Here is a 115343-nt window from a genome sequence, read left to right as displayed (position 1 = left end):
CGGGGTTTTTAACGTGCCCGCCACTGTACCCGGACGCAACGCTTTCTACTCCCTTCATCTGCAAAAAAACTGCTTCAGTACACCAAAAACAGCCTCCGCCTAGCGTTGCTTCTTCCAACGCGTTATTTTGTTCCAAAAAAGTATTCATAATTAAACCGGTTATTAAAAACAACAGCGTTTTCATTTTTTAATTTTAAAACGTGAAAATACTCTCTTCTCAAATTCCCACGCAAACCTGAACTGCCCCAGTAATGTGCCTATTACGAGAAAAAGAACCTGATAAGCCGGGAAAACAATAAGTACGTATAGCGGAACTTTTATCCAAAGGCTTGTGTCACCTGTTATTCCTATCCAGTCGAAAACAAATCTTCGCACTACCAGCGATGCGCTTCCTGTTACTGAAAAAGCAATAAATATGAGAACAAGCTGAAAATTATTTTTGATGTTCCACTTTTTCTTTAATCTTTCAAACATAAATTTTTTCCATTTCCTGTATCCAATAACAACAAAAGGCTGGGCTTGTTTGAGCTGTTAATTTTTTGCGGCCCGTTTTCTGCTTACAACCGCACTGTAATATGCAATAACAGAGAACGCTACTGCCGGTACCCAAAACGCCATTTTTATACTGCCCGACTGGTCGGAAACAATGCCTTGTATTTGTGTGAGCACTGCTGCTCCGGCAATTGCCATAATCATTCCTGCACCGCCAATTTTGGTATCATCGCCAAGGCCGGTAATTCCCAACCCGTAAATGGTCGGAAACATCAGGCTCATGCAGCCGGAGATTCCTACCAACGCATAAATTCCAATCCAACCGTTTCCGTAAATGGTAATCAGGCTAAATGTGACAGCCAGCACTGCGAGAGTTGTAAGCAATGTTCGTGGCTGAAAATATTTCATCAGTCCGGTAAATGTGAACCTGCCGATTACAAAAAGCAGCAGCGACAAAATGTAGTATGTAGCGCCGGCCTGTTCTGCAGTGCGTGGCAGAAACGCCCGGATTCCAATCGCTTCGGAGAAACTGTAAAAGCCTGCTGCCAGTGGTTCGATGTTTCTCAACCGGGCAATAATTTCGTCGGATGTGGCGCTTTTTCCGAGTTCTGCCACCAGGGAATCAAGTTGTAGTTGCTGCATCGCGTACCTGATAATAAATGACCATACTGCAATTTGAGCACCAACATAAAAGAACTGCGCAATTATTCCCCATATGTAATTTTTGTTTTTAATCAGCCGGCCAAATGTTCCTTTGAAATCAAGTGTTTTGTCGTCCTCTTTGAGGTTTGGCATCCGGGTAAACCAAAATGCGGCCAGCAGCACCAGCATTACCAAACCCAGCCCCACGTATGTCATGGTAACGGCATTCAGTTCTGCTCCCTGTATTTTTATGAGTTCCGCTGCCGGAAGTTCCGCCCGTTCCTCGGCACTAAGGGTGTTCAGTTGCGACAGCACAAACACCTGGCTCAGAACCACGCCCGTAATGGCGCCAAAAGGGTTAAACGACTGTGAGAAATTGAGGCGTCTTGTTCCTGTTTGTTCCGGCCCGATTGCGTAAACGTAGGAGTTGGTAGAAGTTTCGAGAATAGAAAGGCCTGCAAAAAGAATGACCAAAGCCAGCAGAAACATCATAAAACTGATGTTGATGTTTACACCTGCCATTAACATGGCCGGGTAAAACACGAACGTGCCAAGTGCATACATGGCAAGCCCCAGCATTACGCCCGATTTGTACGTGTATTTTTTTATAAAGAGCGCCGCTGGAATGGCAAAACCACCGTATCCAAAAAGATAACAGGCCAGTTGAATCCAGGCTGTTTTGGAATCGGAAAGGCTCATGATTCGTTTAAAAGCAGCAAGCATGGTGTCGGTTAAATTATTAGGAATGGCCCATGCAAAAAACAGTGACGTTAGCAAAATAAATGGCCAGACAATTCCCCTGGGAATAATTCGATGGTTTTCCATGTGGTGTTTTATTTGTTTAGAATGATAGTTTTTTCCCGAGCCGTTGGTAGTTTATTTCGGTTAGTTTACTTCCAGATCCTCCCATGCGGGTAATTCAGGAAAACCAGCATGCGGTTCTGCCTGGTACCAATATGTAACGGAAGAGATGTCTGATTTCTGAGGCAGGTATCTTCCGCCGTGGCGCCATCCCAAATCCTGGATGGTAACTTTCAAATCTTTTTTAAACCGGATTGGGTCAAGAATATGCCAGCGGTAAAGCCCGAAACGCTGCTGCGATTTGTAGGCTCCGTCGGGTCTTATTACCTGGTGCAATCCGGCGTACGGCGTATTAAACTCTTTGTACTGGCCGTCACGGTCAAAGTTGTACGAGCCGCAAAAATAATCTTCGGTACCGGTGCCGCAGATGGTCGGAAACTTTCCGTCGCCATCAATAAAAAACTTGATTTCGCCTTCGCCCCACCATCCGTTGTTATTTACTCCCCACGCCATGTAAACGCCAACAAACTGGCCTTGTCCTTTAACATTGTCAATAATTGTATAATCTGAGGTTGTATTTGGGTTTGTCCTTCTGTACTGTGCATGAAAATAGGCAGCGTCATCAGGTATTTTAGTGAGCGTGTAATCAACCTGGTAATAGAGGCGCATTTCATCTTTGTCGTTGACATTTTCCATGGTGATTTTGCATTTTTTTCGGAAAGGCATTTGCCAGTAGCAATTGAATGCACTCCCAGGGTTGACGCAAACAGCCAGCGAACTCAACGGCGCGTATTGGTTCCAGCCCATGGCAAAAAAGTCGCCCACGGGAACTTCTACCGATGGCGTTTCTTCATCGTCCCAGTAAAAGCGAAGGATAGAGAATTTCCAGTTTCCTGTCGGAGTCATCCAAATGTGTTGGATGGCACCCGGCCCTTCAATTTCGGCCAGCGTAAATGTTTCTCCGGGTTTGATGCGAATAAACGGGTTGACTTTCCATCCCTGACCCAGGTCGCGCGCTGCGTGCGAAGCATTGGCAACATTCAGCTGGTCGCCTTCTCCGGGAATGGCCATCCCACCTTTCCCTTTTTCCCCGGTAAAGTTTTCGGGACTGATGGAACGGGTTTCAGCGTTTGACATGCGGAAAAGATTTCCCATGTTCATGTTTAGTCCGTCAAAATCTTTTTGAGAATATGCTCCAAAAGAGAGAAAAAGAATTATCGCCAGAAAGATAGCTCTATTCATGTTTTATAAGTTTGATTAATGAATTGAGCTAAGTTAGCTTTTTTTGTGTTTTGTTACACAATCAATTGCGGTTAGATTTTGGAGGGTGGGGAATAAGCTTGCGGTTACAACTGGTGGGTTTGGAAGATGATAAAACCGTAAACGGCAAATCGAATCAACCGAAAAACGGCATAGCGGAGGAATCGTCCGGAAGGGTACCCTGCCGAACCAACCAGCAGGCAAACTGCCGACCAGGGGAGCGGAGTGAGTGCAGCTACAATTATTAAGAAAATGCCGTACTTTCTTAACTGCGGCCACGATTTTTTGAGGTATTTAATGCGTACATACCTAAATACGGTTTTCTTGTAGATGAACTTTCCTATTAAAAAAGTTACGTAACCCAAAACATAGGAAACTATTGCCAGAAAGGCTACAGTCAGCGTGTAGCTTAGTACGCCACCTTTGTTAAAAGCCCAAATCATAAACAGTTCGGGAGGCACAATGCCAAAGAAAAATTCAGATGCAAAGTAGATGAGGTAAATGATTAACGGACGGGCGTAAAACTGTTCTACCCATGCATCAGGTGCTTTGGAAATGAAAAATTCGTTAACAAAGAAATAAATTCCCAGGAGAACAACAAGCCACAAAATTCCACGTAGCCCATTGTTCAAAAGAAATCGCATTCTTGAACTGAGTTTCATTGTTTTCACCGTTTTTTAAAACAGGGCGAAAAATACAACAATTTTTGATGTTAGAAGTATTTTAGTTCAGATTTCGAGTTTATTCCCACTGATTCTCCAGCACGTAGTTGGCCACGTCAGTAAGTTCTTTATCTGTAAATTGTGGAAAGCCTGCCATCGCCGGGTAATCCATTCTTTTTCTTCCCGGGGTTTTAATCCATTTTTTTAGGGCATCGATGTTGTCTTTGTAGATAGGAGCAGCTTCAGCCATGGCCGGGCCAACCAGTCGTGTTGTTGCAGCGTGGCAAACCGCACAGTTGGTCTGAAAAATGTTTTGCCCCGGAGAGAATGACCCTGCTTCTGACTCAACCTGTGGCAACAGCAGGTTTTCGTGCGCTTTTTTTACTTGTTCCCAATGTGCAGCAGTGCGTTCCGCCATCATTTTTTTGTGAGTAGCCAGTGCATTATCCCGGTAAAGATGTCGGCCGGTTCCCATAAAAGCTACTAAAACCGTAAATAGTCCTACTACCCAAAAGAAACGTTTTCCGGGAACTTTATCCAGTTCGTTTATCATTTTCCACAGTTGAACCAAAATGATAACTGCAATGGTTGCACCGGCCAAAATTACCCAAAACAGGCTCCAGCTTACGCCTTTTGCTGGCAGGGTTAAAAACAGAAGTGGCCCCAGAATAAATTGCATTCCGGTAGCTGCCAATGCCAGGTTTAGCATTTGCTTTTTTACATCATTTTTCTGAAGCGTTTTGAATTGAGCTTCGGCATTAAATTTTTTTCTGCCAAACCAGTACGCCAGAAAAAAACCGGTAATGGCCATGCTGGCAGCAATAAAATGGAAATAGCGCGGAAAAACATTTGGAAGTGTCATTGCGCTGAAAAAGCCTTCGACCTCACCCCATTTTTCGGGAAACAACATTAAATTGATGTTGGTCAGGAATATGAAAGGGATAAGAAGAAAGCTGAAAATGGCAATGGCCAGAATTCCCAGGTGGAGCGGCTTGTTTTCTGCAAGCCTGTTCCAAGAGTATTTGTGCAGGTAAAGCAATAAAAATGAAACAGCTACCCACGGAATTACAGAAATCCATATATTTCCGGTAAGTGCGTTGGACGAATAAAAGTAAAGCGTGTACAACACGTTAATGGAAAGCAACGGGGCAACTCCCAAAACCACTGCCATACTTTTGTTAACTGTAATTGTTGATGCAATTTCTTTGGCAACCTTGTCGTAATCTTTATTTTTATTGCTTCTCAACTCGTACCAGAACGTGAGTATGCTTCCTCCAACCATCAGGTTAATAAACAAAATGTGCAGTAGAAATGAGAAAATCAGAATAGCTACAAGTAGCCATTCGGGAAGGGGCAACGGAAGAGGAATATCTTTCGGGATGGGAACCTGAGTTAATATTGTGGCAATCATTTTTTTCGGGATTAAGTTTAGTATTCAATTTCTTTAACGTCTACGCCTTTTATTTGAGGCCCTTCAAATGTTTTTGGCCGTTTTTGCTGCTCGGCAATGTAGGCGGCAAGAGCGCCAAGTTCTTCGTCGTTGCCCGGGAATGGCGGCATGTAGTATCTCACGTTGTGCATGCTTTTTATAAAAACTTTCATCGCTTCTTCATTCAACGGATTTTCCTTGCCGTACATCCGCTCGAATTTACGCACCACCGAACTGATGCCGTGTGTTGTGTGGCAACGGGTACAGGCCAATGTGAAAACCGCTTCGCCGGCAGCGATTTTATTTTCCTCTGTAACTTCAGAAAATTCAAAATAAGGCGAGTGCTTTAAAATTCCTGTTTGCTGGTACAACGGATATTCTTCTACCAAAAAACCGTTGGCGTACATGTACTCGCCAATTACGTACGGTTTCCGGATGAATTCGCGCAGCCGCTCAAACGTACCCAGAAAAAGGAACGAAGCAATCACCGGAATAATCAGCAGGTGTTTGGGCAGTCGCCGTGGGGCGAAAGTTCCTAAAATTCCAACGAGGAAACCAATGGAAACGACAACTATCATTACTGTAACCAGCGAACTGTACCAGTCCTGAAATTGTTGTGTGCCCAACGCGACCGGAAGATTTCCAACCATTGCCCTCGGAATGTGCCAGTAATACAGGAACGCACCTGACGCAGCAAGGGGCATCCACAATAAAATCCAAAACGAAATGTATTTCAGGATGCCGGCTTTCCAATGATTCTGTTTTTTCATGGCGTAGGCAACAAACATTAATGCTACGGTGCCGGCCATCATCATGGCTACCGGAGTACGGAATATGAGCTGGGGCAGGTAAATTGGGTTCAGAAAACCTGTTATCAGCGACTTCTTTTCAATCCAGCTTCCGGGGTCCATCATAAATGCCAGAATACCAACAATAATAGCCATGGTAAGCCACGAGAAAATACTCAGGAATAGCCCGAACCGTATGTGTTGCCGTTTTCTTTTGGGCGATTCGTTGGATTTTTTCCAGGTGAGGTAGTAGATCATAATAAAAACCACTTCCAACACGAAAATAATCCATTCGGTAAACCAGGCAAAATAGAACACGCGGATGAGGCTCCCCAGCGATGCCGGGTTTGCCAGCGAAGCCGCAAACCAAATGCCTACTCCGGTTAGCGCACCTACGGTTGTTGTAATTACAAACGCGAAAAACATCATTTTTCGGGCCATTTCATCCCAAGTCCGGCCTTCTTCGGGATTGTTTTTATTCTTCAGGTAACCCCTGAATTCGAGAAGTGTTACCAACGGTGCGAAACCTACTGCCAGTGCATGGTTGATCAGCACATGAAGGATGGCAATTACCGCAACCAACATACGGTTGCCCATAAAATCGAGATGAAATAACGGAAAGTCCATGATGCCTGGTTTTTTTATGGGTGAAAATATAGGCATAAATTTTTTTAATTTCTATGAGACAGGGGGTAAAAAACCAAAGAATGCAGGGTTTTTCGAAAAAGAGAATTGCTTTTGGTATAATCAGGATAGTATTTGGTTAAAAAAAGCCGGCAACCATTTTGTAATAGTTGCCGGCGGAAAATTTATGCTGCTATCGTTTTTTTATGCGTTCGTTTTTTTGAACCTGTTTTAATGTCAGGAGCCGGAGCAGTGGTGGGCTTTTTGATGTTCTTCATTTTTTCATTTAGCAGTTTTTCCCACTTTTCTGCCAGTTGTATTTCGCCGGTTAAAGTGAGCCTGTCGTAGTCGGTGTTGTAAAATTCAATCAGCACGTCGGGTTGACTTTTTGCAAGCGGGTAAAAGCACAGTTCCAATTTGTTTATTACGTGGTACTGTTCCTTTTTTTCGCCCATTGTTTTAATTGCTTTCAATACTCTGCAACTGCTAAAATCCGTAAGATTTGCGGATTGTTGTACCTCTTTGTTTTCTACTTTCTTATAGAAAAACAGGTAGTTGTTTTGGTTGTCCAGTCCAATTACAAAATCGCCACAAAACTCATGCTGAGTGATGGTGCAGTTCTCTTTTTTTGCCAGTTCCGAGAGTTTTCCCAGAAGGTTCTTTTTTTGTTTTTTGCGTTTATTACCTGAAATAACGAAGGGCAACGAAACGATTGCCAGAAAAATGATTGTTATAATTATTGTTCCTGAATTCATTTTGCAATAAATTAAAATGTGAGTTAAATAATAACATGTGAGCCAGTTATAGATTTAACTGACTTTGATTAGGTGAATTGAATGCGGCAATCACCCTGTTTTACAAAATGAATTACCAGAAGTAATGAAACGGGAACAGAAGATCTGCTTTGCGCAGTCTGACAGGAAAATTTCTTGCCAGAAAAATGTATTGAGTAAATTCTTTTGAGAGGACTTTTTCGGTGTGCTTTAAAAAAGCAGGAGAGTATTTAAACTGAAATTCGAAGTTGCTAAAACTAACTTCCGACTGGAAATTAAAGCAGGTTTCCTGGTTGAGCGGCTCTCCTTGTAAATTTATCGGCCGCTCGGAAATATGGCTTCCGGTATTTTCCAGTTGAGGGCCGGAGCTTATCGATGCCAGTTCGACCGAATTTGAAAAAGCAAAGAAAACTGCAATGCTATAAAGCACTGCAGCAAATATTAACCCTGATATTTTTATTGCCTTTTTCACGAAGGCAAAGGTAGCACCGAATTGTACAGGAATTACGTTCTTCGCATAATAATTTTTTCGGTCTCGGATACCGAATATGGGAAGCTTTCTGCTTACTCTTTTGCCGGGCAGTTAAACATCCATGCGATGCCAAACTTGTCTTTGCAACTGCCGTAATAATCGCCCCAAAACATTTCCTGTAATTCTGTTTCTACTGTTCCGCCATCAGCAAGGGCTCCAAACAACCGGCGGGTTTCTTCCCGGGTGTCGGGCATCAGGTTAATGTAAACATTATTGCCTTGGTTTATTTTGAACCCCATTGCTTCGGGCGCATCGCTTCCCATAAGAAGGTAGTTGCCCAAAATAGGCAGGGTAACGTGCATCACCAGGTTTTGGTCTTCTTCTGAAAGTGGCGGCATTTCTTCTGTTGCCGGAACATCTTTAAAGCGCATTATACCGTTGTCCAAAAACTCAGTTCCGAAAACCGATTTATAAAAATTAAACGCTTCCTCGGTCTGATTGGTAAAATTCAGGTAAATACTTACACTTGCCATAATAATTGAAATTAATGTTGGTAAATTCGATTGTCTGTGTGTTTTGTTTTCTGTTGATAAAACTATTCGATGTTGAGTTTTCTGGATTCTTCTTTTCCAAATCCTTCAATTCTGATTTGTTTTTGGGTGAGTACAACTTCAGCAAAAGCATTCTCAGTTTCGCTTTCTACCATTCCTTTCAGGTTTACAAAATGAATTCCATTCTGAAATGCGTAGTTTCCGGCGTGATTATGTCCGTTCATCCAGAGTTTTACGCACGAGTATTCCTTTAGAACGGCAAGCACTTCTTCGCTATTCCATAATGTATGGCTTTCGTGAGGAAGGAGTGGGTAGTGGCAAAACAGGACAGCCTTTTTATTTTGCTTTTGAGCCAAGGCCAGCTGGTTATTCAGCCAGCGCAGTTGCAATATGCCAATTCCTCCGTTCCACGGATGGTAATTTGGTCTTCCGTTTTTCTCCAGCTTTGCCGTCATTTCTTTAGCCAGCAGAACTGTTTCCGGGTTGTCCGAATGAAAAGAGATGTCGTTTCCGTTCAGAAAAATGAATACCCAGTTTTCTTTTTCGATGGTATAAAACAATTTTTGCATTCCCAGTTTTTCCGGAACAAGTTTTCGGTGTTCTTCTTTTACTTCCAAATCGTGGTTTCCAATCACGTGAAAAACCGGTGTTTTCAATTTCTCCAGAACAGTTGTTGTTTTGTCGAAACTTTCAAAGTCACGATCAATGAGATCTCCCAGGTTTACAACAAACTCCAACTCTTCGTCTTCATTAAAATGTGTTACGGCCGTTTCGAGTTTTTGCAAGGAGTTTTGATAAAAACGAGTGTTTCGTGGCGCACAGTCGCAATACTGGCAATCGGCAAAAATGCCAAACTTAATCTGGGCACGGGCGTTCATTGAAAAGACAGATACATTCAAAATAATTAAAAAGCTGATAAGTTTCATTCCGGTTGTTCTTCCTGTGCAGGCATGGTAAACGAGCCAAGATTTGTGAGGTTGTAATCGGACATTTTAAAGTTTTTGTTGGCGTTGGTTTCCACACGGGTTACCTGCATAAATGTTTTTTCGCCGTTTTTTTTGTCAACTGTGGTTGCTTCCATCATGTATCCCCAGGGAATTCCCCTGGAGTAAAGATTTGTTTTAAACAGCGTGGTGAAAAAGTCCTGAGTGCTCAATTTCATATCTTTTGTAATCCATATTTCCGAGTCGCTTTCTTCGTCGGAATATTTATACTCATCGCATTTATAGCCGGCAATTGTTTTAGAACGGCCTGTTTTTTTTACGTTCGGATTGGCCAGGTAGGCTTCCGGTGTTTCGTCCATTGTTTCTTCTTCGTAGCTCTCTCCAATTGATGAGAAGAAAGCTCCCATTCCATAAACAATCCCGGTTTTTTCGCCTTTCTCTTCGTTTAAAATTATGGTGGCGCCATTTTCAGCATCAATAATAAATGTTCCCTGCCCGGGATTTCCCATGTCTCCCGACACAAATCTGTAAGCCATACTTTGAGAGTTGGGGTTTATTAGTGTAAGAAACTTTCCTTCACTGTCTTTTTTTCCATTCTTTTTGTACGACTCAATTTGCATCTCTACTAAGTGATCAAATACATAATTGGTGGCAACCGGAACGGGTTCTCCGCCCATGCCAAGTCCTTTTAAAATGCTCTGAACCTGTTGCTCCCGGTCTCTGTCAGTGCCGCCAGAGCTGCTTTGAGTGGCATCAGAATCGTTTTCTGAATTACTTTCCAATGATTGTTCGATTTTGTCCAATTGGCTATCTATCGCTTCATCAATTTTTTCATCCGCTTTTTTTTCTACTTTTTCCTCCACTTTCTCCTGTACTTTTTCCTGGAGCTTTCTCAAAAGCCGCTGGCTCTGCACCGGTTGCACAAAAAGTGCCGAGAGAATTGTAATCAATGAAATCCGAATTAGAAGTTTCATAATCTATTTTAAATTTTCAGGTTCGAGAATAACTATAATTTATAATCATTCAAAATTAGGTGAAATGTTCGTAAAAGTCAATTCCCTAAGGTTAAATCAATGAATCATTTTGGGAATAAAATGCTTTTAAAACGCAATGAAAAAGTCATGACAGCGCAGGATAGAAACAAATAATGATTTATTTTACTTTGAATGGAAAATAAAACATGCCGGAAATGAGCAAAAACTATTTTTTAGCTTTCGATTTGGGAGCCTCCAGCGGGAGAGCAATGTTGGGAACTCTGGAACAGGGAAAACTGAAGTTATCAGAAATTCATCGTTTTCAAAACAGGATGACCCGGATTCATGGCACGCATTTCTGGGATATTTATAGTTTGTTCGAAGAGTTGAAAACCGGCCTCAGAAAATGCGTTTCCGACTTTAAAGTGCAACCGCAGTCAGTAGGGATTGATACGTGGGGAGTGGATTATGCGCTTGTAAATAAAAAAGGACGGTTGGCAGGACTACCGTTTGCGTATCGCGATCACCGGACGGACAATTCGATGGAGCAGTTTTTTCAGCGCTTGCCCAGGAAAGAAACTTACCTGCTTTCTGGAATACAGTTTATGCAATTTAATACGCTTTTTCAGTTGTTTGCTTCTGTTCAGAACAAAGATTCGGAACTGAGAATTGCGGAGAAGTTGTTGTTTACGCCCGATGTTTTGAATTACCTTTTTACCGGAGTTCAGAAAAATGAATACACCATTGCAAGTACTTCGCAAATGTTAAAACCGGGGAAAGCCGAATGGGAACATGAGCTTTTTGACATTGCCGGAATTGATCGAAAACTTGGCGGGGAGCTGGTTCAGCCTGGAACGTTGCTGGGCAATATTCTGCCCGAAATTCAGCAAGAGACAGGAAGTGCAGATATTCCCTGTGTTGCAGTTGCTTCGCACGACACTGCTTCGGCGGTTGTTTCGGTTCCTGCCCAAGGCGAAAACTGGGCTTATTTGAGTTCCGGAACCTGGTCGTTACTGGGCATTGAAAGCCCGTGCCCGCTGGTGTCTGAAAAATCGCTGGAAATGAATTTTACCAACGAAGGCGGAGTGGAGGGAACAACCCGGTTCCTTAAAAATATTATGGGAATGTGGCTTGTGCAGGAATGTAAGCGAATCTGGGACCAGGAAAAGGAGCTGGACTGGCAGCAGATTGTGGAACTCAGCACCGGCGCAGAACCGTTTAAGTGTTTTATTAATCCTGATGATCCTTTGTTTTTAAATCCGGGGAACATGCCTGAAGCCATTCGCGAATACTGCCGGAAAACCAATCAGTACGTTCCGGAAACCAAAGGCGAAATTGCCCGGTGTATATACGATAGCCTTGCCCTGAAATATAAATTTACGCTGGCGCAGGTTGAAACAATTACCGGTAAACGTATCGAGAAGCTGCATATTATCGGTGGTGGCGCCAATAACGAAATGCTGAACCAGTTTACAGCGAATGCCACGGGAATACCTGTAATTGCAGGGCCCACAGAAGCTACTGCAATTGGAAATATATTAATGCAGGCAAAAGCGCTGGGTGTGTTAACGTCGTTGACCGAAGCGCGGGAAGTTGTCCGGAATTCGTTTGAAGTAAAAGAATTTCAGCCGGTTGCCGATTTGAACTGGAAAAATGCTTTTGCGAGATTTGAAAAATTGCTTTAAGAGAAGTGGTGCTTTGTTTAAATGTTTTGTTTTTAAGTTTAAACAAAAATGTGCGGGCTAATGTTATTCCTTAGCACATTGAAACATAAAACACAGCATTTGGCAAATGAAAGATAAAGGTTATTCCATTAAAGATTTGGAAAACTTATCGGGAGTAAAAGCTCATACGATACGAATTTGGGAAAAGCGTTACAACCTGCTTGTTCCTGAGCGAACCGATACAAATATTCGTTTTTATTCTGATGAGGATTTGCGGAGGATGCTGAATGTTTCGCTTTTGGTGCGTAACGGTTATAAAATTTCCAAGGTGGCGGCCTGGGACGATGAGAAAATCAATGAAGCGGTTTTAGAATCTTCGAAACACAGAACATCTGAATCTGATTACATCGACCGGTTGATTTTAGACATGGTTAAATTTGACAACCGCAGTTTTTACCGGTTAACCACAGAAATACTTAACACCTTCAGTTTTGAGGATGCGGTAACAAAGGTGTTTTTCGAGTTTTTTGTGCGTGTTGGAATATATTGGCAGGTGGGCTCTGTTTTTCCTGCGCAGGAACATTACGTTACCAATATTTTTCGACAGAAATTAATTGCCGAAACAGACAAACTGCGTGTTGCAAATACCAAAAATGCCAGCATTCTTTTTTTTCTTCCCGAAAATGAATTACACGAAATGAGCCTGCTGTTTTATTCCTACCTGGCTCAAAAAATGGGTTACCATGTAATTTACCTCGGGCAATTCGTTCCCTGGGCAGATTTGGAAAAGATTCAGCAACAGGTTAAAGTTGACTTTATTTTTACTGCTTTTATCAATTCTGTTCCCAAAGAAGAGTTGAACAATTATCTGATTGCATTGAAAGAATTATTCAGCACCCAGAAACTTTTTGTAACCGGATGGCAACTTCAGGTTCACCAGCCTGACCTCCCCCGGAATGTAAAAGTGGTGAAAGACTACAAAGAGTTTAAAGAGTATTTGCGCTAGGTGTTTCGTGGCGTTTATTTGCTGAACACGCTGGTTTAATACTTCAGCTCAGGATAGCGTTTTACATCAGTCTCCCGCAACATTTCCCAAACCGTTTCAAAAATAAGTTCAACATTGGGCTTGGAAAAATACTCTCCGTCGATTCCGTAAGCAGGTTTGTGCTCCATGGCCGGCAGTGTTCTGGGCGAAGTGTCAAGGTAATCGAAGGCTTTCTGGTCTTCCAGCACTTTTTGCATCATGTAGGCAGTTGCACCTCCCGGAACGTCTTCGTCGATGAACAGTACTTTGTTTGTTTTTTGTATGGATTTTAGAATGACGTGGTCTTTGTCAAAAGGAAGTAGTGTTTGCACATCAATAACTTCTGCCGAAATATTGTAGTGTTCAAGCAATTCTGCTGCTTTTGAGGCGTGGTGCACATTCCATGCATAAGTAACAAAAGTAATATCGGTTCCTTCTCTGATAATTTCCGGAACCCCGAGCGGAACTTTAAACTCGCCAATGTTTTCTGGAAGCAACTCTTTTACATTGTATCCTTTCAGCGGTTCAATAACCAGCGCCGGTTCGTTTGCTTCGAGCAGCGTGTTGTACATTCCGGCTGCCTGGGTAAGGTTGCGCGGAACGCAAAGGTACATGCCGCGGAGCGACCCCAGTAACATTTGCATGGGAGAGCCGGCATGCCACATCCCTTGCAGTTGGTGTCCGCGTGTGCGAACTATCAGCGGAGCTACCTGCTTCCCTTTGGTGCGATACTGCAAACTGGCCAAATCGTCACTGAGCGTGGAATGTGCGTAAATGAGATAATCGAGATACTGAATTTCTGCAATGGGCCTGAACCCGCGCAAAGCCATGCCAATTCCCTGTCCGATAATTGTTGCTTCTCTGATGCCGGCATCAGAAACACGGTGTTGTCCGTATTTCGCCTGCATACCTTTCATCCCCTGGTTAACATCTCCCAACTTTCCGGTGTCTTGCCCAAATGTTACAAGGTTTGGGTATTTGTTAAAAAGGGCATCGAAATTACGGCTCAGAATTTCTGAGCCGTTCATTTCAATGCTTTCAGCGCTGTACTTTACAGCGTTGGGTTTAACTTCAAGGGCTGAGTCAACTCCTTCTCTATAGAGTTGTTTATTGTATGAATCCCGGCTACTTTTTTCGAAATTCGAGATCCAGTTGCCTAATTCCGCTTTTTCCGGTAATGAACTCGTATGAATTTCTAAGAACAAGCGTTTGGCAAAACTTAAATATTTTCTGCGGGTAGGGAAGGTGCGTTGTTTTATTTCATCCAACTCCCCGGTTCCGTCAATTTTATCGTTAGAGCTTTGTTTAATTTTTTTTATAACACTGTTTAGCTGTTCAATCTCCTGAACAAATCCGTCAGTAAAATTTTTCCACGCATTTTTTTTCGCTTCTTTGGCTCGTTTACTGGCTTTGCTCTCAATCTGAGTGAGGGTTTCGATGTCAGCTTTCCCGGTTTCGAGTAGCCATTTTTTGAACTGACTAATTCCGTCGGTTTTCTTTTCCCACTCCAGTCGTTCTTTGCTTTTATACCGTTCGTGCGATCCGGAAGTGGAGTGGCCCTGCGGTTGTGTTAACTCTCTGACGTGAAAAAGTACCGGGGTTTGCGTTCTTCGGCATCTGGTAATTCCATCTGAAAATGTTTTAACAAGAGCGGGGTAGTCCCATCCTTTGCAGGTTAAAATATCAATTCCGTTGGTGTTGCTGTCCTTTTGAAAACCTTTTAAAGCTGCCGAAATATTTGCTTTTGTCGTTTGTAATTCAGTGGGAACACTAATTCCGTACCCGTCGTCGTAAACAACAACAGCCATTGGAACTTGCATAACACCGGCTGCATTAATTGTTTCAAAGAAAAGCCCTTCGGACGTGCTGGCATCGCCAATGGTACCAAAGGCCACTTCGTTTCCGGTGACGTTGTTATTCAGATGTTTCTTTAGTTCGGGGTGTTCCCTGACTACCTTCGAAGCCTGAGCCAGCCCCAGTAAACGCGGCATCTGTCCGCCGGTAGATGAAATGTCTGCCGCCGAATTGTACTTCTCAGCAAGGTTTTTTATTTCGCCGTTTTCATCGAGATTTGACGTGGTGAAATGGTTGTTGAAGTTGCGACCGCCGGTAGACGGGTTAAGTTTATCGTCGGTTTCCCCGTAGATCATTGCAAAAAACTCTTCGGGTTGAAGCAACCCCAGAGCCAGCATAAATGTTTGATCCCGGTAATAGCCCGAACGCCAGTCCCCTTTCTGAAAGAACTTGGCCATTGCAAGCTGGGGAATTTCTTTTCCGTCGCCAAAAATGCCAAAGTGCGCGCGACCGTTGTGAACTTCGCGGCGTCCCAAAATGCTTAATTGACGACTTAAACAGGCTATGTAATAATCATTGAGGACTTCTTCAATTGATATCTGGTTTATTGTAGATATTTCCGGTTTTTCTAAATACATGAGTAATTTATTTAAGACATTTTTGTCCTGTAACCGGAAGAATAACGTTTGAGGATAAAATTTGTTTATGCAAAAGCCGTCTCGGAAATCCTGAAAACAGGAATCTTTTTGCTGATTAATCAGTTAGCTTTTGTATTAATTTTTCAATCATTTTTACGAGGAGCCTCTATTCGCCCGTAATACGAAATTGCCTGCCTGTTTGTGCTGGTTACATTCAGTGTTGCATACCCCAATTCGGAAACACGCAGCGTGTATGTAATATAATCCATGTTCCGTTTTACCTCCATTTTTATCAGGTATCCGTCGTCATCTTTCTCCTTTTCATAGTTTTTAAGAGGAAGGGAAAAGTCGAAGGCAGAGTTGCGTCCGCCGTATTCCACATGATATGCCACCCCGTAAAACGGTAAATAAGAAATAAGAGAATCGGCATTTACTTCAGCCTCAAAAGAATGGCTAAGTTGAATGCTGCCACCTCCCAACGGCATTGCATGGGTTGGAACAAAAACAAAAGCTTGGTTTTCAATCAGATTTTTTACTTCTGCTATTCTTTTTTCCTGTCGGTCTTCCCGGCGTTCCCTGCGGCTTTTGGCTGGTTCCTGTGCCATAATGTCTGCGGAAAACAGGAGCATTAAAAATGCTGCAATAATTGTAGTTTTCATGGCCTCTAAATTTTTATATTGATGCATTAAATTTAATTTCGCTTCAAGTTCTTTTTATTTGCAAAAAATGTACCGGCGTTTAATACGCTAAAAAAGAAAAAATGTTATGTCAGAAAAATTTATTGGTGCTCATGTGAGCGCTGCCGGCGGAGTTGAAAATGCTCCTGGGAATGCTCACAAAATAGGTGCTACGGCTTTTGCGCTGTTTACAAAAAAACAGCGGCAATGGCAGGCAAAGCCATTGAGTCAAACAAGCATTGATGCATTTAAAAAGAATTGCGAGAAATATGGTTATAAGCCCGAACAGATTTTGCCACACGATAGTTATCTGATTAATCTTGGACACCCCGAAGCAGACGCGTTGCAAAAGTCGCGCGATGCATTTCTGGATGAGATGCAACGATGCGAACAACTGGGGCTGGATCGTTTAAATTTTCATCCCGGGAGCCACTTGAAAAAGGTAAGTGAGGATGAATGCCTGGCTACCATTGCACATTCCATTAATTTAACCCTGGAAAAAACAACCGGGGTAATTGCTGTTATTGAGAATACTGCAGGACAGGGAACCAACCTGGGCTTTTCTTTTTACCAACTGAAAAAAATTATCGACCAGGTGGAAGACAAAACCAGGGTGGGCGTGTGCATTGATACAGCGCATGCGTATTCTGCCGGTTACGATTTGAAAACCGAGGCAGGGTTTGAACAGGTTTTTGCTGAATTTGATGAAGTGGTAGGTTTTTCCTTTTTGAAAGGGATGCACTTAAACGACTCAAAAAAGGAGTTCGGATCGCGGGTTGACCGGCACGATAGTCTGGGAAAAGGCACAATTGGAATTGAAGTGTTTGAACGCATCATGCGTGACGATCGGTTTAACGGTATCCCTCTTATTTTGGAAACACCCAATGAAAACCTTTGGGCAGATGAAATTGAACGATTGAAAAGTATGCAGAAATGAGTGAATTAGTTTATTTGAACGGGGAGTTTCTTCCAAAAGAAAATGCAACCATCTCTCCCAATGACCGCGGATTTGTTTTTGCCGACGGAGTTTACGAGGTGATAAAATATTACAACGGAAAGCCATTCAGGTACGAGGACCATCTTGCCCGGCTGAAAAGAAGTTTGAACGAAGTTCAGATTGGGTTTAAAAACCTGGCAGAACTTGAACATATTTTCCATCGGTTATTGAACGAAAATAACCTCGCGGAAACTCAGTCCGGAGTATATCTCCAGATTTCCCGCGGTGCAAATAAACGGGTACATAATTTTCCGGCAGGAATTACTCCAACAGTTTATGCGTTTGCATTTCCGATGCCTTCTTTTACCGAAAAGCTTGAAAAAGGAATTAGTGTAATTACACGCGAAGATATTCGTTGGCTGCGTTGCGACATAAAATCGGTTGCGTTGCTGCCCAATACAATGTTGTACAATCAGGCAGTAGAAAGCGGGGCAGGGGAATGTATTCTTATTCGTGACGGAAAGGTGACTGAAGCGACCCATTCCAGCGTGCTGGCGGTAAAAGACGGAACCGTTATTACGCATCCGCTTTCCAATTTAATTTTGCCCGGTATTACCCGAAAAGTAATTCTTGAAATTTGTGGCGCAAACAACATTCCTGTGGAAGAACGGGCTGTTTCTGAAAAAGAATTGTTTGATGTTGATGAGTTAATTATTGCCGGAACCGGGAGTGAAATCACGCCGGTTATTCAGGTTAACAACACACCGGTAGGAAACAAAAAACCGGGCGAAATCACCCGGCTTTTGCAACATAAATTTTTTGAGATGGTTTAAGCCATCATTTCCTTTACCTGGTTGTAAACATTTTCTCCGTTGAAACCCAGTTTCTCGTCGAGCACTTTGTACGGTGCTGAAAAACCGAACATGTCCAAGCCGAATGTTTTTCCATTCTCTCCAACCAGTCCGGCAAGAGTAACCGGCAATCCGGCAGTAAGTCCGAAACGGATAACTCCGGTCGGAAGTACGCTTTCCTGATATTCTTTGGGCTGGGTGCGGAATAATCCTTCTGAAGGTGCAGAAACCACCTGAACTTTCAGGTTGTCGCGGTTAGCAAGAAGTTTGGCTCCTTCAACAAGAGTTGCAACTTCAGAACCACTTGCTACCAGCACAACATCTGGTTTTTCTGCGGGTTTTTGTACAATGTATGCGCCTTTTTCTGCTTGCAATGCAGATTCGTAAGCATCGCCGTTTACAGGCAGGTTTTCAATATTCTGACGCGACAAAATCAGAGCAGTGGGCGTGTCTGTATTTTCGATTGCCATTTTCCAGGCTACGGTAGCCTCGTTGCAATCGGCCGGACGAATTACCAAAGTACTGTTTTTGCCACTGTGATTTTTTAATTTTTCCATAAGGCGAATCTGAGCTTCCTGTTCCACCGGCTGGTGGGTTGGCCCGTCTTCTCCTACACGGAATGCATCGTGTGTCCAAACGTATTTTACAGGAAGTTCCATCAGTGCTGCCAAACGCACTGCGGGTTTCATGTAATCTGAAAATACGAAGAATGTTCCGCAAACCGGAATAACTCCTCCGTGCAACGCCATTCCGTTTGCCATGCAGGCCATGGTGAGTTCGCTTACTCCAGCCTGAAGGAATGAACCGCTAAAATCGTTTTTGGCAAAAGCCGTGGTCTTTTTCAGAAATCCGTCAGTTTTGTCAGAGTTGGAAAGGTCGGCCGACGCAACAATCAGGTTTTCAATTTTTCCGGCCATAGCGCCCAAAACTGTTCCGGCTGCTCCGCGAGTTGCAGAATTGGCTTTTTGCTCAACGGCTGAAAAGTCGAAATCGGGCAGTTCGCTGGAAAAGAATTTGTGCCATTTTGCTGCCAGTTCCGGATTGGCTTCTTCCCACCGGGCCTGCTCTTCTTTTTTCGCTTTTGCAGCTTCTATCAGTTCTTCTTTTCGTTTGTCGTACACAGCTTGTACGTCTTCAAATATTGCAAACGGATTTTCGGGGTTGCCGCCAAGGTTTTCAATGGTTTTTGCAAACGATGCTCCTGCGGCAGACAACGGCATTCCGTGCGTTGATGTCTGGTTTTCGTAATTTGACCCATCTTCGGTTACAGCGCCTTTACCCATTACGGTTTTCCCGATAATGAGGGTAGGTTTTTCTGTTTCGGCATTGGCTTTTTTCAATGCTTCCCGTATTTGGTCGGGGTTGTTGCCTTCAATGGTCAGTACGTTCCATCCCCAGGCTTCGTATTTTTTTGCAGTGTCTTCGTTAGTAACGGCATCCGTTTTTGTGGAAAGCTGAATGTCGTTTGAATCATAAAACATAATGAGGTTGCCAAGGCCCAGATATCCTGCAATTCGCCCTGCTCCCTGCGAAATTTCTTCCTGAACTCCACCGTCGGAAATGAACGTGTAGATTTTATGAGACATCCAGTCGCCGAACCGGGCTTTCAGAAATTTTTCTGTAATTGCTGCACCAACTGCCATTGTGTGGCCCTGGCCTAACGGACCGGAAGTGTTTTCCACGCCGCGTTCAACATCAAGCTCCGGGTGTCCGGGAGTTACGCTTTTCCACTGACGGAAGTTTTTCAAATCTTCCATGTTGTAGTAACCTGCAAGTGCCAGCACAGAGTATAGCATTGGCGACATGTGACCGGGATCAAGGAAAAACCTGTCGCGGTTAGCCCAGGTCATGTCAGACGGGTCGTAATTTAAGAATTCAGAATAAAGAATGTTGACGAAATCAGCTCCTCCCATGGCTCCTCCAGGGTGGCCTGATTTTGCTTTTTCAACCATTGAAGCAGACAGGATACGAATGTTATCAGCTGCTTTCATTTCAATTCGTTTGCTCATGTTTTTATGTTATTTTTAATTTATTGTTTAAGTCAGGCGAGTATCCGGGATTTTTGTTGTGGCTTTATATGCTTAAATCCACAAGGAAACTCAAAGCTAATAAAAAAGAGGAAACCGCCGGCTTCCCCTTCTTTTATGTTTTTAACCTTCAATAATACGCACCATAAATACACCATTAATGGCTTCGAGCTTTGCTTCCACTTCGGGATTGATAGAATGCTGAGCCACGTCGATAATGTTGTATGCAATGCTTTCGCGTTTTTTGTTGAGCATATTGTCAATGTTCAGCCCTTCTGCCGCTAAAACACTTGAAATTTGGCTAACCATGTTGGGAACATTTTGGTTGGCAATCAGAATTCTGGATCCGCCGTTACGTTCCATTTGGGCTTCCGGAAAGTTGACCGAGTTTTTGATGTTTCCGTCCTGAAGGAAATCCTTTACCTGGTTAACCGCCATCATTGCACAATTTGTTTCAGACTCTTTGGTTGATGCTCCAAGGTGGGGAACTGCAACAACGTTTTTCATATTCAGAACCTTTTGGTTCGGGAAGTCAGTAACGTACTTTGCAACTTTTCCTGATTCCAGCGCATCTTTCAGTGCATCCAAATCAACCAACCCGCCGCGGGCAAAATTCAGAATCCGGACATTGTCTTTCATCATTCCGAACTTCTCTTTGTTGATGTAATTTTTTGTTTCCGGAGTCAGCGGAATGTTCAGCGTCAGATAGTCGGCCTGGCTAAGCAACGATTGAATTCCTTTAACGAATTTAACCTGGTTGCTGAGTTTAAGCGCTTGCTTAACACAAATGTACGGGTCGTATCCAATTACTTTCATGCCGAGAGCCTGGGCTGCGTTGGCAACAAGCACTCCAATGGCTCCGAGTCCGATTACGGCCAGTGTTTTGCCCTGGATTTCCTGTCCTGCAAAATTCTTCTTTCCTTGTTCAATCAGCGCGGGAATTTCATCTCCTTTGTCGGCCAGTGTTTTTGCCCAGTTTACCCCTTCAGCAATATCTCTTGATGCAAGAAGTAATCCTGCTATTACGAGTTCTTTTACCCCATTGGCATTTGCCCCCGGAGTATTGAAAACAACAACTCCTTTTTCTGTGCATTTGTCAATCGGAATATTATTTACACCAGCTCCGGCCCTGGCTATCGCTTTCAACGATTTTGGCAGTTCTGTGTTGTGCATATTAAAACTTCGCAACACAACTGCATCGGGCTGTGGTATTTCACTTGCAATCTCGTAATTGTCCAAAGGAAAAAGACTTAGACCTCCGGCATCAATTTTATTTAATGTTTGAATTTTAAACATATGGTTTGAATTTTAAGATTTTGTAACCTGCATAGTGCAAAGATGACAAATATCACTAATTTATCTGAAGATGACAGACTGAAAAGGTCTTAACTTTTTAATATGAAATTAACATTAAGGCCTGTTTACTTCAGCTGAACCTTAACAAAAACAGGTAGATGATCCGAAGGAAACCGGTGGTTTTTGAAATCGGTTAAGGCAGCATATTTTAGCACTGAAATGCCGCCATGCACAAAAACGTAATCGATTCTGTGGTCGAGTTTACTCTCTATTTTAAATTGCTGAAATGTGCCAACCGGGCCGTATGGAGGCTCTTGGGTTACTTCGTAACTGTCTTTCATGTATTTTTTTAACAGCACAATCGGTTCCTGCTCGGGGGTGAGGTTGAAATCGCCGGTTAGCACCACCGGGAGGTTTTTGCCCCGCGTCATATCTTCAATTTTTTTGCGAATAAGAATTGCCGAATTTTTCCGGGCTTCTACTCCAATATGATCGAAATGCGTGTTGAAAACCAGAAACTGTTTCCCTGTTACTTTCGATTGAAAATGCCCCCAGGTAATAATTCGGTTCAGCGCGGCATCCCAGCCTTTACTCGGTTTTTCCGGAGTTTCAGAAAGCCAGTAGGTTCCGTGGTCGATTAAAATAAATTTCGATTTTTTGAAAAAGATAGGGGAGAACTCTCCACCTTTTTCTCCGTCGTCGCGTCCTACGCCAAACCATTCGTATTCCGGAAGCTCGTTTTGGAGGTCGATAATCTGACCGTGGAGTGCTTCCTGCAATCCAAAAATATCAGCTTCGTGAAAACGTAAAAGGCCGCTGACCATTTCTATCCGGTTGGGCCACGCATTTTCACCGTCGTTGGGAGTGTTGTATCTGATGTTGAAGGAAACGATATTCATCTGTTGCGAAAATAGAGTTGCGGGTATTAATAGCAAAATGATGCCTAATATTTTTTTCATTGCTCACAATAGTTATACTGTTTGTAATTCGGTTGCTGTTCTTTGTCTTTTACAACGGTGTGCCTGAATTCAGTACTTTTCTTCACAACAAAGCTGTAACAAAAATCTACTATCTCGTCGAAGTATTTGTGTAAAGGTGTGCCGGCCAGTTCGTGCCCGCCGCCGCAGGTGGTATGCAGCCAGTAGGGAACCGCGAGTTTGTCGAGCTTTGAAGCAATGGTGCGGGAGCCGTGCAAAATTATATATCCGGGCTTATTTTTTGCGCAATAATGGTGTGGCGCTGTTCCGTAGGGCACCAGGTTGTCGTCAGTTCCGTGGAAAAACATGGAGGGAACAGCCGATTCTTTGTAAATAATTGTGGTGTCGGGAATGGCGCCGGCCAGGCCAATTACGCCGGCATAGGAAACAGGGCCCGATGGCAGATCGTAGCATACCGGAGGTGTGTATGCAGTCATTAACGCAGCTTCGGCTCCGGCGCTACCGCCTGCAAGAATAATTTTGTAAGGGTCAATTCCGAGGTATTCAGAATTTTGAATGAGGTAATATGTTGCATCCTGAATGTCTTCGACGGCTGCTGCAAAAGTGGCGAGTTTCTCTTTTTCGGGGCAGTCGCATCCAAACTTTTCAGGAGTTCCTTTTCTGGTTAACCGGTAGGAAATAGATGCAGCAACGTACCCATATTCAGCAAGGTTATTGCAAAACCGTACGATGCTTTCGCTGTTTCTCTCTCCCGCAAAAAAACCACCACCGTGAACAAATAAAAGCAGTGGGCGGTCGGTGTCCGGATCGTTTTGTGGTAAGTAAACATCAAGCGCCAGATCTTGTCCGTCTTTCGATGCATAAGTAAGCGTCTCTACAACTACATCGGAGGTAAAATGGCTGATGTATTTTTCCTGTCCGAATAATGATAAACCAAGAATTGTAAATAAGAATAGTAAGGAGAAATGTTTGCTCATAATTAAAGTTTTGCCGAAGATAATAATAATGTCATTTTTAGATTTACATTCTTCCATTTACTTTCAGTTTTGCCTTCTCTGGTTTTCCGGTTTTAGAGGGTGGATTTTGCTTGCAGGAATAAAAAAATCCGGCATAGGAAACCGGATTTTATTTTATTCATTTTAACTGAAAATCAGCCTAAAAACGTTCTCTTCTGGTGTATTTGGTGTGCAGCAGATGATGCGAGAGTTCTCCCAGTGGTTCTTTCAGAAAATCTTTGTATAGCTTCTGAACTTCCGGGTTGTCGTGCGACTTGCGTAACGACAGGCTGGTGTCTTCGGCATAAATGGCTTCGGCTCTTTTTTTCCTGATTTCCGGGTTGGTTGGGATGGGTTGTCCACCACCGCCAAGGCATCCGCCAGGGCACGCCATTATTTCCACAAAATGAAAATCGGCTTTCCCGGCTTTAACCGTATCCATAATTTTTTTTGCATTCACCAACCCATGGGCAACTGCGCATTTTAATTCCACACCATCCAAAAAGGCCCATTCTTCCAGCGGATTGTCTATTTTTACGGAAGCTTTTCTTACGCCTTCCATCCCACGCACCGGCTTAATGTTGAGTTTTTCAAACGGTACTTCTCTGCCGGTAACCAGTTCGTACACTGTTCTCAGCGCAGCCTCCATTACTCCGCCGGTAGCACCGAAAATAACTCCGGCACCGGTTGATTCACCCATGAGACGATCGAACTTAGCCGGCGGTAATTTTTCAAAATCCAGGCCGGCCTGTTTAACCATAATTGCCAGTTCCCGGGTTGTTAAAACATAGTCAACATCGCGGTAGCCGCTGTCGTGCATCTCGGGGCGGTGAGCCTCATATTTTTTTGCAGTGCATGGCATTATCGATACTGAAACAATATTTTCAGGATCGATATTTCGGGCTTTGGCGTAGTAGGTTTTCGCCAGTGCGCCGAACATTTGCTGGGGCGATTTGCAGGTGGAAAGGTTTTCCAGATTGTCGGGATACAAATGTTCGATGTATTTTATCCAGCCGGGTGAGCAGGAAGTAATCATAGGAATACTGACAGTTTGGTCTTTTTCAACCAGCGCTTTTTTTAGCCGGGTGAGTAATTCTGTGCCCTCTTCCAAAATAGTCAGGTCGGCAGTAAAGTCGGTATCCAGCACCGAATCGAACCCGAGCCTGCGCAGTGCAGCTACCATTTTCCCGGTAACCGCTTCTCCGGGTTTCATCCCCATCTCTTCGCCAAGGCCAACGCGAACTGCCGGAGCCGTTTGAACCACAACGTGCTTGCCCAGGTCTGAAATGGCGTTCCATACTTCTTCTATGTAATTTCGTTCAACCAGCGCACCGGTGGGGCAGTGGTTAATACATTGCCCGCAGTTGGTGCAGACAACATCGTTCATTGCCTTTTCAAAAAACGTCGCAATTTTCATGCGGTCGCCTTTGTAAGCAACTGTCAGCGCGTTAACGCCCTGTAATTCGGCACAGGTTCTAACGCACCGCTGGCACCTGATGCATTTGCTGTCGTCTTTCATAATAGACGGCGAATACATGTCGATGGTGTAATTTTTCAGCGGGGAGAGCTCAAGAAAATCCTGCGTCATAATTTTGTACTCCGAAGCCAGTTTTTGCAACTCGCAGTTTCCGTTTCTGTAGCATTTGGTGCAGTCTGCGTTGTGCTCGGCAAGCAGTAATTCAATGATGTGTTTTCTCGAGTTTCTAACTTTCAGACTGTTGGTGAGAATTTCCATCCCGTCTTCGCAAGGAGTGGCACATGCTGCGGAGAGCCGTTTTTGCCCGACAACTTCCACCACGCAAACGCGGCAGTTGCCGGCTACACAAAGGTCTTTGTGGTAACAGAGCGTTGGTATTTTTATTCCTTCCTCTTCGGCGGCCTCAAGAATGGTCATCCCTTTTTTTACTTCTACCCGAAAACCGTTTATCGTGATATTTACATTTTTGTTCATCATTTCAATTTTAGGTGGTTAGTAAATCATCTCTTCCCTGAAATTTTCAACAATAGAGGAAAAAGAGTTGGCAACCGATTGTCCCAATCCGCATTTTGCCGTAAGCTGCATGGTTTCTGTGAGTTTCAGCAGCTTGTCGAGGTACGACGCCGGTTTCTCTCCTCGTTTAACGGCCTTAATTCCCAGAAGTAATTGCTGACAGCCAACCCTGCAGGGTGTGCATTGCCCGCACGACTCTTCCCTGAAAAATTCCAGGTAGTTGTCCAGTACGTTGAACATCGAACGCGAACTGTTGAAAAGCATCATGGAACCTCCTGTAGGAAGAGAAATTCCCACCAGTTTTCCTTCGTAACCAATGGCGGTGTCTTTAAATTTTTTGCGCGGAACCAAAAATCCTGAAGCGCCGCCCACCTGCACGGCCTTGGTGTCACCATCGCCAAATTCGTAAACGAAATCCTGCAGGCTCATGCCGAGCTCAAGTTCGTAAATGCCGGGCTTGGGAGTGTCTCCCGAAACCGAAAACAGTTTGGTGCCTCTTGAATACTGAACTCCGAGGTCGTAGAATTTTTTCGCCCCGTATTTGAAAATGGTCCAGGTGTGCACCAGCGTTTCCACGTTGTTTATTACGGTGGGTTTATTTCGGTAACCGGCCTGGGTAGGAAACGGTGGTTTATTCCGCGGTTCTCCGCGACGGCCTTCCATTGATTCCATCAGCGCAGTTTCTTCGCCGCAGATGTATGCGCCGCTGCCCATAAAAATTTTAATTTTGAAATCGAGGTTTATTTCCTGGCAGTAATACAGAAACTCATCAATAGCTTTATTGAGTTCGTTTTCCAGAAATTTATATTCTCCCCGTAAATAAATGTACCCTTCTTTTGCGCCTGTAACGTAGCCGCAAACAGCCATTGCCGTGAGTACTTTATAAGGAACTTTCGAAAGAATTTCGCGGTCTTTAAACGTTCCGGGCTCGCCTTCGTCGGCATTGCAAATTACATATTTTTCAGTCTCTTTCGATTCAGCCGTAAGTTTCCATTTCAATCCGGTAGGGAAGCCGGCGCCACCACGTCCTTTCAGTTCAGAACTGATGAGCTCGTTAATAATTTCGTCCGGTTTCTTTTTTATGGTAGTGGAGAGAACTTTTTCCCAATCATTTTCATTTCTGAAAATAAAATCCACCCTTTTTAGTTGATAAGAATATGCCATTGCTTCCTGTTTTAGTTGGTTTCTTTGATATATCCTGTAAGAATTTCCCTAACCTTTTCGGGGGTAACTTCGGTGTAAACATCGTCGTTAATGAGCATTGCAGGTGCTTTGTGGCACCATCCCAGACAATTGGTTTCGAGCAAGGTAAATTTGTTGTCGGGCGTTGTTTCACCGATTTTAATTTTCAGCATATCCTGAATGGCAAAAAGCAGCTGGTTCTTGCCTTTCATTGCGCAGGTAATAGTTTTGCATACGCGAATAATGAATTGTCCTGCAGGTTTTGTTTCTAAAAACGAATAGAATGTAGCCGTTCCAAACACTTCGGCCGCGGGGATGTCCATTTCCCGGGCAATTTCAATCATTGTGTACTCGGAAAGATACTTCTCTTTTTGGACAACCCCTTGCATCACCGGCAGCAGGTTTTCACGTTTTCTGCCATATTGATCTGCGAGGTCTTTGATTAGAGATTGGATGGGATTCATAGGCAAAATTTAAGTTATAAAATCGTCTTTTTAAGTATATAAAATACTCCCTCAGGAACGGTTAGTTGCTAAAAACTAGTAACTAACACGTGTATAAAAATAAGCAGATGATTGAAAAAAAACGAGGACATTGTTGCGTAACATGCCTGTTCTTCAACATGGTTTTGATGGTTTTAAGTAGACCGATTTTAAATAAGAACGAAATAGTGACTTTTGTCAAAAAAAATGTTGCGCCGGTTGGTGCGGTTTTTGATGTTAAATAAAGATTAAAAGTGGAAAGCTGACGCAACCTTTTGGGGCGCCTGAACGTCATGATATCAAAGCCAGATATTTTGTAATAAACAATTCCGGAAAACAATGAAAACAATGTTTAAATTATTCTTTTTAGGGGTGATTGTATTATTCCCCCAGGTTACAGAAGCACAACTTTTATCAGTTTCAGGTTATGTAAAAAACTACATCTCCGGGCAGCCCATCGAAAATGCTACTATTTACGAAAGTCATTCGGGAATCGGAACCATTTCCGACAGCTCCGGCTATTATAAACTTTTGTTACAAAAAGGGACGCAGGAACTGAAAGTTTCTAATGTCGGGTTTGATGAGTTCAAATCTACATTTGCCCTGGCATCAGATACCATTGTGTCTGTAAATCTGAAACCCCGGAATTTCTCCCAAAAGAATATTGTGGCCGGCAATAAGCTGGATAAAGATTCATTGACAGAGGATACCAAAACTATTTCGGTAAAAAAGCGGAAATAGATAACTGGTTATTTTTTTGTATTCAACACCGGGGTGATGGTAATTCCCGAACTTTTATCCGGACGGGGAATTTGCATTAAATCGCTCAATGTGGGAACCAGATCTATGGCGTTGTATTGTTCCGAAATGTATTGAGGTTGAATTCCTGCGCCATAAAAAACAAGTGGAATGTGCGATTGGTCGGTGAAATTTACCTTTTTAAATTTGTACGAAGGTTGCCAGCCTTCTTTCAATAAATACAAAAAGTCTCCGGAGCGGTTTTTTACATACGATTTATCAAGGGTTGCCAGCAATCCGCTTGTAGAGCTTCCCTGTTCGAGCTGGTAAGCAGTCATTGAGAGTTGAACGCCTTCAAACTGGTTGAGGAAATTTGATGCCTCTTCCTGCATTTGGTACAGGTCGATTTTGTTTTTCTTGATTAAATCGTGGTTAAGATAAACCTGCAGGTTCGAGTCGTATTCAATCCAGTTGCCCTCTCCGTAAGTAATATTGAGGTACGAAGTAAGCAGGGCCAAAGCGCTCTCGGGAGAAAAATGGTCGACCGGCAAATGAAATTCTTCTTTCAGGTAATCGACCGGATACGACGCAGAAGTGTTGGCGGTCAGGAAAAATAACACGTTTTGCTTTCCGAATTTTTTCTCAGCAACGTTTATCACTTCTGCAATGTATTTGTCGAGGTAGAGGTAGCTGTCCTGCATTTCGAGAGAAGCAGGCCCGAACGAACCATTTTCGTAATCCATTGAAGAGAATACAAACGTGGCAAAGTCAGTATGATCATCTTGTCCGAAGGGTACGTTTTCGAAAAGCTTAAGCGCAAATTCCTTTACAATTTCGTTTGCATAAGGCGTTGTTTTAATCGGAGTGAGCAACTCTGCCTTGCGGGTGTATTTTCCGATGGTGTGCGGAAAAGTGTTCCAGTTGTCAAAATAGCCTTTTTCGAAAATGTAATTGTCCGGAAGGCTTTCTGTGTACTCTTTTTCAGGCCGCAACGTTACCCAGTTTTGGTAGCTGTACCTTTCGCCGTAATTTTCGCTGTTAAAGTCGCGCACCCAGTCCGGAAAAGTGCTGATGTAAAACGAGCTGGAAACCATTCTTCCTGTTTCCGGGTCGTACCAGAAAGCTCCGTCGGCTGCGTGGCCTGCAGAAAAAATTGAAGATTCGCGGTTCATGGCAACACTGTAAACCAGTGATTTTCCCTGCGAAAATATTTTGAGGTTATCAGTTATTGTATTCGAAAGCAGTTTCTTGGGCGATGCATTTCCGTACTTGGAATCGGCTCCCACGGTAAAGTAATAATCGTCTTCGGTGCATTCGGCTTCTTTGCTACGCAGCCTGTCGTACCAGGTTTTTCCCACTATGCCGTGAGTTGACGGATTTACCCCCGTAAAAAGAGTTGCTGTTCCGCTTGCGTAATTTTGGTAGTGCTGGGTTAATTTGATGTTGGTACAAACCGCTCCCTGCGAAAAAAGCTTTTTAAAACCGTCGGGCTGAAACTTATTCCAATAGCGTTGAACGTAATCGGGGCGCATGTTTTCAATTACCAGTCCAACTACTACTTTGGGTTTAGTATTGTTGTAGTCCGAGGGTTGTTGTGCACATACTCTTCCAAAAAATATCAGGAAAATAATCAACGAAAAAACTCTGTACATAATGCATTAATTAGGCCGCCTAAAGTAACAAAGTCTCGGCTTAATTCAAACAAAAGAAAAGCAATGAAATCACTTTCGTAATGTTTTGGCTCCGTCTGAAAATTGCTCCACGTTTTTTTTTACTACCAAATGCGGCTTTCCGAAAAGCATTTTTATTACTGAAGTCTTTTCGAACAGTCTATTTCTATTTCAGACAAAAAAATCTTTTCTTTGCACCAAAATTGACGGGATGGAAAAGAAACGTGTGAATGTAGTTACGATGGGTTGCTCTAAAAACCTGGTGGATTCTGAGGTTTTGCTGAACCAGTTGGAGCGTGGAAAATTTGAAGTGGTTCATGATTCCAATGAAACAGGGTTTGATGCTGTTTTTGTAAATACCTGTGGTTTTATTCACGATGCAAAGCAGGAGTCCATTGATATGATTCTTGATTACGTGGATGCCAAAAAGCGGGGCGACATTGGAAAATTGTACGTAATGGGATGTCTTTCTGAAAGATATCAGAAAGAATTGGAGCAGGAAATTCCGGAAGTAGACAGGTACTTTGGTAAGTTCGATTTGAAAGCCATGGTAGACGAGCTGAAAGTAACCTACCAGCCTGAACATATTTACGAACGAAAAATAACAACGCCGTCGCATTACGCATATTTGAAAATTGCCGAAGGTTGTAACCGTTCGTGCGCGTTTTGCGCCATTCCAATGATGACCGGGAGACATAAATCGAGACCCATTGAGAGCCTGGTTAAAGAAGCACAATACCTGGCGAAAAAAGGAACCCGTGAAATTCTTCTCATTGCGCAGGAGTTGTCGTATTATGGCATTGACCTGTACGGGAAAAACCGGTTGCCCGAGCTGATTGAGCGAATTTCGGAGATTGAAGGAATAGAGTGGATTCGGTTGCATTATTTGTATCCGACCAAATTTCCGTACGAGATTTTGCCGGTTATGCGCGACAATCCGAAAGTGTGCAAATACCTGGATATGCCGCTGCAACACATTTCCAACCCGGTGCTGAAAAATATGCTGCGCCACGTTACCCGCGAAGAAACAGAAGCGCTTATTCATCGAATAAAAGAGGAAGTTCCGGGAGTAATTCTGCGCACAACAATGCTGGTTGGTTTCCCGGGAGAAACAGAGGCTGATTTTCAGGAATTAAAGCAATTTATTATCGATACAAAGTTTGAACGGCTGGGCGTTTTTCCCTATTCTAACGAGGAAAATACCTACGCCGCCAAAAAGTTCGAAGACGATGTGCCGGAAGAGATTAAACAGGCTCGTGCCGATGAAATAATGGAAACGCAGCAGCAAATATCAGCCGAATTAAATCGCCAGAAAATAGGGCGGGTTTTTAAAGTAATAATCGACCGGAAAGAAGATGATTACTTTGTTGGCAGAACAGAATACGACTCTCCGGAAGTAGACGGAGAAGTATACATCTCATCTTCTTCGGAACTGGAAAAAGGAAACTTTTACCAGATAAAAGTTACTGCTTCCGGAGATTACGATTTATTCGGAGAAGTGGTTGGTTAATTTGCTATTTCCCAAATAAATAAACGATTGACAACTGTTGTTGCTGATCCAAATCGTTCCAGTTAATAAGGTGAAAGGAGAGGTTAAACGAACCTTTAATTTTTTCGTGGTTAATAAAATACCAGATAACATCTGTGCGCCAGTAGTTATCCTGCCTGTAAAAGCGGTCTCCATCTTTAAACTGATGCCCTTTTCCTGAATGCAGAACCGATTTTATTCCGTAGTTTTTGTAACGGGCGCGGGCTTCTGCAAATAAGCTGGTGGCGTTTTTAAAACCATTGGTTACGCTGCGCTCGCGAAACGATGAACCTAAAATTCCTGCTTTAATAAACCCGTTTACCGCAGAGTTTTCAGAAGTACGCACACCGGCCTGGAGTGCAAACCCCATGTAATCTTTTATGTGATCGTTAGGAAGCGGAATGCCCGGGCCTGCATCGTGAAACATAAGTAAATAGTTTTGCAGGAACAGGTTTTTCTGGAAAATTTCGCCGGAAAATCCTGCCGTAAAGTTTTCCCGTTTTACATCAGTCTGGCGGCTCACCCAGTCCACAAAACCGTTTTGGTGACCCCAGTCCCAGCGCACTTCGCCAAATAAACCCTCAATGTTGGGACGGTAATAAAGTAACGTGTCGGTCATCATAACCAGCGGAAAATCTATGCGTCCGCGCCGGGGAAATGATCCGAACAGAAAATCTTTTTGCTCGTCGGAATATTGATAATACAGTGTGAGTTTTGGCTTGTGGTAATCGAGGTCGCTTCCAAATTCGAGCAGTTGGCTCAGTCCGCCACGAACCCGGTGGTTGTCCATTTCAATTCCCAGCTCAAATGCGCCGCGGCTTCCTAAAATGGTTTGTGGGAGTGCTTTCCCGCTAAAATATTCGCGGTTATCGCCAATTCCTTCAAACAGAATCTGGTATTCAAAATTTTGTGAAACTCCGGCAAAAGGGAGCATCCAGAATAAAATATAAATAAGCTTTTTCATTGTCCTTTTTTTTCGCAAGCGAAAGTAATAAATCATTTGTTAACCCGATAAAATAAGGTCATTCAATCAAATATTTTTATTTTCGGGGAAATTTAAAATAACAATTATGGCCGTTCTTAAATTTGACGAAGTGCCCTACGAAAAAGTGAAAGAAGGACTTCAGCGAAAAATTATCCACACCGATAACCTGATGTGTGTGTTAATTGATTTTTCCAATGGCCCGTGGGACGAACCCGAGCCGCCCCATTCGCATCCGCACGAGCAGGCTTCGTACGTGGCAGCAGGTGAGATTATTTTTTATTGCGAAGATGAGCCGGAGCAGCATCTGAAAGCGGGTGACATGTACGCGGTTGCGCCAAATAAAAAGCACATGGTAAAACTCCTTACCAAAAATGTTAGGTTAATTGACAGCTTTACGCCGTTGCGCGAAGATTTTTTGTAAAAAGCGAAGGCGTTATTTTGAGGCGAACTTGGGAGGAGGCTTGGAATCAGAAATTGTAAACCAGCGTTACTCCCTTTTGGTTGCCCAACCGAAACGGGAAAATGTCGAATCTCTGCAAATGTTCGTTATCCCATTTGTACTGATGAGTGAGGTAAACCAGCTCGGTAGATAAAATACCGATTCCGGCTCCTGCTATTACATCAGATACCCAGTGGGCACTTTTTGCAACGCGCATGTAGGCTACTGTGGCCGCACTGGAATAAGCCGCAACGCTGTACCACGGACTTAATTCCCCAAACTCTTTATGCATGAAATGGGCAAACATAAATGCCTTGGAAGTGTGTCCCGACGGGAATGAGCGCACCCCGCCGTTGGGACGTGGTTCGTTTACCCGGTATTTTAGCTGGTCGGTTATCAACCCGTTGAGTAAAAAGCTTTTTATTAGCAGTGCGGTGCTGTTGCCAAAGTTGTTTTTCCCTTTTATTCCCAGTGCGTTAAAAACGTAAACCGCAACTCCCGGTGCATATTGCAGATAATCATCTACAGTGCCGTGGTATTCCAGATTTTCCTGCATAAAATCGCGCACATTAGTTTTGGCTTCCGTAGCAAAATGTAAAGCTGTTCCGCCGGAGATTAGCACGGCAGGAGCTATCCATGGTTTCAATCCTCGCTTTTTGTCCGGATAGCGGAAATTAAGCCGATGGACGGAATCTTCGCGGTGAAAATAATAGGCTGCATTCGTTTTGAAAGAGCTACTACTATTGTCAAGTCTTTCTTTTGTTGCTGCATTTTTTTCTTCGGAAAAAGCGTGAGCAGAAAGTGGATAAACGGCACCGCAAATAAGGAGTTGCAGAAATATCAGGATCCGTAAAAAAGGTAAATCCACTTTATCCGGAAATAGCTTTAATAAACTGAATGGAGCGTTCGTTAAACACGTCGGGCTGATCGAGGTTGCAAACATGACCACTGTCGCTTATTACTTCGAGTTTCGAGTTGAAGTGTTTTTTTACCAAATCGGAAACCATGGGCAGAAACATGTAGTCGCGGTCACCCATCAGATAAAGCACCGGCGCCGAAGCTTCTTTAACAATGAATTCCTGCAAGGCAAGCCGAATTTCGTCTGACATTCTGAGCCATTTTTTGAATTCTTTTTCTCCCAGCCGAATGGCTTCCCGAATAAATAGATTACGGGATTGCGTATTCTTTTTTGAAGGAATTAAAATCCATGCGTTTAGCCGGTAAAGCCACATGTAAGGAAGAATGGAGTTGAGTAACTTGGCAATACTTACCAGAACATTTATTTTTTTGCTGAATTGTACCACCGCACCTCCCAAAATAATTGATTCGGCTCTTTCCGGAGCAAGCTTGTCGATGGCCCTTATTACAATGCATCCCAGGGAAATGCCCACAAAATGCGCTTTCTCAATTTCAAGGTGATCCATGGTTTTTACCACGTCGAGCGCAATCTCGTCGAACCGGTACAGCTCTTCTTTTGAATAGTTCGCTTTTGACTTTCCGTGGCCACGTAAATCTACCAGCAGCACGTTAAAATACTTTTTGAAATCACGCAGTTGCCGGAACCAGACTACATTGCTGCCGCCTGCTCCGTGTACAAAAACCACCCAGGTTTTTGACGTTTTATGTCTGAATATTTTATGATACAACATCGGGCTAAAAATATACAATTAAACATTAACCACCAATTCCCCGAATTGTTGAATGTGAAAAGTCTATTTGTGATTGATTCTTTTTATGTGTTTCAGGAAATTAAATCGTTGATTGTCATGTCATTTTAAATGCTTTGTTCTGATGTAATTTGGCTGAAATAATTCACGACTAAAAATATGAGAATCTTTTTTGCCGGTTAAAATGCATCAAGGAAGCGGCTGTATTTCTTTAATGAAATCTTTTTTCAGAACCAGAAATGTTATTCATTCCAAACTTTGCTCAGTGCTTTAAAGCATTCTGCCGATTTATCTGTTTTTCCGGGCTCGGCAGTGCCCTGGTAGCTTTTCATGAAAATCTCTACAGATCCCCAAACCGTTTGGAGCATCCCGTAGTATTTTGGTTTCATCTCGTTTGTGGCACTGTTAATAAATGTCCGTGTCATTTTTTCCTGTTCTATTGCATTGTTTGCATTCTGCCACGGGCAGGTGAGTACCCCGAAACCTTTTGACGCAAATAAAAAGGCAGTGGGGTCGGGGCGTTCGTAGTGCCAGTCGCAAATAACCACGTCTTTCGGTATCATGTCAATGGCACGGTGGGTGTTGTTGTAACTGCCTTCCCATAGTCCTATTCCGGTCGTTTTTCCGTCAATCAGCCTGTCTCCCCACATCCACAACTCGGTTCCGGATTTAGCCAGATGATCCCTGATTTTTGTGACTTCGCCAGCAAAAAGATCGGCGTTGTCGTGCCCGTAACAACGGGGACAATCTTTGTGTCCAATGTAGAATACTTCATCAAGGCCGGCATGAAATGCATCGGTTTCAAACGCTGCTACAATTTCATCCACCAGAGCAAAAACCACTTCGTGCACATCGGGGTGCAAAGGACAGTAACTTTTGCAATACAAACCGTCAGAATTCGGCCATTTGTATTCGCCCGGTTCCGGAAGTTTAATGTCAGGTGTTTCGTCAAACTCAGGATAAACCTCCAGTAATTTTCCGGCTGTACTGTGCCACGACTGGTGCCCAAATAAATTGATTTGTGGAATAAGCCTGATGTTATTTGTACGGCAAACAGAAACCAATTTTTTTATGTCCTTTTTTGTGAGTGGGTTGTTGCTCCGGAGTTCGGGGTGCGACTCGTATTCGTATCCCCAGTCCACTCTTAATACCAACAGGTTGAGGCCGGATGGAACCAGCTCATTTTCAATAAAAGTGGCAAATTCATCTACCAGATTTGGCGGAGGAGCCGCAATGCAAAGTCCGCGAACAGGGTAGGGCGATTCGGCGCGTAAAAATCTTATGGAGAATACAATTAAAAGGAAGATAAAAAGAAGACGTTTCATGGTGTAGTTGTTAAAAATGAAGAAAGTTAACAAACTTTGTTTTATTCGATATCTTTTTCCAGAAGTTCGATTACACTAATTGTTTGAAAAGGCCCTTTTGATGCAGGTACTTTGTTCATACTCACGTGAATGAGCATTCTTTCGGGTTCAAACAATGTGCATTGTAAATTTTTATTGGGCTGGCGGGCTGCGTGCATGGCTTCCTGCAAGTGTTGCATATTAAAGTTCCCGTAGTACTTTCGTGCCGTTAGCAGAAGAGCTGTAAGGCGTCCGTCATTTTCCACTTTCTCAAACATACCCGAGGAGTAGAAGTAGTTTGTTGCAGCCAGAACGCCTTTGTTTCCTTCTCGTAATGTAAATTTTGTTTGTCCCAATTCTGCAACAATTGCTTCGTTTTTGTCGGCGCACATTACGTTTATCGGGATTACGTGTTTCCGGGCAGTGAGGTAGTCAATCATTTCCCGTGCAGAGTTTTGTGTTTCTGCCGCGGTCTGCATGAGTAATTGTATGGGCAATCCGTTTTCGTCTTCTTTGTTTTCAATTCCGTTGTACACAAGCATGTTTCCGTAACAAACGCCCTTTTCGTTGATTCCGGTAAATGCTCCGGCTAGCCCCAGAAAAGATGATGCAACGGTTGCGTACCCGGTAGCAGGATGCTTAACCACAATAATTCCAAGGGCTTTGTTGATTTTTTTGAATTGGTAATCAGCATTTCTTCCCATCAGCAGTTTTCCGTCTTCGGAGGCGTCGCCCCAAACTGCCAATACACTGCACGAAACCCTTGGAACAGCATTAATAGCAAGTAATTTATAGTAATCGACACCGGAAGATACAGACATTCCTTTTACAAATTCCAGGGTTTCAGAAGGTAATTTGTCTTCTGAATTTTTGGCGATGTTTATGTATTCGATTTGTTTGTTTTCGGGGAAAAACTTGTCAGTAATGTAATCCAGCCCTTCCAGTTGTTTTTTGAGAATTGAGCCGTATTGATGTCCCATTTCTGCCGCAGTGCCGTATAGATGAATTACAGGAAAAGAGTGGTGGTATTCAAGGCGGGGAGTTCCTTTCGGAGCCTGACTAAATTCGTCCCATTCGGGATCGAGCACCGCATTAAACGCGGTGTACATTTTGCATCCCGACAATAGCCAGAGAGAGAGTATAAATATGATTGGAAACCTGAGGATTTTTTGAGTCCTCAGGTTTCTATATGGCCGGTTCATTAAAAATCGGTAAAATCCCATTTTCCGCGAATCGGACGTGAAAGCATCATGTCTGCCCATGCATCGCCGGTGAATTTTTCGGCGGCCGGATTCCACAAAAGTGGCCGTTGCAATTCGTAAGCGATGTTGATAATGTTACAAACAGACGCCGTACGATGTCCTACTTCCACATCAGAAATTGGTTTGCTGCGGTTTTTCATCGCATCTACCCAGTCCTGGTAGTGGTTGTCGCTGAAATATACCCTTTGGTCGGTTTCTTTTAAATCAGCTTTTGCCAGTTGTTTATTTGGGAATGTTCTCAGAAAACTGCGGCTAACCTCAATTTTTCCTTCCGTTCCGATAAACTGAACGCCGTTTCCGTCGTCTTTGCCACCCCACAATTTATGGTTGACACGAACTCCGTTTTCGTAAACCATGGTTAATCCGTGCGTTTGTGCCGGCATTTCAGGAGGAAGGAACCGCACCGGGCCAGATTCGTCCATTCCCAACGCCCACTGTACAATGTCGAACATGTGAGCGCCCCAGTCAGTAATTAAGCCGCCACCAAAATCGCGGTAGCCGCGCCACCATGCCCATGGGCCTTTTACGTCAACAGGCGCCAAAATTTCGTTATAGCCGCGGTAAAGCGATGGTCCAATCCATTCGTTCCAGTCGAGTCCTTCAGGAACCGGCTGCGTTGGTAAATCACATTGTACTACCGGTTCGCCTACGCTTACATTCACCTCTTTTATATCGCCAATGTATCCGTTTCTTACCAGTTCTACTGCATGGCGGAAGTCTCTCCACGACCGCTGCATGTTACCGGTTTGGAAAACACGGTCGTATTTACGGGTTGCGTTTACCATGGCACGGCCTTCAGCAACGGTTAGCGCCATCGGTTTTTCGCAATAAATATCTTTTCCTGCTTTTGCAGCATCAACGGCCATTTGGGCGTGCCAGTGGTCGGGAGCAGCAATTACCACCGCGTCGATGTCTTTACGTTCGAGTAATTCGCGGTAATAATGGTAACTGTCTACTTTGGTATTTATACCTTTTTTCGAGTTGTTTTTATTGGCAGCATCAACAAACAGGTCGAGTTTGCTTTTGAAAACATCACACGCCGCAAGAATAGCTGTTTCCTTGCACTCTCCAATATTGTTAAGCAGTGTATAAACCTGTTTTCCTGTTCCGATGTAACCCAGGTTAACCCGGTCGTTTGCTGCAACAAATCCTTGTCCCCCCATTACATGGCGCGGAATAATTGTGACCGCTGCTGCGCCGACAGCTGCCTTTCCAATGAAATTTCTTCGATTCATTTTGTACTTTTTTTGATTTAATTGATTTGTAAAAAGCTAATATTTTTAGTTTGCAATTTTTGCGTTTTTAGCACACCTGAACCCTGTGTTAAACAGCGATGTTTCTTTGGAATTTCCCGAACGCCCGCTTACAGAAAAACTATCTTCCCCGTTTTGATCGAAAAAGAAAGAACCTCCGCGAATTACCTTAACATTTTGGTCCGCCCGGTGTGGCTCGCTGCTCCCCGGATAAGGTTTGTAAACATCGGCACACCACTGCCAAACATTTCCTCCCATGTCGGTCAGCCCAGCCTCGTTTTCGCCGAAAACTCCCACCGGAGACGTAAATAAATATCCATCGTTTGCTTGCGGTGCATTTATTTCGCCCTGCCAGGTGTTGGCAAAATACCGGCCGTTAGCAGAAACTTCGTTTCCCCAACTGAATTTTTCGCCTGAATTTTTTCCGCTGCGGGCTGCGTATTCCCATTCGGCCTCGGTGGGTAAACGTTTTCCGGCCCATTCTGCGTATGCCGCGGCATCGTTCCAGCTGACATGGGTTACCGGATGATTTTTGTCGGGCTCCGGTCCGGACGACCCAAAAGGTTTACTCCACATTGCTCCGGGTAAAAGTTCCCAGGCTTGTTTTTCAAGGTCGAAAACACCTGAGTCTCCAAACTTTTCGGCGTCAGTTTTAAAACCTGTTGCCTCAACAAAGGCGCTGAATTGTTCTACCGTAACCGGAGTTTTATCGATGTAAAACGGTTCGATTTTCTTTTCATGAACAGGCTTTTCATTGGGTAGTCCGGTTTCGGAACCCATGAAAAAAGAGCCTGCTTCAAAAAGAATCATTTCTCCTGTGTTTTTGGCCTGTTCTTTTTTTGAATGATTTTGATTGTCAGTTGATACTGATTCTTTCTGCACTGGGGCACCTGCCTCTGCATTTTTGGTTTTCGCTGTTTTTTGTGATTTGTTGCCCGAGCAGGCAGCAAGTATGAAAAGAAGTATTATTAAAGTTGGTTTGCTCATTTTGTTTAATTGGAGATGTAAAAATGGGAGTTTTTATTTTTTGATCAAAATGAAAAATTTCTTTTGAATATTTTTTTACGATCTGAACATTGGTTTTATGATCTAAATGTTCTGTTCTGTTTCGAATTTCGTAGCTTCGCATAGAAAACAGAAAATATTTCTGAGAATATTACTTAAGCGACCCTTTTATCTCGAAAAGTTAAACTTGAAGCATTTGCTTAAGTGTTTGAAATGGCCACTCTGGTGAACTTGGGTGGCCATTTCTCTTTTGCTCATTCTATCATATTTGAAGATGTTTTTATACTTTTGAAGGAAGCTGGTCTGGCAGTTTGGCCGGGCTGTAATTTTATTTGGGAAACATGAAAAAAGCAAGGGTACAATCGTGTTTAATTTTTCTATTTTTTTCGCTGGTTGCATTTCCTCAATCCTATTCGCTGGAGATTAGAATTAAAAACCAACCTGAAAGCAAAATTGTGCTTGGAACATTGAGCGGCGAGGTTTTTACTGCCGTTGATTCCGTTGAGTACAGCCGTTTATTCATGCAAAACGAGAAAGGTGTAAAAGTTGCGAAATTTAATATGCCAGCCGATTTTCATACTGGAATGTACCGCCTTGTTTTTGGGCAAACCACTTATGCAAAAGTGATGGGCGAATCGCCGCAACAGCTGGACTTTATTTTCAATGCAAAAAACATTGTTTTTGAAACAGATTTTAAAGCGCCCGCAGACAGCTTGATTGTTATCCAATCTGAAGAGAACCGGGTGTGGTTCGGCTTTTTGAAAAAAGAGAAAGAGTACCGGAAAAAACTGAATTTGCTTGAAGATGAAGTCGATTATCTGCAGATGCAGTACGGTAAGGCAAAAGAGTCAGGCGAAAGCAGTTCTGCAATAAATGGAATTGAGGCCAAAATGGCTCAACGGGCAAATGCATTTAACCAGCTTCAAATGGAGAAAAACAGTTTTATTGAGCAAGCTGTTGAGGCAAACAACACACTTTTTGCAAGCCGGTTAATCGGGTTGTATCGCGAACCATTCCGCGACGGTTTTTTATCCCGGCATGAACGGCTGGAATACTTTCAGCGGGGGTACTTCCGATTTTTTGATTTTTCCGACCAATCGCTTATTAACTCCAACGTAATTACAGACAAAATTTTTGAGTACCTGGTAACATACAACAACAAGAATTTTACTAACGAGCAACGGGAAATAGCTTATATAAAAGCAGTTGATGTTATCATGAACAGTGTAAAAAAGAGTGTGAATGATAATACCGCCAATCCGGTTTATCGTTTCGTCTTAAATTACCTGATAACCGGTTTTGAGCGTCTCGAAATGAAAGGTGTTTTGGTTCATATTTCTGAAAAATATTAAAAAGCCGCTTTCATTTAAATGTATTTTTTTTGTGAAAAAAGGACGGACGATATTTTGTGATTCATAGTTGCCTCATTCACAGAAGAAATAATTTTCGTTTTTAATGTGTGGATATATCTGTGCACATTTTACGAACAAACTTCGAATATTTTATACTAATTTTACCTCGATTTTGGTGCCGCACTTTCCATTTTCGGAAAACGGTGAAAAGGGAATCAGGTGAAAATCCTGAACAGACCCGCTGCTGTAAGCTCCGCCAAAGTCTTTGAACAATACTCAATTCCACTGTTTGTCAGTTGACGAACGGGAAGGGCGTTTCAAAGATGGAGTAAGTCAGAAGACCTGCCAGAATAGTTAGTTAGAGGCTTTCGGGAAATAAAGCCGGTGACAGACAAATGCAGAACTCTATGATTTGCCCGTGTTTATCCCGATGTTTAGATTTTCGAAAGCTGTTTTGAGTTGAAAAATTAGAAGGGCTTTTTATGTTTTATGTCAAGCATCTTGGGATAGTTGTGTTGCTGTTGGCTGTAACCAATGTATTTTCTCAAAGCAGGTTGGATAGTGTTCAGCGTCTCAATGAAATTGTTGTGATTGCCAAACGCTACAAAGAAATTATTCCCGCTCAAACGCTGAAAGGAGCGGAACTGGAGCAATTGAACAGTTTTTCTGTTGCCGATGCCATTCGTTTTTTTTCGGGCGTTCAGATTAAAGATTACGGCGGAGTTGGCGGAATAAAAACCGTGAATATCCGAAGTATGGGCACCAATCACATGGGCGTATTTTACAACGGAATTCAGCTTGGAAATGCTCAAAACGGCCAGATTGATTTGGGAAAGTTTTCGCTGGAAAATGTAGAGGAGATTTCTTTGTACAACGGGCAGAAAAGTGAGATATTTCAATCTGCCAAGGAGTTTGGTTCTGCCGGAAGTATTTACCTCACCACCAAACGTCCCCGTTTCGAAAAGGGAAAAGATACCAATGTAAAGGCGAGCATGCGCACCGGGTCGTTTGGGTTGTTCAATCCGTCGGTGCTTTACGAGTACAAAATCAGCGAAAAAATCAATACAACTTTTAATGTTGAATGGATAAATGCCAATGGCAAATATAAATTCCGGTACCGGCGGGTTACGCCTTCCGGAGAGTTGGCTTACGATACCACTGCCACCCGGCAAAACGGTGATATTGATGCGGTGCGAATGGAGGGCAGCCTCAACGGTTACCTCGAATCGGGCATGTGGAAAGTTCATGTTTATCATTACGCTTCGGAACGCGGAATTCCGGGAGCTATCGTAAATAATGTGTGGCGCAGAGGTGAACGTTTGTGGGATAATAATTCGTTTGTACAGGGGGTTTATCAGCAGGATTTGACGCCGAATTTCAGTTCAAAAGTAAATGTGAAATACGCCGCCGATGTTACGCATTATATTAATAACGACGATAAGCTGATACACGTAGATAACATTTACAAACAGAAAGAGGCTTATTTTTCGTGGGCCAACAAATACGCGTTACGCAGGAACTGGGACGTTTCCATGGCATACGATTTTCAGTGGAACGGGCTTTCTGAGTTTGTTGATGTTTCGCGCGTTACACACTGGCTGTCGGCAGCTACTGCTTTTACTGTGGCCGACCAGTTGAAAATTCAAGCCAGCATTTTGGAAACACTGGTGAACGAAGAAGACCGCCAGCGCGACGATGTTCCCAATAAACAGGTGTTTACTCCGGCAGTGTTTATGTCGTACCAGCCTTTTAAAAAACATGAAATTGTATTTCGGACTTTCTACAAGAAATCTTTTCGCATGCCAACGTTTAACGATTTGTATTACACCGATATGGGTAATGCTTTTCTCCGCCCGGAATATGCCGAGCAATACAATATCGGAGTTTTGTACGATACAAATCCGCAGAAGCAGTGGTTCGAATCTTTTCATTTTGGAGTTGATGCCTATTACAATTACGTAAAAGATAAAATTGTTGCTTATCCCAAAGGCCAGCAATTCCGCTGGACAATGCTAAATCTTGGCGAAGTGGATATTCGCGGTGTTGATTTAACAACCATGGCAACTTTTCTGCTGCCTAAAGATTTAAAACTGACTGGAAAGTTGCAGTACACGTATCAGGAGGCCATTGATATTACCAATCATGCCGATACGTATTACCGCCACCAAATTCCGTACATCCCTTGGCACAGTGGTTCGGCAATTGCAATGCTGGCCTGGAGAAACTGGTCGATGAACTACAGTTTTATATACGTGGGTGAACGCTACAACCAGCAGGAAAATATTCGTTACAACTATACCCAGCCCTGGTACACCAGCGATGTGTCGTTTTCAAAACAGATGAAATTGAATTCTTTATTGCTGAAATTTTCAGCTGAAATAAATAATCTGCTGAGTCAGGATTATGACGTGATACTCAATTATCCGATGCCGAAACGAAATTACCGTTTTCTAGTGAGCATCGAAATTTGAAAATTCCAATGATGAACCGGTTTATATACATATTAGTTATTGCTACTCTGCTTTATTCGTGCCGGAAAGACGAACTGGTAGTTCCTACGGAATACGAGATTCTGCCCATGGAAATCAATTCGGATACCGACCCCGTAGGAATGTATGTTTTGAACGAGGGAAACATGGGAAGCAACAAAGCGTCCATCGATTTTGTGGATTTTCGAAATGCTTATTACGTGCGCAATCTGTACGCCGAGCGTAATCCGAATATCATAAAAGAACTGGGCGATGTGGGAAACGACATTCAGATTTACGGCAGCAAATTGTATGCAGTCATCAACTGTTCGCACAAGGTTGAAGTTATGGATGCCCGCACCGGAGAACGCCTTGGTCAGGTAGATGTTCCCAACTGTCGTTACATTCGTTTTCATCGTGGAAAGGCTTACGTGTCGGCATATGTCGGGCCGGTTGCCATCGACCCCGATGCGCAACTGGGAGCCGTTTACCGCATCGACACCACGTCGTTGCAGGTAACAGGTAAAGTAACTGTTGGTTACCAGCCCGATGAACTGGAAATTATGGGCGAATACATTTATGTTGCCAATTCGGGCGGATACCGCGTCCCAAATTACGATTATACCATTTCGGTAGTGGAAATGTACGCTATGAAACAAGTGCAAAAAATTCCGGTAGGAATTAACCTGCACCGGTTGCGCAAAGACAAATACGGCAAATTGTGGGTTTCGTCGCGAGGCGATTACAAAACAATTCCTTCCCGGCTTTTTGTGCTGGCGCGTAAAAATCAGAATTCGAACGAGATGGTGGTAACCGATACTCTCGATATTCCGTGCAGCAATATGTGCATACAAGGCGACTCGCTTTATTTCTACAGTACCGAGTGGAATGAGCAAAGCGAAGAAAACGCCATTTCGTACGGGATAATAAATGTGAAGACAAAAGAATTGATTACCAGTCATTTTATTACTGACGGAACCGAAAAGGATATCACCATTCCCTATGGATTAAAAATTAATCCTGAAAATGGAGATATCTACGTTACCGATGCTAAAAATTATGTTTCCAGCGGGGTGGTACATTGCTACAACCGCAATGGAAAGCGAAAGTGGAGTGTGCGCGCGGGTGATATTCCTGCCCACATGGTTTTTCTGTTTAAAAATTAAGCCGATGAAACAATTTATACCTGCTTTGTTATTGCTGTTTTTTCTGTTTTCGTGTAGCCAGGACATTCCCATGGTTAATCTCGGAATAGACGATATTTACTCCGTTGAACGGATGAAAAAAATCATCCTTCATCCCGAATTCCCGGGAAAGTGCAAATGGAGCATGTTGGACGTAAACGGACAGGATTCTGTTATTTCTGAAGCGCGTGACTATATTTTTGTTGCCGAAAAGCCGGGCAAATATTCCCTGAAACTGAATATTATCGACGCTGAAAATTCGGTAGAACATTTTTTTCAGATTGTTGTGTGGGAAGAGCAGGTTGTTTACAGTCGTTACATTACAAAGGTTTTTGAATACCGGCCGGCACCCGGGCAATTTGTGAATACCATACCCCAGTACGAAACAGGTGACACCGAGGAAACCATGATAAATAAAGCGCAGGAAAGCATTTCCGGGAAAAACGATGTTATGGTTTCGTTGGGCGGTTATGGCGGTTACATCACATTTGGCTTCGACCATACCGTAGTTAATGTTGCCGGTAAAAAGGACTTCAAAATAAAAGGGAATGCGTTTTATGCCGCAGCCAATCCGAATCCCGAAGCGCCGGAAGAAGGCGGAAGTTGCGAACCGGGAATTGTCATGGTTTCATTAGACCGCAATAACAACGGCATTCCCGACGACGAGTGGTACGAACTGGCCGGAAGCGAGTACCACAAACCGGAAACCGTGCATAATTACGAAATAACGTATTACAAACCGGCTTCGGATAAGAAACCTACACCAAAGCCCAACAGTCCGATTTCTGATAGTACTTATGTGCGGTGGACAGACAACCGGGGAGGCGAAGGTTATATTGCCAGAACCGTTTATCACCGGCAGGATTATTTTCCAAAATGGTTGAATGTTGGCGAACTGAATTTTGAAGGAACAATCATTGCCAACAATGCCGTTGATGAAAGTGGTAACGGCTCTTATTACGTGCAATATACTTATCCCTGGGGGTACGTCGACAATCATCCCAATGAGTACGAAGACAAAATCAGTTTCGATATTGGCTGGGCTGTTGATAAGGATGGAAATGCCATGCATTTGCCTGGAGTCGATTTTATTCGCGTTTATACTGCCGTAAACCAGCAGTGCGGCTGGCTGGGCGAAACATCCACCGAACTTGCCCGGGCAGAAGATTTACACATTCAGGAACCTGCAGTTATTATACCCAATCCATAAAACTAAAAATTGTAAAAATGAAGAAGCTATTGATTTTCATTGTCTTTTGGTCAGTTTTTTTTCCGGCAACAGCTCAAACAACACAGTACACCGACGGGGTTTTTATTCTCAACGAAGACTGGTTCGGGCATAACAACAGCACCATCAATTTTTTGAATCCCAAAACCGAAGAGTTTGACTATCTGGTGTTTCAGGAGAATGCCGACAATGCTGGTATTTCGTTAGGGTGCACCGCCCAGTTTGGAACGATTTACGGAGGCAACCTTTATGTAATATCCAAGCAAGATCAGGATTCAGGCGAAACCAATCCCGTAAGCGGCGGGCGAATTATTGTTGCCGACGCGAAAACGCTGAGAGTAAAGAAACGGATTCCGGTTATTTTCGAAATAAACGGTAAATCGGCTGCCGACGGGCGAAGCTTTGTAGGTGTAACCAAAAGCAAAGGTTATGTGGGTACATCCAACGGTATTTACGTTTTTAATCTTACAACTTTTGAAATTGGGAAAAGAATTTCCGGAACAGCAAATCCGTTGATTACCGGCGGCGAAAGTAATGCCGATGGGGTGGGGCCTTTGTACAATAATCAGATTGGGATGATGTGCCGGACTTCCGACTACGTGTTTGCCATTCAGCAGGATAAAGGGGTGTTGGTGATTGACCCGGAGTCGGATACCGTGATAAAAGTAATTGAAGGCTGTTTTAGCACGCTGACCCAAAGTAAGGACGGAACAATTTGGGTGGGGAAAAATTCGAATGCCAGTTCGCAAAAATATCCTTACGGCACGGTTGGTGAACAGTGGAACGGTAACCAGTTGTTGAAAATCAACCCCAATACGTTGGAAACAGAAATCATTAGCATGTCAGGAGGCGCCGGGATTAATCAATCCTGGTATGCGTGGACAGCCGGCTCACTTTGCGCCAGTGCTAAAGAAAATGTGCTGTATTTTACATATAACGAAAGTAAATGGAACTGGTTTACCACTTCAAAAATGTATCGCTACAATATCGATAGTAACGAATTTACCTTGATATACGACAGCGATGACGAAGGTCGGTATTTTTACGGCGCAAGCATTCGTATTAATCCGCTGGACGATAAAATATATGCTGCGTTGTACCTCGACAATATCAATCAATCTTATTTTATTTATCAGTTAGACGATGGCGGAAATTTGTTAAAGACTTTTGAACCCATTAAACGGTACTGGTTTCCAGCCATGTTTATTTTTCCGGACAACCATGCGCCCGCAGTCTCCCAGTTTTCGCAGGTAACACTCGACAACACGCAGCCTGTTGCCATCAATCTGGAAAATATGGCAAGCGATCAGGATAACTTGTCGGCAGCTATTGTAAAAAGTATTGTTGCAAATGATAATACAAACGTAGTTTCGGCAACAATAAAAAACAATGAACTAACGCTCACTGCAAAAGCTCAGCAGTCGGGAACTGCTCACATTACAGTGCAGTTTAATTCCAACGGGAAGACTGTAAACAGAGTGCAGGAAGTAGTTGTTTCAACTATTTCTGCCAGCGACGAAACCGCCCCAACAGCGCCATCCGATTTGGTTGCCGAACCGGCCGAAACAACTATCACGCTTTCGTGGGCTGCATCAACCGATAATGTTGGCGTTACCGGTTACACTGTGTATGTAAACGGTATTTTGCAGGGAACCACTACCGAAACTGTTTACGCATTAACCGGATTAGAAGCTGCTACAGAATACCAAATCAGTGTTGAAGCAATAGACGCTGCCGGAAACAGTTCGGAAAAAGCAACGGTTGTTGTTTCTACTTCTGCCACACCTGACGAAACTGCCCCAACAACTCCGGTCGATTTGGTTGCCGAACCTGAAGAAACTAGCATCTCGGTTTCGTGGGGTGCATCAACCGACAATGTTGGTGTCACCGGTTACAATGTGTATGTAAACGATATTTTGCAGGGAACAATTACCGAAACTGTTTACGCATTAACCGGATTGGAAGCTGCTACTGAATACCAAATCAGTGTTGAAGCAACCGACGCTGCCGGAAACAGTTCGGAAACAGCAACGGTTGTTGTCTCAACTTCTGCAGCACCTGATGAAACTGCCCCAACAACGCCATCCGATTTGGTTGCTGAACCATCGGAAACAACCATCTCGCTTTCGTGGGCTGCATCAATCGATAATGTTGGCGTTACCGGTTACAATGTGTATGTAAACGATATTTTGCAGGGAACAACTACCGAAACTGTTTACGCATTAACCGGATTGGAAGCTGCTACAGAATACCAAATCAGTGTTGAAGCAATAGACGCTGCCGGAAACAGTTCGGAGAAAGCAACGGTTGTTGTTTCTACTTCTGCCGCACCTGACGAAACTGCCCCAACAACTCCGGTCGATTTGGTTGCCGAACCTGAAGAAACTAGCATCTCGGTTTCGTGGACTGCATCAACCGATAATGTTGGCGTTACCGGTTACAATGTGTATGTAAACGATATTTTGCAGGGAATCACCACTGAAACTGTTTACGCATTAACCGGATTGGAAGCAGCTACTGAATACCAAATCAGTGTTGAAGCAATAGACGCTGCCGGAAACAGTTCGGAAAAAGCAACAATAACACAATCGACAACAGTGTCTACGGCAATTTCTTCTGTTGAAAACAAGAACGATGTGGTGATCTATCCCAATCCGTTTTTGTCTTCCATCTCCATAAAAACAGCAACCGATTGCGATGCAGTAATTTACGATGTGTCGGGGAAAGCAGTTCTTCAATTTCAATTGAAAACGGGTGTTAATCATGTAGATACATCAGAACTTGAAAATGGTGTGTATATTCTGAGGTGTGGAATGAATTCTTTTAAAATTGTTCGACATGATTAAAACATGCCCGGTATGTAATGAGACTTTCGAATGTCGAAACGACGACATCTTGAAATGCGACTGCATTGAGGTCATCCTATCGAAAGAGGACTACGAATATGTTCGAAGCAATTATTCCGATTGCCTGTGTAAAAAGTGTTTAATCAATATAAAAACGGAACGGCAGCGTTCGCCAAAACTCTCTGCCGTTCACTGATACCAATAATTTTTACAAAAAACAGCATCATGAAACAAAAGTACCTTTTTTCTTTGGTTTGTTCAGTTTTTCTGCTGGCAAGCCAGTTGAGCGTGGGACAATCGTTTTCCCATAAAAGTGATCTAAACGTGGAACGAACGCGAAGTTCCAGTAAGTACAGCAAAACGGTTAAGTTTGCCGATCTGTTTAATTTTCCGGAAGGATACGATGAAAAAGCAGAAATTGCCGAAAGTGACGATGTGGTTATTTCATTTAGTTCGACCAATGAAAGCACCCTGTTGTTCGACGGGTATTACCACTCTTCGTACAGCGGGCAGTGGTTTTATTACACAATTCCGCCGGGAGCCTACGGAAAGGATACGTTAACCGTGCGAATTAATTACAACGGGGTGGATGCCGAAGCTTTTGTTTTTGCAGACATTGCACCGATAATTGCCGGAAATGATTCCTATACTACTGATATCGGCGGAACATTGGAGATGAACCTGGTAAGAAACGACCAGCCGTCGGCATACCTCGATAAAGCAAGCATCGAAATTCTCAGGGGGGCAAATTACGGAACGCTGACTAATAGTGGTAATGGTGTTTTTACCTACGAAAGCGACGAGTCAACTCCCAATTATTCTTTTGAAAATTTGGAATATCGCATTGCCGATACAGACGGAAATTACGATACTGCAATGGTTAAAATAAGCATTCATAAAAATGCATACGCCAGCCGTGTTGTTGAATTTATGCCTGCTCCCGGACAATTTACCAACGAAAGCATTGCACAAAGCGGGTCAGCCGAAAAAACGCTTGGCGAAAATGCAACAATGATTAGTCTTGGCGCTTTTGGCGGATACGTGATTTTCGGGTTTGATCAGCCTATTGTGAATCATCCGCAAAATCCATACGGGGTTGATTTTTCAATAAAAGGAAATGCTTTTTCTGCCAATTTGTATGGCGTTTGGACCGAGCCGGCGGCGGTGCGGGTTATGAAAGATGTGAATGGCGACGGAATTCCGAACGACAGTGAGTGGTACGAACTGGCCGGCTCTGATTACTACATGAGCAGCACCCAGAAAAACGTGAAAATGACCTACTACAACCCGCATTATGATTCGCGTTATACTGTTCCGTGGAAAAAAGACAATGGTGAAACCGGTGCGTTGCTTTCTAATGCTTTTCATAGTCATCCCTATTATCCGGATCCGTTTGACTTCGGATGCGATAAGGATTCGATGACTTATGAAGGGAATATTATTAAGAGTACGCTGGATATGAGTACGCCAAGCTACGTTGAGTTTTATCGTGCCCCGATTTTTGGCTACTGCGACAGCCGCGGTAACAGCTCAGATTTGACAGACCCTCAAAATCCGTATAAAAACGATGAAAAAGGAAAAGCCGCTGATGGTTTTGACCTCAGTTGGGCGGTAGATAAAGACGGGAATCATGTTCCGTTAGACCAGATTGATTTTGTGAAAATCTACACAGCCGGTTTTGCCAATGCCGGATGGCTTGGTGAATGGTCGTCGGAGGTGGCCGGAGTCGGCATAACCACACCTGACCCCGATTATGTGCCGGAAGATTATTACATCAACTACATTGGAATTACCCAGTTGAAAGTTCTGAAAGGGCAGACCTGCCAATTCGAAGGGTTTTTGTTTAAAAACGGCCGCCCGCAGGAAGAGGGCACCCAACAATGGAGTTCGTCTGCTTCGGGCGTGGGAACTGTAGATAACACCGGGCTATTTACTGCTGTTGAAAATGGAGAAACATGGTTGCGTTTTTCTCAAAAAGACGATATTCCCACCGATTCTATTCGGTTAATCGTGGTAGAACTCGAAGGTGTTGTTTTGGAAATGGAAGGCAACTCAGGAGCTTCGTCCGACAGTACAAAACTTTTTGTCGGAGAAACCATCAGCATTACAGCGCAAGGAGAAGATAATATTGGCGATGTACTAAATGGAAGCACTTCTAACAGGTATACTTACGATACCTACACCTGGACAACTTCCAACCCGGAAGTGGGGAAAATTGACAACGGCCTTTTTACCGGAAGACAGGTGGGCCGAACGATGGTTTACGCGCATTCCGATAGTAATCCCGAGTTGTTCGATTCAATATTGGTTATTGTAAACAAGGTGCCGGAACTGAGTCCGGTAGACAATCCGGTTGTGATTTCTTATTATGATCCGGTGGGGGCGAAAACCAGCGGCGAATTGTTTGAAACAGGAACGAATTCAACGACCTACCTTAATTCAGTAGTGTCGAAAAATGGTATCGCAAACCCTGTTATTGAAAAAAATACACTGAAATGTAATTTTACCGAAGGTGAGTACGGAACAGACACGTTGCAGTTTAACCTCACATCTTACAAAAGGGACACAACTATAAGTGTTGTGTTTGTGTACGAACCGGACGGGTACGACAAAAAAGAACAAATACTATTTGTAAATGATGCCTTGGTTGCCAGTCCCGATAAATCATCGCTGAATTCCTATTTTCCTGAATCCGGGGAAATACGTGTTATTGACAATCAACTGGATTCTCACTCGGTTAAAGATGTGCTTGTTGACGGCGCTTTTGCTTTTGTTTCAGGCGATGATTTTCTGTTTAAATACAACGTTACAACCAATGCAAAAGCAGATTCGGTAGAATTTGGAGAACCCCGGGGTGGCGCGTTGGCGGTCTACAATAATCTTTTGTTGATTGCAGGTCAGTCGAATCTGTCTGTTTATTACAAGTCGGATTTGACTTTGAGTAAAAACATTGCCCTTTCCGAAAAAACACACAGTGTAAAAGTAGTGGGGGATAAAGCGTACGTTTTCCTTTTGGATGAGGAGACCGGCCGATTGAGTAATGTGGTGGTTGTTGATTTGATTTTGGGTGCAGTGGAAAGCCAGACCTCTCTTTCTTCTGCAGAATTGATTCCGTCTACTGTGCTTGCCAAAGGGAACAAACTGTATGTTACAGGAACTCTTGTTGCATCAGGAAATGCAGCTGTATTGGAATACGATGCTGCGGGTAATTCATTTTCGGTTTCGGACACCGGAACCGGCCTGACAAATACGTTAAATGCTGAAGCTTTAATAACAGACGATAGTATTCTTCTGGCTAACGGAGGAGGTTTTGTTGCATTCAACATTTCCACGAAAACACTGGATTCAGAAATTTTGATGAAGGGCGCAGATGATTTTTATCCGACCGGGGTTGTATACCACGCTTCGCTGGATAAATATTTTGCAACCTATTCAAATGCAGCACAAACAAATTCCAAAGGTTTTACTTTTGATGCAAACTTTGCAAAAGGCATAGGTTTCGGAGGTGTTGAAACAGGCTCGTCTTTCTTAAGAAGTGTTATGGCTTTTGATGCCAACGAAAAACCACTGGCCAACGAAAGATACTCCATGCCAAAAGTCACTACTTACGAAATGGCCACGAGCAATACAACCATTACAATTTATAAAAATCGCTTTACCGATCAGGAAGATAATTTTGAAATTTATCCGAGGTATCTGGAGCACGCTTCGTGGCTGACATGGTACACATCTTACACTTCCTCAGGAAATAAAAGGTTGTATGCCCGTTTTACAAATACTGTGGATAAAGATTCGGTTGTTACCATTGCAGTGGATGCAATAGATTCTTACGGTTTTTCTGCGACGCGAACCATTGACATCACCATTAAACCGCGAATTTATAAACCGGTTGTGCTCAATCCGGTGGCAGATATAGAAATTGAAGAAAACAGTGCAGCCCTCCAGATTTCGTTAGCGGGAGTATTTGAACACAGTACTTCTTCCGGGGTGTCATTCTCAAAATCAGTATCGGGCAATTCCAATGCCGAATTGATTAACACGGATATTAGCAGCGATATTTTGACCTTGTCGCCTACCGCCGATTTAACCGGTGAAGCAACAATTACCCTGCGTGAAACCGGGACGCACAGTACCTACGGCGAGAAATTTGCGGAAACTTCGTTCAACATTTTGGTGTATAAAAAGTCGCCCACTGTACCCACAGAGCTTTCGGGTGTGCCTACCGAATCCAGCATTGCCATTTCGTGGACTGCTTCAGTGGATTACACCGGAGTTGCCGGTTATAATGTTTATGTTGATGGTGTTTTGGTAAATACGGTTACGGAAACAAATGATTTGATAGAAGGACTGGAGTCCGGAACAGAATACACGCTTGAAGTGGAAGCTTTTGATGGCGAAGGAAACAAGTCGGAACGAGCTGCTTTGACGGTTTTAACAGCCGACCACACAGCGCCATCAATGCCTGCCAATCTTACTGCCGTACCTTCAGAAACCAGCATCACGCTCTCATGGAATGCTTCAACCGATAATGTAGGCGTAATTGGTTACAATGTTCATGTGAATGGCTATTTAAAAGCCCATGTGGGAGGCACAAAATGTACAATCCCCGGATTGAAGCTTGGTAACGAATATGCGATAGAAGTAGAGGCTGTTGATTCCGCGCGGAATAAATCGGAAAGAGCATCAACAACGGTTTTAACAATCGACGAAACAGCACCGGCTATTCCAACTGACCTTGCGGCTGTTCCTGCTGAAACCACTATTGCGCTTTTCTGGACAGCTTCGACCGACAATGTGGAAGTTGCAGGTTACAATATCTACGTGAACGGCAGCATGATTGATGTTACACCAGAACCAATTTATACCGCAACCGGATTAAGTGCTGCAACAGAATATACGCTTGAAGTAGAAGCTTTTGATGGCGCAGGAAATAAGTCTGAAAAGGCTTTGGTAACAGTTTCAACAATTGACGAAACAGCGCCGGCAACACCGGTCAACCTCGTTGCGCTGCCGGCAGAAGCCAGTATTGCACTTTCCTGGGATGAACCGACTGACAACGCGGGCGTAACCGGCTACAATGTATACGTAAATGGTAGCCTGGCAAATACCGTTGCAGAAACGAGTTGTTTGTTAACCGGATTGGATGTAACAACAGAATACACAATTGAAGTGGAAGCATTTGACGCTGCCGGAAACATTTCTGAAAAAGCGTCAGGAAATGTGTCAACAATTGACGAAACAGCGCCGACTGCACCAACCAATCTCGATGCAACTCCTGCCGAACTAAGTTTTGCACTTTCGTGGGATGCTTCAACCGACAATATTGGTGTGGCAGGTTATGTTATTTACCTCGACGGCGATTTGGTTGACTCCGTTTCTGAAACAATTTATTCGATAACAGATTTGAACTCCAACACAGAATATGTGATTGAAGTTGCTGCTTTTGATGCTGCCGGAAACAAATCGGAAAAGGCAACAATCACCCGGAAAACGATTACAACCGGAATCGACTTGTTTGAGTCTGCCCGGTTGCAGGCATATCCTAATCCGTTTGACAATTACATCAGAGTTATTGCGAAAACCGAAGGAAGCGCCGTGCTTTACGATTTGTCGGGAAAAGCGATGATGAATATTCTGTTGAAAACTGGAAGCAACAAAATTGATGCGGCAGGGTTACCCGGCGGCGTTTATTTATTAAAACAAGGAACACAATCAATCAAGTTAATTAAGCAGTAGAGTACTTTCACGTAAATGGTGTAAGTAGTATACCGGGGTGTTGCAGCCCCGGTATTTTTTTGCTTGAAATCAGCGTGTTTTTTGAGGTATTACGTTTGCCCGGGGTTGGCAAAAATCACTTTTTTTGATTATACAGTTTGTTCAGTATTGAATTCCCGCAACTAATGTTTTATCTTGCAGAAGATATTCAACCGATAAACTACCTGAAGGTATGTTAATTATCGAAAAAAAGAAGAATCAACATCGTCAACCGCGAACGAATTTATTTTTTCTGAAAATCCCTTCTGTTTTGCTTGTCGCCTGCATAATAGCAATCGGACTTTTGCTTTTTACGTCCTGTGTTACAGTTCGACATAATTACCTCGGAAAATCGAATGTTTTCGAAAGCGATATTACGATTTCGTCAGATCCGGCGTTTGTTGATTCAGCTGAATTGAGGTGCCGGTCGGATTATATTGTGCAGACAATTGTTGAAGACGGCAAAATTAAGGGGCGCGAAATAAATCAGCTTTATACATCCACCGGAACCCGTTTAAACAACGACCGGTTCTACAATTCCGTTCTACAAAACGGAAGTTCAAAAACGCTATCTGCAAAAGAGTACCTGGCTGCGCTCGAACTTCTTTCTTCTGCGTCGTGTTACGAAAAAGCGTACCAAAATAATCCGCAAATAAGGCGACGGATGAACCGCGGCGATACGGGAAATGCGATTCCCAAAAACTTTTTGCGTAAAAGCCGTTCATTTTTGTACTCCAATTCGGTCCGAAAAGAAATAGAGAAAGCCGCTGCGATTTACGAAGAGCCCCGCGCTGACTCCATCTTGAGCCTGCTCCCTTCCACAAACTGGTGGAAAGCTTTTCGCTACCGGTTTTTTCCCAACAACGATTGGGCTCATTTTTTCGCATTTAACGTTGCTCACGCCATCAGTTGTACCACGGGCAACACCCTTGGCTTGTTTAATTATCCGGTGGAAAATGAGTTTTTTGCATCAAAACTGCATCCACAGCTACGCCCTTTTGATATTATTCTGGTAAAATCGACCAATCATTTAACCGACGTGTTTATTCCGGGATACTTCGGGCACGCGGGAATTTATATGGGAAACCAGTTGGATCCCGCCAAATATTTTTTGCATCATCATAAAATGACGGGTGAGAAAATGGTGGTGGAATCGGTGCGTAGCGGAGTACGAACGAGTCATCTCACCGATTTTGCCGATGGAAATACGTTTCTTGTAATGCGGCTGAAAAACCTGCCTCCCGAGCGAAAAGCGAATATCAGAAATAACATCTACAAACATTTGGGAAAAAGTTACGATTTCAATTTTGATATTCTGTCGCCGGCGTCTATCACATGTACTGAATTGGTTTTTTTGGCGTTTGATTTTATAAGCTGGCACACGCAAAACGTTTGGTCAGGCATTACCGTTACTCCCGACGATTTGGCCAGAACGGCGCTGGAGGCAGAACTGTTTGAGTTTCCTGTTTTTATTGAAAATGATGTTCAGACGATAAATCCGGACAACGCATTAATTCAGGGGCTGGTTAACAAATAGAGGAGAATAGTAATTGCTTTTTATGAAAACAGAATTGAGATATTTTACCGGAACCGGAAACTCTTTAAAAGTTTTAAAGACGTGCGGCGAAGTTTTCTCTGAATCGGGAACCCGGATTAATCTTGCTGAAATTTCGCTAAAAGAGAAAAATATTGAACCGGCAGATCTTCTCGTTTTTTGTTTTCCGGTTTATGCCTTTGGAATACCAAGAATCTGCAATAAATACCTGAACGGAATTGAGCCCTTTAAAAAACAGCAGAATGTGGCGGTTCTGATTACTGCCGGCGATTCAGATGAATCGGGGTTTGCCGTGAAGGAGTGCATCCGCGTGCTAAATAAAAAAAATTGCGATGTAATATATTCCGGGATAATTCAAATGCCGATAAACTGGACGACATCTCCCAAACCTCCGTTTCCGCCATCAAAAGAGAGTGCAGCAGAAATTATTAAAAAAGGCGAAGCTGAAGCCCGGAAAATTGCAAAAGATATTGTAAGCGGAGTAATCAGACAGCACAATTTTAATTATCCCAAAAGATATTCAAGAATAAAGTTTTATTGGGAATATTGGGCGTTTAAATACCTGGGACTTCCAAGCATGTGGCGACTATTTAAGGTGTACAATACGTGCGACGGTTGCGGATTATGCGCTAAAATTTGTCCGACAAACAGCATTGAAATCATTCAAAATAAACCGGTCTGGAGTAAAACCTGCGAACAGTGTATGAGGTGCGTGAACTTTTGCCCCGCAGAATCGATTTTTCAATCGCAGGGTGGCGAAACAAAGGACAGGCACAAATACCGTGAACCTGACTTTAAACCAAAATATGATAAAAACCAAAGTCATATTGTTGTGTAGTACAAAGCTGCTTTTTGTTTTGTGGCTCGTTCTGTTTTTCTGCTTTTTTAAAGGCAGTTTCGGACAACAATATTTTGAAAAGAAGAGTTTTCAAACTGGTTTTGTATTGTGTGCCGACACGCCAAATTCAAATGCCTTTCAAGAAAAATATTCGTTTTCCGAAGACGGCTTTTCGAATTCTGGTGAGGCAGGGTTGGCAAGGAAAATTTTCAGGGGAACGTTATACAGCACCGGATACGACATTGTAATTTTATCAGGATTGGCAATTGCTCCGGAATCATTCAGTAAATGGGAAAAAGGGTCCGAAAAATTCAAATTTAATTCCATCAAAAAACATTTGAAAAATGCCTACACAACTTCGCCGGTTGTGGATAACGACCATTGGATAACAAATTACGTGGGGCATCCATACCAGGGCGCATTCTATTATAATTCGCTGCGTTCGCAGGATTGCAGCGTGTTGCAATCATCTGCTTTTTGCTTAGCGCAGTCGCTGATTTGGGAATACGGATGGGAGGCTTGTTTTGAACAACCCAGCATTCAGGATTTAATTGTTACTCCGCTGGGTGGCGTTATTGTTGGCGAACTGGTTTACGCAGCGACCAATGCAATGGGCCGAAAAGGTTTTACATGGTACGAAAAAATTGTTGTTTGCCTCATAAACCCGGCGTACGTAATTAATTGCGGATTTCATTTTAATAAACCTCGCCGCAATTAATTGTCAATTGTTTCCGTGTCGATTTTGCCCGACTTTTCTTTTACTCCGAACGATAAACTAATACCCGCAGAGGCCGTCAGGCGCTTGGCATTTTCCCATTTGAAAGCCTGAATAATATTGTCGGTTACAAAAAAGAAATCCATGCCCGGTAAAAAGCGTAAGCGGAGTCCGGCGCCCAGGTTGTCGAACGCATAACCTGCCGTATAACTAACCGAAGTTGACAGCATTCTTCCCACAGCACCATTCAGCGAAACAGTTGCCGACGGTATTGTTTTTCCCGGGAAGAAGTTGCTGTTTAGTAAAACAGCGTAGTTCCATTTTGGTGAAAACTGGTTGGCTGCTCCCAGATACAAGCGCGTCGGGATTCCCAGCTTTGTTTTCGACTCTTTAACTTTTATCTGATCAATGTTGCCGTTAAGCTGATAACCATATTTTTTCCATTTTGAACCGCCCAGATTCAGCAGGCTTGCAGAAAACATCCATCGTCCGAGTTCATAAGTTGCGCCTAAGTCAACAGAAAAACTCGGGTTTTGGAATAAATAACGCGCATCGTATTTTGCATCCCAGTTTTCGGGGAATATCCCTTCGTCTAAATCGAGTTCATCTCCGTTTATGGCGGCTTCATTTATTTCAACAGGCAGGCCCAACGTTACGCTGCCTTCAAAAGTTTGATTAAACGAAATGTCATTGTATTCTCCTTCCACGTCCCGTTCAACGGTATAACTAAGGTTGTCTGTTTTTATCCCGAACATGTTGGAGTTGATTTTGGGAGTGATTCCCAGTGTGAGGTTTTCGTTTATTTTGCGGGAATAGGAAACGCCCATGCTAAGGTACGAATTGAAAGTAAGCGAGATTCCATCGACAACAACCGGAAATTTTATTTCTGAAATGTCATTAAAGTCAGATAACAGGTAAACAATGTCTGCTTCTGCATCGGAGTAACTTGCCGCATTAAAAGAATAGTGAAACGACAAATAGCCCTTTTCTTTTAATTTGAATCCGAACGACAAAAGATTGGTGTTTGCTTCTGCCAGAAAGTGGTTGGTTTTTCCAATTTTTTTTGTGAATTCGTCGGGATTGTAATTGTTATTGTGCAGGTTATCGATAAAGTAATCCAGGTCATTGTAGTTGAATCCGCTGTTGTACGCATTTGCGGTAACTCCTCCTATAGCCGGCAATCCGATGAAGAATTTCACTTCTGGCACTATTGCCGGATTATAAACTCTGTTTAACGGCATTCTATCCATGTGGTACATGGTATTTTGCGCAAAAGACGCCGGTGTGTTCAGAAGGAATGCAAGGCATAGCAATAACGCAGTCTTAAAAATTTTCATAGGAATTGAATTTTGTTTTTTACGTAACGTAAAACGGTTGTTGAAGTTCAAAGCAATTTAAGAAAAACAGAAAAAACTGTTGCTATTTAATTGCAGTAAAAGAGGCAGAAACGGTAAAAAAAAATAAAAATAAGTACAGCGTGTTTGGTGCATTTGGTCGCCAATGCATTACTAAATATTCGGAAAGATTGGTTTTTAATCTGAATGCATTCAAGAAATAAAGTAGTTAAATTTTGGGCGTTTGAATGCAATAAAAAGGCCGTCTCAAAAACTGGTTTTGACACGGCCTTTCCTGTCGCTGTTAAAGCAAACTAATGTTTTTTGTTAAAACACAGGTTCAATGGTAAATTCAAATTCGTAATCCTGTGCCGGAATTGTGTACTGTTTGTATGGGCGTGCTCCCCACGAATTATCGCCGGCAATTCCCATTTGTCTCATATCGGTGGTAATAAACACTCCGTCTTTTTTTACAATGTCGTTGGTGTGGCGGTAGTCGTTCATATCTTCCATATCGAAGTCTTCAATCGGATTATGCAGTGCAGAGAATCCAATCGGGGCTTTTCCTGTTACTTTAATGCCCCAACCGTTTTCGTTTCTGAGCACAAACCAGCGGGTATCTGTTTTGTAGCCATTTTCCTGCGGACGTACGTAATTGAAATATTGGTCGGCAACTTTTCCTCCGTAAATACCAACAAAAGCGCTGCGGTTACGGTCGATGTAGTTTTCCTGCGGCCCGCGTCCGTAGTACTCCAGGTTGTCGAAATTTACCGGCATTTTCCAACGCATTCCCACGCGTGGCATTTCGGGCAACTCTTTTTCGGTAGTTGAAAAGGCGCTGTGTATTTCAATTTTACCGTTTCCTTGAATGGTGTAAACTACTTTTTGTGTCGATTTCACTTTCTCCAGATTGTAATCAACAGTAATTACTATTTCACCGTTTTCAGTATTTTGGGTTTTAACGGCGGCCGGTTTAATTTCGCGGCTCACTTCGCGCCACACACCCAGTCGGTTTAGCATCTGGTTTCCTTTGTCGTTATCGTTGGCCGGGCGCCAGAAATTTACCTGCGGGCCTTTCTGCAATAATTCAACACCATTTACGGCATACGAAGCGAGTGTGCCTTCTGCTTTGTCAAAGGTTATGTCGAAGCTTGTTCCATTTATTTTTATCAGATTACCCTGTTCGTTCAGCGTTAATTTGCCTGATTCCTCTTCTGTTGTTACAGGAGCAAAATCACCTTCCATTTTAAATTGTTCGTGAGCTACTTCGAAACCTGCAGGACGGAACGGCTGGTCGTTTTTCAGTGTTACCGAAAAATCTACAAAGCGTTCAATGCCGGGCATCAAAGCCATTGCCGGAACAGGGAAAACCAGAATTTTACTTTCTCCCGGTTGCAAGTTAACATCGTCGAATGTGCCTGAGTATTTTTTTACACCATTATCTGAAATGGTCCACGAAATTTCGTAGTTACTTAAATCCGAGAAATCATGGTAATTGGTTACCTGGTAGCCTTTTTCTGTTTGTTTGAAAAGGATATTCTGGTACGCATATTTTACTTCCCAAATAGCGGGGTGGGGTGTATAATCGGCAGAAATAATTCCGTTGCAAACGAAGTTTGCGTCACTTGGCATATTCTTGCCGTAATCACCACCATAAGCCCAGAATTCAGTTCCGTCGTCGGCTTTTTTTACCAATGCCTGATCAATCCAGTCCCAAATGTAACCACCTTGCAACTGGTCGTTGCGGTCTTCGTTAAAAACATCCCAAAGGTCGGCAAGGTTACCGTTGCTGTTACCCATGGCATGCGAATATTCGCTGGAAATAAATGGCTTGGTTTGTTTCTTTTCCTTGTATTTTTTCAAGGTGCTAACGCCGGGGTATTGCGGACAAAAAATGTCGGTATTATCGCCCATAATGGCGCGTTCGTAATGGATTGGGCGGGAAGTGTCGCGTTCTTTAATGGTTTTGTAAACTTCGCTGAACACAATTCCGTCGCCGGCTTCGTTCCCCATCGACCAAACAATTACCGAGGGGTGGTTTTTGTCACGTTCAACCATGCGCATGTTACGGTCAACATGAGCTGCAGTCCATTCAGGCTTTTTGGCCAGCGAATATTCGCCGTAATACATCCCGTGCGATTCGATGTTGGCTTCGTTGGTAACATACAGCCCGTACTCGTCGCAAAGCTCGTAAAAGCGTTCACAACTGGGGTAGTGGCTGGTACGCACTGCATTTATGTTGAATTGCTTCATCAGGGCAATTTCTTTTATCATATTTTCCTCACTAATAACATGGCCGTTGTACTGGTCGTGTTCGTGACGGTTTACACCTTTAATGGCCACTGCTACTCCGTTGATGTAAAAGATAGCATCTTTTATTTCCACTTTTCGGAAACCGATTTTTGAAGTAACAACTTCGGTAGTTTCTCCGTCATCATTTTTTAGGCTGATTACCAGTGAGTAGAGGTTTGGAGTTTCGGCAGTCCACTTCAGCGGGTTATTAATTTCTTTATTGAAGGTGAGTGAAAGGTCTTCTTTCCGGTTGATTTTAGCCTCCATTTCGTCTGAAGCAATTACTGAATTTTCGGCATCAAAAATCTGGTAGGTAACTTTGTAATTGCCAGAACGCAGCCTGGAAACCTGGTTCTTCAGGTCAACATCGAGGCTGAAAACGCCATTTTTATATTCCGAATCAAGGTCGGCTTTGGCAAAGAAATCGCGGATGCGAACTTCAGGAGTGGAGTAGAGGAAAACATCGCGTTCAATCCCGCTAATTCTCCAGAAGTCCTGGCTTTCCAAATACGAGCCGTCAGACCACCGGAAAACTTCGGCCGCAATTACATTTTCTCCTTCTTTCAGGTATTTGGTAATGTCCCATTCTGCCGGAGTTTTACTTCCCTGCGAATAGCCCACTTTTTGTCCGTTTATCCAGAGGTAGAAAGCCGATTTTACAGCACCGAACTGGATAAAAACGCGGCGTCCGTTCCAGCTTTCAGGAACGGTAAAAGTCCTTCGGTACGAACCCACCGGGTTGTAATCGTGCGGAACCTGGCCGGGGTTGGCAGGGTAAAGATTGTCAATAAACTTAATTTCGTCAGAAACCGGTGCTTTGTGGTCGGCAAATTCATACTGGTGGTTTACGTAAATCGGAATTCCGTAACCTTCCAGTTCCCAGTTCGATGGAACCGGGATGTTGTCCCAGCCGGATACGTCGTAATCTGTTTTGTAAAAATCAACAGGGCGGTCGGCTGGTTTGCGTACCCAGTTAAATTTCCATGTGCCGCTGAGTGTTTTGTAAAACACAGATTGATGTGGCTTTTGCGACAAGGCTTCCTCAACACTTCTGAAAGGCATTAGCGTTGCGTGTGGCTTTTCCTTGTTCTTGTTAAAAACTGCCGGATTTTCCCAATCCGGATTTTGTTGTGCGAAACTGCCCAGTGCAATTGATAGCAGTAGAGAAAAGGCTAAAAATTTCATCTGTTTTAAAAAAATTTCAAAAGTTAAGAATACTGTTTTTGTAATTTTACAAAAGTATAATTTTTGTGATATGTTACCATACCTTGGTAATTTAATGGTTAACTCCTGTTTTTGGCGATTCATTTATAAGAAACGGTCAGAAATTAAAACCGTTTCTGTTTGACCATTTTATTGCCCTTGGCGCTTAAGTTTTTATATTTTTGCATTTCATTGTGATAAAACCGTTTAAAAAATGAGAAGTCTGAAGCTTTCTGTTTTGTTTGTTTTCTTTGTATTGGGTTCTCTTTCTGCGAAAGAGGGCATGTGGATTCCCCTGTTGCTCGAAAAGTACAATCTGGCCGAAATGCAGGAAATGGGTTTTAAACTTTCGGCTCAGGATATTTACGATATTAATCATGCCAGCATGAAAGATGCCGTGGTGGTTTTTGGCGGCGGCTGCACCGGAGAGATGATTTCTCCGGAAGGATTACTAATTACCAATCACCACTGCGGGTACGGGCAGATTCAGTCTCACAGCTCGGTGGAAAATGATTACCTGACCGATGGTTTTTGGGCCATGAGCAGGGACGAAGAGTTGCCAAATCCCGGTCTTTCGGTGCGATTTCTGGAATACATGGAAGATGTAACCGATGAGGTGCTGGAAGGTACTGAAGTTCTCGAAACCGGGGCGCGGGAAAAGCGAATGAAAGAGAACATTGCCGCAGTGCAAAAGGAAGCTTCGGTAGATGGTAAATACATGACACAGGTGAAACCGCTTTTTTATGGCAATCAGTATTACCTGTATGTTTACAAGGTTTTTCGCGATGTGCGATTGGTAGGCGCTCCGCCGTCAGCTATCGGAAAATTTGGCGGAGATACCGACAACTGGATGTGGCCCCGGCACACCGGCGATTTTTCGCTATTCCGGGTTTATGCCGATAAAAATAACGAGCCGGCAGATTATTCTCCCGATAATGTTCCGTTTCAGCCGAAAAAGTTTTTTCCCATTTCGCTGGATGGAATTCAATACAACGATTTTACTATGGTATTTGGCAACCCCGGCAGTACCCAGGAGTACATCCCGTCATACGAAGTGAATATTATTCAGAACCAGCGCGATCCCGACCGGATTGCAATCCGCGAAAAGAAACTGGCGATTTTTAACAAAGCCATGAAGTCGGATCAGAAAATACGCATTCAGTATTCGGCAAAACATGCCTCTGTGAGCAATGCCTGGAAAAAATGGCAGGGCGAAATAAAAGGGCTGGAACGCCTGGATGCAGTTAATAAAAAACTGGCATTTGAAAAAGAGTTCAAAGAGTGGGCTGTTGCAAACAACACCTGGGAAAACGAATACAAAAAGGTGTTTGAAAACTTTGACGCATTGTATTTTCTATACGGCAACTACATCAAAGCGGCTGACTATTATTCGGAAATTATGGTGCGTGGCATCGAAATATTTCGCATAGCATCCCGGGTTAACAGCCTTGCCGGCAGTATCGAAAGTGGCGAAATAAAGTCGTTGGAAAACCAGACGAAAAGTGTGACTGAATATTTGCCCGGATTCTTTAAAGATTTTCATCAGCCTGTTGATGAGCAGCTTTTTGAAACTTTGTTGCCTTTGCTTTCAACCGATCTGAGCCCTGAATTTGTTCCCGGATACCTGAACGAAGTGCTGGCCAAAAACCGGGGAGAGAAAATGCTACAAAAGATTTACCGGAAATCGGTGCTGACCGACGAACAACAACTCACAGAGATTTTGAAAGCCGGAGATAAAAAGAAGTTGCTGGCGCTAAAGAAGGATCCGCTGGTGGAACTTTACAGCAATCTGAGTAGCCATTTCGAAACAAAGATTGCACCGGTGGTGGAAGAACTCAACGGCCGCATCAACCAAAACATGAAAATATACATGGCCGGTATTATGGAAATGAAAAAAGGCCAGCCGCTGTATCCGGATGCCAACCTGACCCTGCGTGTGACTTACGGAAAAGTAGAAGGGTACGAGCCGCGCAACGGCGTAAAATACAAATATTACACTACGCTTGACGGAATCATAGAAAAAGATAATCCGGATATTTACGACTACAATGTGCCTGAGCGACTGAAAGAGTTGTATCGGGCAAAAGATTACGGGCGTTATGCTGCCAACGGTTACCTGCCGGTTTGTTTTACAGCATCCAATCACACTACCGGAGGAAATTCGGGAAGCCCGGTTGTAAATGCAGAAGGGCAGCTTATTGGGGTGAATTTTGACCGCTGCTGGGAAGGTACCATGAGCGACATTATGTACGACCCGGAACAGTCGCGCAACATTGCCATCGACATTCGCTACGCTCTGTTTTTGATTGATAAATTTGCCGGGGCCGGATACTTACTGGAAGAAATGGAACTGGTAGGCGGGAAAGCAAACGTTGCAGCAGAGTAGCTTTTACTGGTTCCGCAGTACCTCTCTTGGCATCTCGACGTTGTCAGGTGCTAAGCACGCTGGCGAGTCGGGAACCTGTAAACGCAGCCAGGTTTTATAGCATTGAACAACCAAGCTGCTTTGCGCGCATTAGATTAAAGCTCTCGCAGTCCTTTTTCAATATGTTCCATTTGCCAGATTCGAAACAACCGTTCGTCTTCCGGTATCTGCGGATTTTTTTCCTGAATCAGTTGAGTTGCTTCCGCTTTCGTTTGTGCATCGGGTAAATGAATTTTTGCCGCTGTCTCTTCACTAATGAAGCACTTTTTTTGAGAGAGCAGCAACTCTTTGAATTCTCCTGCCGGCTTCTCCTCGCTTAGTTTCAACGTTTTGTAGGTGACAGCGTTTTCTGAATATTCCCGGATAAATCCTTTTTCGGAAACCGATGATCCTCGGGGCGCTAGCGTGTTGTTAAGTATTCGGCGAAATCCGGCTGACTGAAACCTGTTTTTAAAGAAAAAAGAGCAGTAGTTAATTCCTATTTTGAGGCGGTTGGCCCGGGCAAAATCAATAATCTCCAGTGCAGCCAGTTCTGATTCCAGAACCACCGGCTGTTCGGCTGGAACAAAGGTATAATTGCGTGCGAGCATTTTTTCGGCATTATGTTTTGTCAACCTCAGTTGATGCAGGTTCAGGTTGGTTACTCCGGCGTCAATCATCTCCGGAAGCATTGCTTTCAGCCTTTCTTTTTCTTCTGGCACTGCCGGTATTTCAATCGTAATGTGAGGGATAATTCCTTTGGCAATTTGCAATTTGTTCAGGCTGTATCCGGTGGCGCCAATATCGAACCTGATTTCGTTAAGGCCGGCGTCGGCAAGCTGTCTGAACTTGTTTTCGTCGGCCAAAATTCCGTTGGTGTACATCCAGATGTAGATGTCGGGCGAACACATTTTCCTGACAGTTTTAAGGAAATGCAAGGTGCGGTTAAAAAAGAGCAGCGGTTCTCCTCCGCTGAAACTAACGCCTTTAAAACCGAATAGGTTGATGTAATCGGCGTAACTTTCAGCTACCTCAAATGTAAGGCTCTGGGTTGCCGGTATTTCATCTTTTAACTGCGAGGCTGGGCAATAAAAGCAGCCGGCGTTGCATTTGTTGGTAATAAACAGGCAGCTCCAGGTTCCGGTTCCGCACAACCTGCACCCTTCAGAAATTTGATGGTGAAAAGGTTTTGTGTCATGAAACAACTGGTTGTCTTCCAGTTTTTTTAATAGCTCTTCCCGTTTTTGAAGCGCTTCGGTTTCGTGGTACGGGTTTAGCCATTTTATAGAGGAGTAGCCTGCAAAGTTGTCTTTGTTTTTGTTAACAAGACTGTTTAAGTAAGTTGTGTATGGATTCATTTTAAATATGTTTCGTCGTCAAAAAGGATTTTTTTAGCCTGAATGAAACGAAACATATTTATAACTCGGAGAAAATGTAAAGGCACAGAAGGAGTGCCTTCTGAATATTATTTATGAAATTTGAATTGCGAGTTTTGCCCATCAGTTTTATACTGTTACAAACTGCGCAATATTACGGTTAATTTCAATTCGGTTAACCAGCGAGTGCATGATTTTTTCGTAGAGCCGGTTTTTCAGCACCACGTCCTCAACACCGGCATCAATATTCGGATTATCGTTGATTTCAATTACATACACTTCGTTATTCAGCATTTTTAGGTCTACTCCGTAAAGTCCGTCGCCAATAAGCGATGCTGCTTTAACCGCAGTTTTTATCACTTGCTCGGGCACCTCGCTCAACTCCACCGTGTCGGCATTACCTTCTATTTCGGTTTCGCTTTCCCAGTTTAGAATTTGCCAGTGGTTTTTTGCCATGTAATATTTGCAGGCAAAGAGTGGAGCCTGGTCAAGCACGCCTATTCGCCAGTCGTATTCAGACGGCATAAATTCCTGAACAATTATCAGGTCAGATAATTTAAACAGTTTTTTTAGCGAAATGTCCAGTTCTTCAGGGGTATTTACTTTTTCAACACCCAGTGAAAAAGCGCTGTCGGGTTGCTTTAAAACCAGTGGAAATTTGAGGTGAGCGGTTTGCAATTTGCGGTATGCCGATTTTGAAAGGACTACTGTTTCGGGGGTTTTTATTTTGTTTTGCTTTAAGCGTTCGTTCTGAAAAATTTTGTTGGAGCACCGTAAAATAGACCAGGGATCGTCGATTACCACCAGCCCCTCGGCATAAGCAGCTCTGGAAAAATGGTAGGTGTGGTCGTTTACTCCTGTTGTTTCGCGGATAAAAAGCGCATCGAACTCCGAGAGCTGGCTGAAATCGTCTTTCGTAATAAACTCGGTGAAAAAACCTTCCTTTTCCGCAGCCTTTTTGAAGTTTTTCAAGGCCTCGTGGTTCGACGGCGGGTTTTTTTCTTCGGGGTTTACCAAAATGGCCAAATCGTATTTGTAGTTTTTGAAACGCGGACGGCTGAAACGTTTTTTAGAGAAGTAGTCGCGGGCAAATTCCTGTACTTTTTCGTGGTGGTCGGGGTTTACTTTTTTCAGGCTTAGCGGCGTTACTTTTTGGATGAGCCATTTTTCGGTTTTTACAAAATCGATTTGCAACAACGGAGCTTCAAACATGTGGTAGAGTTTGTGGGCAAGGTACCTGAACCGCGGGTTAACCGATTTTCCGAAGTACACAAATATGCTTATCTTATTTCCATCGATGTGTTTGAGCGTTTTCTGAATGTCTTCGTCGATGTAACCCGAAAGGGAACGAATCAGCGATTGGCTGCTGAAGTCGCGCAACGTAGTTACGTTTGGAATAATACGGTGGTCGCGCGCAGACGCAAGCAACGACACGTAGTAACCCATTTTTTGATACTGGTAGGAGTTGCTCAGGTTAAAAATTCGTACGTTTTTCAGCGACTGGTATTCGGGACTGGTAATGTATTTGCGGGATGAAACAACTTCTACACCTTCAATTTTTAGATCCCAGTTTTTGGGGTCTTTTACAACAATAATATTTGAGATGCTCTGCTTGTCGCCGTTTTCGTCCAGATGCATAATCATGCGCAGGCCATCTTCTCCTTTCATGTAATAATCGGGGAGCTCTTCAGTGCCTTTAAAACCGGCGCTTTCATAAAATTGGAGTAATTTACTGTCGGATTTACGCGCTTCCAGCGAAATGCGGCTTATTTTGCGCGAACGTGCCAGGTTAACCGAATAGTCGAGTACCTGTTTCCCGATACTTTTCCCCTGATACTGGGGCAAAACAGCAATGGAAAAAATCCGCAGCGTTTTGGAATGAAGATAAAAGGTAGCGGAAGCAACCGGTTTTTTCCCTTTTCCGTTCTGTATTTCTGCAACAATAACTTTTTGTATCGGGCTTGTTAAACTGTACCGTATGGCCCGGCGGGTACTTTGTTGGAATTCGGGAAAGCAGTCTTTTTCCAGCTTCTCTAGAAAATCCAAATCATTTGTAGTTGATTCTCTGATTGTTATCTTCATTTCTTGATTTTAAAAAACTGGATCAAATGTAGTTCATTTTCATATTGAAGATTACTTCCCGCAGGTAATATTTAAAGAAAATGTAATTTTGTAGTCGTTGTTGGTAATTTGTTGATTTTTAGAGTGTTGCTTTGTTTTGAAAATTGAATTCTGCTTTTTCTTTTGTGTGGAAATTTTTATGCGTTTAATGCTTCAGAATTTGCACGGTGTTTAGTTTGTGTTTAGCAGTTGTGACTGCGTGTTGCTGTAGAAACACATTTATGCAGAAAGATTTTAGGGTAGATTTCTGTTCGCCTGTATTATATTTGAAACAGAAAGTATTAATGTTGCTTTTGAAAAAATAATTGATGCCGGGTATTGATAAGAATGAATTTATTGAATTGTTTAGGCAAATGCACGGGCCCATTCGAAATTTTGTCTATTACAAAACTGGTGATATTGAACTTGCCGATGATGTTGCCCAGGATGTTTTTGCCAAAATTTGGGAAATGAAAAGCAAGATTAAAAGTAAGACGGTCAGGTCTTTGCTTTACACAATGGCTGCCAACCTGAGTAAGAATCAGATGGAGCATAAATATGTGGTATTTGAATTTGCGAACAATTACAGGAATAACGGTTACGAAGCGTCTCCCGAATACGAAATGGAGATGAAAGAATTTGACGAGCGGTTGCAAAAAGCAATCGGATTGCTAAAGGAAAAAGACAGGGTTGTTTTTCTGATGAACAGGATCGACCGGTTGACATACAACCAGGTTGCGGAAAATCTGGGACTGAGTGTTAAAGCGGTTGAAAAGAGGATGAAAAATGCCCTGGGTGGTTTAAAAAAGTATATTGAGTACGATATTTAAAGAGGAATGTGCCATGAATAAAAGGAACGATTCCAACGAAAAAAATATTTCAGGCGACTTTTTAAGAGAGGTTGAACTGGAAAAACGCATCTTGCGCGTGTCGGGCGGGCTTACTACTCCGCAAGGCAAGCCGGAAGAGGAGGTGCTTGAAGCAATTTTAAAAGGGAAAGCGCAGCAAAAATCCAGACAAATGTACCCCACGGTGCGCATTTTGAGAGCTGCAGCGGCAATTGCCGTTTTGCTAGTTGCTGCGTATTCGGGGTTTGTGATTTTTTCGCGGGAGAAAGCAACCGCCGGATTTGCAGAACATACCGCACTTACTTTGCCCGACGGAACTGCTGTTACGTTAAACGCTTCTTCCGAAATAGTGTGGTCTAAACGCCCGTTTTCGTCGCGGCGAACGCTAAAATTGGATGGAGAAGCTTTTCTTGATGTTAAAAAAGGAGAAAAGTTTATAATAAAAACGAAAAACGGCAAGGTCGAAATTTTGGGTACCCAACTGAATGTTTTATCGCGTGACAATCGTTTTGAAGTAAGCTGCATGAGAGGAAAGGTAAGGGTTTTAGCGGGTAGCAGCAGCCAAATAATTGTACCCGGAGAAACCGTTAAATTAACTCCAAACGGACTGGAAAAAGAGCAGGTTGAAAACATTGGGCTCAAAAGCCTGTGGCAACAGGGAATTTTTCATTTTGAGAACACGCCGCTTGTTTCTATTTTTGCCGAGTTGGAAAGACAGTTCGGTGTATCAATAGAGTACAGGGGGACCAGCGACCGCACAGCTACCGTGTTTTTTTCCAACGAAAATTTACAACAGGCGCTTGAGGTGGTTTGCAGCCCGATGGGGTTAACGTATGAAATTAAAAACAATAAAGAAGTTATTATTTCCGAAGAGAGTTAGCATTGGCTTTTCGGTGCTTTTATTATTGTACGTACTTGTATTTCCGCTGACCGCAAAATCACAACAACAAGAATTTTTCTTTGAGAATACTCCCGTGCCGGATGCTTTAAATGAGGCTACCAGCACGCTTGGAATACGTATTTCGTTTGATACCGGAGAATTGGCCCGGTATTCTGTTTCCGCTCAAATTACCGGAGACGATCCGCTTAATATATTGTCCGGAATTTTGAAGGGAACTCCTTACCATGTGGTATACAAATACAACACTTATCTGGTTTTAAAAAAGGAAAGTCTCCGTGCCGGCGATGCATCGAAAAACAAAGAGTTTTTGTTTTCGGGAATTATATTCGACAGGGAAACCGGAGAGCGTTTGCCTTACGCCTCGGTGCGTGTGTTAACAAAAAAGCAAATGCTGTTTTCTACGGTGAGCGGAACGTTTAGTACACAAATCGGGTTTCCACATCAATTATCGTTACAGATTTCGTACCTGGGGTATTACGCATTGGATACGCTGATTACCGTGTCGGCCAACAATGAAATTTTTGAATTCGGGTTGGTACAAAAAGACCAGGCTATTGCACAAATTGATGTAAAAGCAGATAAGCTGAAAATGGTGGACTTGTCGGAGCAGGCCGGCCATTTTACCTTCAATCCTTCCCGTTTTTCTGATTTGCCAAATTACGGGGAAACTGACATTTTTAAAGCATTGCAGTTGCTTCCTGGAATCAGCATGCAGGAAAATTCCTCGCGGATGAATATCAGGGGAAGCGCAGCAGATCAGACCCTCGTCCTTTTCGACGGGTTTACCCTTTACAACCTCGACCATTTTTTTGGCGTGTTTTCGGCGCTGAATCCGAACATCGTAAAAAATATTCAGGTGTACCGCGGCGGCTTCGATTCCAGTTACGGCGAGCGCATTTCAGGAATTGTTGATATCACCGGTAAGTCGGGAAACCGGCAAAAAATGCAGTTGTACGGCGGTGTTAATATGATTAGCGGAAACCTGGCGGCAGAAATTCCTGTTTCCAAAAAAATTACCCTGGTTGCTGCAGCTCGAAGAGCCTATTCCGACATCTATTCGTCGTGGATTGCAAAAGACATTCTGAATAGAAAAATAAATAACCTGGGACGCTTGCCTCTTCCGGACATGAATGTTATTACGCCCGAATTCTATTTTAACGATCAGAACCTGAAACTTACGTTTACGCCCAATAAAAAGGAGAGTTTTTCTTTCAGCTACTACGGAGCAAAAGACCATTTAAACAGTTCGGATCAATCTGAAGACACCCGGTTGAAAATCAGTACAGAAGATATGAACGAGTGGGGAAACTACGGTTTCGGTTTTTCATGGGGGCGGCAGTGGAACATGCGCTGGTTTAGCCGGTTGCAGGTTGGGCATTCGGGGTATTTTAACAATTACTTCAATAAATCGGTAATCACCAGCGAATTGCAGGATGCCGATTCTTCGCCGTCTGAAGAAACCGAAAGAAGCATGGTTACCAACGAAAACAATGAGCTGACGGATTATTTTGTTTCGCTGCAAAACGAATATTTTGTTAATTCTGATAATCAACTGGAATTTGGCCTGTCAGCAAAGTACAACCGTTTTGGCTTTTACAAAGATGCCTCGCAGGAGTTTATTTATAACGAACTTCATAATGCCGCGTGGTTGTATTCAGGGTTTGTTCAGGATAAAATTTCTCTTACCGAAAAACTGTTTGTTAAGCCCGGTGTTCGCCTTAATTTGTATAACAGAACAGGCAAATTCTATTTTGAGCCGAGGTTTGCTGCATTTTATAAAACCGATTTTGGCCTCTCGTACAAGTTGGCGATGGGCAGGTATTTTCAGTTTTTGAATAAATCCAGCACAGAGCAGTCTTTCGGATACAACCGCGATTTTTGGGTGCTGGCCGACGACCGGTTGCATCCGGTAGTTTCGTCAAATCATTTTATTGCAGGTGCCAGCTACAAAACCGGGAATTTGTTTTTCGATGTAGAGGCGTATTACAAATCTGTTAACGGCTTGCAGGAGTATTTGTTTTTTCAGGATCCGGAGAACCGGCCGGGGAACAAACTGCCTGGCGGAAACATGAGCGACCCGGGACTGAGCGAGTTTATCTCCGGAAAAGGAAAAGCGTATGGCATTGATTTTCTCGCCAAATATGAAGGCGTAAACTTTACCACCTGGCTGGCTTACTCGTTGAGTAAATCGACTCAGCATTTTGTAGAAATTAACGGAGGAAGTAAAATACCTGCAGCATACGATCGTCCCCACGAAATTAAATGGACAAATATTTACTCGCGAAACAGATGGACGCTCTCTTCGCTGGCGTTGTTTACCTCCGGGCTTCCTTATGTTTTCAATTCGGATAAAGCAGCTGACTTTGCAACAACGCGAACTTACAGCAGGCTTCCCGACTATTTCAGAATCGACTTTTCGGTAAACTACAATTTCAATCTGAAAGGCTGGAATCTCAAGCCCGGGCTTTCTATTCTGAATGCCATGAACACAGCCAACTACCTCGATATTTATACCCGCGATTTTAGTTTCCAGGGACAGCAGGAGCAACGATCAACGCTGGTAAAAGCGCAGGGACTTACATTTAATTTCTTCGTGAATTTCCGTTTTTAACATTTTTGCTCGCCAGTCAACCCTTGACAAAAAGGAACATTTTCGGGTTTTATTTTCGATTTTCCAGTAGAAAATTTCTGCGTTAAGCGGTCATTCAACTGCCGGATGCCTGCCTTTATCAGCATAAAAACACAATCTTTTTTAGGGTAAAATTTTGCTGGCCTGTATTATTATAAATTGGTTTGTTTAGGAACAGTGCGCGTAAAACAATTTTGTTGAACATTCAGAAATAAAAAAATATACAGATGAAACGAAATAAAAATGAATAATTTATGTCAAATGAATAGCTATTTGAAATTTCTTATCGGAATAATAATTGGACTGACTGTTATTTCGTGCCTGGGGCTCCCCGAGGATGATACAGACTACACTCCGGAGCGGGAGGCTGCCATCATTTCCGAATATATTGATTCTCTTTTTGCCAGAGGATATGATGTTGATACTTCTGCAGCCGGAGTTTATTATGTTATTCTGGAAGAGGGCGAAGGCGACTATGTTCAGCCGGGAGATTCAATCGGGATTAAGTATGTTGGTTTTTTTCCGGAGAACTCCGGTGTTTTTGATACTTCGGAGTATTGGTACGACGATGGAATCTGGAAATTCACTTACAGTTCGGCAAACCTTATTTCCGGGTTTTACAACGCCATCAGTTTATTAAATAAAGGAACAACCGGGCTTTTTATGATGCCTTCGGATTTGGCTTACGGCTCCACGGGCACAACAACAATTCCGCCATATTCGCCCATTGTTTTTGAACTCGAACTTGCAGATATCTACCAACAAAGTACAGAATGAGAAATCCCCTGTTTTGTGCTTTTCGGCAGGCTGATTAGAATTTTTATTTTGAAATAGTAGAGTAATGAAACGAATATGCACCCGTGTTTCAAAAAAAGCATCATTAAAATCATGGGAGTTTCATCGAAATGAGCTTGCAAATTCTATCGAATACTTTTGAGATAAACGATAGAACGAGATAAATACATTTGAAAACGTACAATTTTTATGAGATGAAAAAGAAATCCATTTTTGCAGGGCTGTTTTTTCTTTTTCTGCTGTCCGGATGTACCAAGGATTCAATATTTACGGATAACGAGGAAGAAGATATTGTACCCGGAGGAAGCGACACTTCTTCCGACGAAGTGCTGGACGGAAACCAGGAAACCCACGAGAGTTCAGATGACTATGTGTGGAATGAATCGGATGTGGTGAATATTATTTTGTCCGGTAGTTCCATCGCTGTGGAAGGGGCGGGGGCAACGGTTTCCAACAGCGTTGTGACCATAACAACCGGGGGAACATACAAAGTAACCGGCACGCTAAACAACGGTCAATTGATTGTTGATTCGGACAACGATGAAACCGTGCGCATAATTTTGTCAGGTGCGAACATCGCTTGCTCCAATAGCGCTGCGGTGTACGTAAAAAACGCCGAAAAAACGGTGTTGATTTTAGCCGAAGACACAGAAAACGAACTCGCCGACGGGGCTGAATATGTTTACGCGTCGGGAGAAGATGAGCCAAAAGCAACGTTGTACAGTGCCGATGATTTGACACTCTACGGAAACGGACAACTTTCCATAAAAGGGAATTACAATGATGCTGTCTCTTCAAAGGACGGTTTGATTTTGAAAGACGTTAATTTGGTTGTTGAAGCGGTTGACGATGGAATCAGGGGAAAAGACTACCTGGTTGTGAAAAACAGCACTTTGAAACTGGATGTTGAAGGCGACGGATTGAAATCGGACAACGAAGACGATACATCAAAAGGTTACATTCACATCGAGTCCGGAAGTTTTGAAATCACTTCGGGAGGAGATGCTGTTCAGGCAGAAACGGATTTGGTGGTTGCCAACGGCGATTTTACAATTACATCTGGTGGTGGCAGCAGTTACGGATACAATTCAGGTGTTTCGGCCAAAGGTTTGAAAGCTGGCAACAACCTGATTATCGACTACGGTAATTTTGTTGTGAGTTCGGCTGACGACGCCATTCATTCAAACGAATACCTGACGGTAAACGACGGGGTTTTTGAGATTTCAACCGGCGACGACGGTGTGCATGCAGATACCGAGATTACCATTAACAAAGGCGATTTCAATATTACCAAATCTTACGAAGGGATTGAAAGCGCTATTATTGTATTGAATGGCGGAAACATCAGCATCGTTTCCAGCGACGACGGACTGAACTGTGCAGGCGGAAATGACGGTTCTGCAACGGGGAGACCGGGATTTGGAGGTTTTACGTCATCGGGTAATTACTATTTGTATATAAACGACGGGAGAGTTGCAATTAATGCAACGGGTGATGGAATAGATGTAAACGGAACTATTGAAATGTCTGGCGGAACGGTGATTGTTCACGGGCCAACTTCCAATAACAACGGGATACTTGACTACGACAGGGCGTTTAACATGAATGGCGGCGTACTTATTGGGGCAGGGAGTGCAGGCATGGCGCAGGCTCCGGGTTCCGGCTCGTCGCAGAATACGGTGGCATTAGTTCTTTCTTCGACGAACAATGCCGGAACGCTTGTTCATTTTCAAAACGATGGCGGAGATGAACTGGTAACTTTTGCTCCGGCAAAAAAGTATCAATTGGTGTTGTACTCTTCGCCCGATCTGGTTAAGGGAAAGTCATTCACTGCCTATTTGGGAGGAAGCCACAGCGGAAATCCGTCAAACGGATTATACTCCGACGGAACTTACACCCCGGGGTCACTTTTTTCTACCTTCTCTGTTTCTGATGTTGTAACAGTAGTGAGATAGGTTATTATAATTACAGCTTGAGTTTGTAAGTCAATCCGATTATTTGGATTGACTTATTTTTTTCCGTGAGGTAATCGTGCACCCTGAAAAACGTACCAACCCGGTGTGTTTTACTGATTTTGTAATCGAGCCCTGCTTCGTAACGGGCTTTGTTGAATTCTCTGGCGTCCATGTTACGGTATAGTTCGCAGATAATTGCGGGTTTCAGATTCAGTTTTTTGATGTTGTACTCATATTTTAACCTGAACCTCAGGTTATCCTCTTTCTGGTTGTCGCTGTCAAAATCGTTGGCATTGGTGTAACGCAATCTGAATTGAATTTCAGATTTTTTCCAGTCGTACCCGGTTTTTGCATCCACGGCAAAGCGCCCGAAACTTTTGGTGTTCCCTTTTCCGGTAATGTTGTTTCCGAGCCGGTACGATGCTCCGGCAGCCAGAAATTTGTTGAATTTGTACTCCAACCCGGTGTCAAAAAAATACTGGTCGAGGCCCTGTTCTTCTTTAAAACGCATTTGTGGCGACAACGAAACTTCCAGGTTTTTAACCACTTTTGCAGAAACGGCAGTTTCCAGCCAAATTCGTTGTGAAAAAGCGCCCGCGCAGAAGAAAACAACAGTCAATAGTGTAAGTGTTATCCGCTTCATAATTTTCTTTTTGAGTTGCCGTTAACATCGTTGATGTCGTGGAATATTCTGATTTTTGCCACGTTTTTCCGAAAGTTGATTTCCATAATCTCCAGTCTTTTTATTTTTATCCCGGTTCGTTCCTCAATATCTTTTAGCAATTCTTCTTTGTTAAGCCGGTGAATATTATCTATTTTTTCGTAGGTAATATCCAGCGAAACTTCCTGGCGAAGCATCAATATTTTTTCTAATATCCACATGGTGGTAACAATGGCCGCATTGGTAAACAGCAATTCGATGTAACTCACTTTTTTCCCCGAAAGTGCATTAATCACAGAAATGCCGATAACCACAAATAAATAGGTCATTTCTTTAATGGGAATGGTGTCTGTGCGGTACCTGATAATCCCGAAAATAGCAAACAGCCCGAGTGCAAAACCGAGTTCCAGTTTCACACTAGCCAACAGAAAACAGAGCGTAAAAATGATTGTACTTATGGCATAATAGCTGAAGTAAAAATCTTTACGACGGCTGTTTTTTGAGTAAATGAAATAGACAATAATGAATATAATGAACAGGTTGAAGCAGTATCTTGCAACTAATTCCAGCAAGTCTTCAACGTCTATCAGTTTAGTGTCCATAAACTTATAGAGCGTATAAAACAAAAAGCTTTTCAATTTCTCAGATTTTAGATGAAACAGTTCCCAATTGTTACGATGATCTCTTGATTTAATACAGGCGACACCGGATTTTCCCTACCGTCTGTGCCTGTTTTGTTTACATCAAAAACCAGGAGGTTGGTTGTTTCTTTAATATAAGAGAAAACGGCGGTGGAAAAATCACAAGAAGTTTTTATCCAGAAAATCCTGAAACCGTTCTTTGTACTGTTCGCTTACCGGAATGTATGTTTTCCCGAAAACGATTCGGCTGCGCTCAATTGTATCTACCCGGTTGAGGTTAACAATAAACGACCGGTGAACGCGCATAAAGTTTTGCGAAGGCAGTTTGGCCTCCATCGCCTTTAACGAGTTGAGCGACAGAATGGGTTTGGCTTCGTTTTGTAAATGAACTTTTACATAATCTTTCAGCCCTTCAATGTAGGTGATGTCGTTAAAATTTATGCGCCTGATTTTGTATTCAGATTTCAGAAACAAAAACTCGCTGTTTGCTTCAATCTGATGGACTGACTTTTGCTCAAGGCCAATTAGTTTTTGTGCTTTTTGTGCTGCTTTCAGAAATTCTTCGTAGCTGAAAGGTTTAAGTAAATAGTCTACCGCTTCGAGCTTAAATCCCTGCAATGCATACTTTTCGTAGGCTGTGGTGAAGACAATTTTTGGCCGGTTTTCCAGGATGTTTGTAAATTCAATTCCCGAAAGGTCGGGCATGTGAATATCCAGAAAAATGAGATCCACGCTTTCTTTTTCCAGAAAATCAATGGCGTCAATCGGGTTGTCAAACGATGCCGTTAGTTCCAGAAACGGAGTTTTTGCAATGTAACCGTTAACCAGTTTCAAAGCCAGGGGTTCGTCGTCAATGGCCAGTGTTCGTATCATTTTGCGGGTTTCAGATTAATGTTTAACAGAACATCAAATGTAGTTCCCGATTGGGAAATGGAGAGCTCGTGTTCTCCGGGGAAGAGCAGGTTCAATCGTTTTTTTACATTTTCAAGCCCGATTCCGGAATGGTTTCTGTCCGGCGTTTCTTCTTTTTTTGTGCTTCTCGAATTGGAACACTTAAATACTATTTGGTTCTGCTCCGCGCGCATTGAAATGTGGATAAACGAGTGTTCGCGGTAACTTACTCCGTGTTTAAATGCATTTTCGATAAAGGGGATAAACAGCAGTGGCGGAATTTCTGTTTTCAGTTCTTTCTCGGGCAGGTCAACCTGTAAATCAACTTTTGGCGAAAGGCGCAACCGCATCAGATCAATATAGTGGTTCATAAAATCAATCTCGTGGCTTAACGAAGTCTGTCCGTGTTCCGATTCGTAAAGCAGGTAACGCATCATTCGCGACAATTTCATAACAGCGGCCTGTGCATCGTTGGAATTTACTTCTATGAGCGAATAGATGTTGTTTAGTGTATTGAAAAAGAAATGGGGGGAAATCTGGTTTTTCAAAAATGCCAGTTCCGAATTCAGCATCTCTTTTTCCATTTCTTTTTGCCGTTTTTCGGTGGCAGAGTGCTCTTGAATAACGCACAACCCAATGGAAAAACCGGTAATTATGATGGAAATAAGAGTGTAGTGGTAAATGTGTAACTGGCGAAATGGCGGGCGGGGAATCGTGTCTTTACCCAGTTTCTGAATCGCTTCCAGCATCTCTTTTTCCCGCTCGGGGTTGTGTAAAGCCTGGTTTATGGCACTCGAAACAAAATAGAGGCAAACAATAGCCACAACTGCCAGCACAAAGTACGCTGCTTTGTTTCCTTTAAAGTAGAACCGCGGAACCAGCCACAGGTAGTTAATGTAAAAAATAATGCCGTAAATGGCCGCATTCGCGTAAAATCCCCAGGCAACATAATTGTTGTTTCCCCAAAACCGGTCGATCACAATTTGCGGCAGGATAATGAGCACCAGCCAGGCCAAAATATGAAGGATGACCGGCAGCCAGTTGTATTTTGCAACAGATTTATTCATTGGGTTGAATTTTTCGGTTCGCGTTGTAAAAGAAAATATTTCTGTAGTCTGCAATCATTTTCCGATTCTTAAAAGTTGGAACCCGGATTGCTGTTTTTACTTCTCACAAAAATCAAAGTTAACTAAAAACAGAACATTTACTCATGCCGCAGTGCATCAATCGGATTCAGACCTGCAGCTTTTCGTGCCGGGTACCAGCCGAAAAAGATGCCGATAACCGAACATACCAAAAATGAAATAACAATGGCCTGGACCATAATTACCAACGGAAAGTTGAGTAGCGTGGTTGCAATGTACGAAATTAACAGCCCGAAAAGAATGCCGATGAGCCCACCAGAAAGGCTTAACAAAACGGCTTCAATCAGAAATTGCACGAGGATGTCGTTTCCACGGCCGCCAACCGACATGCGCAGCCCTATTTCTTTGGTGCGCTCGGTTACCGAAACGTACATAATATTCATGATTCCAATTCCGCCAACCAGTAACGAAATACCGGCAATTGCACCCAGCAGCGTGGTTAACATGTTGCTTATGGACGAAAAAGTCTGGATCATTTCCGACTGCGATCTCACTTCGAAATCACTTTCTGCATCGGCTTCCAGTTTGTGGTTTTTTCTCAGGATGGCAATTATCTCGTCAATTGCTGCGTCCGATTTTTCTTCGCTTACCGCCGAGGCATAAATGGTCTGAATGTGTGTAATGGCAAGTATTCTGCGCTGCACCGAAGTGTAAGGCGCAATTAGCATGTCGTCCTGATCCATTCCCATCTGGTTCTGGCCTTTTTCTTTGAGGGTTCCGATAATTTTAAACGGAATTCCGTTAAAACGAACGGTTTGCCCGATGGGATCGACATTCTCGCCAAACAGATTTTCGGTTACTGTTTTCCCGATGAGACAAACTTTTCCCAGACTTTTGATCTCTCTTTCCGTAAAAATTCTGCCGTCCTCCAGTTCGTATTTCCGGATGTCGAGGTAACTTGCATCAACGCCGTACATGGTGGTTGGCCAGTTTTTGTTTCCTTTAATAGCCTGGCCGCTGGCACTTACCTGTGGCGAAATGGCCGAAAGGTACATGGCTTCTTTTTTTAGCTGACTAATGTCTGACAACGTTAACGATTTTGCGTCGGAACGTCCCATTTGCACGCCTCCGCGCCTTTGCGAGCCCGGCATTACAAAAATCATGTTTGACCCCATGCTCGATATTTCCTGCTGGATGCTTTTTTTTGAACCTTCGCCAATGGAGAGCATGCCAATGACCGACCCAACGCCGATGATTATTCCAAGCATGGTAAGAAAAGCCCGGAACTTGTTTCGCTTCAGGGCATTGATGGCTATTTTTGTAAGATTTGTATAATTCATTGTTATGCACTTAAAAAGTCAGTATCATCTTCTTTGGGCAATTTTGCAATTAGTTCGGTAGCCGAAAACCGGTTTTCTACTGCAACTTCGCGTTGTATTCGTCCGTCTCTGAAAATAATGTTTCGTTTCATAAACCGGGCGATATCAGGTTCATGGGTTACAAAAACGATGGTTTTTCCATTGTCATTCAGTTTTTGGAAAAGCTCCATAATTTCGTAAGAAGTGCGTGTGTCCAGATTTCCCGTGGCTTCGTCGGCCAGAATAACCACCGGGTCGTTTACCAACGATCGGGCAATGGCCACCCGCTGCTGCTGCCCACCCGAGAGCTGGTTGGGCATGTGGTGAAAACGGTCGCCCAGGCCAACCTGTTCCAGTGCGTGAATGGCGCGTTCTTTTCGCTCTTTTGCTTTTACTTTACTGTTGTAGTAAAGTGGCAACTCCACGTTTTCGAGCGCCGTGGTTCGCGGCAGCAGGTTGTACGACTGGAAAATAAACCCGAGTTTGCTGTTTCGTAATCCGGCCAGCTGGTTTTTATTCAGCTTTCTCATGTTTACGCCGTCGAGCATATAATCTCCGCCGCTGGGTTTGTCGAGGCAACCCAAAATATTCAGCATAGTGGATTTTCCTGAGCCGCTGGCTCCCATAATCGCCACAAATTCTCCCTGCCTGATTTCCATGTCCACTTTGCGGAGGGCATGTACTGTCATCTCTCCGATGTGGTATTCTTTTCGGAGTCCTTCAACTTTTATAATTACATGATCCATTTTTCTGCCTTTCTTTTACCGTGAAATTTATTTTCTGGCTCTTGGCGGACGCGGCATAAACGGGTTTCCTCCGTTTGTTTGTTCTGGGCTTTTTACCGGCTCTGCTACTTCCATGCTCAGAATCACTTCTTCGCCGGGCTGTAACCCGTTAATTATTTCGGCGTGTATATCGTCATCAAGACCGGTTTTTACAGGCACCGGACGAATAATAGAATCTTTTTTTACCCAGACTACTCCGCTTCCCTCGGTTTGTGCAGGTTCCATTGTCGGTGGCTGCATTTTCTGGTTTCCGGGACCGCCGGGCATAGCGCCGTTTTCGGGCATTTCTGGGCGTGGCTGGCTTTTCATGTAGCTTGCAAGCAGTTTTTCGTCGGGATTAAAACGGAGCGCCTTACTTGGTACAACCAGAATGTCTTTCTTTTCAATAACAAAAATGTTGATTTCGGCAGTCATCCCCGGCAGTAATTTGTAATCGGGATTGTGGGCCGAAATAATTACCGAATAGGTTACCACGTTGTTGGTGACAGTGGGTTGCAGGCGTACCTGCGTGACTTCGCCTTCGAAAACCTGGTCGGGGTAAGCATCAACGGTAAACTCAACGCGTTGTCCTTCTTTTACTTCACCAATATCGGCCTCGTCCACATCGGCTTCTACCTTCATTTGGGTAAGGTCGTTGGCAATTGTAAAAAGGGTAGGGGTGTTGAAACTTGCCGCAACGGTTTGTCCTTCTTCCACTGCACGGTCGAGCACAATGCCATCGATGGGCGAATAAATGAGCGCATAATCCAGATTGATCTTATTTTTTTTGTGCTGAGCCAGTGCGCTGTTGTAGCTGGCCCGTGCTTTATTGAGGTTATAAACCGTTTGGTCGAAATCGGCCTGAGACACCAGCTTTTTGTCGTTAATGGGAGCCAGCCTGTTGTAATTGGCCAGTTGATAATCCAGCTCGGCTTTGGCGTTGTCGAGCGATGCCTGACTCTGTTCCATTGCCGCGGCCAGGTTGGTGGTATCGATTTTGGCCAGTAGCTGCCCTCTTTTTACGTAAGAATTAAAATCTACGAAAATGTCTTCGATAATTCCCGAAACCTGGGTTCCCACCTCAACGGTTGAAAGCGCTTCCAGGGTTCCGGTGGCTGTTACTGTTTTACTGATGGTGCCGGATTCACTTTGAGCTGTTTCAATGTGAATTTTACCTGCATCTACTTTTGACGGTTTCAAAATGAAAAATAAGGCAGCCAAAAGAATTATGATGCCGGTTGTAATGATGATTGTTTTCTTTTTCATGGTATTTATATTTTACAAAGAGATGGGATTTCCGAGATAAAAATCGAGTATTTTGTAGTTGAAAATGAGGTTGTATTTCGATTGCAGCAACTGGCTTTCCGATACAATCAGGTTGGTTTTCTCAAAGAGGAAATCCACTGAGTTTATCAGTCCGTTGTTGTACTTCTCTTCGGCCAGCGCATAAGATTCCTGCGTGGCTTTGTATTGCTCCAGGTTGGCTTCGTATTCTGCCTGCACTGAAATTACATCCTGGCACACCTGTTCAATTTCTTTTCGAAGCTGGTTTTGGGTATCTATTTCCTGCAACTCTGCATTCTGATAATTAATTTTTGCAAGAGCCACATTACTTTTTACCTGTTTTTTCTGGAAAATGGGAATGGACAGCGACAGGCCCAGCGACGGAGAAAATTGATCGTTTAACTGGCTGAAATATCCCGTTTCGTAAAGGTTTGAATAGCTGGTTCCCACCCCGGCTTCTGCTGAAATTGTAGGATAGTAGCCGGCTTGTGCAATTTTCTCGTTTAAAGCTGCACTTTCCTTTTTGTACCCGACACTTTTAATTTGCGGTTTTATTTGCAGGGCAGCGGCATATACATCGGCTGCAAGCGGATAGATACTTTGATTTACGGATTCGCCGAGGTCAGGTTTTTCCAGATGAAAATTTTCGGTTACCGGAAGCTCCATCAACTGCATCAGGTTAACTTTTGCAATGGCATTCTGACTTTGGGCGCTGGTGAGGTTTCCTTTTTCTGTGGCTACCTGCGATTTTACCTGGAGGTAGTCAGACTGGGAAATTATTCCGGCAGCCAATCGCTCTTTGGCGTAGTTCAATTGCTCAGTTGTGGATTCCAACTGGCTTTCCGCATTTTTTATCTGCTCTTCGGTAAACAGCACTTGCAGAAACGCATTCAGAATACTTAGCGAAATGGTTTCTTTGATGGTCTCCGAGTCGTAAATCCCGCTTTGCCAATCAAGGTCGGCCTGTTTTATCAGGTTGTTGAGTTTGGAACCGTTGTAAAGAGTAATTCCCGAACTCAGCGAGTAGCTGGTGCTGTTGTTTCCTGAAAAAACAGATTTGCCGGTGCTGGCATCTTCGCGGTTGCCCCAGCTGAAGTTTTGCCTGGCCGAGGCGCTCAGCGATGGCAGTTTTTGTGCCTCTGCCTGTTCTTTATTCACCTGGTTAGCGAGGTTGGTAAGAATGCTCTGCCTCACCTGAATGTTCTGCTTCAATGCATAATCGATACATTGCGTCAGATTCCATTGGGCGGGCGTTTCATTTTCCTGTGCCCGAACACACAGAGAAATGAGAATTGCTGTAATCAGAATAATTGTTTTCGTTTTCATCTGCTTGTAATTGTTTATTCTAATGGTAACTCATTTTATTCGCACGGTAGTCGTTTTACCTTGCTGATTTCGTTTTCGTATCAAAGTTATTTGTGGACAGACTTTTTGAGAAATGAAATAGAAGAACCGGGAAGTTTTACCGACGGAAAAGAAAATTTTCGGGATTAGAAAGGGGAACCTTTTTGGGTGTGAAAAAGTAAAAAGGTGTTTGGAATGAGCGAGTTGAAAAGCGTTCGGTTTTTCGACGTTGTCGGGTGCTGTGCACGCTGACAAGTCCAAGTCAACAACCTGTCAACGTTGAACAAAGGAAAACGACATAAAACACAGCAGCGCTTAGTGGCTGTGACCGCTAAGCGCTGCGAAGTGCAAAAATTTAATAACTATCAATTGTTTCCGAAATGAATATTTAGAACGGAAGCGTGTATTCTACCCCAACATTAAACAGGCTTCGTGTGTAGTTTTTGTCGTTGCCGGGCAGCCATTTTTTTAAATAGAAGTTGTATCCCGGAGTAACGGTCATTCCCAAATTGTCGGTAAACTTATATTTTGCGATTAACGACAAATTTAGTCCGCCTATTTCTTCTGAATACTGCTGGGTAACAGCCGTATAATTGTAAATGTTGTTGCTCCCGTCGGTGAGGTAATTCCTGTTTAACCGGTCTTTTACAAACTCACCAACCAGCCCCGGCGAAATAAAAAGCTGAAACCGGTCTGTGTTCAGCATCATAAAATCGAACTGAAGGTTAAAATTCAAAGTGTAGAGTTTTGTTTCAGTCCTTTCAAACTGTGGGTAATCTTCATCCCAGGTCATTCCGTATTTAAACTCGTTGTACCTGAATTCGAACCGTGGCCTGAGTCTTTTTGTAATAAAGTAACCCACGTTAATACCGGTGGTAAAATGCAGGTCGCCCTCGTAATATTCGTGGTTGTATCGTGCATAAGTTTCGGGGTTCATGCGGTAAGCGTTGTGGTTTTGCCCAACGCCGGCGTTAAACCCGAAAGAAAGCCTCGATTTTTCACCCTCCTGGGCGGTGACTGATAACGAAATAAGTGATGTTACGATTATAAGAGAAAGAAATATTTTTTTCATTGTTCTGTTTTTTTGAAATGAATTTTAATAATTGCCCAGCAAAAATGTTACTTCTTCTTTGGTAAGCCCCGGGTGTTTATTCGACTCCAACTTGTCTTTTACGGCGTTGCCTACTTTCATGGCCAACTCTGCAGTCTGGAAATATTTTATTCCTTCTATTGCCGGAATTTGCTCCTGATGAATGTAAACTTCTCCGTTTATCAGAATTTCGTAGCCGTAGTATTTCCCGTTTTGTATCTCAAAAACTTTTGTTTCCAGCAAAGCGGTGCTGTCAGTTTTATTGCTCGTATTTGTGGCACACGACCAGGCGAGCATAAAAAGCAACACAATACCGAAGTGGACAATTTTTGCGTTGGAATTTGTTTTAATACTCATCGCTGTAAGCAGAATAAGGATCAAACCGCCAGATGTCGTAAAGATAGTAGCTGCCGCTTCGTCCGCTAACAATGTAGCCGTATTCGCCAACTGAAAATCCAACCGCCTCAGTTCGGGCAGCGCCTTCAAAATCAGTTTTCTTTTCCCACAAATCGCTGGCCGGATCGTATTCCCAGGTGTTTGACATAACCGAAGACGAGCTTCCCAGGGTAAGGTATCCTTTGCCATTCAGGCTGAACCCAACACCGCTGATTCTGGATATACCAACGTATTCGTCATCGAAACTTTCGTCGCTTTTGTTGGTAATGTCGTTTTTTCTTTCCCACTCGCCGGTGGTTGGGTCGTACATCCAGAAATCGGTCAGGTAACTGGCATTGTCAATTCCCGAAACCACGTAGGCTTTATCGTAAATAGTGAAAGCCGTGGCATATCTTCTTTTTGAACCGCCGATGCTGATTATCTGGGTCCACTCGCCGGTTTTGGGGTCGAACTCGTAAAAGTCTTTCAGGTAGTTATCGTCGTATCCGGTGCCAATGTACCCTTTGTTTTGTACCCCAAAACCTACTGCTCCGTAACGTGCGCTTCCCGGAAAATCAGCCTTGCGTTCCCAGATGTTGTTTTCGGGATCGAATTCATAAAAATCTTTTAGTTTTGTTGACCCGTCGTACCCGGTGCCGATGTAACCTTTGCCATTGGCAGAAAAGCCCACAGCCCCGTTACGCGGATTGCCGGGCAAATCGGCTTTTTGTATCCACCAGTTTTTTTCCACGTTGTATTCCCAAAAGTCGGAAAGACGATCTTTCCCGTCGTAACCCGTCCCGACATAACCGTAATCGCCGATGGCGAAACCAACAGCGGACGAACGCGGAACGCCGTCAAAGTCCGACATTTTTACCCAATCGCCCATGGTTATTTCATCGTCGTCGTCAATGCACGAGCTGACCATTAGAAAAATAACCGGAAAGAATAAAAGAATAAGGTAATTTGTCTTCTTGTTTTCCATATAACATTGTTTATTAAAAGTAGTTTTAAAATCGTGTTTTATGGTCACAAACTTAGCAGACAGAAAGAACCTAAAAAAAGTAAATATACCATCCCCGGCAACGATGCGATGAACCGGCAAATATTGTATATAACCCGGTTTTTTATGTTAAAACAATCGAGGTTTTTCTGTTAAAGAACTCTAATAACTCACATATCTCCGGGGTGATCGCTAAATACCGTCAGTTGGTATATATTTTTTTTTGTGTTGAATAAGATTTCATTGTTTTGGAGCAAAATTGATGTTCAGAAAAACAATCTACAGTGAAACTTAAAACAATATTTTACGGTGCTCTGGTTCTGCTTTTGAGTGCTTGTGGTTTTGAAAACGATCTCGAGGATATTTCTATGGGGAAAGACTTTATTTCTTCACAGGTGTGGCTCTCGCTCGTCGATTCATTTTCTGTAAGCATGTCAACAATTGCCCTCGATTCCATACAAACCTCCGGGCAAAATGTGGCCTGGGTGGGAAAATATTCCGACGAAGAGTTGGGCGTTGTGGAAGCTTCCAGCTATTTCGAATTGGAGATGCCTTCGGGATACGACGTGGATGATGACGACCGTTTCGATTCGCTGTCTCTTGTGCTCTATTATAACGGCAAATATTATGGCGATACGTTATCGCCGCAGGAGATTGCAATTTACAGGCTTGCCGAAGAACCGGATCCGACCGACAACGACGACAAAGTTTTTTACAACACGTCATCGGTTAAATACGAAAATACTCCTTTGGGAAGCCTTCGTTTTGTTCCCCGGCCAAAAGGGCGGGACTCTATCGAAATACGGTTGTCTGACGCATTGGGAAAAGACATTCTGAAAAAGATGAAAAACCAGGACGATACTTTAACAAACAGCGAACGGTTTAAAGAGTATTTCCCCGGTATTGCAATGGTTTCCGGCGCTGAAAATTCTGCTGTGGTTGGTTTTCAGGTTGATTCGACACTTCGCGTAAAATTGTACACCACCCGGTTGGGGCTGGAAAACGAAGATGTTGAAAACGTGATTCTCTCTACAAACTACGATTACCAGTTTAACCGCTTTTCGGCCGATAGAAAAGGAACACCTCTGGAGGGAATTGAGCCGTTGGAGAAGTTTCTCTCTTCTAAAAGCGACAACAAAACATTTATACAATCGGGGCTGGGAATATTTACGAGGGTCGATTTTCCATCGTTGCAGGTGTTGCTTGAAACCGATTTAAACTACGACTTATACAAAGTAGAACTGGTGCTTTTTCCGGAGGCAGGCACCTACACCAATATTCCTCTTCCTTCTGATGTTTCGGTTTATTACACCGACAAATACAACAGAATATTGGGAGAGGTTGAAGACGATTCGGGGAATTACCTGACCAGCAGCTTGCAGCTCGATTCTATTTATCACGAAAATACGCAGTATGTGTTTGATATTACTGATTTTATAAAAGCGGAGCTTTCCAGCAATTATTTCGATACCGACCACGGTTTGCTAATTGGAGAATCCAGTTCGGCAATGGGAAGTTCCCTTAACCGGGCTGTATTTTCATCTCGTAAAAAATCAGTGTTCAAACCGCAATTGAAACTATATTTTCTTTTTTACAATTCATGATACAATTTAAAAATATCGCCTTTCTGCTTCTTCTTTTGTTCGGAAGTTTTATGCTACACGCGCAAAATACCATGTCGCCGTACTCCATTTTCGGCCCGGGCGAAATGCTGCCAAAAGGCTTTGGAAGAAGCATTGGAATGGGGAATTCGGGAATAGCATTGAGTTCCGGAAGCCAGTTGAATAATCTTAATCCGGCTTCTTATGCAGGCATTGAAAAACACCACGTGGTTTTTGAATTTGGGGTAGAAGGTAAGTTTTCGACTTTTAAATCATACGACGATAAAATGAGTGGATTTAACGGTTCGCTGAAGTACGTGGCCATGGGTTACCGGGTAACACCCTGGCTGTCGTCGTCCATCGGGTTGTCGCCATACAGTACGGTGGGGTACAAAATAAACACCGAGAACAGCATGGAAGGAAGCCTTCTAAATTACAACTCGTCGTTTGAAGGTTCGGGAGGAATAACTCTTGCGTACTGGGCGCATTCGGTAAAGTTGTCTGATAACCTGTTTTTCGGCGTAAATACTTCCTTTCTTTTTGGCCCGCTTACTCAGCAGGAAAGCATTTATCAGAGCGATTTGGGGATGAATTACATTTCTGTACAGAACGATTACATGAGTTCTTTTTATTTCGACTTCGGGCTTCAGTATGCCATTAAAAAAGGCAATACGGAATACCGACTCGGGCTGACGTACGCTCCCGAACAGTCGCTTAGGTCGAAACATACATACACATTAATGGACGGAAATTACAGCACGCTGGCCTACGATGAAGAGTCTCCCGGGCATATTACTATTCCCCAAACTACGGGATTGGGAGTTTCTGTGCAGAACGGCGAAAACTATTTAGTGGCTTTGGATTACCGCACCGAAAAATGGAAGGGATTACATTATCCAACCATGTCGGGTAATTTTGTAAACGCACATAATTTCTCAGTTGGTACTGAATTCAGGCCATGGAGACAGAGTGTTACAAATGTGTTTTACAAAAATTGGGTATATCGGTTCGGATTAAATTACAATTCAACATTTTTAAAACTGAGAAACAACAGAATAAATGAATATTCTGTAAACTTTGGATTTGGCTTTCCGCTGAGAGAAAGAGGGTCGAGTCTGAATGTTGCTTTTGAAGCAGGAAGCAACGGAACAACAGAAAACAACCTGGTGAGGGAACGCTTTCTGTTGTTACATGTTAACTTCAGCCTGAATGAGTTGTGGTTCTTCCAACGGAAATTTGAATAGTTGTTGGTTGCTAACTAACCATCCGGTTTTGCAGCCTTGTGAGAAAGTAGTTTTTATAGCTTTCGCCAATGGGAATTCGGTTGTCGCCCAAATAAACCTGGGTTTTGTTAATCGAAGTAATGTGGCTGATGGAAATAATAAACGATTTATGTATTCTGGAAAATTGCGACGGAGGCAGTACGTGACTGAATTTTTTGAGGGAGTTTCTGACAATTATCGGTTTACTGTTGTTTACCGTATAAATTTTAATGTAGTCTTTTAGCCCTTCAATAAAAAGAATATCGTCGATTGTGATTTTAACAATGCCATAGTCTGCTTTAAGCAATATAAAACTGTGCGACAAATCTTTTTCTGTTTCTTCAGTATTGGAATTGTTCAGCTTGAATTTTCTGAGCCAGAATATTTCGTTTGCTTTTTGTATGGCGTGCATAAATCGCTCTGCACTAAGTGGTTTGATCAGGTAGTCTACTGCGTCAATGTTAAACGCATCCACAGCATATTGAGCGTTTTGGGCGGTAATTATAATAATGGGTCTGTTTACAAGACTTCGGGCAAATTCTATCCCGGGCATTTTTGCCAGTTGCGTATCCAGAAAAATCAGGTCGATGCTCTGATTTTGCAGTACACTAATTGCTTCTCCCGGCGATAAACAACTGGCTTTTAAGTTTAACTGTGGTATTTGGTCGATGAGTTCGATAAGCTGGTTTTGGGCGGTTATATTTCCATCAATAATGATACAATTCATAATGTAGTATTCTGGTTCGAATTTTCCTTTCCTTATGAATTTATACAGCCGTTTTTAGTTTTACCCTACTTTGTAGTGAAAGTTTGTATGGAAATAATGGAGGGCCTGAACGTTTTTTTCAAATGAAACAGCCTTTAACTATTCCGGTTTTATGCATTAAAAGCTGTAAAACCAAAATAACTAAAGGCTGCCTGTTTTTGAATAGCTAACTATTTTGGGAAAAACTATTCTGCTCCTCCGCCAAATTGTTTGCTACGTTCAATGGATTGAAGTGCCAGGTAATTGTCACCGAATTTTTTCAGGTTTTCCATTTCGTCATCAAATTGATTAAAATGGCCTTCTTCCTCTTCAACCAGCGATTCGAACAATTTTTTTGTTACCGAGTCGGCGTTTTGAGAGCATTCATTTGCCCATTTATTGTAATCGTTGGCACTGCCTTCTTCCATTTTTGCGGCAACTTCCAACATTTCCCGTACGTCGTGAATGTGTTTTACATCTTCACCTACTTTCATGTCCACATTTCCTTTCAGAAAAAGAATACGTTCGGCAAGTTTTTCCACATGAATCATTTCCTGAATGGCTGTTCTTTTAAACAGGTTTGCCAGCAGGTCGTACCCCTGGTCGTCGCAGTGAAAATGAAAATACATGTACTGGTGAACAGCCGAGAGTTCGTCGGCAATTGATGCGTTTAATAATTCGATACTTCTTTCTTTCATTGTTTCAATTTTTTGGTTTTTAGGGTGAAGTTAAACAAAATATCACCCCCGCTGAAATGAGAGGTGATATTTTGCTTCAAACTTAATTTTATGTCAATTAATGTTTTGGAGTTGTATTTTTATCGGGTTGCCAGTTGATTTTTTTCAACAACGTGCAATCCGATTTGCTTCTTCCTGTTATTCAATAAAGAAAGAATGCACTAGCTCTGTTTCAGGTTTTATTCTTTCAGCCAGGAGGTTATTTGTTCATCGTCGGGTTTAACTTTTGGCGGAACCATTTTTATCAGATTTCCGTTTTCGTCGATGAGGTATTTTTGAAAATTCCATTGCACTTCCGAATCCAGCACGCCGTTTTCCGCTTTGGAGGTAAGCCATTTGTAGAGTGGATGAATGTCGTTTCCTTTCACCGAAATTTTTGACATCATCGGAAATGTTACTCCGTAGTTCTGTTGGCAGAACTCTGCAATTTCGGTGTTTGTGCCGGGTTCCTGCTGATTGAAATTGTTGGCCGGAAAACCAATAATTACAAAATCATCGCCGCCGTAATTGTCGTTCAACTTCTGAAGCTGTTCGTATTGCGGAGTTAATCCACATTTCGATGCGGTATTTACAACCAGCACCTTTTTCCCTTTTAGTTGGGAAAGCGCAAAATTATTTCCTTCAATATCTTTCACCGTAAAATCGTAAAACGACTTTTGAGCTGTGGTTATTCCTGCTAAAAGTATCATACTCAAAATAAGAATCAGTTTGTTCATTTTTTTTGTTTTTTAATGTATAAAAAGAACAACCGGAGTGGTGAAATGTTTCGAAGTATTTCCTGTTTAACGTTTTATTTTCCAGCCCGAAATAATCTGTTGCAGTTGCTTGTTAAAATCCGGTTCGGTCACATGAAAAACGTGGTTGTCCACCTTTTTTATGTCCTCTTCTTTGGTGGTGTTGTAACGAATCGGCTCAACGTTTTCGCCACAAAAAAGATAGTTCTCTTTTACCAGGTTTGTTGTGGCCCGGTGAAACCGAAGCGGCGATTTGGCAATGTTATAAATAAGGTTGTTGGCAACAATTACATCGGTAGTTCCTTCATCCAGAAACATCCCGTTGCTTTCCGCACGGCCCACGTTCAGGCTTACATCGTGAATACGGTTGTTGGTGATTTTGCTTCCCGGTTGCAGCCCGAGCATGTAAACGCCGCCTCCATCGCTCAAAACCTGCATAATATGATGAATATGGTTTCCGTCAATTGTATTTTCGCGACAGGGGGTTGGAACAGGGCTCCACATCCAACCAATTGAAATTCCTGAATACGGAAGGTTGAAAATGGTGTTGTTCCGGATGGTGGTTTCGGCTGTTAATCCGCACCAAACGCCAACTGCTCCGTAAAATTGTTGGCCGCATTCGGTTATTTCGCAATTGTTGATGGTGTTTGTCTGCGCTACCTGTTCGGGTGCCGACTGCCACCAGGCACTGCCGTTTACTTTACGGTCGCGGCCTTCGCCAATCATAATTCCGTTTCCGGAAATGTCTGAAAAGCGGGAATTGGAAATGGTACAGTTTTTACTTCCTGTTGCCAGCCAGACGCCCGAGCCTCCCAGGTTTTGAAACGTACAATTGATAAAAGCGCAGTTTTCTGCCCACTCGCCGTTTATTGCTGCCGGAACAACCGCCCAGCCTTCCCGCTCGGGACGCGGATCAAAATGGCAGGCCTGAACGCCGCAATACCCTGATTCGGGAATTTGCCATGCCGAGTGTCTGAATGCAATTCCTTCAAAATGAATGTTTTTTATGGGTTGATTTTCTTTTCCTTCCAGAATAACCAGTCCGGCAGAATATGGCAATACAATAGCCTGCATTCCGGGAGTTGTTGTTTCCGGTAATTTCAGGTAGATGGCGTTTTCTTTGGGGTGAAAGTACCACTCAAAATCTGCATCAAGAAATTCTATGGCATTTTCTAGGTAGTAGCGCGGATTTGGTTCCCAGTGGTCGATGTTAAAAAACGACGGGTTTTTTGCTCCAATGGAATCTACTGCCGTTAGTTTGTTTTGGCTGACGTCGATTTCTTTAACGGGAATTCTTGAAATGGACCAGTCATGAAGCAGCACCAGTTCAACGTTTTCAATATGCGCAGGAACCGGAAAATCGTTTGGCTGAAAAAAGAAGTGGGTGCGGCGGTCGCTGCCTGCTTTTGCAACACGCAGGTACCCGTTGTTGGGAAACCGCGCTCGTGTTGCCCGCTGGCTGCCAACAAATAGTTCCCGTGGCGGATGGTTCATTTTGGCCGTGCCCGGAAGCTCCGCTTTCCACAATCCTTCGGGAAGTTTTTTCCATTCAGTAATTTCAATGCCTCCTGATACAATAGGATGCTCTCCGGGGATTGCTTTAACCTGAAATTTGCCGTTTTTGTTTTTCAGCAATTCGCCATCAAACACAATTGGCTTGGAAATGTGGTGCATCCCGTCGGCCAGCCAAAGCGTGCAGTCTTCGTTCGGGTTTTCTCGGAAAATTTCGGCAATGGTTTCAACTCCTTTTTGAATTGTGGCAAACGGCGTTTCTTGCGTCCCCGGGGCGGAATCATTTCCGTGCGGTGATACAAAAAAATCGGCGGCAAATGCCGTTGCAGAGAACAGAAAGGCAGCAATAAAAAGAACAGTAGCTTTAAGCGATTTGGTTTTCATTTGGTGTTGTTTAGATTCAGGGTCAAAATAGAAAAAATATGGGAGAACTACTCTATTTCCACCGGAAGTCTTTTAATTAGTTCAATATTTTGCGGAGTAACTTTTGCCTGCATTACAAATACTTCTACGCCGTTTGCAACGGCCTCTTTTAATGCAGCGGCGTAATTGGGATCAATCTCTTTTGCCGGCGCAAAAATTTCTACGTCCGTGCGTTGAACAATGTAGAGCATTGCAGCACGCATCCCCTGTTTTTTTACGTCCATAAGCGTTTTTAAGTGCTTTTGTCCGCGGGTTGTTACAGCATCTGGAAACAGCGCGTATTTCCCTTCTTTGAGTGTTACGTTTTTTACTTCCACAAAACATTTTTCCTCGTCGTTCTCGGCGAATACATCAAATCGGGAGTCTTCAAATTTTACTTCGCGCCTTACTGTGCTGTAATTGTCCAGTCCCGGGATTGTTTGTTCTGAAATGGCTTCAAATGCCAATTTATTTGGATTCCCGGTGTTAATTCCCACCCAGTCGCCGTTAATTTTTATCATTTCCCACGTAAAGCGGGTTTTGCGTTTGGGGTCGGTGGCAGGCGAAAGAAAAACTTCAGCTCCGTTTTCGAGGCAGCTTTTCATGGTGCCAGAATTGGTGCAGTGCGCCGTTACTGTTTCTCCATTGTCGAGCTCTACGTCGGCCAGAAAACGTTTGTATCTTTTTACGAGGGTTCCGTGAACCAGTTCTTCCTGAAATTTCATGTGCTTTTCGTTAATACTGTTATTTTTTAGAGCTGTGTACGGGCAAATGGCACTGCGTCCTGTCCGGTAAATTCACCCCTTAAATATTTGTAATAACCGGTAATGGCAATCATTGCAGCATTATCCATGGTGTATTCAAATTTGGGAATAACCAGGTTCCAGTGGTATTTTTTTGCGTTTTCTTTGAGCGCATTTCGCAATCCCGAGTTGGCCGAAACACCGCCGGCAACCGTAACGTGTTTTATGCCGGTTTGTTTGGCTGCCTTTTTTAGTTTATTCAAAAGAATGTCAATAATTGTGTATTGAAGCGATGCGCACAAATCAGCCTTATTTTCTTCGATAAAGTTTTCGTTCTCTTTCAGATTATCCCGCAGAAAATAGAGAAAACTTGTTTTCAATCCGCTGAAACTGTAATCGTACCCGGCAATGCGTGGTTTTGAAAATGTAAACTTCTTCGGGTCGCCCTGTTGTGCAAGCCGGTCAACGTGCGGGCCGCCGGGGTAGGGAAGTCCCATTACTTTTGCACATTTGTCGAATGCTTCACCTGCAGCATCATCAATGGTTTGTCCGATTACTTCCATACTAAGGTAATTGTTCACTTTAATAATCTGCGAGTTTCCACCGGAGACGAGTAAGCACAAAAACGGGAATTTGGGAGGATTGTATTCTCCTTCTTTTTCTTTGATAAAAAGAGCAAGCACGTGCCCCTGCAAATGGTTTACTTCGATGAGCGGAATGCCGGCTGCCAGCGAAAAGCCTTTGGCAAACGAGGTTCCGACAAGTAACGAGCCAAGCAATCCGGGGCCGCGGGTAAATGCCACTGCCGATATTTCGTTTTTAGAAATGCCGGCCCGGGCAATTGCGCGGTCAACCACCGGAATAATGTTTTGCTGGTGTGCCCGCGAAGCCAGTTCCGGTACTACTCCGCCGTATTCTTCGTGCACTTTTTGTCCTGCCACAACGTTTGATAAAATAACTCCGTCGCGAATAATTGCAGCAGATGTGTCATCGCACGAAGATTCGATGCCCAATATGGTAATACTGGCATTTTTTTTGTCGGTTATGTGTTCACAATTCATTTTTCCGTTATTCATTAAAAGAGCAACTTTTGCCAGATACAATTTGAGAAATTTATTAAACGTTATCAGTTAATAAAACAACTGCATTATTCCTTAATTTGTTCCGGGAAAAGGCTAGTTTCGTATTATATATGAGAGGGCAAAATTATTAAAAAAGGCTGGAAAATAACATTCATTGTTCTGGTGTCTCTAATTGGTGTGCTTACAGGGGCATATTGTGCGTTACAAAGCAGCAGGGTTCAAACGTATCTGACCCAGCGGCTGGCAAACCGGATTTCAGAAAAAACAGGTGCAAAAATCAGCATCGGAAAAGTGGATATTGCCTTTTTCAGAAAGGTAATTCTGGAGGATGTGCTGGTGGAAGATCAGCAGGCCGACACCATGTTGTTTGTGCATTCTGTATCGGCTCAGATTGATACGCTGAAGTTCAGAAAACAGCGGCTGGCGCTGGAGCAACTTACTTTTGAAGGAACAACATTTCACTCCAGCCGGGATTCGCTCAATAATTTTAATTTCAGTTTTGTTATCGATTCTTTAAAAAAGCAGGAAAAGAAACCCAACGAATGGCTTATCAGCTGTAATAATTTTGATTTTTTGAAGGCTGCTGTTGTTTTCATCGATTATAACCAACAGGAACCTCATGTGCTGAATATCGAAGATTTTCAGGTTTCGGTTACCGACTTTTTTTTACAGAAAGACTCTGCTTTTTTGAGAGTTGACCAGGTTCGGCTAAATGACGGGAAAGAATTTCGGATTGAAGATTTCAACACTGCTTTTTCTTTTTCGGGAAGGAAAATTCGCATGGATGATCTTAATCTTAAAACTACGTTTTCTGAAATTACACAAAGCGATTTGCTGGTTGAACTGCCCGACTCCAGTCAGAGTTTCGCTGAAGGTACTTACCTTGATTTTCAGTTTTCGCATTCACAAATAAGTTTTTACGACGTGGCAATGCTGGTGCCGTCGCTTCGGGGGATGGACCAGGTGATAGATTGCTCCGGACAAATTGTTGGAACGTTAAACGATTTGCGCGGTAAAAACCTGGAGCTGGCAACCGGCAATTATACCTACGCGATGATGGATTTTTACGCCAACGATTTAACAAGTACTAAAAACAACATGTACTTGTTTTTGGATTTGAAACAATCGCGTACCTCTTTCGATGAGCTGAGCCGGATTAAACTTCCGGGAAAAGGAAGGGCAAAATTTTTGAGTTTCCCACAGGAACTCTACGATGCCGGATTGGTGACTTACCGGGGAAATTTTACCGGATTTTTAACGGACTTTGTTGCTTACGGTACGTTAACCAGCGAAATGGGGAAAATTAGCACCGACCTTTCGGTAGTGCCCGACGAGAGAAAGAGAATTACCTACAAAGGAAAAGTGGCTACCCAGGATTTTAGGCTGGGTGAACTGATGAAAAGCGAGCACGTTGGAAACATCAGTTTTAACGGGCAGGTTGACGGTGTTTTTGAAATTCAGAATAGATCGGGAGCCGGCAAATTTAAGGGGATGATTACCGAGGTGGAAATGAACGACTATTTGTATGAAAACATTCGGCTGGACGGAATACTGGATAACAGGATGTTTGACGGGTTGGTGGTGATGAACGATTCCAACCTGCAGTTTGATTTTCTGGGAAAATTGAATTTCAATCCTGAGGTTCCTGTGTTTGATTTCAGGCTTGATTTGAAAAAGGCTTTACTGGGAAAGCTAAACCTGAGTAGCAAATTTCCGAAATCGGAATTGTCTTTTCTGATGAATGCCAATTTTTCGGGAAGCGGAATTGATAATATGTCGGGAGCAATCAGGGTGGAAAACGGAACGTATAAAAACAGGAACGGCGAATTGGATCTTGGCGGGATGCAGTTGCAGTCGATTTCCAGCGGGTTGAACAATTACCTCACTTTTTCGTCCAATTTTCTTGATTTCGAAATTAATGGACGTTTTTACGCACAAAGTGTGCAGGATGCTTTTGAAAAGAGTATGTACCGCTATTTTCCGTCAATTGAATACGACCCTTCGGTGGAAGAAAAAATGAATAAGTTCGGTTATCAGATTGATGTTAAAAGTCTGGATGAACTAACGGCAGTATTTCTGCCAAACGTCAAAATTGAAACTCCCTTCCTGTTATACGGGCAAGTGAATTCGGAGCAGTCGGTGTTCGAACTGAAGGGAAGTATTCCAGGCATTCAAACCGAAGATATGATGATTCGGAATGTTTTCATCGGAAATAATCCGGCAGATAATATGTATGTTTCCCGTTTGAGGTTTGGAGAAATTCTGATGAAAAACGGAATAAAAATGGATGACCTGACGTTTGACTCTGAAATTTCCGACAATACAATAAATACCCGAATTGCCTGGGAAAACGGCGGCGACAAAAAGTACAGCGGAGAAGTTTTGTCGAGTTCGGTAATATACCAGGAGCCGGGTTCATCAAATATTCGCGCAGAAATAGAAGGGCTGCCCTCCCGGTTTTTTGTTGCCGATTCACTTTGGCAAATCACGCCGTTTACTGCTACCATTGACAGCGGAGGCATTCAAATCAATAATTTTAAAGTTCAGGGTGGCGACCAGCAGATTTTGCTGGACGGAACAATTGCAAAAAATGATTCGAGCCTGATGATGGTGCTTTTTGACAACATTGCGCTGGGCAATTTTGGCGCTTACCTCCAAAAAGAAGTGCCGGTAACAGGCACGCTAAACGGTTCGGTTCAGTTGCAGGATTTTTACGGAAATCGTTTTGTGCATTCCGATATTACTGTGGATAAATTCAGCTTTCGCGATCAAAGGGTGGGCGATGTGTCGATTTTTAATCAGTGGGATCAGAACGAACAGGTGGTGAAAACTGAAATGAAAATTGAAAACGGGAAACGACAGAGTCTTTTTGCCACGGGAAGTTTTAACCCTGACACCCGCGAGTTACTTTACAATGCAGATTTTGACCATCTTTCGCTGGTAGTTTTGGAAACAGTTATCCGAAACAGTTTCTCAAACTTTCATGGCGATGGAACAGGGAAATTGAAAATACACGGAACCCCTGACGGAATATTGATGACCGGTGCAATAGAAGGATTGAACGCTGGGTTTACCATTGATTATACTCAGGTGAGTTACAATTTTTCCGATTCGGTATATTTTAAGGGAGATACCATTTTGTTCGATAAAATTCGGGTGAACGACCTGACCGGAAATTACGCTACGTTTGACGGTACCATCGTGCACAGCAATTTTCAGAATATGAAATATAACCTGTCGGCTACCACGCCCCGTCTTACCGCAATAAATACCACGGCCCGAAACAATTCGCAGTTTTACGGGCAGGTTATCGCCAGCGGCAGAATAGATATTACGGGCATGGGCAAACAGGTAAAACTTTCGGGCTCGGGAACTACGTTGCTCGGAACCAATGTAAATATTTCGCTGGAGGGCGAAAGCGAACTGGAACGTTACGACTTTATTCAGTTTGTTTCCACCGCAGATACTGTCAGGCAGCAGTTTTTGTTTCCGAAAGCAGACGATGGCGATTTTAGCCTCGACCTTACCATCCGGGCAACTCCCGAAGCCCGCGCACAGCTTATTTATAATTCTCAAATCGGAGATGTCATTCGTGCCCAGGGAGAAGGGGTGCTTCGTTTTGGAATGAACAAAGACGGCGATATTACGCTTTCGGGAAATTATACGGTAGAACGGGGAGATTACCTGTTTACTTTGCAGAACGTTATTAATAAGCGTTTTACAATTGAACAGGGCGGAACAATTACCTGGGCCGGAGATCCGTATAATGCAATTATTGATATTAATGCGGTGTACAAACTCAAGGCTTCGTTGTACGATTTGCTTGTAGACACCTACAACAGCGTTGTGGCCGATAATATTAGCCAGAGCCAGCGCATTCCGGTAGAGTGCAAAATTTTGCTTACCGATGAGTTGTCTAATCCAAATATCGATTTTGAAATTGAGTTTCCTACTGTGGGAGATCGTATGGTGGAGCTTGTCAAACAATTTTTGGATACGCCCGAAGAGATGAACAAGCAGATTCTTTCGTTGGTGGTGCTGGGTAAATTTTATACCCCGGAATACCTCAGGGGAACATACGAAGCCCAAAACCCGAACCTGATTGGAACAACTGCCAGCGAGTTGTTTTCAAACCAGTTGAGTAACTGGTTATCGCAAATTAGCAGCAATGTGGATATAGGGTTGAACTACCGGCCAGGAAATCAGATTACCAACGATGAAATTGAACTGGCGCTGAGTACGCAGATGTTTAACGACCGGGTGACCATAAATGGAAACATCGGAAATAATAATGACCCGAACTCTGGAAATAACAGTCAGTTGGTGGGTGATTTTGACGTAAATGTAAAACTCATTTCAAATGGAAAAATTCGTTTGAAAGCATACAACCGGGCAAATAATAACCTGATTTACGAAACAGCTCCTTATACTCAGGGGGTTGGTTTTACTTATACTGAAGAGTACAACACGTTTAAAGATTTGCTGCAAAAAATGAAGGCAATTTTTACCCGGAAAAACCGCGAGTAAGATAAGATTCTGTTATCTTGGCTCCAAATTTTCAACAGGATGGATTTCGATGGGAAAAATATTTGGATCACCGGAGCCTCTTCCGGTATCGGGAAAGCCGTTGCATTGGAGTTTTCTAAACATGAAACGTCCCTTATACTTTCTGCAAGAAATGAAAAAGTATTAAATGAGGTGGCTGAAATATGCCGGAAAAACGGCAGCAAAGTTCAGGTAGTTCCCTTTGATTTATCTGATGAAAAGTCAGTTGCCGAAGCTGCGCAAAAAGTACTTTCCCAAAAAATAAAAATAGACGGACTGTACCAGTTTGGCGGAATTAGCCAGCGATCATTTGTAAGCGAAACTCCGCTTGATGTTGACCGCAAAGTTTTTGAGGTGAATTTTTTCGGAACAATTGCATTAACCAAGGAAATATTGCCATGGATGATACAAAACGGAGGTGGGCAACTGGCAGTTACTTCCAGTATTGTTGGAAAGTTCGGTTTTCCGTATCGTTCAGCCTATTCGGCATCGAAACATGCGCTGCACGGTTTTTTTGAAAGTCTGCGGGCTGAAAATGCGAATAGTAATATTCGTGTAACTGTAATTATTCCGGGCCGAATAAAAACCAACATCTCGGTAAATGCACTGGCCAAAACAGGAGAACCGCACGGGAAAATGGATGAAGGACAAAATAATGGCAAAAGTGCTGAATGGACAGCATGCAAAATCTACCGGGCGCTGAAAAAAGAAAAAAAGGAAATAGTAGTGGGCGGAACTGAAATATTGATGGTTTACATCCGGAGATTTATTCCGCGCCTGTATTATTATATGGCATCACGAGTGAAACCCTTGTAAAAAAATACCAAAAAATGACGGTAAAAATAAACGGAATACAACAATTGGGTGTAGGTGTTGAAAACCTGCAGGAAGCCTGGAAATGGTACCGCGAGCATTTTGCGATGGATATACGCATGTTTGAAGATGAAGCGGTTGCCGAATTAATGTTACCACACACAGCCGGGAAACCGCGGCCGCGGCACGCAGTGCTGGCCCTGAATATGCAGGGGGGCGGAGGTTTTGAAATCTGGCAACACAAAGGGAAAAAACCTCAGGCGCCTGAAACCGAATTACATTTAGGGGATTTGGGAATTAACATCGGAAAGTTAAAAACCGATAACATTCAAAAGGCATTTCAAACATTCTCAGAATCAGGGCTGGAGATTTTGGGACAGATTGAAAAAGATCCTTCCGGAAATGAGCATTTTTATTTGAAAGACAATTTTGGAAATCTTTGGGAAATCAGAAATGAGCGGGAAGTTTTTCGGGCCGAAAAATCAGTAAACGGCGGCGTACTCGGCGCGGTTATCGGCGTGAAAAATATGGACGAAAGCCTGAAAGTTTACACCGAAATTCTTCAGTACGATAAAATAGTTTTTGATGAAACCGGTGTGTTTTCTGACTTGGACAAACTGCCCGGTGGCGAAGGAAAATTCCGAAGGGTGTTGCTGAAACATTCTGAAAAAAGAAACGGTGCATTCAGCCCGTTTTTCGGCTCTTCTTATATCGAATTGGTTCAGGCACTCGACAGAGAACCCCGCGACATTTTTGAGGGGCGAATCTGGGGAGATCCCGGGTTTATTCACCTGTGTTTCGATATTAACGGGATAGACGAATTGCGCGAGCAGGTAAAAGAAATCGGGTTCCCGTTTACCGTGGACAGCGCCCGCGATTCGGACACTTTTGACATGGGCGAGGCAGCCGGTAGTTTCGCGTACATTCAGGCTCCCGAAGGTACGCTAATCGAATTTGTTGAAACTCACAAAATTCCAATCCTGAAAAAGGTGGGATGGTTTATCGACTTCAGAAAAAGGGGGCATCATCCGCTACCCAACTGGTTGCTGAAGTTATTTCGGTTTAAACGCGTAAAAGACAAGTAATGCTAAAACAGGTAATTCAGGCCGATGTACAGGCCTGAATCGCCATCGCGTTCATCGGCGGCCATCCCGTAATCTACAGCAATTACAAAGTTTTGGTTCATTACAATACGCAGCCCGGCACCGTATGAAAAGTGCATTTTTTCGGTGTCCTTATCAAAGTAATCATTCAGCGGTTCCGGCGAAACTTCTGCGTCGTTAGCAACGATGTTTACATCAATCTTTTTCGTTACCTGCCCAAAATCCATGAACCCGTTTAACCCCAGGTAAAAATTGTTGTTGATAAAACGGAACCGTGCAAATTTCCAGCGTGCTTCCAGGTTTCCGTAGAAGAACCCGTCTCCAACAATTCGGTTTCGCCTAACGCCCCGCAACGATTTGGCGCCACCCAATCCCTCTGATGTTGCTCCTTTTAGCTCAGAAACAATTACCTGGGTTTGGTAATAAAATGGTGCGTGGCCCGCAAGCGTGGTTTGGTATGCCAGTCGGTACGCCAGCGATAAATTTTTTGGAATGAGTGTAAAATATTGTCTGTGCGTAAAACTCAATTTAGCAAAACCGCTTTCTGCCCCTAAAAACTCCGGTGCTCCAATCAGAACGGCTTCTGTCCATACTCCCTTCATCGGATTTGGGCGGTTGTCGCGCGTGTCATAAACCAGCCCGGCTTTTAGTTCCGGAATAAAACCGCCGTTTGCTTCTTCGGGCGAAATAATTCCCCACTGCTGGTACTTTTCGTACAGACCATCAACGTCAGGTAAAACGTCATCGCCCTCTTTTCCTTTGTTTAATTTATCCAGATCAACCGCCCCAATTTTAAAATTTAACAGGTTAATTCCGGTTGCCCATTTCAGTTTATCTCCGGAAATTTTGCCCTGCAAGTCAACTTTAAACCGAAACATTTTGCGGTCGTATTTATAAAACATCCGGGTTATATAATCGTCACTTTCATCGTCAATCCAGTTGGCGTTAACTACGCCATCGTATCCGTTAAAACCATAGAAATCGTATGCCTGGTCAGAGAGCAAACTAATATCCAAAGAAGTTTGGAGTCCTTCAATTAATTGATCCGAATCGTAATAAAACCGATTAATTCCACTTCCCTTGGTAAAGCGCGAAACCTCAAAATAGAGCGAATGATTGTAATTGGGGTAGCGGCTTCCGTCGCCATAGTTGTACAAATTTACCAATGCTCCGTATTGAAAACCTAAATCGGTGTCAAAAGTAACTGTGGGCAGCGCGCCAAAATTCCATCCCGTTTTTGCTACTTCGTCCTGAGCTGACAGCCCGGTAAACAATAAAGGGAACAGAAGAAGAGTAAAAAGTTTTTTCATCGTATTTTCGTTTGCTGTATGTAAAATTGCTGTTTAGCGAACTAAGATAGAAAAAAGAAAAACGAACGATTAATTTCTTTTTGAAAAAAGTATTTAGTAACAGTTTTATTTATATTTTTAAACTTTTTAGATTAAGACGTACAACTTTCAAAATAATTTAAAAACCAAAACCAGGTTAAGATGAAGACAAATAGAAGAAAATTTTTTCAGATTGCCGGAGCTGCCGGAGCAGGAGTGGTTTCCGGAGGATTTGCATCGTGCAGCCAGCAGGGCAGTAGCACCACCGAATCAGCACTGGCTTCTATAAAAGAAGCAGCAGGAAGACGCCATCCACAGCAATTTAATATGTGTGGATATGCAGCACCAAAATTAGAAACTGTCAGAATTGGTTTTGTCGGTTTGGGAAACCGCGGGCCCGGGGCAGTGGAAAGAATGTCGAATATTGAAGGGGTAGAAATTACCGCATTGTGCGATAAAAATCCGGCAGGTGTTGAGCGCGGCCAGGAAATTCTGGCGAAACACGGTTTGCCTAAAGCCAAAGAATATACCGGCAGCGAAGAAATTTGGAAAGAAATGTGTCAAAGTCAGGATGTGGATTTGGTTTACATTTGTACCCCCTGGTCAATGCATACCCCAATGGCTGTTTTCGCCATGGAAAGCGGAAAACATGCTGCCACCGAAGTGCCGGCTGCAGTAACGGTTGAAGAAGCCTGGCAATTGGTTGAAACTTCGGAACGCACAAAAAAGCATTGCATGATGCTGGAAAACTGTTGCTACGACTTTTTTGAATTGCTAACACTGAACATGGCGCGGCAGGGTTTCTTTGGTGAAATTCTTCACACCGAAGGTGCATATATTCACGACTTGATGAAAAATAACTTTGGCAAGAATTCCTATTCCGACATGTGGCGGTTGAAGGAGAATCAGCACCGGAATGGCGATCTCTATCCGACACACGGGCTGGGACCGGTTTGTCAGATATTAAACGTAAACCGTGGCGACAAAATGGATTATTTGACTTCCATGTCGAGCTTCGATTTTAGCATGGCAAAACATGCAGCAGAGCTTGCGGCAGAAGACAGCTTCTGGAATGAATTTAAGACCAATGAGTACCGGGGAAATATGAATACTACAATGATTCGGACGACCAAGGGGAAAACCATTATGATTCAGCACGATGTGTCAAGTCCTCGTCCTTATTCACGTATCCATTTGGTGAGTGGAACTAAAGGCGTTGCCCAAAAATATCCGCTTCCCGGAAAAATTGCAAAAGGACACAGTTGGTTCGATGCCGATGAAATGAAGGTGCTGGAAGAACAATATACTCCGAAAATTGTACAGTTGGTGGGCGAAATGGCCAAGAAAGTAGGCGGCCACGGCGGAATGGATTTTATTATGGACTGGCGGTTAATCGACTGTCTGCGTAATGGTATTGCGCTGGATCAGGATGTTTACGATGCAGCTTTGTGGAGTGTAATTGCCCCGCTGAGCGAGTGGTCGGTTGCCAACCGTTCCGATTCTATTGACATTCCTGATTTCACCAACGGTGCATGGCAAAACAACAAACCAGTTGATATTACTTTGTCGCAGGGAGGAACAACCGGCGTAAAAGTAAATGCAGAGGCAGAAAGCCAGTTGAGTGTTTAACGAATTGAATAATTGCCACAAATACTTATTTAAAACGAATTTTTTAAAATGAAGAAGCGGCTTTTTGCCGCTTTTTTTATGGGGTAGTGTTTCATTTTTCGAAGAAACGTCAGGTTCTGCTTTTTTGTGTTTCAAAAGTTTTTAAAAATTAATAGCTTTGAATAAGCAATTTACCGAAAACCAAATGAAACGAACATGAATTTTCGTCATTCAAAATTCACAAAACTTTATACAGATGAAAAAGCTGATAAGAACACTTGTAATCGTTTTTCTTTTTGCAGGAGTGAATTTTAACGCTGAAGCAGATGTGAAGCTTCCCCGGATATTTAGTTCCAATATGGTTCTCCAGCAGGGAATCGATATTCCTTTTTGGGGTTGGGCAGACAGGGGCGAACGAATTGAAATAACTTTTGCAGGAAACACAGTTCGCACCAGAGCAGATGCCGAAGGCAAATGGAAGTTGGAGTTACCTGAGCAGGATTACGGTGGCCCATATAAAGTTATCATAAAAGGAAAGAATACCATCGAACTGGACAATGTAATGGTGGGCGAGGTGTGGATTTGTTCCGGCCAGTCGAATATGGAATGGCGGGTTGAGCAAAGTAACAATGCGGAAGAAGAAGTCGCTGCTGTGGAATATCCTGAAATCAGGCTGTTTACCGTTCCTAAAGCGGTTTCGCAATTTCCCGGTGACGATATATCCGATGGGGCGTGGGAGCAGTGCACTCCAGAAACGGTCGGCGGCTTTTCTGCTGTGGGGTACTTTTTTGGCAGAGACCTTTACCAGGAACTTCAAGTTCCCGTAGGTCTTATTCATACATCGTGGGGAGGCACAGTTGCCGAGACGTGGATTAGTCCGAATTCCATTGCCGACGACCCGGATTTTAGCGCCAAAATGATTGAACTGCAGCAGATGAATATGGAAAGTTATCGGCAAGCCCGGCTGGATAAAGTAAAGGCGTTGTTGGGCGGCGAAATACCAACTCAGGATTTGGGCATGGTTGACGGAAAGCCGGTTTGGGCTGCAATCGATTTTGATGATAGCGACTGGCAAAGCATAAAAGCACCGATGTATTGGGAATACCAGGGCTACGTCGATATTGACGGAATTGGCTGGTATCGGAAAGAGGTTCAACTGGACGAAGAAGCTACTCAAACAGAATTGATGCTTCATCTGGGAAAAGTGGATGACTCTGATATTACTTTTTTCAACGGCATTGAAATCGGAAGAACAGAAAATAAGTACGATGAAAATCGAGTTTATACCATTGATAAAAAGTATTTAAAAACCGGTAAAAATGTAATTGCAGTGCGTGTGGACGATACCGGTGGAAATGGTGGTATCTGGGGCGATCCGGAAAATCAGCTTCTTGTTTCTGAAAATGAAAAAATAGTCATTTCGGGCGACTGGAAGTTTCGCATTTCAAAAGCTGATGTCAGTTCTGTAAATCTTGGTCCCAATTCGTATCCGACGCTGTTGTTCAATGCCATGATTAACCCAATTGTTCCCTATGGAATCAAAGGTGCGATTTGGTACCAGGGCGAGTCGAATGCAGACCGGGCAAAACAGTATCAGCGCATTTTTCCGGCTTTGATAACCGATTGGCGCAATCACTGGCAACTGGGCGATTTTCCGTTTTTGTTTGTTTCCCTGGCTAATTTTACCCAACCGCCGCTTCTGCCCGGCGAAAGCGACTGGGCAGAGTTGCGCGAGGCACAGACCAAAACACTTGCTTTGCCAAACACCGGTATGGCGCTGGCCATTGATATTGGCGAAGCAGACGATATTCATCCGCGCAACAAGCAGGACGTGGGAAAACGACTGGCACTGAATGCTTTCAAAGTCGCATACGGAAAAGATATTGTGTATTCCGGACCGATGTACAAATCGGTTGAGTTTACCAACGGAAAAGCTTATGTTTCCTTTGCAGAGACTGGTTCCGGCCTCGAAGCAAAAGACAAGTATGGTTATCTGAAAGGATTCTCCGTTGCCGGGGCAGATCGTGTTTTTCATTGGGCAAAAGCGGAAATTGTAGATGATAAAACCGTTGTTGTATATTCGGAAGCAGTTTCCAATCCAGTGGCCGTTCGTTACGGCTGGGCTAACAATCCCGACGATGTAAACTTGTACAACCGGGAGCAACTGCCTGCAAATCCTTTTCGCACCGACGACTGGCCGGGAATTACAAAATAAATTAGAACCTTCAAAATATTAATACTATGCGTTTTTTGTCGATTTTGTGTGTGTTTTTTCTGCTTAACGGTTGTGTGCAGAAAAAAGATAAAAATGTTGATTTAAGTAAAGTTGTTGTCGAGGAACAAGACAAAGAAATTCAGAAACAGATTTTTGAGCTGTTTGCCGATCAGCAAGGAGATGCCACTTCTCTTCTAATGGTGAAACTGGGGACTTATTTTATGAGCACTCCTTATGTGGGGCACACCCTGGAGCAAGGAGAAGAGGAGCAGCTTGTGGTAAATTTGCGCGAGCTGGATTGCACAACGTTTGTGGAAAATTGCCTGGCACTTGCCAAAACCATTCAAAGTGGCGAGCTTAGTTTTGAACAATTCGTAAGGGAACTAAAGAATGTCAGGTACCGAAACGGAATAATTGACGGGTACACGTCGCGGTTGCATTACACTTCCGACTGGATTTTTGAAAATCAACAAAAACGACTGGTGAAAAACGTAACGAAAGAAATTGCGCCCACCCCTTATCCCAAGGAAATAAATTTCATGAGCACTCATCCGGATAGTTACAACCAGTTGAAAGAGAATCCGCAATTGGTTGACGTAATTGCACAGAAAGAAAAGGACATTAATTCGAGACAGCATTTTTTTATTCCCGAACAAAAACTGGCAGAAGTGGAAAATCTGCTGATGGACGGCGATATAGTAGGAATTACTACTTCAATTCAGGGACTGGATATTTCACACGTGGGAATTTTGGTTCGTAAAGCAGGCCGCATTCATCTTTTGCATGCTTCGTCGCTGGCTAAAAAGGTTGTGCTTTCCGATGAGACTTTGGAAGAGTATCTGCTAAACAGCAAGTCAGCCACAGGAATTGTTGTAGCCAGGCCCTTATAAAAACACTGAACCTGGCTATGACTAACTTGCAGATATTTAGTTTTTAGTTGTCGGGCACTAAAATAACTTTGTTTAGCCCCGGTTCTTTTGCGTAAAGTCGTTTGAACCACTCCGCGCCTTCAGAAAGCGGCGCAACTGCCGAAATAAGCGGCGCAACGTCCACCTGTTTCCCGGCAAGAAGGTCGAGCACAAGTTCGTATTCTCCGTTTATGGCACAGCTTCCCTGTACTGTTATTTCGCGTGTAACCACTTGTTGCAAGGGGAAGTGTATTTGTGGCGAGAGGTTTCCCACCAGAATAACGCTGCCGCCTTTTCGCGTATTTGCAATGCAGGTTTGCACGGTTTCTGCAATTCCGACTACTTCGAACGAGAAGTCAGCGCCACGGTTTTTAGTCAGCTCTAAAATTTTGTCAGAAAGGCTGTCTTCTTGTGAATTGAAAACAAAATCGGCCCCAAGTTTTTCGGCGAGTTCCAATTTTTTGTCATCGATATCCACCGCAATAACCGGACTTGCACCAAACAATTTGAGTAGCTGAACCACGAAAACCCCGACCATTCCGGCGCCGGTTACCAACGCACTGCTGCCCGGTTTCAGGTTCGAAACACTAATTGCATGGGCAGCAACCGCAATTGGTTCTACCATGGCAGCTTCAACAAAAGAAACGTTTTCCGGAATTCGGTATAAAATATGGTGCGGCACCACAACTTTTTCAGCAAAAGCACCGTGGCGTTTGTATTCTCCTGGCGATACTCCCAGCACCTGTCGGTTGTCGCTTAAATTGTAGCGACCTTTTAGCGTGAACCAGTCGTTAAGCGGATAAACCGTTGAATCGAATGTAACCCGGTCTCCGGGCTGCCAGTTTTCTACCGCACTGCCGGTTTCCAGAATTACGCCGGAAGCCTCGTGTCCCATAATTAGCGGCGGTTTGCGACGCCCGGTACTGCCGTCTATGCCGTGTATGTCGCTGCCGCAAATGCCGCAGGCTTTTACTTCAATTAAAACTTCATCAGACTGAATTTCCGGATCCGGAAAATCCCGGTAATTCAGTTGGTTGTATTCATCAAGAACAAGCGCTTTCATTGTCGGAATTTTTTTGAGAAAGAGTGAAATTATACCTGGCTAAAGTCCAGTGGAGTAAGGAAGATCTTTTTTACTTTGCTCACGGTGTCGGCATACTCTTCTTTAACGCGCATTGTTTGCCACTCTTCGCTTGAGCGGAATTTATCCCAGTTTTGGTTGCGTTCTTCCATATTTTTAAACCAGAGCATGTAGGTGAGTGCGGGCATAAAGCGTCCGGCAATCATTTCTCCGAAGAAAACCGGGTGAAGTCCTACTTTTTCAAAAAGCGGAAGTTCTTCTACATCAAACATTTTTATCTTTCTTCGAAATGCATCTTCGTTGTAACTTTCGTAGGTACGCAATTCAAATAACCCGCGGTTTTTGTCAGGCATTTTAAACTGAGGAATGCCGTCGAAGGCTTCCATCAAAAACGTTTCGTAACGTTCAAAAACAGGCTTGTCGGCCGGCAGGTTAAAATAGCTTTGAGCTGCTGTCAGATATTGCTTGTCGGTTTTCATTGCCTGAATAGTGTCCCAATAGTCGGCCGGACTTTTGTATGCATGAAAAATGTATATGCGCGGAGGGTCTTCCATTCCGTATTCGGCAAATGCACCAACTTTTGCGCCCTGTCTATTCAGAAGCGGAATAACAGCGTTGGTATAATAGCTTTTTAACTGGTTTACTCCGGCACCTCCTGAAAACTGATAAACCCTGAGTTCGTAAAATTCTTTTAGGGACTGAGAAGCCGGGGTTGCACTAATACTTCCGGTGGTAAACGCAGTTCCGGTGGCAAGGGCTGATTTTTTTAAAAATGATCTTCTTTTCATCTGTATAAAATTTTTTTATTTCTGAATGTTAAAAAAATGAAGACATTCAGGAACTTACATAAATTTTAATCATTTCTTTTTGTGAATTTTGAATGAAGAAAATTCATGATCGTTTCATTGGTTAATTTTTTTGATACGGCAATATACTAATTAAAGTTGTTACTCTAGTTTGTTTGTTTTCAACTATTTTTACAAGAAAATTGGTTAAGTAAAACGGTGTAATAAGTTGTTGGAGCAGGCCTGCTGAATCAAAAAAAGTGACTTTTGCGTAAAAAAGATATACTTTAAAAAGAGAAATTCCGTTTTTTTACTGAACGGAATAGAGAAAGGAGCCGGACAGTTTATCGATACAATTGCTAACGATTAAAATATAAGTTCCATATAAAATCATTGAAAACAATTATTTTAAAGTCAAATGAAATGAGCATGATGATGTAATTCACCTTCCTGAAAAAACGATAAAAGATTTCTTCGAATTCCATCTGATGCCATAAACAACTTAAAATTTTAAACAGATGAAAAAGCTCACTATTTTATTTTTGTTGTTGATCCCTTCACTTGCGATAGTTGCTCAGCCGATTTTTGATTTAGGAGTAAAGGCAGGTATTAATAATTCGAAAGTAACTTTCAAAAAGAGTGAATTTAATTCCGAATCGATTGTTAAAACACACATTGGCGCTTTTGCCCGACTAGGTTATAACCGAATTTATATTCAGCCGGAAGCCTATTTTAGTGCAAAGGGTGGGGCGGTTCTGGCTCCTGGTTCCGATTTGTCGGAGCGCGCAGCAAAGTTTGATTTTAATAATATTGATGTTCCTATACTGTTGGGCGTGAAAGTGCTAAAAGGAGGAATGGCCAATTTAAGGATTATGGGCGGGCCTGTATTTAGTTTTGTAACCGACAAAGGATTTGATGCTCCGGATGATGATTTTTTGAAAGAGTATGTGAAAGACCATTATTTCGGATATCAGTATGGTGTTGGTGTTGATGTTTGGCATTTTTCGCTGGATGCAAGAATGGAACATGGTGCCAATGACATTTATTCCTATCCAAACGGCGATATCAACGGAAAAAATCAGACTTTTTTAGTGACTCTGGGATTTAAAATTCTGTAAACAAAAACAGCTCCGGGCTTTTGTTCTTTTTTTAACTCCGGACTTTCAATTTGCTGAAACAACGCATCTGAATCCCAGGTGCGACATGCCGGTGTCTTCCGTGCTTTTCATGCGAGCGGCTGCCCGGTAGCCTGAACAGTAAGAATCGTTGCATAAAAAAGAACCGCCCCTAATCACTCTTTTTTTAACATTGGGCTCCATGGGATCGTAACTTGTTTTGGGGCCCTGCGGATTATTAGCAATTGCTTCCGTATTAAATGTTTTGTAATAATCATGATGGTAAAGGTCGGTACACCATTCCCAAACATTTCCGGCCATGTCAAATAATCCGTAGCCGTTGGGCTTAAACTGTTTAACAGGCGCAAGCAGTTCGAATCCATCCCTACCGGAATTATATACCGGAAATTCGCCGTCCCAACTGTTTGCTTTTGGCGTTCCGTCGCCAATGCGCTCGTTTCCCCACGAATAAATGTTTTCGTCGTTCCCGCCACGTGCCGCGTATTCCCATTCCGCTTCGGTTGGTAGTCTTTTCCCTGCCCAGTTTGCGTAAGCGTTGGCATCTGCCCAGCTAACATGTATTACCGGAAATTTTTCGAACCCTTCAATGCTGCTTTGCGGACCGTATGGGTGCTGCCAGTCTGCGCCTTTAACCCAGGCCCACCATTGCGAAACATCATTCAGATTTACACGGTGCGCCGGAGGAGAAAATACCAGGGAGGAGGCTTTTAACAGGCTGTCGGCCGGTTTTGGAGTCCCGGGCGGAAGCTGCTTTTTGAACTCGTTCCAGCTTATATCTTTTTCTGCTGTGGTAACATATCCGGTTTCTTCTACAAATTGTTGGAACTGTGCGTTTGTTACAGGATGCGGATCCATGAAAAAACCGGCTACTCTCACTTTGTGCACCGGATATTCGTCTTCACGTGCAAATTGTGTGTCGCGCGCTCCCATGTTGAATACTCCGCCCGGAATAAAAAGCATCCCTTCTATTTTGGGGTTGGTTTCTTTTAGTGAATCAATGTTAACGGACTGTGCTAGTGTATTTGTTGTGGTTGGCGCAGCAAAACGATCAGGAATTGCAGACATGCAACAATCTTCAGTTTTTGCCGGCGCATCATCGGTTTGTTCTGCCTGTTTTTTATTTGTACTCGAAAATTGACATGACGTAATCAACGCCGATAGTATTGTAAAACGAACCGTAATATCTGCTATCCTGAAAAGCATATCGTTAATTTAAAATTCAAAATTTAAAGATGTTTTATTCTTTTGTGTAGCTGCAAAGAAATGAAATTTTTGGTGCAGTGTTGCAATTTGTAGCTCTTTTTGCCGACTTGACTTTTCTGTGTTGCAACGTGAATCCAACGAACAGGTTTGGCGACAGGTTGTTACATGTCAATTGTTCAGGTATATATAAATGATGGCGTTTTGTTACAGGTATCTGCGGCTTCTTTTTTTGTAGTTTATAAAACTATTGCCGAACCTGTTCTGTAAAAATTTTTCTTCGCCTATAATAATCAGGTGATAAACCCAGATGCTGTAAACTCCCAAAACGATAATTGAGAGATTTAATGTAAACACCATCGACGAGATTGTCAGAAGGTTAAAACCGAGATACATCGGATTTCTGCTTAGTTTGTAAACTCCATGTGTTTTTAGTTCTGTTTTGTTTTTTGGCAATCCTAAACGGGTTGATTTTCCAAGGTTCATCAAACTGACTGTGATAAGTATGAATGCGGGGATTGCAAGTGCCAGACTCACGTATGTTTGCAAGTTACTTTGAGCGCTGTTTAATCCGGGAACACTTATGCCGGTTAGTGGCGCAATAAAAGCAATCCAGGTTACGTAGCCCGAAATTTTTCCGCTATAAAACAACAGAGGGTTTATGGTGGTTTTGCCAATCAGATTCATTGTTTCGTTCAACTGTTTTTAATCGGATTTGCTGCATTTTGCAACTAACAATTAATTCGGTTTTTGTAACCTGGTACAATATACGAAATCGGCGTTTCACGGGAAATTGTGAGGGACGAATTTTCTAATGTTTCCAAAGGACTGTGCCTAAAAAAATGGCCCTGATTAAAGCCAGTACGGGTATTATTTCCAGTCGCCCTGCCCACATTTGAAAAATGTATATCGACTCTAAAACCGGAGACATGCCCGGTTCACATATCCCGCTCGAAAGCCCAACTGTTGCTTGTGCTGATGTCGCTTCAAATAAAGCATCGAAAAAATCGTAATCACTTCCAATAAAAAAGGTTGCAACAACAGATGATACAATAATCATTAACAGGAAAATAATGGCAAGAGATGCGGCTTTTGTGAATTCTTCATTCATCTCGGCTGATGACAACGACTTCCCGTTAAATTTTACCACCTTAATTGTATGTTCAGAAAAGAATGCCTTTTTTACCTGCCAGAAAAGCCCTTTTTTGATTACCAAAGCCCGAATCATTTTTATGCCACCCACTGTAGCGCCTGATGCGCCGCCCACAAACATTGCCGCACCAACAACAAAAAGTATCGAAAGCCAGTCCCAGTTGCCAATGTTGGAAGTTTGCCAGCCGGTAGTCGACATGGCGCTGATAAACTGAAAGGTTCCTTCGCGCACCGGTTCTGAAACCACATCTGCCTTATAAAGTAAGAACGAGAGCACAGCGCTTCCGCCAACAAAAGCGATTATCAGCGAGCGGGTTTGGATATCTTTCCATAATTCGCTAAACTTTTTTTCGAATATGAACTTGTAGAAAAACGGTATTGAGAACGAACCCAAAATCATGGGCAACAAATAGAGCATATCCATAAAAGGCGAATTGTAGCCCGCTATACTGTCGTCGAGGGTGCTGAATCCGCCGGTTGACTGCCCCGTCATTGCATGATTAATCGAATCAAAAATGTTTTCACCCAAAGGATAATCAGGTAGAATAAGGGAAGTGCCAATAAACAGGTAAACAGCAGAAAATATGGTGAGCAATAAATAGACTTTCCATATTGCCCGTGCGGTTTCAATAACTTTGGTTTTTAGTTTTTCGCCGGTTGATTCAACGCCGAACAGCAACATGGCGCTTTGCCCCGAACGCTGTTTAAAAATGGCAAGTACCATAACAATAAACCCTGCACCGCCAACCCACTGTGCCAGCGAACGGTAAAAAAGAATTCCTTTTCCCACCGAAGGTTCGTGTATGGCCATTGTAAGTCCGGTTGTTGTGTAGGCGCTCATGCTTTCGAAAAAGCAATGCAACGGGTTTTTAAAATAGACCAGGCTGGAAATGGCATAATCAGAACCGGACGGAATAAACTGGTTCATGATTTCGGCTGGTGTAATATATGCGATTACGAAAAGCGGCAATCCACCCAGAAAAGTGATAGCCAGCCAGCCCGCTGCTGCAATAATAAATGCATGATTGTATTGCGGATCTTCGGCCTGGAAATATTTTTGATAAAGGAAAAAGCCCAGCCCCGAAGTAAATAACGCCGACCCTACAAACCCTGCTACGGAGTACCCTTCGTGATAAATTAGTGCAACAATTGCAGGAATAGCCATTACAATTCCCTGCAGAATGAAAAGGCTTCCTATTTGTTTGAAAACTATTTTATATGTATCGCTTTTTAACATTTTTTTTCTTTTTAATCAGTCGTTAAAAAAAGCTGTGGATGATTTTTTCGGCCCTTTTTTGTTGGTTCCTGCAATGTACATGTTGCTTACGAAATCGGAGAGGAAGATGTTGTATCTAAAATAATATCCGGTAATCTGTTTCTCTGTTGCTTTCATGATATCACTGATGTTTACAATCACGGTGCAAATTTCAGATCGATTTAGTAAAGGTTTTGTAAAAATTAGAGGTGGCGATATAAAGATTCTATAAAGATTTGATTAAGGGAAGTTTATTAAAGGCGAACGTGAAAAGAATGTGGGTTGTAGATTGGTGAAAATTGAAAAGGATTGAAAGTCCGGACTGCATTCGTCTGGAGCAGTGTGCAAAAAAACAGGGATTGCGTCGTTAAATTTTGAGGCAATCCCTGTTAAATGGCAGAAACTTTCTGATTTAATCCGTTCGTTTGGCTGCCCAGTTAATGGCGTTTTTAATGTGCTCAATAATTTTTTTATCCTGAAAAGCTTCGTGAGTGTGTCCGAACCCGGTGTAGAAAGTGCGCATTCCGTTTGTTTCCTGCCACCAGATAATCGGATGATCGCCCATGCGCCAGTCGTCGTTTTTGTATTTTTTGATGCTGTTTTCGTCGAGCCTGGCCAGCACATTTACTTTTGAGCGTGGGTTTTCACGAAATGTGTACCACTCGTCGAATGTGGTATAAGATTTCATGCCTTTAAAAGGTTCCATGGCCGGATGGTCAAAATTCTCGAAAATAACAGTACCTGTCTGGGCTGGCGGGTGGGTTTTGAAATAACCTCCAACCAATTCGCCGTAGAATGGCCATTCGTATTCAAAATCAGCCGCAGCATGAATGCCCACCATTCCTTTTCCTCTTTTCATAAAATCTTCAAATGCTTCCTGTTCGTATGTGTTGAGCGCATCGCCTGTCGGATTCATGAAAATAACAACATCAAAAGTCGACAGTATTTCGGGAGTAAAAACAGCCGCTTCTTCGGTTGCCGTAATAACCCAGTTTTGCGCCTTGCTCAAATCAAACAGCATTTTGATTCCGGAAGAGAGAGATTCGTGCCTGAACCCGTCGGTTTTGGAGAACACGAGTAAATGAGCAGGAGTTTCAAATTCGGGCTTCTTTTCCTGCGCGCAAATGGTCACCGCAAACGCAAAAAACAGGCCGAATGCAATAATCATGGTTTTCATTGGTTCTAATTTTATTTGATTAATGTGATTAAATTTCTACCGAAGTAAAAGAGAAAAATTGAGAATTCAGCTTTATCAGTCTGATTTTTTTGTAACTAAATTACAAGCAGTTGAATAAATAAAGCCGGAACGGGAATTTGCAACACCCAATTATTATCTTTGCTTCTCACTAAAATACAGAAGATGCACGAAACTTTTTTTTGGATAATCATAACTATTTTGGTTCTCGATTTTCTTTTCGAAAATTACCTGGATTTTTTGAATACCAAACGAATGGGGTCGAAGTTACCCGAAGAATTGAAGGGAATTTACGACGAAGAAAAATATGCTAAGCAGCAATCTTATCAACTGGCTAATCATCGTTTTGGAATGGTGTCCGGAACCTTCAGTTTTCTGGTCGTGCTGGCCATGTTTGTTTTTTTCGGGTTTGCCTATGTCGACAGCCTCGCTTGGGAATTTACTTCAAGCGGTATTTTAGCAGCTCTTCTGTTTTTCGGAATAATTGTTTTTGCCTCCGACATTGTTAACATCCCGTTTTCGGTGTACGATACGTTTGTGATGGAGGAAAAATTCGGGTTCAATAAAACAACGCCCAAAACTTTTGTGCTGGATCAGTTAAAAGACTGGGTGGTTGGTGGAATTATCGGTGGCGGATTGTTGGCATTCATCATTTTTATTTACCAGAAAACGCAGGGAATGTTTTGGATTTATGCATGGATTGTGGTTTCGGTTTTTAGCATTTTTATGACCATGTTTTATTCCAATATTATTGTTCCGCTTTTCAATAAACAAGCGCCGCTTGAAGCAGGTGAACTGCGAAATGCCATTCAGGAGTTTGCTCAAAAAGTCGAGTTTAAACTCGACAATATTTTCGTGATTAACGGCTCCAAACGGTCTACAAAAGCCAACGCCTATTTTACGGGACTGGGGGCAAAAAAACGGATTGTTTTGTACGATACATTGATTGAAGAAGCGGATACTGAAGAAATTGTTGCTGTTTTGGCGCACGAAATAGGACATTACAAAAAAAAGCATGTTACCCAGGGACTGATTATTTCGCTGCTGCAAACCGGAATTATCCTGTTCATTTTTTCATTGTTGATTGATAATCCGCATTTGAGTAAAGCACTGGGGGTTGACAAACCTAAT

General features: G+C 43.1%; 91 protein-coding genes and 1 riboswitch (2 of these 92 only partly in view). Of the genes, 33 read left to right on the top strand and 58 right to left on the bottom strand.

The annotated features are described in order from the left end of the window. The 12 genes from msrA to BUB08_RS02220 all read right to left on the bottom strand — a co-directional run. A protein-coding gene (gene msrA / locus BUB08_RS02280; protein ID WP_072998521.1) for a peptide-methionine (S)-S-oxide reductase MsrA crosses the window boundary here: on the bottom strand, positions 1-184 show its 5' end (the start). Its footprint begins 416 nt before the window's first position; the window shows 184 of its 600 coding nt (coding positions 1-184); the start codon lies at positions 182-184; its stop codon lies beyond the left edge, outside the window. Continuing rightward, positions 181-474, bottom strand: a complete 294-nt coding sequence (locus BUB08_RS02275; protein ID WP_072998519.1) for a DUF6787 family protein — start codon at positions 472-474, stop codon at positions 181-183. The genes msrA and BUB08_RS02275 overlap by 4 nt, the downstream gene beginning before the upstream one ends. A 57-nt stretch (positions 475-531) precedes the next feature. Beyond that, positions 532-1959, bottom strand: a complete 1428-nt coding sequence (gene fucP, locus BUB08_RS02270) for an L-fucose:H+ symporter permease (RefSeq protein WP_072998518.1) — start codon at positions 1957-1959, stop codon at positions 532-534. Between the two features lie 60 nt (positions 1960-2019). Beyond that, entirely contained in the window at positions 2020-3177 is a 1158-nt protein-coding gene (locus BUB08_RS02265) for a glycoside hydrolase family 172 protein (protein WP_072998516.1), read from the bottom strand. A gap of 104 nt (positions 3178-3281) precedes the next feature. Further along, positions 3282-3857 carry a YqaA family protein gene (locus BUB08_RS02260; protein WP_072998515.1) on the bottom strand — a complete coding sequence of 192 codons (576 nt, stop codon included), beginning with the start codon at positions 3855-3857 and terminating at the stop codon, positions 3282-3284. A gap of 79 nt (positions 3858-3936) precedes the next feature. Further along, positions 3937-5268, bottom strand: coding sequence for a c-type cytochrome (locus BUB08_RS02255; RefSeq protein ID WP_072998513.1), 1332 nt, complete (start codon positions 5266-5268; stop codon positions 3937-3939). A 17-nt stretch (positions 5269-5285) separates the two neighbouring features. Next, positions 5286-6701 carry a c-type cytochrome gene (locus tag BUB08_RS02250; protein WP_072998512.1) on the bottom strand — a complete coding sequence of 472 codons (1416 nt, stop codon included), beginning with the start codon at positions 6699-6701 and terminating at the stop codon, positions 5286-5288. Between the two features lie 182 nt (positions 6702-6883). Next, positions 6884-7453 (bottom strand): hypothetical protein, encoded by a 570-nt coding sequence (locus BUB08_RS02240; protein WP_072998509.1) that lies wholly within the window; start codon positions 7451-7453, stop codon positions 6884-6886. 112 nt (positions 7454-7565) lie between these two features. Further along, on the bottom strand, positions 7566-7943 hold the full coding sequence (locus tag BUB08_RS02235; RefSeq protein WP_072998507.1) for a hypothetical protein: 378 nt from the start codon (positions 7941-7943) through the stop codon (positions 7566-7568). A gap of 92 nt (positions 7944-8035) precedes the next feature. Beyond that, positions 8036-8476 (bottom strand): VOC family protein, encoded by a 441-nt coding sequence (locus tag BUB08_RS02230; RefSeq protein ID WP_072998505.1) that lies wholly within the window; start codon positions 8474-8476, stop codon positions 8036-8038. Between the two features lie 62 nt (positions 8477-8538). Further along, positions 8539-9420, bottom strand: a complete 882-nt coding sequence (locus tag BUB08_RS02225; RefSeq protein ID WP_083570522.1) for a metallophosphoesterase — start codon at positions 9418-9420, stop codon at positions 8539-8541. Beyond that, positions 9417-10412, bottom strand: a complete 996-nt coding sequence (locus BUB08_RS02220) for a DUF4412 domain-containing protein (protein WP_072998502.1) — start codon at positions 10410-10412, stop codon at positions 9417-9419. The genes BUB08_RS02225 and BUB08_RS02220 overlap by 4 nt, the downstream gene beginning before the upstream one ends. Before the next feature lie 215 nt (positions 10413-10627). On the opposite strand from BUB08_RS02220, the gene rhaB reads away from it, so the two are divergent. Further along, positions 10628-12097: a rhamnulokinase gene (rhaB, locus tag BUB08_RS02215; protein WP_072998888.1), complete on the top strand. Its 1470-nt coding sequence runs from the start codon at positions 10628-10630 to the stop codon at positions 12095-12097. 106 nt (positions 12098-12203) lie between these two features. Beyond that, complete coding sequence (locus BUB08_RS02210; protein ID WP_072998500.1) at positions 12204-13082, top strand: MerR family transcriptional regulator; 879 nt, start codon at positions 12204-12206, stop codon at positions 13080-13082. A 35-nt stretch (positions 13083-13117) separates the two neighbouring features. On the opposite strand, the gene BUB08_RS02205 is transcribed toward BUB08_RS02210, so the two are convergent. Continuing rightward, positions 13118-15532 carry an alpha-ketoacid dehydrogenase subunit alpha/beta gene (locus BUB08_RS02205; protein WP_072998498.1) on the bottom strand — a complete coding sequence of 805 codons (2415 nt, stop codon included), beginning with the start codon at positions 15530-15532 and terminating at the stop codon, positions 13118-13120. A gap of 143 nt (positions 15533-15675) precedes the next feature. Further along, a complete protein-coding gene (locus BUB08_RS02200; RefSeq protein WP_175549923.1) occupies positions 15676-16191 on the bottom strand; it encodes a DUF4251 domain-containing protein in 516 nt (171 codons plus the stop codon). A 106-nt stretch (positions 16192-16297) separates the two neighbouring features. Here BUB08_RS02200 and nfo point away from each other — a divergent pair, with 106 nt between their 5' ends. Both nfo and dat read left to right on the top strand, forming a co-directional pair. Beyond that, entirely contained in the window at positions 16298-17146 is an 849-nt protein-coding gene (gene nfo / locus BUB08_RS02195; RefSeq protein WP_072998495.1) for a deoxyribonuclease IV, read from the top strand. After that, the gene (dat, locus tag BUB08_RS02190; RefSeq protein WP_072998493.1) at positions 17143-17979 is read left to right on the top strand and encodes a D-amino-acid transaminase; all 837 of its coding nucleotides are present in this window, start codon (positions 17143-17145) and stop codon (positions 17977-17979) included. Before nfo ends, dat begins: the two co-directional genes overlap by 4 nt. On the opposite strand, the gene BUB08_RS02185 is transcribed toward dat, so the two are convergent. The 7 genes from BUB08_RS02185 to nuoE form a co-directional block, all read right to left on the bottom strand. Beyond that, positions 17976-20006: a transketolase family protein gene (locus BUB08_RS02185; RefSeq protein WP_072998491.1), complete on the bottom strand. Its 2031-nt coding sequence runs from the start codon at positions 20004-20006 to the stop codon at positions 17976-17978. The genes dat and BUB08_RS02185 overlap by 4 nt on opposite strands. A gap of 141 nt (positions 20007-20147) precedes the next feature. Further along, entirely contained in the window at positions 20148-21320 is a 1173-nt protein-coding gene (locus BUB08_RS02180; RefSeq protein ID WP_072998490.1) for a 3-phosphoglycerate dehydrogenase family protein, read from the bottom strand. 125 nt (positions 21321-21445) lie between these two features. Then, complete coding sequence (locus BUB08_RS02175; protein ID WP_072998488.1) at positions 21446-22279, bottom strand: endonuclease/exonuclease/phosphatase family protein; 834 nt, start codon at positions 22277-22279, stop codon at positions 21446-21448. Further along, on the bottom strand, positions 22276-23235 hold the full coding sequence (locus tag BUB08_RS02170) for an alpha/beta hydrolase family protein (protein WP_072998486.1): 960 nt from the start codon (positions 23233-23235) through the stop codon (positions 22276-22278). Before BUB08_RS02170 ends, BUB08_RS02175 begins: the two co-directional genes overlap by 4 nt. A 178-nt stretch (positions 23236-23413) precedes the next feature. Beyond that, positions 23414-25207: an NADH-dependent [FeFe] hydrogenase, group A6 gene (locus BUB08_RS02165; RefSeq protein WP_317041208.1), complete on the bottom strand. Its 1794-nt coding sequence runs from the start codon at positions 25205-25207 to the stop codon at positions 23414-23416. A gap of 15 nt (positions 25208-25222) precedes the next feature. Then, the gene (locus BUB08_RS02160; protein WP_072998483.1) at positions 25223-26407 is read right to left on the bottom strand and encodes a complex I 51 kDa subunit family protein; all 1185 of its coding nucleotides are present in this window, start codon (positions 26405-26407) and stop codon (positions 25223-25225) included. Positions 26408-26418: 11 nt separating this feature from the next. After that, the gene (gene nuoE / locus BUB08_RS02155; RefSeq protein WP_072998481.1) at positions 26419-26889 is read right to left on the bottom strand and encodes an NADH-quinone oxidoreductase subunit NuoE; all 471 of its coding nucleotides are present in this window, start codon (positions 26887-26889) and stop codon (positions 26419-26421) included. A 357-nt stretch (positions 26890-27246) separates the two neighbouring features. Here nuoE and BUB08_RS02150 point away from each other — a divergent pair, with 357 nt between their 5' ends. Beyond that, entirely contained in the window at positions 27247-27648 is a 402-nt protein-coding gene (locus tag BUB08_RS02150; RefSeq protein ID WP_072998480.1) for a carboxypeptidase-like regulatory domain-containing protein, read from the top strand. 8 nt (positions 27649-27656) lie between these two features. Here BUB08_RS02150 and BUB08_RS02145 read toward each other — a convergent pair whose 3' ends face one another. Beyond that, positions 27657-29297: an alkaline phosphatase family protein gene (locus BUB08_RS02145; RefSeq protein WP_072998478.1), complete on the bottom strand. Its 1641-nt coding sequence runs from the start codon at positions 29295-29297 to the stop codon at positions 27657-27659. A 229-nt stretch (positions 29298-29526) separates the two neighbouring features. On the opposite strand from BUB08_RS02145, the gene rimO reads away from it, so the two are divergent. Continuing rightward, positions 29527-30825, top strand: a complete 1299-nt coding sequence (rimO, locus tag BUB08_RS02140; protein ID WP_072998477.1) for a 30S ribosomal protein S12 methylthiotransferase RimO — start codon at positions 29527-29529, stop codon at positions 30823-30825. 4 nt (positions 30826-30829) lie between these two features. On the opposite strand, the gene BUB08_RS02135 is transcribed toward rimO, so the two are convergent. Beyond that, entirely contained in the window at positions 30830-31807 is a 978-nt protein-coding gene (locus tag BUB08_RS02135; RefSeq protein ID WP_139249585.1) for a hypothetical protein, read from the bottom strand. 106 nt (positions 31808-31913) lie between these two features. Between BUB08_RS02135 and BUB08_RS02130 the strand changes: the two genes are divergently transcribed. Continuing rightward, positions 31914-32249: a cupin domain-containing protein gene (locus BUB08_RS02130; RefSeq protein WP_072998473.1), complete on the top strand. Its 336-nt coding sequence runs from the start codon at positions 31914-31916 to the stop codon at positions 32247-32249. A gap of 46 nt (positions 32250-32295) precedes the next feature. Here BUB08_RS02130 and BUB08_RS19970 read toward each other — a convergent pair whose 3' ends face one another. From BUB08_RS19970 to BUB08_RS02100, 6 genes are all read right to left on the bottom strand, one after another. Then, complete coding sequence (locus tag BUB08_RS19970; protein ID WP_175549921.1) at positions 32296-33135, bottom strand: phosphatase PAP2 family protein; 840 nt, start codon at positions 33133-33135, stop codon at positions 32296-32298. A gap of 1 nt (position 33136) precedes the next feature. After that, entirely contained in the window at positions 33137-33916 is a 780-nt protein-coding gene (locus tag BUB08_RS02120; RefSeq protein ID WP_072998471.1) for an alpha/beta fold hydrolase, read from the bottom strand. Positions 33917-34176: 260 nt separating this feature from the next. Continuing rightward, on the bottom strand, positions 34177-35259 hold the full coding sequence (locus BUB08_RS02115; protein WP_072998470.1) for a family 20 glycosylhydrolase: 1083 nt from the start codon (positions 35257-35259) through the stop codon (positions 34177-34179). Between the two features lie 41 nt (positions 35260-35300). Beyond that, positions 35301-36386, bottom strand: coding sequence for a C45 family autoproteolytic acyltransferase/hydrolase (locus tag BUB08_RS02110; protein ID WP_072998468.1), 1086 nt, complete (start codon positions 36384-36386; stop codon positions 35301-35303). Positions 36387-36478: 92 nt separating this feature from the next. Further along, complete coding sequence (locus tag BUB08_RS02105; protein WP_072998466.1) at positions 36479-37774, bottom strand: Gfo/Idh/MocA family protein; 1296 nt, start codon at positions 37772-37774, stop codon at positions 36479-36481. Positions 37775-37819: 45 nt separating this feature from the next. Further along, entirely contained in the window at positions 37820-38779 is a 960-nt protein-coding gene (locus BUB08_RS02100) for a formylglycine-generating enzyme family protein (RefSeq protein ID WP_072998464.1), read from the bottom strand. 359 nt (positions 38780-39138) lie between these two features. On the opposite strand from BUB08_RS02100, the gene BUB08_RS02095 reads away from it, so the two are divergent. The 10 genes from BUB08_RS02095 to BUB08_RS02050 all read left to right on the top strand — a co-directional run bounded on the left by BUB08_RS02095 (position 39139) and on the right by BUB08_RS02050 (position 56740). Then, positions 39139-40149, top strand: coding sequence for a hypothetical protein (locus BUB08_RS02095; RefSeq protein WP_072998462.1), 1011 nt, complete (start codon positions 39139-39141; stop codon positions 40147-40149). Between the two features lie 156 nt (positions 40150-40305). Next, positions 40306-40513, top strand: a riboswitch (cobalamin riboswitch). A 118-nt stretch (positions 40514-40631) separates the two neighbouring features. Beyond that, the gene (locus tag BUB08_RS02090; RefSeq protein ID WP_072998460.1) at positions 40632-42620 is read left to right on the top strand and encodes a TonB-dependent receptor plug domain-containing protein; all 1989 of its coding nucleotides are present in this window, start codon (positions 40632-40634) and stop codon (positions 42618-42620) included. 8 nt (positions 42621-42628) lie between these two features. Then, on the top strand, positions 42629-43783 hold the full coding sequence (locus BUB08_RS02085; protein ID WP_217651530.1) for a YncE family protein: 1155 nt from the start codon (positions 42629-42631) through the stop codon (positions 43781-43783). A 4-nt stretch (positions 43784-43787) separates the two neighbouring features. Beyond that, positions 43788-45011, top strand: a complete 1224-nt coding sequence (locus BUB08_RS02080; protein WP_072998457.1) for a cell surface protein — start codon at positions 43788-43790, stop codon at positions 45009-45011. Positions 45012-45028: 17 nt separating this feature from the next. Next, a complete protein-coding gene (locus BUB08_RS02075) occupies positions 45029-47875 on the top strand; it encodes a DUF5074 domain-containing protein (RefSeq protein WP_072998455.1) in 2847 nt (948 codons plus the stop codon). Further along, complete coding sequence (locus tag BUB08_RS20740; protein WP_072998454.1) at positions 47868-48071, top strand: cysteine-rich CWC family protein; 204 nt, start codon at positions 47868-47870, stop codon at positions 48069-48071. The genes BUB08_RS02075 and BUB08_RS20740 overlap by 8 nt, the downstream gene beginning before the upstream one ends. Positions 48072-48100: 29 nt before the next feature. Next, positions 48101-53611 (top strand): fibronectin type III domain-containing protein, encoded by a 5511-nt coding sequence (locus tag BUB08_RS02065; RefSeq protein ID WP_072998452.1) that lies wholly within the window; start codon positions 48101-48103, stop codon positions 53609-53611. A 211-nt stretch (positions 53612-53822) separates the two neighbouring features. Beyond that, positions 53823-55166: a YiiX/YebB-like N1pC/P60 family cysteine hydrolase gene (locus BUB08_RS02060; RefSeq protein WP_072998450.1), complete on the top strand. Its 1344-nt coding sequence runs from the start codon at positions 53823-53825 to the stop codon at positions 55164-55166. A gap of 22 nt (positions 55167-55188) precedes the next feature. Continuing rightward, complete coding sequence (locus BUB08_RS02055) at positions 55189-56022, top strand: EFR1 family ferrodoxin (RefSeq protein ID WP_072998448.1); 834 nt, start codon at positions 55189-55191, stop codon at positions 56020-56022. Continuing rightward, complete coding sequence (locus BUB08_RS02050) at positions 55991-56740, top strand: DUF3943 domain-containing protein (protein ID WP_072998446.1); 750 nt, start codon at positions 55991-55993, stop codon at positions 56738-56740. Before BUB08_RS02055 ends, BUB08_RS02050 begins: the two co-directional genes overlap by 32 nt. Here BUB08_RS02050 and BUB08_RS02045 read toward each other — a convergent pair. Continuing rightward, positions 56737-58074: a DUF5723 family protein gene (locus tag BUB08_RS02045; RefSeq protein WP_139249584.1), complete on the bottom strand. Its 1338-nt coding sequence runs from the start codon at positions 58072-58074 to the stop codon at positions 56737-56739. The genes BUB08_RS02050 and BUB08_RS02045 overlap by 4 nt on opposite strands. Before the next feature lie 324 nt (positions 58075-58398). After that, the gene (locus BUB08_RS02040; RefSeq protein ID WP_072998885.1) at positions 58399-61548 is read right to left on the bottom strand and encodes a beta-galactosidase, LacZ type; all 3150 of its coding nucleotides are present in this window, start codon (positions 61546-61548) and stop codon (positions 58399-58401) included. Positions 61549-61780: 232 nt separating this feature from the next. On the opposite strand from BUB08_RS02040, the gene BUB08_RS02035 reads away from it, so the two are divergent. Next, positions 61781-63952 carry a S46 family peptidase gene (locus tag BUB08_RS02035; protein WP_072998443.1) on the top strand — a complete coding sequence of 724 codons (2172 nt, stop codon included), beginning with the start codon at positions 61781-61783 and terminating at the stop codon, positions 63950-63952. Positions 63953-64086: 134 nt separating this feature from the next. Here the strand turns inward: BUB08_RS02035 and BUB08_RS02030 are convergent, their stop codons facing one another. Continuing rightward, entirely contained in the window at positions 64087-65328 is a 1242-nt protein-coding gene (locus BUB08_RS02030) for a radical SAM protein (protein WP_072998441.1), read from the bottom strand. Positions 65329-65475: 147 nt separating this feature from the next. Then, the gene (locus BUB08_RS02025) at positions 65476-67428 is read right to left on the bottom strand and encodes a GNAT family N-acetyltransferase (RefSeq protein ID WP_072998439.1); all 1953 of its coding nucleotides are present in this window, start codon (positions 67426-67428) and stop codon (positions 65476-65478) included. A gap of 347 nt (positions 67429-67775) precedes the next feature. Between BUB08_RS02025 and BUB08_RS02020 the strand changes: the two genes are divergently transcribed. The 5 genes from BUB08_RS02020 (at position 67776) to BUB08_RS02000 (ending at position 74574) form a co-directional block, all read left to right on the top strand. Then, positions 67776-68276: an RNA polymerase sigma factor gene (locus BUB08_RS02020; protein WP_072998438.1), complete on the top strand. Its 501-nt coding sequence runs from the start codon at positions 67776-67778 to the stop codon at positions 68274-68276. A gap of 13 nt (positions 68277-68289) precedes the next feature. Next, positions 68290-69174 carry a FecR family protein gene (locus BUB08_RS02015; protein ID WP_072998437.1) on the top strand — a complete coding sequence of 295 codons (885 nt, stop codon included), beginning with the start codon at positions 68290-68292 and terminating at the stop codon, positions 69172-69174. Further along, positions 69128-71806, top strand: a complete 2679-nt coding sequence (locus BUB08_RS02010; protein ID WP_072998435.1) for a TonB-dependent receptor — start codon at positions 69128-69130, stop codon at positions 71804-71806. The genes BUB08_RS02015 and BUB08_RS02010 overlap by 47 nt, the downstream gene beginning before the upstream one ends. 261 nt (positions 71807-72067) lie before the next feature. Next, the gene (locus BUB08_RS02005) at positions 72068-72601 is read left to right on the top strand and encodes an FKBP-type peptidyl-prolyl cis-trans isomerase (protein ID WP_083570517.1); all 534 of its coding nucleotides are present in this window, start codon (positions 72068-72070) and stop codon (positions 72599-72601) included. 212 nt (positions 72602-72813) lie between these two features. Beyond that, complete coding sequence (locus BUB08_RS02000) at positions 72814-74574, top strand: carbohydrate-binding domain-containing protein (RefSeq protein WP_072998431.1); 1761 nt, start codon at positions 72814-72816, stop codon at positions 74572-74574. 10 nt (positions 74575-74584) lie between these two features. Here BUB08_RS02000 and BUB08_RS01995 read toward each other — a convergent pair whose 3' ends face one another. The 11 genes from BUB08_RS01995 to BUB08_RS01945 all read right to left on the bottom strand — a co-directional run bounded on the left by BUB08_RS01995 (position 74585) and on the right by BUB08_RS01945 (position 85052). Next, complete coding sequence (locus tag BUB08_RS01995) at positions 74585-75217, bottom strand: DUF2490 domain-containing protein (RefSeq protein ID WP_083570516.1); 633 nt, start codon at positions 75215-75217, stop codon at positions 74585-74587. After that, positions 75214-75873, bottom strand: coding sequence for a DUF4956 domain-containing protein (locus BUB08_RS01990; protein ID WP_217651529.1), 660 nt, complete (start codon positions 75871-75873; stop codon positions 75214-75216). The genes BUB08_RS01995 and BUB08_RS01990 overlap by 4 nt, the downstream gene beginning before the upstream one ends. A gap of 162 nt (positions 75874-76035) precedes the next feature. Beyond that, a complete protein-coding gene (locus BUB08_RS01985) occupies positions 76036-76749 on the bottom strand; it encodes a LytR/AlgR family response regulator transcription factor (protein ID WP_072998426.1) in 714 nt (237 codons plus the stop codon). Beyond that, the gene (locus BUB08_RS01980) at positions 76746-77834 is read right to left on the bottom strand and encodes a sensor histidine kinase (RefSeq protein WP_072998425.1); all 1089 of its coding nucleotides are present in this window, start codon (positions 77832-77834) and stop codon (positions 76746-76748) included. The genes BUB08_RS01985 and BUB08_RS01980 overlap by 4 nt, the downstream gene beginning before the upstream one ends. Before the next feature lie 137 nt (positions 77835-77971). Further along, positions 77972-79192: an ABC transporter permease gene (locus BUB08_RS01975; RefSeq protein ID WP_072998422.1), complete on the bottom strand. Its 1221-nt coding sequence runs from the start codon at positions 79190-79192 to the stop codon at positions 77972-77974. Positions 79193-79194: 2 nt separating this feature from the next. Further along, positions 79195-79956 carry an ABC transporter ATP-binding protein gene (locus BUB08_RS01970; protein ID WP_072998420.1) on the bottom strand — a complete coding sequence of 254 codons (762 nt, stop codon included), beginning with the start codon at positions 79954-79956 and terminating at the stop codon, positions 79195-79197. Between the two features lie 27 nt (positions 79957-79983). After that, positions 79984-81240 (bottom strand): efflux RND transporter periplasmic adaptor subunit, encoded by a 1257-nt coding sequence (locus BUB08_RS01965; protein ID WP_072998419.1) that lies wholly within the window; start codon positions 81238-81240, stop codon positions 79984-79986. A 12-nt stretch (positions 81241-81252) separates the two neighbouring features. After that, complete coding sequence (locus tag BUB08_RS01960) at positions 81253-82584, bottom strand: TolC family protein (RefSeq protein WP_072998417.1); 1332 nt, start codon at positions 82582-82584, stop codon at positions 81253-81255. A 406-nt stretch (positions 82585-82990) separates the two neighbouring features. Next, complete coding sequence (locus BUB08_RS01955; protein WP_072998416.1) at positions 82991-83674, bottom strand: outer membrane beta-barrel protein; 684 nt, start codon at positions 83672-83674, stop codon at positions 82991-82993. A gap of 24 nt (positions 83675-83698) precedes the next feature. Next, positions 83699-84049 carry a DUF4907 domain-containing protein gene (locus BUB08_RS01950; RefSeq protein WP_072998414.1) on the bottom strand — a complete coding sequence of 117 codons (351 nt, stop codon included), beginning with the start codon at positions 84047-84049 and terminating at the stop codon, positions 83699-83701. After that, positions 84039-85052: a Kelch repeat-containing protein gene (locus tag BUB08_RS01945; protein WP_072998412.1), complete on the bottom strand. Its 1014-nt coding sequence runs from the start codon at positions 85050-85052 to the stop codon at positions 84039-84041. The genes BUB08_RS01950 and BUB08_RS01945 overlap by 11 nt, the downstream gene beginning before the upstream one ends. Before the next feature lie 302 nt (positions 85053-85354). On the opposite strand from BUB08_RS01945, the gene BUB08_RS01940 reads away from it, so the two are divergent. Both BUB08_RS01940 and BUB08_RS01935 read left to right on the top strand, forming a co-directional pair. Next, positions 85355-86674: a DUF4270 family protein gene (locus BUB08_RS01940; RefSeq protein WP_072998410.1), complete on the top strand. Its 1320-nt coding sequence runs from the start codon at positions 85355-85357 to the stop codon at positions 86672-86674. Continuing rightward, the gene (locus BUB08_RS01935; protein WP_072998408.1) at positions 86671-87915 is read left to right on the top strand and encodes a BamG family beta-barrel-assembly machinery protein; all 1245 of its coding nucleotides are present in this window, start codon (positions 86671-86673) and stop codon (positions 87913-87915) included. Before BUB08_RS01940 ends, BUB08_RS01935 begins: the two co-directional genes overlap by 4 nt. A 10-nt stretch (positions 87916-87925) precedes the next feature. On the opposite strand, the gene BUB08_RS01930 is transcribed toward BUB08_RS01935, so the two are convergent. From BUB08_RS01930 to tsaD, 6 genes are all read right to left on the bottom strand, one after another. Continuing rightward, complete coding sequence (locus BUB08_RS01930) at positions 87926-88660, bottom strand: LytR/AlgR family response regulator transcription factor (protein WP_072998406.1); 735 nt, start codon at positions 88658-88660, stop codon at positions 87926-87928. A gap of 224 nt (positions 88661-88884) precedes the next feature. Beyond that, positions 88885-89376, bottom strand: a complete 492-nt coding sequence (locus tag BUB08_RS01925) for a bacterioferritin (RefSeq protein ID WP_072998405.1) — start codon at positions 89374-89376, stop codon at positions 88885-88887. A gap of 218 nt (positions 89377-89594) precedes the next feature. Continuing rightward, positions 89595-90131 carry a glutathione peroxidase gene (locus BUB08_RS01920; protein WP_072998402.1) on the bottom strand — a complete coding sequence of 179 codons (537 nt, stop codon included), beginning with the start codon at positions 90129-90131 and terminating at the stop codon, positions 89595-89597. A gap of 66 nt (positions 90132-90197) precedes the next feature. After that, on the bottom strand, positions 90198-92045 hold the full coding sequence (locus tag BUB08_RS01915; protein ID WP_072998400.1) for a right-handed parallel beta-helix repeat-containing protein: 1848 nt from the start codon (positions 92043-92045) through the stop codon (positions 90198-90200). A 47-nt stretch (positions 92046-92092) separates the two neighbouring features. Further along, entirely contained in the window at positions 92093-92788 is a 696-nt protein-coding gene (gene sfsA, locus BUB08_RS01910) for a DNA/RNA nuclease SfsA (RefSeq protein ID WP_072998398.1), read from the bottom strand. Positions 92789-92814: 26 nt separating this feature from the next. Next, positions 92815-93867, bottom strand: coding sequence for a tRNA (adenosine(37)-N6)-threonylcarbamoyltransferase complex transferase subunit TsaD (gene tsaD, locus BUB08_RS01905; RefSeq protein WP_072998883.1), 1053 nt, complete (start codon positions 93865-93867; stop codon positions 92815-92817). 183 nt (positions 93868-94050) lie between these two features. Between tsaD and BUB08_RS01900 the strand changes: the two genes are divergently transcribed. The 3 genes from BUB08_RS01900 to BUB08_RS01890 are packed head-to-tail and all read left to right on the top strand — an operon-like array spanning position 94051 to position 100331. Then, positions 94051-98415: a translocation/assembly module TamB domain-containing protein gene (locus BUB08_RS01900; RefSeq protein ID WP_139249583.1), complete on the top strand. Its 4365-nt coding sequence runs from the start codon at positions 94051-94053 to the stop codon at positions 98413-98415. Positions 98416-98454: 39 nt separating this feature from the next. Next, the gene (locus tag BUB08_RS01895) at positions 98455-99249 is read left to right on the top strand and encodes an SDR family NAD(P)-dependent oxidoreductase (protein ID WP_072998395.1); all 795 of its coding nucleotides are present in this window, start codon (positions 98455-98457) and stop codon (positions 99247-99249) included. A 14-nt stretch (positions 99250-99263) separates the two neighbouring features. Continuing rightward, a complete protein-coding gene (locus BUB08_RS01890; RefSeq protein ID WP_072998393.1) occupies positions 99264-100331 on the top strand; it encodes a VOC family protein in 1068 nt (355 codons plus the stop codon). A 2-nt stretch (positions 100332-100333) separates the two neighbouring features. On the opposite strand, the gene omp85 is transcribed toward BUB08_RS01890, so the two are convergent. Continuing rightward, positions 100334-101659 (bottom strand): Omp85 family outer membrane protein, encoded by a 1326-nt coding sequence (omp85, locus tag BUB08_RS01885; RefSeq protein WP_072998391.1) that lies wholly within the window; start codon positions 101657-101659, stop codon positions 100334-100336. Positions 101660-101839: 180 nt separating this feature from the next. On the opposite strand from omp85, the gene BUB08_RS01880 reads away from it, so the two are divergent. The 3 genes from BUB08_RS01880 to BUB08_RS01870 all read left to right on the top strand — a co-directional run bounded on the left by BUB08_RS01880 (position 101840) and on the right by BUB08_RS01870 (position 106390). Beyond that, positions 101840-103306: a Gfo/Idh/MocA family protein gene (locus BUB08_RS01880; protein WP_072998389.1), complete on the top strand. Its 1467-nt coding sequence runs from the start codon at positions 101840-101842 to the stop codon at positions 103304-103306. Between the two features lie 235 nt (positions 103307-103541). Beyond that, on the top strand, positions 103542-105500 hold the full coding sequence (locus BUB08_RS01875) for a sialate O-acetylesterase (protein WP_072998387.1): 1959 nt from the start codon (positions 103542-103544) through the stop codon (positions 105498-105500). A gap of 26 nt (positions 105501-105526) precedes the next feature. Continuing rightward, positions 105527-106390, top strand: coding sequence for an N-acetylmuramoyl-L-alanine amidase-like domain-containing protein (locus BUB08_RS01870; RefSeq protein ID WP_072998385.1), 864 nt, complete (start codon positions 105527-105529; stop codon positions 106388-106390). A gap of 43 nt (positions 106391-106433) precedes the next feature. Here BUB08_RS01870 and BUB08_RS01865 read toward each other — a convergent pair whose 3' ends face one another. Then, positions 106434-107471 (bottom strand): galactitol-1-phosphate 5-dehydrogenase, encoded by a 1038-nt coding sequence (locus tag BUB08_RS01865; RefSeq protein WP_072998383.1) that lies wholly within the window; start codon positions 107469-107471, stop codon positions 106434-106436. Between the two features lie 29 nt (positions 107472-107500). Next, positions 107501-108277 carry an NIPSNAP family protein gene (locus BUB08_RS01860; protein WP_072998382.1) on the bottom strand — a complete coding sequence of 259 codons (777 nt, stop codon included), beginning with the start codon at positions 108275-108277 and terminating at the stop codon, positions 107501-107503. Positions 108278-108792: 515 nt separating this feature from the next. Here BUB08_RS01860 and BUB08_RS01855 point away from each other — a divergent pair. Continuing rightward, entirely contained in the window at positions 108793-109392 is a 600-nt protein-coding gene (locus tag BUB08_RS01855) for a porin family protein (RefSeq protein WP_072998380.1), read from the top strand. A 45-nt stretch (positions 109393-109437) separates the two neighbouring features. Here BUB08_RS01855 and BUB08_RS01850 read toward each other — a convergent pair whose 3' ends face one another. The 5 genes from BUB08_RS01850 to BUB08_RS01835 form a co-directional block, all read right to left on the bottom strand. Then, positions 109438-110613 (bottom strand): formylglycine-generating enzyme family protein, encoded by a 1176-nt coding sequence (locus BUB08_RS01850; RefSeq protein ID WP_072998378.1) that lies wholly within the window; start codon positions 110611-110613, stop codon positions 109438-109440. A 204-nt stretch (positions 110614-110817) separates the two neighbouring features. Beyond that, positions 110818-111309 (bottom strand): methyltransferase family protein, encoded by a 492-nt coding sequence (locus BUB08_RS01845; protein ID WP_072998376.1) that lies wholly within the window; start codon positions 111307-111309, stop codon positions 110818-110820. A 112-nt stretch (positions 111310-111421) separates the two neighbouring features. Beyond that, positions 111422-112999: a TrkH family potassium uptake protein gene (locus BUB08_RS01840; protein ID WP_072998375.1), complete on the bottom strand. Its 1578-nt coding sequence runs from the start codon at positions 112997-112999 to the stop codon at positions 111422-111424. A gap of 15 nt (positions 113000-113014) precedes the next feature. Then, positions 113015-113155, bottom strand: a complete 141-nt coding sequence (locus BUB08_RS20300; RefSeq protein ID WP_175549920.1) for a hypothetical protein — start codon at positions 113153-113155, stop codon at positions 113015-113017. A gap of 274 nt (positions 113156-113429) precedes the next feature. Then, positions 113430-114194 (bottom strand): ThuA domain-containing protein, encoded by a 765-nt coding sequence (locus BUB08_RS01835; RefSeq protein WP_072998373.1) that lies wholly within the window; start codon positions 114192-114194, stop codon positions 113430-113432. A 183-nt stretch (positions 114195-114377) separates the two neighbouring features. Here BUB08_RS01835 and BUB08_RS01830 point away from each other — a divergent pair, with 183 nt between their 5' ends. Continuing rightward, positions 114378-115343: the 5' portion of a M48 family metallopeptidase gene (locus BUB08_RS01830; RefSeq protein WP_072998371.1), read on the top strand. 273 nt of this gene lie beyond the right edge of the window; the window shows 966 of its 1239 coding nt (coding positions 1-966); the start codon lies at positions 114378-114380; its stop codon lies off the right edge, out of view.

The organism is Mariniphaga anaerophila (genome assembly GCF_900129025.1).
GTDB lineage: Bacteria > Bacteroidota > Bacteroidia > Bacteroidales > Prolixibacteraceae > Mariniphaga > Mariniphaga anaerophila.
The sequence above is the reverse complement of the archived record's forward strand: the minus strand, read 5'-3'. Positions and strand labels throughout refer to the sequence as shown.

What these genes read in the sequence shown, in the direction of transcription:
- BUB08_RS02165 (WP_317041208.1), bottom strand. Translation starts at nt 25,207, where the DNA reads ATGATGAACAAAAATGTAAATATCACGATAAACGGTTTTCGGGTAGAA.
- BUB08_RS01865 (WP_072998383.1), bottom strand. Translation starts at nt 107,471, where the DNA reads ATGAAAGCGCTTGTTCTTGATGAATACAACCAACTGAATTACCGGGAT.
- BUB08_RS02220 (WP_072998502.1), bottom strand. Translation starts at nt 10,412, where the DNA reads ATGAAACTTCTAATTCGGATTTCATTGATTACAATTCTCTCGGCACTT.
- BUB08_RS02180 (WP_072998490.1), bottom strand. Translation starts at nt 21,320, where the DNA reads ATGTTTAAAATTCAAACATTAAATAAAATTGATGCCGGAGGTCTAAGT.
- BUB08_RS02230 (WP_072998505.1), bottom strand. Translation starts at nt 8,476, where the DNA reads ATGGCAAGTGTAAGTATTTACCTGAATTTTACCAATCAGACCGAGGAA.
- BUB08_RS01870 (WP_072998385.1), top strand. Translation starts at nt 105,527, where the DNA reads ATGCGTTTTTTGTCGATTTTGTGTGTGTTTTTTCTGCTTAACGGTTGT.
- BUB08_RS01925 (WP_072998405.1), bottom strand. Translation starts at nt 89,376, where the DNA reads ATGAAAGAAAGAAGTATCGAATTATTAAACGCATCAATTGCCGACGAA.
- BUB08_RS01850 (WP_072998378.1), bottom strand. Translation starts at nt 110,613, where the DNA reads ATGCTTTTCAGGATAGCAGATATTACGGTTCGTTTTACAATACTATCG.
- BUB08_RS02170 (WP_072998486.1), bottom strand. Translation starts at nt 23,235, where the DNA reads ATGAGCAAACATTTCTCCTTACTATTCTTATTTACAATTCTTGGTTTA.
- BUB08_RS01950 (WP_072998414.1), bottom strand. Translation starts at nt 84,049, where the DNA reads ATGAGTATTAAAACAAATTCCAACGCAAAAATTGTCCACTTCGGTATT.
- BUB08_RS01840 (WP_072998375.1), bottom strand. Translation starts at nt 112,999, where the DNA reads ATGTTAAAAAGCGATACATATAAAATAGTTTTCAAACAAATAGGAAGC.
- BUB08_RS02055 (WP_072998448.1), top strand. Translation starts at nt 55,189, where the DNA reads ATGAAAACAGAATTGAGATATTTTACCGGAACCGGAAACTCTTTAAAA.
- BUB08_RS02265 (WP_072998516.1), bottom strand. Translation starts at nt 3,177, where the DNA reads ATGAATAGAGCTATCTTTCTGGCGATAATTCTTTTTCTCTCTTTTGGA.
- BUB08_RS20300 (WP_175549920.1), bottom strand. Translation starts at nt 113,155, where the DNA reads ATGAAAGCAACAGAGAAACAGATTACCGGATATTATTTTAGATACAAC.
- BUB08_RS01860 (WP_072998382.1), bottom strand. Translation starts at nt 108,277, where the DNA reads ATGAAAAGAAGATCATTTTTAAAAAAATCAGCCCTTGCCACCGGAACT.
- sfsA (WP_072998398.1), bottom strand. Translation starts at nt 92,788, where the DNA reads ATGAAATTTCAGGAAGAACTGGTTCACGGAACCCTCGTAAAAAGATAC.
- BUB08_RS02255 (WP_072998513.1), bottom strand. Translation starts at nt 5,268, where the DNA reads ATGATTGCCACAATATTAACTCAGGTTCCCATCCCGAAAGATATTCCT.
- BUB08_RS02205 (WP_072998498.1), bottom strand. Translation starts at nt 15,532, where the DNA reads ATGTATTTAGAAAAACCGGAAATATCTACAATAAACCAGATATCAATT.
- BUB08_RS02200 (WP_175549923.1), bottom strand. Translation starts at nt 16,191, where the DNA reads ATGAAAACTACAATTATTGCAGCATTTTTAATGCTCCTGTTTTCCGCA.
- BUB08_RS02115 (WP_072998470.1), bottom strand. Translation starts at nt 35,259, where the DNA reads ATGAAACGTCTTCTTTTTATCTTCCTTTTAATTGTATTCTCCATAAGA.
- BUB08_RS02020 (WP_072998438.1), top strand. Translation starts at nt 67,776, where the DNA reads ATGCCGGGTATTGATAAGAATGAATTTATTGAATTGTTTAGGCAAATG.
- BUB08_RS01855 (WP_072998380.1), top strand. Translation starts at nt 108,793, where the DNA reads ATGAAAAAGCTCACTATTTTATTTTTGTTGTTGATCCCTTCACTTGCG.
- BUB08_RS01935 (WP_072998408.1), top strand. Translation starts at nt 86,671, where the DNA reads ATGATACAATTTAAAAATATCGCCTTTCTGCTTCTTCTTTTGTTCGGA.
- BUB08_RS01890 (WP_072998393.1), top strand. Translation starts at nt 99,264, where the DNA reads ATGACGGTAAAAATAAACGGAATACAACAATTGGGTGTAGGTGTTGAA.
- BUB08_RS02185 (WP_072998491.1), bottom strand. Translation starts at nt 20,006, where the DNA reads ATGAGCAAACGAATTGAAATGAAAGCAGCTGATAACATTCGTATCCTG.
- BUB08_RS02100 (WP_072998464.1), bottom strand. Translation starts at nt 38,779, where the DNA reads ATGAGCAAACCAACTTTAATAATACTTCTTTTCATACTTGCTGCCTGC.
- BUB08_RS02060 (WP_072998450.1), top strand. Translation starts at nt 53,823, where the DNA reads ATGTTAATTATCGAAAAAAAGAAGAATCAACATCGTCAACCGCGAACG.
- BUB08_RS20740 (WP_072998454.1), top strand. Translation starts at nt 47,868, where the DNA reads ATGATTAAAACATGCCCGGTATGTAATGAGACTTTCGAATGTCGAAAC.
- nuoE (WP_072998481.1), bottom strand. Translation starts at nt 26,889, where the DNA reads ATGAATCCCATCCAATCTCTAATCAAAGACCTCGCAGATCAATATGGC.
- BUB08_RS02080 (WP_072998457.1), top strand. Translation starts at nt 43,788, where the DNA reads ATGAAACAATTTATACCTGCTTTGTTATTGCTGTTTTTTCTGTTTTCG.
- dat (WP_072998493.1), top strand. Translation starts at nt 17,143, where the DNA reads ATGAGTGAATTAGTTTATTTGAACGGGGAGTTTCTTCCAAAAGAAAAT.
- BUB08_RS02175 (WP_072998488.1), bottom strand. Translation starts at nt 22,279, where the DNA reads ATGAAAAAAATATTAGGCATCATTTTGCTATTAATACCCGCAACTCTA.
- BUB08_RS02135 (WP_139249585.1), bottom strand. Translation starts at nt 31,807, where the DNA reads ATGAAAAAGCTTATTTATATTTTATTCTGGATGCTCCCTTTTGCCGGA.
- BUB08_RS02225 (WP_083570522.1), bottom strand. Translation starts at nt 9,420, where the DNA reads ATGAAACTTATCAGCTTTTTAATTATTTTGAATGTATCTGTCTTTTCA.
- BUB08_RS01930 (WP_072998406.1), bottom strand. Translation starts at nt 88,660, where the DNA reads ATGAATTGTATCATTATTGATGGAAATATAACCGCCCAAAACCAGCTT.
- BUB08_RS01915 (WP_072998400.1), bottom strand. Translation starts at nt 92,045, where the DNA reads ATGAAAACCAAATCGCTTAAAGCTACTGTTCTTTTTATTGCTGCCTTT.
- BUB08_RS02160 (WP_072998483.1), bottom strand. Translation starts at nt 26,407, where the DNA reads ATGGCATATTCTTATCAACTAAAAAGGGTGGATTTTATTTTCAGAAAT.
- BUB08_RS02240 (WP_072998509.1), bottom strand. Translation starts at nt 7,453, where the DNA reads ATGAATTCAGGAACAATAATTATAACAATCATTTTTCTGGCAATCGTT.
- BUB08_RS02000 (WP_072998431.1), top strand. Translation starts at nt 72,814, where the DNA reads ATGAAAAAGAAATCCATTTTTGCAGGGCTGTTTTTTCTTTTTCTGCTG.
- BUB08_RS01875 (WP_072998387.1), top strand. Translation starts at nt 103,542, where the DNA reads ATGAAAAAGCTGATAAGAACACTTGTAATCGTTTTTCTTTTTGCAGGA.
- BUB08_RS02275 (WP_072998519.1), bottom strand. Translation starts at nt 474, where the DNA reads ATGTTTGAAAGATTAAAGAAAAAGTGGAACATCAAAAATAATTTTCAG.
- BUB08_RS02035 (WP_072998443.1), top strand. Translation starts at nt 61,781, where the DNA reads ATGAGAAGTCTGAAGCTTTCTGTTTTGTTTGTTTTCTTTGTATTGGGT.
- rhaB (WP_072998888.1), top strand. Translation starts at nt 10,628, where the DNA reads ATGAGCAAAAACTATTTTTTAGCTTTCGATTTGGGAGCCTCCAGCGGG.
- BUB08_RS02030 (WP_072998441.1), bottom strand. Translation starts at nt 65,328, where the DNA reads ATGAATCCATACACAACTTACTTAAACAGTCTTGTTAACAAAAACAAA.
- nfo (WP_072998495.1), top strand. Translation starts at nt 16,298, where the DNA reads ATGTCAGAAAAATTTATTGGTGCTCATGTGAGCGCTGCCGGCGGAGTT.
- fucP (WP_072998518.1), bottom strand. Translation starts at nt 1,959, where the DNA reads ATGGAAAACCATCGAATTATTCCCAGGGGAATTGTCTGGCCATTTATT.
- BUB08_RS02150 (WP_072998480.1), top strand. Translation starts at nt 27,247, where the DNA reads ATGAAAACAATGTTTAAATTATTCTTTTTAGGGGTGATTGTATTATTC.
- BUB08_RS02110 (WP_072998468.1), bottom strand. Translation starts at nt 36,386, where the DNA reads ATGTACACCGCGTTTAATGCGGTGCTCGATCCCGAATGGGACGAATTT.
- BUB08_RS01835 (WP_072998373.1), bottom strand. Translation starts at nt 114,194, where the DNA reads ATGAAAACCATGATTATTGCATTCGGCCTGTTTTTTGCGTTTGCGGTG.
- BUB08_RS01945 (WP_072998412.1), bottom strand. Translation starts at nt 85,052, where the DNA reads ATGGAAAACAAGAAGACAAATTACCTTATTCTTTTATTCTTTCCGGTT.
- BUB08_RS02090 (WP_072998460.1), top strand. Translation starts at nt 40,632, where the DNA reads ATGTTTTATGTCAAGCATCTTGGGATAGTTGTGTTGCTGTTGGCTGTA.
- BUB08_RS02145 (WP_072998478.1), bottom strand. Translation starts at nt 29,297, where the DNA reads ATGTACAGAGTTTTTTCGTTGATTATTTTCCTGATATTTTTTGGAAGA.
- tsaD (WP_072998883.1), bottom strand. Translation starts at nt 93,867, where the DNA reads ATGAATTGTGAACACATAACCGACAAAAAAAATGCCAGTATTACCATA.
- BUB08_RS02040 (WP_072998885.1), bottom strand. Translation starts at nt 61,548, where the DNA reads ATGAAATTTTTAGCCTTTTCTCTACTGCTATCAATTGCACTGGGCAGT.
- rimO (WP_072998477.1), top strand. Translation starts at nt 29,527, where the DNA reads ATGGAAAAGAAACGTGTGAATGTAGTTACGATGGGTTGCTCTAAAAAC.
- BUB08_RS02065 (WP_072998452.1), top strand. Translation starts at nt 48,101, where the DNA reads ATGAAACAAAAGTACCTTTTTTCTTTGGTTTGTTCAGTTTTTCTGCTG.
- BUB08_RS01880 (WP_072998389.1), top strand. Translation starts at nt 101,840, where the DNA reads ATGAAGACAAATAGAAGAAAATTTTTTCAGATTGCCGGAGCTGCCGGA.
- BUB08_RS01980 (WP_072998425.1), bottom strand. Translation starts at nt 77,834, where the DNA reads ATGAATAAATCTGTTGCAAAATACAACTGGCTGCCGGTCATCCTTCAT.
- BUB08_RS02210 (WP_072998500.1), top strand. Translation starts at nt 12,204, where the DNA reads ATGAAAGATAAAGGTTATTCCATTAAAGATTTGGAAAACTTATCGGGA.
- BUB08_RS02050 (WP_072998446.1), top strand. Translation starts at nt 55,991, where the DNA reads ATGATAAAAACCAAAGTCATATTGTTGTGTAGTACAAAGCTGCTTTTT.
- BUB08_RS01970 (WP_072998420.1), bottom strand. Translation starts at nt 79,956, where the DNA reads ATGGATCATGTAATTATAAAAGTTGAAGGACTCCGAAAAGAATACCAC.
- BUB08_RS01920 (WP_072998402.1), bottom strand. Translation starts at nt 90,131, where the DNA reads ATGAACAAACTGATTCTTATTTTGAGTATGATACTTTTAGCAGGAATA.
- BUB08_RS02120 (WP_072998471.1), bottom strand. Translation starts at nt 33,916, where the DNA reads ATGTTGTATCATAAAATATTCAGACATAAAACGTCAAAAACCTGGGTG.
- BUB08_RS02095 (WP_072998462.1), top strand. Translation starts at nt 39,139, where the DNA reads ATGAAAAAAGCAAGGGTACAATCGTGTTTAATTTTTCTATTTTTTTCG.
- BUB08_RS02010 (WP_072998435.1), top strand. Translation starts at nt 69,128, where the DNA reads ATGAAATTAAAAACAATAAAGAAGTTATTATTTCCGAAGAGAGTTAGC.
- BUB08_RS02130 (WP_072998473.1), top strand. Translation starts at nt 31,914, where the DNA reads ATGGCCGTTCTTAAATTTGACGAAGTGCCCTACGAAAAAGTGAAAGAA.
- BUB08_RS01965 (WP_072998419.1), bottom strand. Translation starts at nt 81,240, where the DNA reads ATGAAAAAGAAAACAATCATCATTACAACCGGCATCATAATTCTTTTG.
- BUB08_RS01995 (WP_083570516.1), bottom strand. Translation starts at nt 75,217, where the DNA reads ATGAAGCGGATAACACTTACACTATTGACTGTTGTTTTCTTCTGCGCG.
- BUB08_RS02250 (WP_072998512.1), bottom strand. Translation starts at nt 6,701, where the DNA reads ATGGACTTTCCGTTATTTCATCTCGATTTTATGGGCAACCGTATGTTG.
- BUB08_RS01985 (WP_072998426.1), bottom strand. Translation starts at nt 76,749, where the DNA reads ATGATACGAACACTGGCCATTGACGACGAACCCCTGGCTTTGAAACTG.
- BUB08_RS02045 (WP_139249584.1), bottom strand. Translation starts at nt 58,074, where the DNA reads ATGAAAATTTTTAAGACTGCGTTATTGCTATGCCTTGCATTCCTTCTG.
- BUB08_RS01955 (WP_072998416.1), bottom strand. Translation starts at nt 83,674, where the DNA reads ATGAAAAAAATATTTCTTTCTCTTATAATCGTAACATCACTTATTTCG.
- BUB08_RS01975 (WP_072998422.1), bottom strand. Translation starts at nt 79,192, where the DNA reads ATGAATTATACAAATCTTACAAAAATAGCCATCAATGCCCTGAAGCGA.
- BUB08_RS02015 (WP_072998437.1), top strand. Translation starts at nt 68,290, where the DNA reads ATGAATAAAAGGAACGATTCCAACGAAAAAAATATTTCAGGCGACTTT.
- BUB08_RS02025 (WP_072998439.1), bottom strand. Translation starts at nt 67,428, where the DNA reads ATGAAGATAACAATCAGAGAATCAACTACAAATGATTTGGATTTTCTA.
- BUB08_RS01960 (WP_072998417.1), bottom strand. Translation starts at nt 82,584, where the DNA reads ATGAAAACGAAAACAATTATTCTGATTACAGCAATTCTCATTTCTCTG.
- BUB08_RS02075 (WP_072998455.1), top strand. Translation starts at nt 45,029, where the DNA reads ATGAAGAAGCTATTGATTTTCATTGTCTTTTGGTCAGTTTTTTTTCCG.
- BUB08_RS01895 (WP_072998395.1), top strand. Translation starts at nt 98,455, where the DNA reads ATGGATTTCGATGGGAAAAATATTTGGATCACCGGAGCCTCTTCCGGT.
- BUB08_RS02085 (WP_217651530.1), top strand. Translation starts at nt 42,629, where the DNA reads ATGATGAACCGGTTTATATACATATTAGTTATTGCTACTCTGCTTTAT.
- BUB08_RS02005 (WP_083570517.1), top strand. Translation starts at nt 72,068, where the DNA reads ATGAATAATTTATGTCAAATGAATAGCTATTTGAAATTTCTTATCGGA.
- omp85 (WP_072998391.1), bottom strand. Translation starts at nt 101,659, where the DNA reads ATGAAAAAACTTTTTACTCTTCTTCTGTTCCCTTTATTGTTTACCGGG.
- BUB08_RS02260 (WP_072998515.1), bottom strand. Translation starts at nt 3,857, where the DNA reads ATGAAACTCAGTTCAAGAATGCGATTTCTTTTGAACAATGGGCTACGT.
- BUB08_RS02105 (WP_072998466.1), bottom strand. Translation starts at nt 37,774, where the DNA reads ATGAATCGAAGAAATTTCATTGGAAAGGCAGCTGTCGGCGCAGCAGCG.